The organism is Enterobacter sp. R-25, from assembly GCF_049913205.1.
GTDB classification, from domain to species: Bacteria; Pseudomonadota; Gammaproteobacteria; order Enterobacterales; family Enterobacteriaceae; genus Enterobacter; species Enterobacter ludwigii.
The window spans coordinates 573379-688721 of the sequence record NZ_CP183982.1 but is presented as its reverse complement, the minus strand read 5'-3'; the positions used below and the strand labels follow the sequence as shown (position 1 = coordinate 688721).

General features: G+C 55.3%; 112 protein-coding genes, 3 tRNA genes, 1 pseudogene and 1 other annotated feature (2 of these 117 only partly in view). Of the genes and pseudogenes, 60 read left to right on the top strand and 56 right to left on the bottom strand.

Annotated elements, in window-relative coordinates:
* The 4 genes from carB to ACN9MQ_RS03280 form a co-directional block, all read right to left on the bottom strand.
* Positions 1-2557, bottom strand: partial view of a carbamoyl-phosphate synthase large subunit gene (gene carB, locus ACN9MQ_RS03295; RefSeq protein ID WP_014168589.1) — the 5' portion only. 668 nt of this gene lie to the left of the window's left edge; 2557 of the gene's 3225 nt are visible here — the first part of the coding sequence; it begins with the start codon at positions 2555-2557; its stop codon lies beyond the left edge, outside the window.
* A gap of 18 nt (positions 2558-2575) precedes the next feature.
* Positions 2576-3724, bottom strand: coding sequence for a glutamine-hydrolyzing carbamoyl-phosphate synthase small subunit (carA, locus tag ACN9MQ_RS03290; protein ID WP_020882556.1), 1149 nt, complete (start codon positions 3722-3724; stop codon positions 2576-2578).
* Positions 3725-4178: 454 nt separating this feature from the next.
* The gene (dapB, locus tag ACN9MQ_RS03285) at positions 4179-5000 is read right to left on the bottom strand and encodes a 4-hydroxy-tetrahydrodipicolinate reductase (RefSeq protein ID WP_251884373.1); all 822 of its coding nucleotides are present in this window, start codon (positions 4998-5000) and stop codon (positions 4179-4181) included.
* Between the two features lie 133 nt (positions 5001-5133).
* A complete protein-coding gene (locus tag ACN9MQ_RS03280) occupies positions 5134-6141 on the bottom strand; it encodes a LacI family DNA-binding transcriptional regulator (protein ID WP_270292801.1) in 1008 nt (335 codons plus the stop codon).
* 188 nt (positions 6142-6329) lie between these two features.
* Between ACN9MQ_RS03280 and ACN9MQ_RS03275 the strand changes: the two genes are divergently transcribed.
* The 5 genes from ACN9MQ_RS03275 to ACN9MQ_RS03255 are packed head-to-tail and all read left to right on the top strand — an operon-like array spanning position 6330 to position 10633.
* On the top strand, positions 6330-8072 hold the full coding sequence (locus ACN9MQ_RS03275; RefSeq protein WP_251884375.1) for a class I mannose-6-phosphate isomerase: 1743 nt from the start codon (positions 6330-6332) through the stop codon (positions 8070-8072).
* A gap of 2 nt (positions 8073-8074) precedes the next feature.
* On the top strand, positions 8075-8503 hold the full coding sequence (locus ACN9MQ_RS03270) for a PTS sugar transporter subunit IIA (protein ID WP_025205457.1): 429 nt from the start codon (positions 8075-8077) through the stop codon (positions 8501-8503).
* Between the two features lie 9 nt (positions 8504-8512).
* Positions 8513-9007, top strand: a complete 495-nt coding sequence (locus tag ACN9MQ_RS03265) for a PTS system mannose/fructose/N-acetylgalactosamine-transporter subunit IIB (protein ID WP_148576538.1) — start codon at positions 8513-8515, stop codon at positions 9005-9007.
* A gap of 10 nt (positions 9008-9017) precedes the next feature.
* On the top strand, positions 9018-9815 hold the full coding sequence (locus tag ACN9MQ_RS03260) for a PTS mannose/fructose/sorbose/N-acetylgalactosamine transporter subunit IIC (protein WP_086533234.1): 798 nt from the start codon (positions 9018-9020) through the stop codon (positions 9813-9815).
* Positions 9815-10633 (top strand): PTS system mannose/fructose/sorbose family transporter subunit IID, encoded by an 819-nt coding sequence (locus ACN9MQ_RS03255; RefSeq protein ID WP_426021234.1) that lies wholly within the window; start codon positions 9815-9817, stop codon positions 10631-10633. Before ACN9MQ_RS03260 ends, ACN9MQ_RS03255 begins: the two co-directional genes overlap by 1 nt.
* Before the next feature lie 27 nt (positions 10634-10660).
* Here ACN9MQ_RS03255 and ACN9MQ_RS03250 read toward each other — a convergent pair whose 3' ends face one another.
* From ACN9MQ_RS03250 to ACN9MQ_RS03215, 8 genes and pseudogenes are all read right to left on the bottom strand, one after another.
* Positions 10661-11431, bottom strand: coding sequence for a glucose-6-phosphate isomerase family protein (locus ACN9MQ_RS03250; protein WP_020882549.1), 771 nt, complete (start codon positions 11429-11431; stop codon positions 10661-10663).
* Entirely contained in the window at positions 11424-11978 is a 555-nt protein-coding gene (locus ACN9MQ_RS03245) for a glucose-6-phosphate isomerase family protein (RefSeq protein WP_032681684.1), read from the bottom strand. Before ACN9MQ_RS03245 ends, ACN9MQ_RS03250 begins: the two co-directional genes overlap by 8 nt.
* A gap of 158 nt (positions 11979-12136) precedes the next feature.
* Positions 12137-13087 (bottom strand): 4-hydroxy-3-methylbut-2-enyl diphosphate reductase, encoded by a 951-nt coding sequence (gene ispH, locus ACN9MQ_RS03240; RefSeq protein ID WP_251884378.1) that lies wholly within the window; start codon positions 13085-13087, stop codon positions 12137-12139.
* A 1-nt stretch (position 13088) separates the two neighbouring features.
* Complete coding sequence (gene fkpB, locus ACN9MQ_RS03235) at positions 13089-13538, bottom strand: FKBP-type peptidyl-prolyl cis-trans isomerase (RefSeq protein ID WP_020882546.1); 450 nt, start codon at positions 13536-13538, stop codon at positions 13089-13091.
* A gap of 92 nt (positions 13539-13630) precedes the next feature.
* A complete protein-coding gene (gene lspA, locus ACN9MQ_RS03230; protein WP_020882545.1) occupies positions 13631-14131 on the bottom strand; it encodes a signal peptidase II in 501 nt (166 codons plus the stop codon).
* Positions 14131-16947, bottom strand: a complete 2817-nt coding sequence (gene ileS / locus ACN9MQ_RS03225) for an isoleucine--tRNA ligase (RefSeq protein WP_426021235.1) — start codon at positions 16945-16947, stop codon at positions 14131-14133. The genes lspA and ileS overlap by 1 nt, the downstream gene beginning before the upstream one ends.
* A 34-nt stretch (positions 16948-16981) precedes the next feature.
* The gene (gene ribF, locus ACN9MQ_RS03220) at positions 16982-17920 is read right to left on the bottom strand and encodes a bifunctional riboflavin kinase/FAD synthetase (RefSeq protein WP_014168574.1); all 939 of its coding nucleotides are present in this window, start codon (positions 17918-17920) and stop codon (positions 16982-16984) included.
* Between the two features lie 7 nt (positions 17921-17927).
* Positions 17928-18146 (bottom strand): annotated as a pseudogene (locus ACN9MQ_RS03215) (DUF2575 domain-containing protein).
* Between the two features lie 102 nt (positions 18147-18248).
* On the opposite strand from ACN9MQ_RS03215, the gene rpsT reads away from it, so the two are divergent.
* The gene (gene rpsT / locus ACN9MQ_RS03210) at positions 18249-18512 is read left to right on the top strand and encodes a 30S ribosomal protein S20 (protein WP_008502037.1); all 264 of its coding nucleotides are present in this window, start codon (positions 18249-18251) and stop codon (positions 18510-18512) included.
* Between the two features lie 59 nt (positions 18513-18571).
* Here rpsT and nhaR read toward each other — a convergent pair whose 3' ends face one another.
* The 4 genes from nhaR to dnaK form a co-directional block, all read right to left on the bottom strand.
* Positions 18572-19471 (bottom strand): transcriptional activator NhaR, encoded by a 900-nt coding sequence (nhaR, locus tag ACN9MQ_RS03205; protein WP_270292799.1) that lies wholly within the window; start codon positions 19469-19471, stop codon positions 18572-18574.
* Positions 19472-19528: 57 nt separating this feature from the next.
* Positions 19529-20704 (bottom strand): Na+/H+ antiporter NhaA, encoded by a 1176-nt coding sequence (gene nhaA / locus ACN9MQ_RS03200; protein WP_014168571.1) that lies wholly within the window; start codon positions 20702-20704, stop codon positions 19529-19531.
* 182 nt (positions 20705-20886) lie between these two features.
* The gene (dnaJ, locus tag ACN9MQ_RS03195) at positions 20887-22032 is read right to left on the bottom strand and encodes a molecular chaperone DnaJ (RefSeq protein ID WP_020882543.1); all 1146 of its coding nucleotides are present in this window, start codon (positions 22030-22032) and stop codon (positions 20887-20889) included.
* Between the two features lie 87 nt (positions 22033-22119).
* Positions 22120-24033 carry a molecular chaperone DnaK gene (gene dnaK / locus ACN9MQ_RS03190; RefSeq protein ID WP_014168568.1) on the bottom strand — a complete coding sequence of 638 codons (1914 nt, stop codon included), beginning with the start codon at positions 24031-24033 and terminating at the stop codon, positions 22120-22122.
* A gap of 297 nt (positions 24034-24330) precedes the next feature.
* On the opposite strand from dnaK, the gene satP reads away from it, so the two are divergent.
* Complete coding sequence (satP, locus tag ACN9MQ_RS03185) at positions 24331-24897, top strand: acetate uptake transporter (RefSeq protein WP_049023055.1); 567 nt, start codon at positions 24331-24333, stop codon at positions 24895-24897.
* On the opposite strand, the gene ACN9MQ_RS03180 is transcribed toward satP, so the two are convergent.
* The 3 genes from ACN9MQ_RS03180 to tal all read right to left on the bottom strand — a co-directional run bounded on the left by ACN9MQ_RS03180 (position 24874) and on the right by tal (position 27971).
* Complete coding sequence (locus ACN9MQ_RS03180) at positions 24874-26196, bottom strand: MFS transporter (RefSeq protein ID WP_063925667.1); 1323 nt, start codon at positions 26194-26196, stop codon at positions 24874-24876. The two genes, satP and ACN9MQ_RS03180, sit on opposite strands and share 24 nt — an antisense overlap.
* Before the next feature lie 122 nt (positions 26197-26318).
* Complete coding sequence (mog, locus tag ACN9MQ_RS03175; protein ID WP_251884381.1) at positions 26319-26906, bottom strand: molybdopterin adenylyltransferase; 588 nt, start codon at positions 26904-26906, stop codon at positions 26319-26321.
* A 111-nt stretch (positions 26907-27017) separates the two neighbouring features.
* A complete protein-coding gene (gene tal / locus ACN9MQ_RS03170; RefSeq protein ID WP_014168563.1) occupies positions 27018-27971 on the bottom strand; it encodes a transaldolase in 954 nt (317 codons plus the stop codon).
* A gap of 262 nt (positions 27972-28233) precedes the next feature.
* Here tal and ACN9MQ_RS03165 point away from each other — a divergent pair, with 262 nt between their 5' ends.
* On the top strand, positions 28234-29664 hold the full coding sequence (locus ACN9MQ_RS03165) for an alanine/glycine:cation symporter family protein (protein ID WP_049023054.1): 1431 nt from the start codon (positions 28234-28236) through the stop codon (positions 29662-29664).
* A 66-nt stretch (positions 29665-29730) separates the two neighbouring features.
* Positions 29731-30504, top strand: a complete 774-nt coding sequence (yaaA, locus tag ACN9MQ_RS03160) for a peroxide stress protein YaaA (protein ID WP_049023053.1) — start codon at positions 29731-29733, stop codon at positions 30502-30504.
* Between the two features lie 31 nt (positions 30505-30535).
* Here yaaA and ACN9MQ_RS03155 read toward each other — a convergent pair whose 3' ends face one another.
* The 7 genes from ACN9MQ_RS03155 to yjjY all read right to left on the bottom strand — a co-directional run bounded on the left by ACN9MQ_RS03155 (position 30536) and on the right by yjjY (position 37317).
* A complete protein-coding gene (locus ACN9MQ_RS03155; protein WP_020882537.1) occupies positions 30536-30835 on the bottom strand; it encodes a DUF2502 domain-containing protein in 300 nt (99 codons plus the stop codon).
* Positions 30836-31046: 211 nt separating this feature from the next.
* The gene (thrC, locus tag ACN9MQ_RS03150; protein ID WP_032679598.1) at positions 31047-32333 is read right to left on the bottom strand and encodes a threonine synthase; all 1287 of its coding nucleotides are present in this window, start codon (positions 32331-32333) and stop codon (positions 31047-31049) included.
* Positions 32334-32336: 3 nt separating this feature from the next.
* Positions 32337-33266: a homoserine kinase gene (gene thrB / locus ACN9MQ_RS03145; protein WP_014168558.1), complete on the bottom strand. Its 930-nt coding sequence runs from the start codon at positions 33264-33266 to the stop codon at positions 32337-32339.
* Between the two features lies 1 nt (position 33267).
* The gene (gene thrA, locus ACN9MQ_RS03140) at positions 33268-35730 is read right to left on the bottom strand and encodes a bifunctional aspartate kinase/homoserine dehydrogenase I (protein WP_251884382.1); all 2463 of its coding nucleotides are present in this window, start codon (positions 35728-35730) and stop codon (positions 33268-33270) included.
* 24 nt (positions 35731-35754) lie between these two features.
* Positions 35755-35872: a sequence feature (Thr leader region), on the bottom strand.
* Complete coding sequence (gene thrL, locus ACN9MQ_RS03135) at positions 35811-35879, bottom strand: thr operon leader peptide (RefSeq protein ID WP_015572623.1); 69 nt, start codon at positions 35877-35879, stop codon at positions 35811-35813. Its footprint overlaps the feature before it by 62 nt.
* Before the next feature lie 211 nt (positions 35880-36090).
* Positions 36091-36777 carry a tRNA/rRNA methyltransferase gene (locus tag ACN9MQ_RS03130; protein WP_047356959.1) on the bottom strand — a complete coding sequence of 229 codons (687 nt, stop codon included), beginning with the start codon at positions 36775-36777 and terminating at the stop codon, positions 36091-36093.
* A gap of 399 nt (positions 36778-37176) precedes the next feature.
* Entirely contained in the window at positions 37177-37317 is a 141-nt protein-coding gene (gene yjjY, locus ACN9MQ_RS03125) for a protein YjjY (RefSeq protein ID WP_001541509.1), read from the bottom strand.
* Positions 37318-37412: 95 nt separating this feature from the next.
* On the opposite strand from yjjY, the gene arcA reads away from it, so the two are divergent.
* On the top strand, positions 37413-38129 hold the full coding sequence (arcA, locus tag ACN9MQ_RS03120; protein WP_003856501.1) for a two-component system response regulator ArcA: 717 nt from the start codon (positions 37413-37415) through the stop codon (positions 38127-38129).
* Positions 38130-38173: 44 nt separating this feature from the next.
* On the opposite strand, the gene creD is transcribed toward arcA, so the two are convergent.
* The 4 genes from creD to creA are packed head-to-tail and all read right to left on the bottom strand — an operon-like array spanning position 38174 to position 42181.
* The gene (gene creD, locus ACN9MQ_RS03115; RefSeq protein WP_196087625.1) at positions 38174-39526 is read right to left on the bottom strand and encodes a cell envelope integrity protein CreD; all 1353 of its coding nucleotides are present in this window, start codon (positions 39524-39526) and stop codon (positions 38174-38176) included.
* Positions 39527-39582: 56 nt separating this feature from the next.
* Positions 39583-41007 carry a two-component system sensor histidine kinase CreC gene (creC, locus tag ACN9MQ_RS03110; protein WP_059306845.1) on the bottom strand — a complete coding sequence of 475 codons (1425 nt, stop codon included), beginning with the start codon at positions 41005-41007 and terminating at the stop codon, positions 39583-39585.
* Positions 41007-41696 (bottom strand): two-component system response regulator CreB, encoded by a 690-nt coding sequence (gene creB / locus ACN9MQ_RS03105; RefSeq protein WP_044857571.1) that lies wholly within the window; start codon positions 41694-41696, stop codon positions 41007-41009. The genes creC and creB overlap by 1 nt, the downstream gene beginning before the upstream one ends.
* Before the next feature lie 14 nt (positions 41697-41710).
* On the bottom strand, positions 41711-42181 hold the full coding sequence (gene creA / locus ACN9MQ_RS03100) for a protein CreA (RefSeq protein WP_014168552.1): 471 nt from the start codon (positions 42179-42181) through the stop codon (positions 41711-41713).
* 211 nt (positions 42182-42392) lie between these two features.
* On the opposite strand from creA, the gene robA reads away from it, so the two are divergent.
* On the top strand, positions 42393-43262 hold the full coding sequence (gene robA / locus ACN9MQ_RS03095; RefSeq protein WP_014168551.1) for an MDR efflux pump AcrAB transcriptional activator RobA: 870 nt from the start codon (positions 42393-42395) through the stop codon (positions 43260-43262).
* On the opposite strand, the gene gpmB is transcribed toward robA, so the two are convergent.
* A complete protein-coding gene (gene gpmB / locus ACN9MQ_RS03090; protein WP_014168550.1) occupies positions 43259-43906 on the bottom strand; it encodes a 2,3-diphosphoglycerate-dependent phosphoglycerate mutase GpmB in 648 nt (215 codons plus the stop codon). The two genes, robA and gpmB, sit on opposite strands and share 4 nt — an antisense overlap.
* A gap of 50 nt (positions 43907-43956) precedes the next feature.
* On the opposite strand from gpmB, the gene yjjX reads away from it, so the two are divergent.
* Positions 43957-44472 carry an inosine/xanthosine triphosphatase gene (gene yjjX, locus ACN9MQ_RS03085; protein WP_014168549.1) on the top strand — a complete coding sequence of 172 codons (516 nt, stop codon included), beginning with the start codon at positions 43957-43959 and terminating at the stop codon, positions 44470-44472.
* Here the strand turns inward: yjjX and trpR are convergent.
* Both trpR and sltY read right to left on the bottom strand, forming a co-directional pair.
* The gene (gene trpR / locus ACN9MQ_RS03080) at positions 44463-44792 is read right to left on the bottom strand and encodes a trp operon repressor (RefSeq protein WP_020885267.1); all 330 of its coding nucleotides are present in this window, start codon (positions 44790-44792) and stop codon (positions 44463-44465) included. The genes yjjX and trpR overlap by 10 nt on opposite strands.
* Positions 44793-44846: 54 nt before the next feature.
* Positions 44847-46784 (bottom strand): murein transglycosylase, encoded by a 1938-nt coding sequence (gene sltY / locus ACN9MQ_RS03075; protein WP_020885268.1) that lies wholly within the window; start codon positions 46782-46784, stop codon positions 44847-44849.
* Positions 46785-47011: 227 nt separating this feature from the next.
* On the opposite strand from sltY, the gene ettA reads away from it, so the two are divergent.
* The gene (ettA, locus tag ACN9MQ_RS03070) at positions 47012-48679 is read left to right on the top strand and encodes an energy-dependent translational throttle protein EttA (protein WP_014168546.1); all 1668 of its coding nucleotides are present in this window, start codon (positions 47012-47014) and stop codon (positions 48677-48679) included.
* A 67-nt stretch (positions 48680-48746) separates the two neighbouring features.
* On the opposite strand, the gene ACN9MQ_RS03065 is transcribed toward ettA, so the two are convergent.
* Entirely contained in the window at positions 48747-49646 is a 900-nt protein-coding gene (locus ACN9MQ_RS03065; protein ID WP_020885269.1) for a LysR family transcriptional regulator, read from the bottom strand.
* Between the two features lie 108 nt (positions 49647-49754).
* Between ACN9MQ_RS03065 and ACN9MQ_RS03060 the strand changes: the two genes are divergently transcribed.
* Positions 49755-50756 (top strand): zinc-binding alcohol dehydrogenase family protein, encoded by a 1002-nt coding sequence (locus ACN9MQ_RS03060; protein ID WP_020885270.1) that lies wholly within the window; start codon positions 49755-49757, stop codon positions 50754-50756.
* 58 nt (positions 50757-50814) lie between these two features.
* Here the strand turns inward: ACN9MQ_RS03060 and nadR are convergent, their stop codons facing one another.
* Genes nadR through serB form a run of 3 tightly spaced genes read right to left on the bottom strand, consistent with a single transcriptional unit; the run spans position 50815 to position 54448 of the window.
* On the bottom strand, positions 50815-52047 hold the full coding sequence (nadR, locus tag ACN9MQ_RS03055; RefSeq protein WP_014168543.1) for a multifunctional transcriptional regulator/nicotinamide-nucleotide adenylyltransferase/ribosylnicotinamide kinase NadR: 1233 nt from the start codon (positions 52045-52047) through the stop codon (positions 50815-50817).
* 35 nt (positions 52048-52082) lie between these two features.
* A complete protein-coding gene (gene radA / locus ACN9MQ_RS03050) occupies positions 52083-53468 on the bottom strand; it encodes a DNA repair protein RadA (RefSeq protein ID WP_014168542.1) in 1386 nt (461 codons plus the stop codon).
* Between the two features lie 11 nt (positions 53469-53479).
* Positions 53480-54448 (bottom strand): phosphoserine phosphatase, encoded by a 969-nt coding sequence (serB, locus tag ACN9MQ_RS03045; RefSeq protein WP_020885272.1) that lies wholly within the window; start codon positions 54446-54448, stop codon positions 53480-53482.
* A 117-nt stretch (positions 54449-54565) separates the two neighbouring features.
* Between serB and ACN9MQ_RS03040 the strand changes: the two genes are divergently transcribed.
* From ACN9MQ_RS03040 to ACN9MQ_RS03000, 9 genes are all read left to right on the top strand, one after another.
* A complete protein-coding gene (locus ACN9MQ_RS03040; RefSeq protein ID WP_020885273.1) occupies positions 54566-55210 on the top strand; it encodes a YtjB family periplasmic protein in 645 nt (214 codons plus the stop codon).
* 39 nt (positions 55211-55249) lie between these two features.
* Positions 55250-56266 (top strand): lipoate--protein ligase LplA, encoded by a 1017-nt coding sequence (gene lplA / locus ACN9MQ_RS03035; RefSeq protein ID WP_014168539.1) that lies wholly within the window; start codon positions 55250-55252, stop codon positions 56264-56266.
* A gap of 408 nt (positions 56267-56674) precedes the next feature.
* Positions 56675-57367: a DUF1120 domain-containing protein gene (locus ACN9MQ_RS03030; RefSeq protein ID WP_113656601.1), complete on the top strand. Its 693-nt coding sequence runs from the start codon at positions 56675-56677 to the stop codon at positions 57365-57367.
* A gap of 271 nt (positions 57368-57638) precedes the next feature.
* Complete coding sequence (locus ACN9MQ_RS03025; protein ID WP_020885275.1) at positions 57639-58349, top strand: DUF1120 domain-containing protein; 711 nt, start codon at positions 57639-57641, stop codon at positions 58347-58349.
* A gap of 252 nt (positions 58350-58601) precedes the next feature.
* Entirely contained in the window at positions 58602-59318 is a 717-nt protein-coding gene (locus ACN9MQ_RS03020) for a DUF1120 domain-containing protein (RefSeq protein WP_014168534.1), read from the top strand.
* A 71-nt stretch (positions 59319-59389) separates the two neighbouring features.
* Positions 59390-60094, top strand: coding sequence for a fimbria/pilus chaperone family protein (locus ACN9MQ_RS03015; RefSeq protein WP_044867940.1), 705 nt, complete (start codon positions 59390-59392; stop codon positions 60092-60094).
* A 15-nt stretch (positions 60095-60109) separates the two neighbouring features.
* The gene (locus ACN9MQ_RS03010; RefSeq protein ID WP_426021237.1) at positions 60110-62524 is read left to right on the top strand and encodes a fimbrial biogenesis usher protein; all 2415 of its coding nucleotides are present in this window, start codon (positions 60110-60112) and stop codon (positions 62522-62524) included.
* Positions 62521-63090: a hypothetical protein gene (locus tag ACN9MQ_RS03005; protein ID WP_350223475.1), complete on the top strand. Its 570-nt coding sequence runs from the start codon at positions 62521-62523 to the stop codon at positions 63088-63090. The genes ACN9MQ_RS03010 and ACN9MQ_RS03005 overlap by 4 nt, the downstream gene beginning before the upstream one ends.
* Positions 63091-63207: 117 nt before the next feature.
* Entirely contained in the window at positions 63208-63909 is a 702-nt protein-coding gene (locus ACN9MQ_RS03000; RefSeq protein ID WP_014168530.1) for a DUF1120 domain-containing protein, read from the top strand.
* 46 nt (positions 63910-63955) lie between these two features.
* On the opposite strand, the gene deoD is transcribed toward ACN9MQ_RS03000, so the two are convergent.
* The 4 genes from deoD to deoC form a co-directional block, all read right to left on the bottom strand.
* A complete protein-coding gene (gene deoD, locus ACN9MQ_RS02995) occupies positions 63956-64678 on the bottom strand; it encodes a purine-nucleoside phosphorylase (protein WP_013095492.1) in 723 nt (240 codons plus the stop codon).
* A 104-nt stretch (positions 64679-64782) separates the two neighbouring features.
* Positions 64783-66006, bottom strand: coding sequence for a phosphopentomutase (deoB, locus tag ACN9MQ_RS02990; RefSeq protein ID WP_020885280.1), 1224 nt, complete (start codon positions 66004-66006; stop codon positions 64783-64785).
* A 53-nt stretch (positions 66007-66059) separates the two neighbouring features.
* Positions 66060-67382 (bottom strand): thymidine phosphorylase, encoded by a 1323-nt coding sequence (deoA, locus tag ACN9MQ_RS02985; protein WP_014168528.1) that lies wholly within the window; start codon positions 67380-67382, stop codon positions 66060-66062.
* Between the two features lie 56 nt (positions 67383-67438).
* Complete coding sequence (gene deoC, locus ACN9MQ_RS02980; RefSeq protein ID WP_020885282.1) at positions 67439-68218, bottom strand: deoxyribose-phosphate aldolase; 780 nt, start codon at positions 68216-68218, stop codon at positions 67439-67441.
* Positions 68219-68479: 261 nt separating this feature from the next.
* On the opposite strand from deoC, the gene ACN9MQ_RS02975 reads away from it, so the two are divergent.
* Entirely contained in the window at positions 68480-70027 is a 1548-nt protein-coding gene (locus ACN9MQ_RS02975; RefSeq protein ID WP_316992671.1) for a YjjI family glycine radical enzyme, read from the top strand.
* Positions 70002-70862 (top strand): YjjW family glycine radical enzyme activase, encoded by an 861-nt coding sequence (locus ACN9MQ_RS02970; protein WP_020885284.1) that lies wholly within the window; start codon positions 70002-70004, stop codon positions 70860-70862. Before ACN9MQ_RS02975 ends, ACN9MQ_RS02970 begins: the two co-directional genes overlap by 26 nt.
* On the opposite strand, the gene ACN9MQ_RS02965 is transcribed toward ACN9MQ_RS02970, so the two are convergent.
* From ACN9MQ_RS02965 to ACN9MQ_RS02930, 8 genes are all read right to left on the bottom strand, one after another.
* Positions 70857-71639, bottom strand: a complete 783-nt coding sequence (locus tag ACN9MQ_RS02965; protein ID WP_196087617.1) for a metal-dependent hydrolase — start codon at positions 71637-71639, stop codon at positions 70857-70859. The genes ACN9MQ_RS02970 and ACN9MQ_RS02965 overlap by 6 nt on opposite strands.
* Complete coding sequence (locus ACN9MQ_RS02960) at positions 71636-72688, bottom strand: patatin-like phospholipase family protein (protein ID WP_025205520.1); 1053 nt, start codon at positions 72686-72688, stop codon at positions 71636-71638. Before ACN9MQ_RS02960 ends, ACN9MQ_RS02965 begins: the two co-directional genes overlap by 4 nt.
* A 120-nt stretch (positions 72689-72808) precedes the next feature.
* Positions 72809-72970, bottom strand: a complete 162-nt coding sequence (locus tag ACN9MQ_RS02955) for a DUF1328 domain-containing protein (protein ID WP_003856556.1) — start codon at positions 72968-72970, stop codon at positions 72809-72811.
* Positions 72971-73099: 129 nt separating this feature from the next.
* Positions 73100-73717, bottom strand: coding sequence for a molecular chaperone OsmY (osmY, locus tag ACN9MQ_RS02950; protein ID WP_020885287.1), 618 nt, complete (start codon positions 73715-73717; stop codon positions 73100-73102).
* Between the two features lie 303 nt (positions 73718-74020).
* Positions 74021-75610 (bottom strand): peptide chain release factor 3, encoded by a 1590-nt coding sequence (gene prfC / locus ACN9MQ_RS02945; RefSeq protein WP_014168520.1) that lies wholly within the window; start codon positions 75608-75610, stop codon positions 74021-74023.
* Positions 75611-75701: 91 nt separating this feature from the next.
* Entirely contained in the window at positions 75702-76379 is a 678-nt protein-coding gene (yjjG, locus tag ACN9MQ_RS02940; protein ID WP_014168519.1) for a pyrimidine 5'-nucleotidase, read from the bottom strand.
* Between the two features lie 19 nt (positions 76380-76398).
* On the bottom strand, positions 76399-76842 hold the full coding sequence (gene rimI / locus ACN9MQ_RS02935; protein ID WP_020885288.1) for a ribosomal protein S18-alanine N-acetyltransferase: 444 nt from the start codon (positions 76840-76842) through the stop codon (positions 76399-76401).
* A complete protein-coding gene (locus ACN9MQ_RS02930; protein WP_014168517.1) occupies positions 76811-77224 on the bottom strand; it encodes a DNA polymerase III subunit psi in 414 nt (137 codons plus the stop codon). Before ACN9MQ_RS02930 ends, rimI begins: the two co-directional genes overlap by 32 nt.
* A 102-nt stretch (positions 77225-77326) precedes the next feature.
* On the opposite strand from ACN9MQ_RS02930, the gene rsmC reads away from it, so the two are divergent.
* The 4 genes from rsmC (at position 77327) to ACN9MQ_RS02910 (ending at position 78849) form a co-directional block, all read left to right on the top strand.
* Entirely contained in the window at positions 77327-78355 is a 1029-nt protein-coding gene (rsmC, locus tag ACN9MQ_RS02925) for a 16S rRNA (guanine(1207)-N(2))-methyltransferase RsmC (protein ID WP_014168516.1), read from the top strand.
* A gap of 173 nt (positions 78356-78528) precedes the next feature.
* Positions 78529-78615 (top strand) — tRNA-Leu (locus tag ACN9MQ_RS02920).
* 28 nt (positions 78616-78643) lie between these two features.
* Positions 78644-78730 (top strand) — tRNA-Leu (locus ACN9MQ_RS02915).
* Positions 78731-78762: 32 nt separating this feature from the next.
* Positions 78763-78849, top strand: a tRNA-Leu gene (locus tag ACN9MQ_RS02910).
* Positions 78850-78889: 40 nt separating this feature from the next.
* On the opposite strand, the gene ACN9MQ_RS02905 is transcribed toward ACN9MQ_RS02910, so the two are convergent.
* The gene (locus ACN9MQ_RS02905; RefSeq protein WP_063156962.1) at positions 78890-79159 is read right to left on the bottom strand and encodes a DUF1435 domain-containing protein; all 270 of its coding nucleotides are present in this window, start codon (positions 79157-79159) and stop codon (positions 78890-78892) included.
* Positions 79160-79374: 215 nt separating this feature from the next.
* On the opposite strand from ACN9MQ_RS02905, the gene ACN9MQ_RS02900 reads away from it, so the two are divergent.
* On the top strand, positions 79375-80439 hold the full coding sequence (locus tag ACN9MQ_RS02900) for a GGDEF domain-containing protein (protein ID WP_025205608.1): 1065 nt from the start codon (positions 79375-79377) through the stop codon (positions 80437-80439).
* Positions 80440-80533: 94 nt separating this feature from the next.
* Positions 80534-81322 carry a siderophore-iron reductase FhuF gene (fhuF, locus tag ACN9MQ_RS02895; protein WP_020885292.1) on the top strand — a complete coding sequence of 263 codons (789 nt, stop codon included), beginning with the start codon at positions 80534-80536 and terminating at the stop codon, positions 81320-81322.
* Between the two features lie 47 nt (positions 81323-81369).
* Here the strand turns inward: fhuF and ACN9MQ_RS02890 are convergent, their stop codons facing one another.
* The gene (locus ACN9MQ_RS02890) at positions 81370-82716 is read right to left on the bottom strand and encodes a PTS cellobiose transporter subunit IIC (RefSeq protein ID WP_014168512.1); all 1347 of its coding nucleotides are present in this window, start codon (positions 82714-82716) and stop codon (positions 81370-81372) included.
* 328 nt (positions 82717-83044) lie between these two features.
* Between ACN9MQ_RS02890 and ACN9MQ_RS02885 the strand changes: the two genes are divergently transcribed.
* On the top strand, positions 83045-83503 hold the full coding sequence (locus ACN9MQ_RS02885; RefSeq protein ID WP_251884390.1) for a YbaK/EbsC family protein: 459 nt from the start codon (positions 83045-83047) through the stop codon (positions 83501-83503).
* Positions 83504-83541: 38 nt separating this feature from the next.
* On the opposite strand, the gene bglJ is transcribed toward ACN9MQ_RS02885, so the two are convergent.
* Together bglJ and ACN9MQ_RS02875 are read right to left on the bottom strand one after the other, a co-directional pair.
* The gene (gene bglJ, locus ACN9MQ_RS02880) at positions 83542-84177 is read right to left on the bottom strand and encodes a DNA-binding transcriptional activator BglJ (protein WP_032681707.1); all 636 of its coding nucleotides are present in this window, start codon (positions 84175-84177) and stop codon (positions 83542-83544) included.
* Positions 84174-84911: a helix-turn-helix transcriptional regulator gene (locus ACN9MQ_RS02875; protein ID WP_014168509.1), complete on the bottom strand. Its 738-nt coding sequence runs from the start codon at positions 84909-84911 to the stop codon at positions 84174-84176. The genes bglJ and ACN9MQ_RS02875 overlap by 4 nt, the downstream gene beginning before the upstream one ends.
* 411 nt (positions 84912-85322) lie before the next feature.
* Here ACN9MQ_RS02875 and ACN9MQ_RS02870 point away from each other — a divergent pair, with 411 nt between their 5' ends.
* The 13 genes from ACN9MQ_RS02870 to ACN9MQ_RS02810 all read left to right on the top strand — a co-directional run bounded on the left by ACN9MQ_RS02870 (position 85323) and on the right by ACN9MQ_RS02810 (position 95659).
* Positions 85323-86099 (top strand): threonine/serine ThrE exporter family protein, encoded by a 777-nt coding sequence (locus tag ACN9MQ_RS02870; protein WP_014168508.1) that lies wholly within the window; start codon positions 85323-85325, stop codon positions 86097-86099.
* Positions 86090-86563, top strand: coding sequence for a threonine/serine exporter (locus ACN9MQ_RS02865; protein WP_020885295.1), 474 nt, complete (start codon positions 86090-86092; stop codon positions 86561-86563). Before ACN9MQ_RS02870 ends, ACN9MQ_RS02865 begins: the two co-directional genes overlap by 10 nt.
* Before the next feature lie 67 nt (positions 86564-86630).
* On the top strand, positions 86631-87272 hold the full coding sequence (locus tag ACN9MQ_RS02860; RefSeq protein ID WP_020885296.1) for a TetR family transcriptional regulator: 642 nt from the start codon (positions 86631-86633) through the stop codon (positions 87270-87272).
* Between the two features lie 41 nt (positions 87273-87313).
* A complete protein-coding gene (locus ACN9MQ_RS02855) occupies positions 87314-87766 on the top strand; it encodes a MarR family winged helix-turn-helix transcriptional regulator (protein WP_014168505.1) in 453 nt (150 codons plus the stop codon).
* An 84-nt stretch (positions 87767-87850) separates the two neighbouring features.
* A complete protein-coding gene (locus tag ACN9MQ_RS02850; protein WP_006174091.1) occupies positions 87851-88279 on the top strand; it encodes an organic hydroperoxide resistance protein in 429 nt (142 codons plus the stop codon).
* A gap of 148 nt (positions 88280-88427) precedes the next feature.
* Positions 88428-88973, top strand: a complete 546-nt coding sequence (dnaT, locus tag ACN9MQ_RS02845; protein ID WP_025205613.1) for a primosomal protein DnaT — start codon at positions 88428-88430, stop codon at positions 88971-88973.
* Entirely contained in the window at positions 88970-89707 is a 738-nt protein-coding gene (dnaC, locus tag ACN9MQ_RS02840; RefSeq protein ID WP_014168503.1) for a DNA replication protein DnaC, read from the top strand. Before dnaT ends, dnaC begins: the two co-directional genes overlap by 4 nt.
* 85 nt (positions 89708-89792) lie before the next feature.
* Entirely contained in the window at positions 89793-90275 is a 483-nt protein-coding gene (locus tag ACN9MQ_RS02835; RefSeq protein ID WP_020885299.1) for a DUF2501 domain-containing protein, read from the top strand.
* Positions 90276-90544: 269 nt separating this feature from the next.
* Positions 90545-92836 carry a phosphatidylglycerol--membrane-oligosaccharide glycerophosphotransferase gene (gene opgB / locus ACN9MQ_RS02830; RefSeq protein ID WP_014168500.1) on the top strand — a complete coding sequence of 764 codons (2292 nt, stop codon included), beginning with the start codon at positions 90545-90547 and terminating at the stop codon, positions 92834-92836.
* 261 nt (positions 92837-93097) lie between these two features.
* Positions 93098-93637: a helix-turn-helix transcriptional regulator gene (locus ACN9MQ_RS02825; protein WP_040018564.1), complete on the top strand. Its 540-nt coding sequence runs from the start codon at positions 93098-93100 to the stop codon at positions 93635-93637.
* Positions 93638-93907: 270 nt separating this feature from the next.
* Complete coding sequence (locus ACN9MQ_RS02820; RefSeq protein ID WP_014168498.1) at positions 93908-94648, top strand: winged helix-turn-helix domain-containing protein; 741 nt, start codon at positions 93908-93910, stop codon at positions 94646-94648.
* A gap of 1 nt (position 94649) precedes the next feature.
* On the top strand, positions 94650-95123 hold the full coding sequence (locus ACN9MQ_RS02815; RefSeq protein WP_068795238.1) for a hypothetical protein: 474 nt from the start codon (positions 94650-94652) through the stop codon (positions 95121-95123).
* Between the two features lie 29 nt (positions 95124-95152).
* Positions 95153-95659: a GNAT family N-acetyltransferase gene (locus ACN9MQ_RS02810; RefSeq protein ID WP_181216284.1), complete on the top strand. Its 507-nt coding sequence runs from the start codon at positions 95153-95155 to the stop codon at positions 95657-95659.
* A 67-nt stretch (positions 95660-95726) separates the two neighbouring features.
* On the opposite strand, the gene tsr is transcribed toward ACN9MQ_RS02810, so the two are convergent.
* Both tsr and hpaR read right to left on the bottom strand, forming a co-directional pair.
* Positions 95727-97391, bottom strand: a complete 1665-nt coding sequence (gene tsr / locus ACN9MQ_RS02805) for a methyl-accepting chemotaxis protein (RefSeq protein WP_032682055.1) — start codon at positions 97389-97391, stop codon at positions 95727-95729.
* An 85-nt stretch (positions 97392-97476) separates the two neighbouring features.
* Positions 97477-97917 carry a homoprotocatechuate degradation operon regulator HpaR gene (hpaR, locus tag ACN9MQ_RS02800; RefSeq protein ID WP_014168494.1) on the bottom strand — a complete coding sequence of 147 codons (441 nt, stop codon included), beginning with the start codon at positions 97915-97917 and terminating at the stop codon, positions 97477-97479.
* 269 nt (positions 97918-98186) lie between these two features.
* Here hpaR and hpaG point away from each other — a divergent pair, with 269 nt between their 5' ends.
* The 14 genes from hpaG (at position 98187) to yjiA (ending at position 113119) form a co-directional block, all read left to right on the top strand.
* On the top strand, positions 98187-99464 hold the full coding sequence (hpaG, locus tag ACN9MQ_RS02795; RefSeq protein ID WP_020885306.1) for a 4-hydroxyphenylacetate degradation bifunctional isomerase/decarboxylase: 1278 nt from the start codon (positions 98187-98189) through the stop codon (positions 99462-99464).
* On the top strand, positions 99461-100927 hold the full coding sequence (gene hpaE / locus ACN9MQ_RS02790) for a 5-carboxymethyl-2-hydroxymuconate semialdehyde dehydrogenase (RefSeq protein WP_014168491.1): 1467 nt from the start codon (positions 99461-99463) through the stop codon (positions 100925-100927). The genes hpaG and hpaE overlap by 4 nt, the downstream gene beginning before the upstream one ends.
* A gap of 2 nt (positions 100928-100929) precedes the next feature.
* On the top strand, positions 100930-101787 hold the full coding sequence (gene hpaD, locus ACN9MQ_RS02785; protein ID WP_020885307.1) for a 3,4-dihydroxyphenylacetate 2,3-dioxygenase: 858 nt from the start codon (positions 100930-100932) through the stop codon (positions 101785-101787).
* 9 nt (positions 101788-101796) lie between these two features.
* Positions 101797-102177 carry a 5-carboxymethyl-2-hydroxymuconate Delta-isomerase gene (locus tag ACN9MQ_RS02780; RefSeq protein WP_020885308.1) on the top strand — a complete coding sequence of 127 codons (381 nt, stop codon included), beginning with the start codon at positions 101797-101799 and terminating at the stop codon, positions 102175-102177.
* 78 nt (positions 102178-102255) lie between these two features.
* Positions 102256-103059: a 2-oxo-hept-4-ene-1,7-dioate hydratase gene (gene hpaH / locus ACN9MQ_RS02775; RefSeq protein ID WP_020885309.1), complete on the top strand. Its 804-nt coding sequence runs from the start codon at positions 102256-102258 to the stop codon at positions 103057-103059.
* Positions 103060-103068: 9 nt separating this feature from the next.
* Positions 103069-103866 carry a 4-hydroxy-2-oxoheptanedioate aldolase gene (gene hpaI, locus ACN9MQ_RS02770; protein ID WP_014168487.1) on the top strand — a complete coding sequence of 266 codons (798 nt, stop codon included), beginning with the start codon at positions 103069-103071 and terminating at the stop codon, positions 103864-103866.
* Between the two features lie 21 nt (positions 103867-103887).
* Positions 103888-105240, top strand: a complete 1353-nt coding sequence (gene hpaX, locus ACN9MQ_RS02765) for a 4-hydroxyphenylacetate permease (RefSeq protein ID WP_020885310.1) — start codon at positions 103888-103890, stop codon at positions 105238-105240.
* Between the two features lie 9 nt (positions 105241-105249).
* Positions 105250-106161 carry a 4-hydroxyphenylacetate catabolism regulatory protein HpaA gene (gene hpaA, locus ACN9MQ_RS02760; protein ID WP_032681716.1) on the top strand — a complete coding sequence of 304 codons (912 nt, stop codon included), beginning with the start codon at positions 105250-105252 and terminating at the stop codon, positions 106159-106161.
* A 164-nt stretch (positions 106162-106325) separates the two neighbouring features.
* Entirely contained in the window at positions 106326-107888 is a 1563-nt protein-coding gene (gene hpaB, locus ACN9MQ_RS02755) for a 4-hydroxyphenylacetate 3-monooxygenase, oxygenase component (RefSeq protein WP_014168483.1), read from the top strand.
* Between the two features lie 17 nt (positions 107889-107905).
* The gene (locus ACN9MQ_RS02750) at positions 107906-108415 is read left to right on the top strand and encodes a 4-hydroxyphenylacetate 3-monooxygenase reductase subunit (protein ID WP_014168481.1); all 510 of its coding nucleotides are present in this window, start codon (positions 107906-107908) and stop codon (positions 108413-108415) included.
* A gap of 178 nt (positions 108416-108593) precedes the next feature.
* Positions 108594-109511, top strand: coding sequence for a helix-turn-helix transcriptional regulator (locus ACN9MQ_RS02745; RefSeq protein WP_020885313.1), 918 nt, complete (start codon positions 108594-108596; stop codon positions 109509-109511).
* A gap of 190 nt (positions 109512-109701) precedes the next feature.
* Positions 109702-111855: a carbon starvation CstA family protein gene (locus ACN9MQ_RS02740; protein ID WP_020885314.1), complete on the top strand. Its 2154-nt coding sequence runs from the start codon at positions 109702-109704 to the stop codon at positions 111853-111855.
* 96 nt (positions 111856-111951) lie between these two features.
* Positions 111952-112155, top strand: a complete 204-nt coding sequence (locus ACN9MQ_RS02735) for a YbdD/YjiX family protein (protein WP_003856610.1) — start codon at positions 111952-111954, stop codon at positions 112153-112155.
* Between the two features lie 10 nt (positions 112156-112165).
* Complete coding sequence (gene yjiA, locus ACN9MQ_RS02730) at positions 112166-113119, top strand: GTPase (RefSeq protein ID WP_020885316.1); 954 nt, start codon at positions 112166-112168, stop codon at positions 113117-113119.
* A gap of 46 nt (positions 113120-113165) precedes the next feature.
* Here the strand turns inward: yjiA and ACN9MQ_RS02725 are convergent, their stop codons facing one another.
* Entirely contained in the window at positions 113166-114524 is a 1359-nt protein-coding gene (locus ACN9MQ_RS02725; protein ID WP_371006471.1) for an esterase-like activity of phytase family protein, read from the bottom strand.
* Between the two features lie 412 nt (positions 114525-114936).
* On the opposite strand from ACN9MQ_RS02725, the gene ACN9MQ_RS02720 reads away from it, so the two are divergent.
* On the top strand, positions 114937-115343 hold the 5' portion of the coding sequence (locus ACN9MQ_RS02720) for a YfaZ family outer membrane protein (protein ID WP_014168475.1). Its footprint extends 139 nt past the window's final position; 407 of the gene's 546 nt are visible here — the first part of the coding sequence; it begins with the start codon at positions 114937-114939; the stop codon falls past the right edge of the window.

The window sequence follows — 115343 nt, the reverse complement described above, 5'->3', positions numbered from 1 at the left end:
CGAACGGTACGGTACGTGCTGCGCGCGGGTTCACTTCAATCAGGTAGACTTCGTTGTCTTTGACAGCGAACTGGACGTTCATCAGACCGCGAACCTGCAGTTCGAAGGCCAGCTTCTGCACCTGCTGGCGCATCACGTCCTGAATTTCCTGGCTCAGGGTGTACGCTGGCAGGGAACATGCGGAGTCACCGGAGTGAACGCCTGCCTGTTCGATGTGCTCCATGATACCGCCAATCAGCACCATTTCGCCGTCACAGATGGCATCCACATCCACTTCGACGGCATCGTCGAGGAAGCGGTCGAGCAGAACCGGTGCATCGTTGGACACGCTCACTGCCGTCTGGAAGTAGCGACGCAGGTCAGCTTCGTCGTAGACGATTTCCATCGCGCGGCCGCCCAGCACGTACGAAGGACGTACCACCAGCGGGTAGCCAATCTCTTTCGCCTTCTCAACAGCCATCTCGATCGCGGTGACGGTGGCATTGGCCGGCTGTTTCAGCTTCAGACGGTCAACCGCCTGCTGGAAACGTTCACGGTCTTCTGCACGGTCGATTGCATCCGGGCTGGTACCGATTACCGGCACACCAGCGGCTTCCAGCGCGCGCGCCAGTTTCAGTGGGGTCTGGCCACCGTATTGCACGATTACGCCTTTAGGCTTCTCGATACGCACGATTTCCAGCACATCTTCCAGCGTTACCGGCTCAAAGTAGAGGCGGTCGGAGGTATCGTAGTCGGTCGACACGGTTTCCGGGTTACAGTTGACCATGATGGTCTCGTAACCGTCTTCGCGCAGTGCCAGGGAGGCATGAACGCAGCAGTAGTCAAACTCGATGCCCTGGCCGATACGGTTAGGACCGCCGCCCAGCACCATAATCTTGTCGCGGTCGACAGACGGATTCGCTTCACACTCATCTTCATACGTGGAGTACATGTAAGCGGTGTCGGTCGCGAACTCCGCTGCACAGGTATCCACGCGTTTGTAGACCGGGTGCAGGTCATACTGGTCACGCAGCTTGCGGATTTCCGCTTCACGTACGCCCGCCAGTTTGGCCAGACGCGCATCGGCGAAGCCTTTACGCTTCAGTACGCGCAGGAAGTCAGCGTCCAGGCCATTGATGCCCAGGTCCGCGACTCTTTCTTCCAGACGTACCAGCTCTTCAATCTGCACCAGGAACCAGCGGTCGATGTTGGTCAGGTTGAACACGCCATCAACAGAGAGGCCCGCACGGAACGCATCGGCGATGTACCAGATACGCTCTGCGCCTGCGTCTTTCAGCTCGCGGCGAATTTTGGTCAGCGCTTCAGGGTCTTCCAGACTCACTTTCGGGTCAAAACCCGTGGCCCCCACTTCCAGGCCGCGCAGCGCTTTCTGCAGGGATTCCTGCTGAGTACGCCCAATCGCCATCACTTCGCCAACAGATTTCATCTGCGTGGTCAGACGGTCGTTTGCGCCGGCGAACTTCTCGAAGTTAAAGCGAGGGATCTTGGTCACAACGTAGTCGATGGACGGCTCGAAGGACGCTGGAGTGCGGCCACCGGTGATGTCGTTCATCAGCTCATCGAGGGTATATCCCACCGCCAGTTTCGCGGCCACTTTCGCAATCGGGAAGCCGGTGGCTTTCGAGGCCAGCGCGGAGGAGCGAGAAACACGCGGGTTCATTTCGATAACAATCAGGCGACCGTTTTTCGGGTTCACGGCAAACTGAACGTTAGAACCACCCGTTTCTACGCCGATTTCACGCAGTACCGCCATCGAGGCGTTACGCATGATTTGATACTCTTTGTCGGTCAGCGTCTGGGCTGGCGCTACGGTGATGGAGTCGCCGGTGTGGATACCCATCGCATCGAAGTTTTCGATGGAGCAGACGATGATGCAGTTGTCGTTTTTATCACGCACCACTTCCATCTCGTACTCTTTCCAGCCAATCAGCGATTCATCAATCAGCAGCTCTTTGGTGGGGGAGAGATCCAGACCGCGTTCACAAATCTCTTCGAACTCTTCGCGGTTGTAGGCGATACCGCCGCCGGTGCCACCCATGGTGAAGGATGGACGGATGATGCACGGATAACCAACGTCAGCCGCCACGGCCAGCGCTTCTTCCATGGTATGTGCGATACCGGAACGCGCGGTGTCGAGGCCGATTTTCTTCATCGCCACGTCGAAGCGACGACGGTCTTCAGCTTTATCAATGGCATCGGCTGTCGCACCAATCATGGTCACGCCGAACTCTTCCAGCACGCCCTGACGCTCCAGCTCCAGCGCACAGTTCAGCGCCGTCTGGCCGCCCATGGTAGGCAGAACCGCGTCCGGACGCTCTTTTTCGATGATTTTGCGTACCACTTCCCAGTGAATCGGCTCGATGTAGGTTGCATCAGCCATTTCCGGGTCGGTCATGATGGTGGCCGGGTTAGAGTTCACCAGGATAACGCGGTAACCCTCTTCGCGCAGGGCTTTACACGCCTGGGCACCGGAGTAGTCGAATTCGCAGGCCTGGCCGATCACAATCGGGCCAGCGCCAAGGATCAGGATGCTTTTTATGTCTGTACGTTTTGGCATGGTCTTCTCGGCTCCTGATTATTTAGCGGTCTTACGGTATTGCTCAATAAGTTCGATGAAGTGATCGAACAGCGGCGCGGCATCGTGCGGGCCCGGGCTGGCTTCAGGGTGGCCCTGGAAGCTGAACGCTGGCTTATCGGTACGATGAATCCCCTGCAGGGTGCCATCGAACAGAGACTTGTGGGTCACGCGCAGGTTAGCAGGCATTGACGCCTCATCCACTGCGAAGCCGTGGTTCTGTGCCGTAATCATTACCGTGTTGTTATCAATATCTTTCACCGGGTGGTTCCCACCGTGGTGACCGAACTTCATCTTCACTGTGTTAGCACCGCTCGCCAGCGCCAGCAGCTGATGACCCAGACAGATGCCAAATACCGGGATATCGGTTTCCAGGAAGGATTTGATGGCGTCGATAGCGTAATCGCACGGTGCCGGGTCGCCAGGACCGTTGGACAGGAAGATACCGTCCGGATTCATCTTCAGTACCTCTTCAGCAGAGGTTTTCGCCGGGACGACCGTCAGGCGGCAGCCGCGGTCGACCAGCATACGCAGGATGTTGCGCTTGGCACCAAAATCGTACGCCACCACGTGGAATGGCAGGTCGCTCTCTTTTTTCGCTTCCGGCAGATCTCCCGCCAGCGTCCAGCTTCCCTGCGTCCAGCTATAGGCTTCTGCTGTGGTCACTTCTTTCGCCAGGTCCATGCCGTTCAGACCCGGGAAAGCTTTCGCTTTTTCCAGCGCCAGGGCTGCATCGAGGTTATCTCCTGCGATGATACAACCGTTTTGTGCACCCTTCTCGCGCAGCAGACGCGTCAGCTTACGGGTATCGATATCAGCAATCGCCACGATGTTATGGCGCTTCAGGTAGGAAGAGAGGTCCTCGGTGTTGCGGTAGTTGCTGGCAATCAGCGGCAGGTCGCGAATGACCAGGCCTTGCGCATGTACCTGAGAGGATTCTTCATCAGCAGCATTGGTGCCGACATTGCCGATATGAGGATAAGTAAGAGTAACGATTTGGCGAGAATAGGAAGGATCAGTGAGGATTTCTTGATAACCGGTCATTGAAGTATTGAAAACGACTTCCCCAACCGCCGAACCCGTTGCCCCTATGGCCCGACCGATAAACTGGGTTCCGTCTTCCAGAACCAATAGCGCTGACTTAATCAAAACACCCTCCAGAGAATATTCACTCACTTTATTTGCATATTAATTCATAACTGCGTCATGAATCAATGCAAATGTGTTGCCAGCGGATTTTTGGCAAACGGCGGCATTCTGGGGATTTGGTGGCTAAAAGTCAACTTAAAACGGAGATTTGTCATATTCTTTTGCGAGCCTGAGAGAGCCAGGAGAGCTTAAGCGGCAAAAAGATCAGGTAAATCACTGCGGGAAACGCTTGCGCGGCAAGTTTAATGGGAAAGACTGCTTCGTGGCATCAAAAAGTGGACCAGACGGTCAAAATTTACATTCAGATAACACAAAACACGAAGAAGAGATGAACTTTAGCGTGTAAATTCAGGAAATCATGATGAAAGACATAAAATAAAAGGGCAATAAAATATTGCCCTATGCAATCAAAGCATTACGACTGCAATAACCACATCACGATGGGTAATAACGGTTACAAATTGTTGAGATCAAGCACATCTCGCATATCAAAAAGACCCTCTTTCTTGTCTTTTAACCACAAGGCGGAGCGTACAGCGCCATTTGCAAACGTCATCCGGCTGGATGCCTTATGCGTAATCTCGACGCGTTCCCCAATATCGGCGAACATCGCCGTATGTTCGCCGACGATATCGCCCGCGCGGACGGTAGCAAAACCAATCGTGCCGGGAACACGTTCACCGGTGTGCCCTTCACGGGTGTAGACCGCGCAGTCTTTCAAATCTTTATCCAGTGCATGAGCAATCGCTTCCCCCATCGCCAGCGCCGTACCGGATGGCGCGTCGACTTTATAACGATGGTGCGCTTCAACAATCTCAATGTCGGTATAACTGCCCATGACCTTCGCTGCCTTCTCCAGCAGCTTCAGCATGACGTTCACCCCCACGCTAAAGTTTGCGGCGAAGACAATCGCAATCTCGTGTGAGGCATCCTGAATAGCCTGCTTCCCGGCATCATCAAAACCGGTGGTGCCGATCACCATTCCTTTACCGTGCTGACGGCAAAATGCCAGATGCGTGAGCGTGCCTTCCGGACGGGTAAAATCGATGAACACATCAAAGTCATTTTTTACCGCCTCCAGGCTGCTCTGCACGGTAACGCCTGTCTTACCCGCGCCCGCCAGCTCACCCGCGTCAGCGCCAAGCAACGATGAGCCGTCACGCTCCAGCGCCGCGCCCAGTGCCACGCCATCCATCTGTAGTGCCGCCTGAATCAGCTGGCGACCCATACGTCCACCCGCGCCCGCAATGGCGACACGGATCTGTGCATCATGCATAGTTATTCTCTTACGTTAAAATGATGTAAACCGTTTTCAGATTAACCAGCCTTTGCAGATGCTGCCAACTGAAAACGACGATAATTAGAATTTAATGATAAACAGGAAGAAATATCAGCAAAAGGCATAATCTTCAGCGAAAACCGCACGATTCGCGGACCACCAGCGCGGGCGGTAAAATAATGCGTTTCGCCGGCTCCCGGTTCCCCTGTATCCGGCTGAAAAGCAACTCGCCGGCCTTACGCCCTATCTCCTTCGCGGCAACGGAGACGGTAGTCAGTGCAGGCTGTACCAGCCCGGCCTCGGTAATATCGTCAAAGCCCACCAGGGCAAAATGGCGTCCCGGCTCGCGCCCCATTTTGCGTAAACACTGCATAACGCCAAGGGCAACAATGTCCTGATAACACACTGCCGCGGTAATCTGCGGATGGTTCATCAACAACGCTTCCACCACGCGCGCGCCATCACTCTGGCTTGCCTGTGAGGTGACGATCCATTCGGGATTCGGCGTTACACCATACTCCAGTAATTTACTGGTAAATCCGCCGATACGCTGAGCGCGAGACCCCGAATTCAGGCTACCGCCGATAAAGGCAATCTGACGATGCCCCATCCTCAGAAGATGCTCTGTCGCCATTTGCGTGCCAAGGAAGTTATCGGTTCCCACAAAATCAAAGTCCGGATCGTTTAGCGGTCGCACGACCATAATTGCCGGAATATTGCGTCGCTTAAGACCATCGAAAAAGGCCTGCGGAGTTTCTCGCGCGGCACACAGCACCATGCCACAGACGTTGTTACGCATCAGCGAATCCACAAACTTTTGCTGTCGCTCGGACGACTCTTCGCTGTTTGCCAGAAACAGCAGAAGGTCGTGGCGTTCCATCTCATGGCTTAGACCTGCCGTCATTTCGCCATAAAAAGGGTTCGTGATGTCATGCAACAGGAGCCCCACCTGATTACTGCTGCGGTTTCGCAGGTTGGCTGCCGTCTGATTGTAAACATAGCCCGATTCATCCAGCGCCTGAAGTACGCGCTCCCGGGTCCGTTGCGAGATCCGCCCTTTATTACACAGCACCATTGATACGGTGGCGGTTGAAACCCCGGCGCGTTTTGCCACATCAGCCAGCGTGATACCCGTCATGATCGCTCCTTGTCGTTCACATCAGATTAATCGAATAACCTAAATTTTGCACTTTTGCGCGTGAGCCTCTTCACATAATGGCCGCCTTTTCGCCACTTATCGCCAGAACTGGCGGGTTAATCGCGTTAATCACCCTTCCCAAACAAGGTTAATCGAATAACCTTAAGCAACGAAGACGGAGAGAAAAGATGGCAACTTACGATAAATTCCCGGAAGTCGCAGTAGAGGGGTATGACGATTGTGCCTGGCAGGGCTGGGACGCGATTGTGCGCGAGCTTACCCGCAGAGCGGGTCAATATACACGCACCGTGCTGGTCATTGACTGCTACCCCGGCGTCAGGCTGGAGGAACTGGAGACAAAACTGCTGCCAGCATTGGGGGCCACGCTGACGCTCAATGCCGAACAGATGCGTCTCGACGAACATGCTTTAAGCGGGTTGCTGGCCCGACATCTCACTGACGACCGCGTCTTCGGCGTGCTCTCCTGCCACCAGCTCGAGGAATTCATCGACCCGGTGAAACGCGAGGCGTTGCAGGCGCAGGTCGAACTGTGCCGCGAAGGGATAATCGTTATTTACGGGCCGGGTGCCGCGCTGGTTAATGCAGGCGATATTCTGGTCTACGCCGATTTACCGCGCTGGGAGATCCAGCAGCGCATGCGCAGCGGTGAACTGGCTAACTGGGGCGCAGCGAACCAACACGAGGATATTCTGCGTCGCTACAAACGCGCCTTTTTCATTGAGTGGCGCGTATTCGATCGTCACAAAACCCCGCTGCTACGGCGTACTGATTATCTCCTGGATACCACCCAGGCGGATGATCCGGCGATGGTCGGCGGCGATGCACTGCGCGCCGGGTTGCAACACACCACTCAACGTCCTTTTCGTGTAGTGCCCTTTTTCGACCCCGGCGTCTGGGGCGGACAATGGATGAAACAGAAATTCGATCTCGATCCCTCTGCGCCTAACTACGCATGGTGTTTTGACTGCGTGCCCGAGGAAAACAGCCTGTTGCTTCGTTACGGCGCGGTGCGGATCGAGATCCCCTCTCAGGATTTGGTGCTGCTGCACCCCCGGGCGCTGCTGGGTGAAAAAGTGCATGCCCGTTTTGGCGCGGAATTTCCCATCCGCTTTGACCTGCTTGATACCTTCGGCGGGCAGAACCTGAGTTTTCAGGTGCATCCGACCACGGAGTACATACAGCAGCATTTTGGTATGCATTACACCCAGGATGAGAGCTATTACATCCTTGAGGCAGAGCCAGGGGCTCAGGTGTATCTGGGGACCCGAACGGGTACCCGGCCCGAAGCGATGATGGACGACCTCAGACGGGCCAGCCGCGGTGAAAAGCCGTTCGACGACGCCCGCTTCGTCAATCATCTTGCGGCGAACAAGCACGATCATTTTTTGATCCCCGCCGGTACGGTTCACTGTTCTGGAGCAGGAACCGTGGTACTTGAGATCAGCGCCACGCCTTACATTTTCACCTTCAAGCTCTGGGACTGGGGACGGCTGGGGATGGATGGGCAGCCCCGCCCGGTTCATCTGGCGCATGGCGAAAAGGTGATCGACTGGCAACGCGATACGCAGTGGGTCGAACAGCATCTTGTAAATCAGTGTGAACCCCTCGGCGAAGGCACCGGCTGGCGCGAAGAGCGGACCGGGCTTCACGAACGTGAATTCATCGAAACGCGTCGCCACTGGTTCAGTGAACCGGTGACGCACTCCCCCCGCGGAGGCGTGAATGTCCTTAATCTTGTTGAAGGTGAAGAGGCGACGGTAGACAGCCCCGACGGCGCATTCGCCCCCTTCGTCGTGCACTACGCAGAAACGTTTATCGTCCCTGCTGACGCAGGCGAATACCGTATTTCTCCGTCAGGGCCGAGCTGCGGTAAATCCATTGCCACCATTAAAGCCTGGGTAAGAGGTTAACCATGATTCACATTATTGTGGCGACACACGGCCCGCTGGCCACCGCCCTGCTGGAAAGCGGAAAAATGGTGTATGGCGATCTTCCTCATCGACAGGCGGTATGTCTGAACGCACAGGCTGGCATAGCGGGGTTTCGCCGTGATTTCGCTGCGGCATACCACCGCGCAGGTGCGGGCGCAGACGGCATCGTCGTCCTGTGCGATATGCAGAGCGGAACGCCCTGGAATGTGGCCTGCGAATACGCGTTTAATCCCCAGACGCATCCACCGGTCGCCGTGGTGGCGGGAGTCAACTTCCCCATGCTCTTGCTCACCGACGACATCCTGATGGCCCGGGATGTCCATGCCGCCGCCGCGCAGCTCATCGAATTAACGCAGCCCACCCTGGTTCAGGCAAAACGGGTGGAATCCGCCCAGAACGACGATTTCTAAGGAGCTTATATGAGCATTTCGTTTGTACGTATTGACGACCGGGTGATCCACGGGCAGCTCGTCACACGCTGGGCCAAAGAGCTGCCCTGTGATGGCATCGTGGCAATTGACGATGCCGTCGCGGCCGATCCGCTGCTCTCGTCGGTAATGAAAGGCGCGGTGTCAGATACCAGAGTGTGGCTGTTCGATACCCTGACCGCCATCGAAAAGCTGCCGAAAGTGATTGCCAGCGATAAGCGCTACTTCGTGATTGGCAAATCACCTGTCACCCTGCAACGCCTTGAACAGGCAGGCATAAGCCTGAAGAACGGCAATGGCAAAATTAACGTCGGGCCAATGAGTGCCCGCGCCAACACCACCACCATTGGCCCTAATCAGTCCGTAACGCCAGAGGAGACAGCAGCCTTTGACTGGCTGACTGAACAGGGGCATGCCATTGAGTTTCGTCTGGTGCCCGATGCCAGTTTTTACAGCTGGCAGGACGCCCGGCAAAAACTGAAATAAGGAGTGCATGATGATTTTCGAAGCTTCTCTCATCGGTCTGCTTTGCTATCTCGGTGCACTCAGTAGTCCCTGGCTGTTTGGCCTGACGGGTGGCTGGTATCTCATCTCCCGCCCGCTGGTTTCGGGGATGCTGGTGGGCCTGATTCTGGGCGACGTTAAAACCGGGATCATGATTGGTGTGGCGGTGCAGGCCGTTTATATCGCGATGGTCACCCCCGGCGGTTCAATGCCTGCCGACCTCAATTTTGTCGCTTATCCCGCTATCGCGCTGGGGATTCTGTCGGGCAAAGGGCCAGAGGTGGCCGTGGCGCTGGCGGCGACCATTGGCATTGCCGGAACGATCCTGTTTAACGCCATGATGGTATTGAACTCGTTCTGGAACCACCGCGCCGACGTGGCGCTTGAGCGCGGGGATGAGCGCGGAATTTATCTTAACAGCGCGGTCTGGCCGCAGGTGATGAACTTTGTTCTGCGCTTTGTGCCGACGTTTATCGCCGTCTATTTTGGCGCGCAGTACATCAGCGGGTTTATGGACAGTCTGCCCGGCATCGTGCTTTCGACCATGAACGTGCTGGGGGGCATCTTACCGGCCGTTGGGATCGCCATCCTGCTTAAGCAGATCATCAAAAGCTACAGCATGCTGATCTACTTCCTGGTGGGCTTCATATGCATTGTGTTCCTGAAGCTCAACATGGTGGCGCTGGTGATTGTGGGCGCCCTGCTGGCGTTAATTCATTACAACTACAAGCCGGAAGCGCCGCAGGCTGTCACGCCGGGTAGGCCCGCCGACGATGAGGATGAATTCTGATGGAAGACCGTAAACTGACCCGAAAAGATCTGCGCCGCTGCTGGCGAGCGTGGATGATGCATAACCTCTCTTCGATGAGCTTCGAGCGTCTGGAATCGTTCGGCTTCTGTCTGAGCATGTTACCGGTCGCCAAAAAACTCTACCCGGATGCCGCCCAGCGCACCGAGATGCTGCGCAGACACGCCTCGTTTTACAACACGGAGCCGCAGATCGGTGCCATCGTAAACGGTATGGCGCTTGGGCTGGAAGAGAAAAAAGCCAACGGCGAGCCCATTGATGGCGAAACGATCAATACCCTGAAAGTGGGGCTGATGGGACCAATCGCGGGGATTGGTGACTCAATGATCCCCGGCATGCTGATCCCCATTTTACTGAGCATCGGTATGGCGCTTGCCGCCGGAGGAAATGTTCTTGGCCCGTTGTTCTACACCGTCGCCTGGCTGGCCATCATTATCCCGGGATCCTGGTTTCTGTTTCTGAAAGGCTACCAGATGGGCTCAGGATCGGTCGAGATGCTGGTGAGCAGCAAGTCAACGCGATTGCGCGAAGCTTTGTCTCTGCTGGGTGTATTTGTGATGGGCGGCGTGGCGGCAAGCTACGTTAAGCTGGGCACCGGACTGGAATTTATCACCCGTGACGGGGTTAACATCCATGTTCAGCAGATGCTTGACGGTATCTTCCCGCAGCTATTACCGCTTCTGGTGGTTCTGGGCACCTGGTATCTGATGGCAAAACGTGGCATCTCCCCGGTCAGGGCCATGATTGTGCTGCTTGCGCTGGCGGCGCTGGGCGTCACGTCAGGTCTGTTTGCTGGATAAGACAGCCGGGGCAATGCCCCGGTTTTTTTAAGGGTGGAAGTTATGCCACAGCTCGGCCACTTTATCCGGGCGAGAGATAAACTGAAAGCGAGCAGGATCGGCAATAAATTGCGTATAGACAGGCTCATCCGTCAGGCCGAATTCGCTGTAGCGACGCGGTGTGATCATCTGTAGCCGCCCCGGCAGATAATGCGTGTTGTGCTGCCAGATGATATGACTCCCCTGCAGCAGCGGATACCAGGCCAGTCCTTTACGCGCCCGCACGGCATCATATTCAAAACCATATTCCCTGTCGCACCACGCACCGAAGGTCAGCGGTTCATCCGGCGAGGCAGAGATAGTGGCATGCCCCCAGCCAGGCGGAACCAGCACCTTTTCGCCCGGCCCGGCCAGTACGGCGAAACAGCGCCCGGGATCGTCCGCAACATACTCCTGCATATAGATAATGGCGCGCCCCTGCCAGATTTCATACAGCTCGGGCGGAGACCAGCCGCTGTGACGGCTTTTACGGTGAACATGCCCCTGGCTGCGGATCGGCTCTTCACCCAGCGTTCCCGTCGCGTAGGTCACGACCCCAAACAGCAGCATGCGTTTTTTCAGCTCCTGCCGGTCTGCCAGACGGGCGACATCCATCGCAATAGCATAAACGTCTTCCGGCCCTGAGCAGTCAGGGTCCCGTAACGACGCGCGGATCTCATCAAGCTTACGGATCTCTGGCATCGGGCCAGTGACGTCCTCACCGTAGCTGAACCCCAGCGGGTGCCGGGTGATGGTCATGTCGAGCCCAAAGTTATCCATTCTGAACCTCCCAGCCACCGTCAGTGGCCAATACCCGCACGGCAAAACCGTGGGGTAACGCGGCATAGTCGTGTCCGGCGACGGCGGGCCAGACCGCAAGTGAAGAGAGCGTGGTCTCACCGGTATTGATTAAACGGTGGGCGGTAAAAGGCGCAATAATATGGACGGATCCCGGCATCACGCACTCCAGACGGGTTTCGCCGGATGTCGTCTGGAGTAAAAGCAGGCCACTTCCCCGCAGTCCAAAATAGACTTCGCCCTGTTCACGACGTTGATGAAAATGGCCGCGGGTCATAAAAAATTCCCGGCCAATTTTACCTGCATGTAAATGGGTAACGCCGACAAACAACGCCCCTTCCTGTGCAGGCGATTCCAGCATTTCGACGTCATACACCGTCTGATGCGGATCGCATTGTGCCCAGGCGTCTCGATCGGCAAACAAACCATTGAGATCGGCAAGGCGTGTGGATTTGAGAATAAGTGCGCCGCGGGCAAGTGTACCACTGGCCCAGGCCACCAGAGGCGGCAGGATAATATCTGAAGTCATCGTCTTCTCCGGCCCGAGGAGAACAACCCGCCCAGCATAACAATTTAAACGATTAACCTGCGCATCAAAGGCGCAATGTGTCAGGTGAATCACAGTTAATCAGCAATAAAAATGCCGGCCACTGACGTGGCCGGCATTCGGGTCATGCGCGAGGAAACTTACTCGACTTCGCGTGCGTCGATACGCAGCTCTTTCGGGACCTCGAAAACAATATTCTCTTCGCGTCCTTCCAGCGGGACCGCTTCGCCGCCGCCCAGTTCCTGCAGACGGGAAATCACGTTCTGCACCAGGATATCCGGAGCCGAGGCGCCTGCGGTTACCCCGACACAGGCCACGTTTTTCACCCACACTTCCTGGATATCGCTGGAATCATCAATCAGATAGGCCGCTTTCCCCATTCGCTGCGCAAGTTCAGCCAGACGGTTGGAGTTAGAGGAATTTTTCGAACCGACAACCAGCACCACGTCCGCCTGTTCAGCCAGAGCACGCACCGCTTCCTGGCGATTGGTGGTGGCGTAGCAAATGTCGTCCTTACGCGGGCCGACGATTTTCGGGAAGCGCTGGCGCAGGGCGTCAATCACGTCCGACGTATCGTCAACGGAGAGCGTCGTCTGGGTCATAAACGAGAGACGCGTTTCATTTTTGACGTTCAGCGTAAACACATCTTCCGGCGACTCCACCAGGTACATCCCCCCTTCCGGGTTGCTGTACTGGCCCATGGTACCTTCGACTTCCGGGTGGCCGGCATGGCCAATCAGGATCGACTCTTCACCACGACGGCTGGCGCGCGCCACTTCCATATGCACTTTGGTCACTAATGGGCAGGTGGCGTCGAACACGGTCAGATCGCGGCTTTTCGCTTCGTTACGCACCGCCTGAGAAACCCCGTGCGCGGAGAAAATCAGGATCGCGCCGTCAGGCACTTCGCTGATCTGCTCAATGAAGATCGCGCCACGCTCGCGCAGGCTGTCGACGACATAACGGTTATGCACCACTTCGTGACGCACATAAATCGGCGCGCCGTAAATCTCGAGCGCGTTTTCAACAATGCTGATAGCGCGGTCTACACCGGCGCAAAAGCCGCGCGGGTTAGCCAACAGGATCTGCATTTCAGGCCTCCAGTACCGGATCGATCTCCAGCACTTCAATATCAAAATGGACGGTGCGCCCGGCAAGCGGATGGTTGAAGTCAACGGTGATGGAGTCACCATTGATTTCGCGGATCACGCCAGGCATTTCGCTGCCATCCATAGCGGTAAAGAGCATGATCGCCCCGATTTCCGGCTCACCTGCATCCATAAACTCGCGGCGCGAGAAGTACTGAACAAGGTCCGGGCTTGGCACGCCAAACGCGGCATCCGGCTCCAGCGAAAATGCCTTTTTCTCGCCTTCTTTCAGGCCAAGCAGCTGTTGCTCAAGACCTTCAGACAGGGAGGTGTCGCCGAGACGAAACAGGGCGGGTTTGCCGTTATTGCGGGTGGATTCAGCCGTGGAGCCATCATCCAGTTTCAGCGTGAAATGAACGAGAACCGCGCTGTTGCTCTGTACGGATTTAGACATGCAAATTGCTCGCTTGTTTTGACCCACCGGTAAGAGACGGCAGGCCAGACATTCTGTAGGCCGGGGGCGCATGCGCCACCCGGCATTTACATTTAAGCCTGTTTCTTCGCGGCCGCGTTCGGCAAGAAGCCTTCCAGCACGATTAACGCCGCGCCGATGCAAATTGCGCTGTCGGCGAGGTTAAAGGTCGCGAAGTGCCAGTCGCCGACATAGAAGTCGATCATATCGACCACAAAGCCGTGCCACAGGCGATCAAACAGGTTGCCCAGCGCGCCACCGATAATCAGCGCATAGGCGATGTTATTTAGCTTTTGTGTTGCCTTCGAACGGTACATCAGCAGCGATAGCACCACACAGATACCGATAGCGATACCTGCAAAGAACCAGCGCTGCCAGCCACCGCTGTCAGCAAGGAAACTAAACGCCGCACCGTAGTTACGTGCGTAATGCAGGTTAAGCGATGGGAACAGCGACACCGTCTCCCCCAGAGCAAAATTCTGGAGGATCAGGAACTTGCTGCCCAGATCGATAATCAGCACTACCACCACCAGCCACAGCCAGCGCAGTCCTGTTGAACAGAGAGTTTTACTCATCAGGCAAACTTACGTTTCTCGCCGTCACCGGCGACGTTGCTGACACAGCGTCCGCAGATATCTGCGTGTTCCGCCACCTGGCCGACATCAGTGGTGTAATGCCAGCAACGCGGGCATTTATCACCTTCGGCTTTGCTCAGTGCGACTTTCAGTCCTTTGAGCAGTTCGCTCTGCTGTGCATCAGCAGACGCCTGGGCATAATCCGCAACTTTCGCACCGGAGGTCAACAGGACAAATCGTAATTCATCGCCCAGCGCCGTCAGTTTCGCCGCCAGCTCTGGCTCGGCGTACAGGGTAACTGCCGCTTCCAGCGAGCCGCCGACTTTCTTGTCAGCACGCGCCTGCTCGATAACCTTGTTCACTTCGCCACGCACTTTCAGCAGCTCGTCCCAGAAGGCATCGTTCATCGCTTCGGTGCTGGAGAGATCGAACAGACCTTCATACCACTCGCCGGTGAAGACATACTTCTCACGGTCGCCTGGCAGGTAACCCCAGATTTCATCTGCGGTGAAGGACATGATCGGTGCCATCCAGCGAACCAGCGCTTCTGCGATGTGGAACAGCGCAGTCTGGCAGCTACGACGCGCCACGCTGTCCGCTTTCGCGGTGTACTGGCGGTCTTTGATGATGTCGAGGTAGAACGAGCCCATCTCGATGGAGCAGAAGCGCATCAGGCGCTGCACCACTTCGTGGAAATCGTAAGATTCGTAAGCCTTCAGGATATCTTCCTGTGCCGCTTTCGCGCAGCCTACTGCCCAGCGATCCAGCACCACCATCTCTTCCGGTTTCACCATATCTTTTAGCGGATCGAACCCGTTCAGGTTCGCCAGCAGGAAGCGCGCGGTGTTACGGATACGACGATAGCTGTCGGCAGCACGTTTCAGGATCTCGTCCGACACCGCCATTTCGCCGGTATAGTCGGTAGAAGCAACCCACAGACGCAGAATGTCCGCGCCCAGTTTGTTCATCACGTCCTGCGGAGAGACGGTGTTACCGATCGATTTAGACATCTTACGACCCTGACCATCCACGGTGAAACCGTGGGTCAGCACCTGGCGATACGGTGCTTTACCTTTCATGGCGGTGGAAATCATCAGCGATGACATGAACCAGCCGCGGTGTTGGTCAGAACCTTCCAGATACATATCTGCCGCGTGGCCGGCAAATTCCGGACGCACGTCAACAACAGACGCGTGCGTTGAACCGGAGTCAAACCACACGTCCAGGGTATCAGGCACTTTCTCGTAGTTGTCTGCATCAGCGCCCAGGATGTCGCGGGAATCAAGATCCCACCATGCCTGAATGCCGTCAACTTCTACACGCTTCGCGACTTCTTCCATCAGTGCCAGAGTGTTCGGGTGCAGTTCCTGTGTCTCTTTGTGCACGAACAGAGACATTGGTACGCCCCAGGTACGCTGACGGGAGATACACCAGTCAGGACGGTTAGCGACCATGGATTCGATACGCGCCTGACCCCAGTCCGGGATCCACTGCACGCCTTTGATCTCTTTCAGGGACTGCTCGCGCAGGCCTTTCTGATCCATGCTGATGAACCACTGTGGGGTCGCACGGAAGATGATCGGTGATTTGTGACGCCAGCAGCACGGATAGCTGTGCTGCATTTTCTCAACGTGCAGCAGCGCGCCGCTGGTGCGCAGCATGTCAACGATGATGTCGTTCGCTTTGAAGACGTTGATACCGTCCAGCGCCGGGTAGGTGCCTGGCAGGTAAGAACCGTCAGGACCCACCGGGTTCGCGATTTCCAGACCGTATTTCAGGCTGATGTTGTAGTCGTCAGGACCGTGGCCACCGGCGGTATGTACCGCACCGGTACCCGCATCCAGCGTCACGTGATCGCCCAGGATCGCCGGCACATCGAAGTCCAGGAACGGGTGTTTGAAGCGCATCAGCTCCAGCGCGTCACCTTTCACGGTGCCCAGCACGGTATAGTCGGCGATGTTCGCGCGTTTCAGCACGCTTTCGACCAGATCTTTCGCCAGGATCAGCGCCTGACCGTCAACCTGCACCAGCGCGTACTCGAACTCACCGGACAGGGAGATCGCGCGGTTTGCTGGCAGCGTCCACGGGGTGGTGGTCCAGATAACCAGCGAGATGGGGCCATTGACAGAGGTCACGCCAAATTTGGCTTTCACCGCCTCCTGATCGACCGCGTGGAAGGCCACGTCGATAGACGGAGAGGTTTTGTCGTAATACTCCACTTCCGCTTCTGCCAGCGCAGAACGGCAGTCCACGCACCAGTGCACCGGCTTCGCGCCCTTGTGCAGATGGCCGTTACCGATGATTTTACCCAGCGCACGGATGATGTTGGCTTCGGTTTTGAAGTCCATGGTCAGGTACGGACGTGACCAGTCACCCAGCACGCCCAGGCGGATAAAGTCCTGGCGCTGACCGTCAACCTGCGTGGCCGCGTATTCGCGACATTTTGCGCGGAATTCTGCCGCGGTGAACTTCTCACCCGGCTTACCAAACTCTTGCTCAACTTTCAGTTCGATTGGCAGACCATGGCAGTCCCAGCCCGGAACGTAAGGCGAGTCATATCCCGCGAGGCCTTTGGACTTCACGATAATGTCTTTCAGAATCTTGTTTACAGAGTGACCAATATGAATGCTGCCATTCGCATATGGAGGGCCATCATGCAGAATGAAGGTTTTTTTGCCTTTTTTGGCTGCACGGATGATGCCGTACAGGTCATCATCGGTCCAACGCGCCAGCATTCCCGGTTCGCGCTTGGCGAGATCGCCGCGCATCGGGAACCCTGTTTCCGGCAAATTCAGGGTTGATTTATAGTCACTCATCAGATTCTCGGTTCCGTATTTTTCACGTAGGCATTTAAGCCGGGTTTACTCGCCCAAAAAACTCGCGGGCCGTTAATTCATCTCGCGCGATTTGCGCCTTTAGTTCATCCAGCGAAGCAAATCGCTGCTCATTGCGTATTTTTTTACGCAGTATCACATCTATATGGCGACCATAAAGGTCCATTACAACGTCCAGCAGGTGCACTTCTAATTGTTGACGGACACCGGCGACTGTAGGACGTGTGCCAATATTGGCGACACCGAAATACGGTTTATCGCCCAGACCAGCCACTTCCACCGCATATACCCCTTTAACCGGGGAGACCTGACGACGTAGCGGTATATTCGCCGTCGGGAAACCTATGGTGCGGCCCAGCGCATCGCCATGGACCACACGGCCTGAAATGCTAAACGGATGTCCCAGCAGCGTTTCCGCCGTATCCAGTTCATCGTTGGCCAGCGCCTGACGCACCGCAGTGCTGCTAACCCGGACGCCACCTTCGCAAAAGGTCATTGCGCTGGTGACATCAAAGCCGTACTCGAGGCCAGCCTTCTGTAATAGCAAGAAATCGCCCTGACGACCAGCGCCAAAGCGGAAATCATCACCCACGGCCAGAAACTGCACGCCAAGGCGCCTGACCAGCAGGTCACTGACGAAATTTTGTGCTGTGAGCGCGGCAAAGCGGCGATCGAAACGCACGCACAATACGTAGTCCACCCCGGACTCTGCCAGGTAGCGCAACTTCTCGCGCAGGCGAGTGAGGCGAGCCGGTGATTTATCGCCGGCAAACAGCTCCAGCGGCTGCGGCTCAAAAATCATCACTACAACGGGCAGGCCACGCGCCTCCCCTTCTTTACGCAATCCCTGCAGCAGCGCCTGATGACCACGATGCACGCCGTCGAAATTACCAATGGTCAGCACGCACCCGTGCGGTGCTCTGCTGAGATTATGTATGCCGCGTATCAGCTTCATGTCTGGCTCAAAACAGTGAAAATCGCCAAAGTATACCTTGTACAGCGGTTAAGGTTAACCGGCGATTGTTCGCGCAAAACAGAAAGCCGTAATGATTTCATCAGGCTGACCTTTCACAGCAAAAAAATCTGCCCGTGAACTGCGTTTTTTGTGCCGAAAAGCTGTATTCACGAGCGACAAGCTGGTAGAATCCTGCGCCATCACTACGTAACGTAGCGTCGCCAATCAACGGCGCTTATTTGCACAAATCCATTGACAAAAGAAGGTATAGAGGGCATATTCCTCGGCCTTTGAATTGTCCACATAGATCATATTTGGGAGTTGGACCTTGGCTAATATCAAATCAGCTAAGAAACGTGCTATCCAGTCTGAAAAGGCTCGTAAGCACAATGCAAGCCGTCGCTCTATGATGCGTACTTTCATCAAGAAAGTATACGCAGCTATCGAAGCTGGCGACAAAGCTGCTGCGCAGAACGCATTTAATGAAATGCAACCAATCGTGGATCGTCAGGCTGCTAAAGGTCTGATCCACAAAAACAAAGCAGCGCGTCATAAAGCAAACCTGACCGCGCAGATCAACAAACTGGCTTAATCGCCACTTGTTGTTGCTTGTTTTAAAAGAACCCGCTTAACGCGGGTTTTTTTATATCTTCAGATTGCCGGTGGCGTAAACAGCGCCGAGTAGTCGCGGTTACAGATGCGCTGTACCGCTGGGTGTTGAATCATCCTTTCTGCAAATATCGCGTGATACTCCTCCATCACGTTATCGACCCGGCCAATCTCCGTAATCTTGTTATCTGAATAGAGATCGTGCACGTACAGCGTCGGTGCAACAAAGATGGCGTTATGCGCCTCACCAAAGGCTTTCATTAGCGCAGCATCGTCAAACTCGCCGAGGATCTCCACCTTCAGTCCCTGAGAGTTAAACCAGTTCAGCAGTTTGCGCCCAAGCATGGAGCGCCGGCCTGGCACCAGCAAACGACGCTCTTCCAGACAGGCAGGAAACGGTTTTTCCGGCGGCGGGTTAATGCACCAGAAGCTGACCCCGCATTCGCCAATCTTCACCGAGAACAGCCCTTCCTGCTGCGTAGAGTCGATCGGGCAGTCCGAGATAATCATATCCAGCTTATGCTGGCTCAGCTGCTCCAGCAGCATCTCGTGCGTGGACTCAAAACAGCGCAGATGGATTTGCTCATCTTCGACCACCGCCGCATCCAGCACGCCGCTGACCAGCCGTTTTGACAACGCATCCGCCACGCCGACGTCAAAGAGCAGGTTTGACTCTTTGCGGTAGTTAATGATATCCAGCATCTCCTGGCTTAAGGTAAACATCTTATCCGCATAGCGGAAAACCAGTTCGCCCAGCTCACTTGGCTCAATCCCACGGCCCTTGCGCTTAAAGAGCTTGCCCTGCAGCCGCTCTTCCAGCGCCTTGATTTGCCCGGTGATGGTCTGCGGCGTCAGGTAGAGCGCCTCTGCCGCCCCCACGACCGAGCCCTGCTTATAGACGTGCCAGAAGTAGTAAAGGTGGTTGTAATTCAAATGAGACATCGTGTCTTCGCTCCCTGATCGTGTAGCGGGAGAAGGTGTTCTTCTCCCGGTTTCCTGTTATGCCTGAACGACCGGTCCGGACAGTTTGACCTTCAATAAGGTATAGCCAGTGACTGCGGCCAGTAACGATCCGATAAGGATACCCAGCTTCGCCCAGACGATAAGCTCAGGCGCATGGGCACCAAAAGCCAGCGTTGAGATAAAGATCGACATGGTAAACCCAATGCCGCACAGCACGCCCACCGCCATGATCTGCTTAAACGTGGTACCGTGCGGCAGTGACGCCAGCTTCAGCTTCAGCGCCAGCCAGCAGAACAGGCTAATACCCAGCGGCTTACCAATAAACAGTCCGGCAATAATGCCCAGCGGCAACATTGAGGTCAGTCCCTCAAGGGTTACCCCTTCCAGCGAAACGCCTGCATTAGCGAAAGCAAACAGCGGCAGGATCATAAAGGCGACCCACGGGTGCAGTACATGCTCCAGCTGTTTGGCAGGCGATTTCCCCTCCTGCGGCTTAAGCGGAACGAAGAAGCCGACGATGACCCCGGCGAGCGTAGCGTGCACGCCTGATTTCAGTACCGCGGTCCACAGCACCATCCCCACCAGCACGTAGATCCCGATGCGGCGCACGTTGCAAATGTTCAACAGCGCCAGTACCGCAATCGCTCCTGCGGCAACGCTCAACGACAGGATCGACAGGTCGCTGGTGTAGAACAGCGCAATAATGACAATCGCGCCCAGGTCATCAATGATCGCCAGCGCCATCAGGAAGATTTTCAGTGCCACCGGCACGCGGCTTCCCAGCAAGGCCAGCACACCCAGGGCAAACGCGATATCCGTTGCCGCCGGAATGGCCCAGCCGTGACGCGATACCGGATCCTGCCAGGTGAACGCCAGGAAGAGCAACGCCGGAATGACCATCCCCCCGAATGCGGCAATCACCGGGAACGCGGCACGCTGACGGCTGGCAAGCGAACCCAGGACCAGCTCACGCTTAACCTCCAGTCCTACCAGCAGGAAAAACACGGCCATCAGTGCATCGTTGATCCACAGCAGCATGTTCTTATTAATTTCCAGCGCCCCGACTTTCAGCTCGACGGGAGTTTCCAGAAACGCGTGGTAAAAGTCGCGTGTGAAACCCATATTGGCCAGCGCCATCGCGGCCGCAGCGGCAATAATCAGGATGATGCCGCCTGATGCTTCACTGCTAAAAAAACGGTGTATTAATTTCACGTAGGCTCTCTCTTACAGCAATACTTCGGTAAAACCATAATACCAGGCCAAACAGCTCGGCAAAAGCAGATTAATGTTGAGTATATATTCAGTTTTACCGAATGATAGCCATGAGGACAGCTACAAAAAGAAAAAGCCCGGAATCGCTTCCGGGCTTTTTGAGATGAACACCAGCTAACGGATCAGCGGGTCAAATCGTCGAAGAATTTTTTGACGCCATCGAAGAAGCTTTTGGAGCGCGGGCTGTTTTTCTCACCCGTCGGGCCGCCAAAACTTTCCTGCAGCTCTTTCAGCAGCTGTTTCTGCTTGTCGTTCAGGCCAACCGGGGTTTCAACCACCACGCGGCACAGCAGGTCGCCCTGCGCACCACCGCGAACGGATTTAACACCTTTACCACGCATGCGGAACAGCTTGCCGGTCTGGGTTTCGCCTGGAACCTTCAGATTGACGCGACCATCAAGCGTTGGCACTTCAATTTCGCCACCGAGTGCCGCCATGGCGAAGTTGATGGGCACTTCACAGTACAGGTTGTTGCCTTCACGCTCAAAGATGGCGTGCTGCTTGACCTGAACCTGAACGTACAGATCGCCTGCCGGTGCACCGTGCTCGCCGGCCTCACCTTCACCTGCCAGACGGATACGGTCGCCCGTGTCCACGCCTGCCGGGATTTTAACGGACAGCGTCTTGGTTTTCTCAACGCGACCATGACCGTGGCATTTTGTGCAGGGGTCTTTAATCAGCGTACCGCGACCATGACAGTGCGGACACGCCTGCTGCACGGCGAAGAAGCCCTGACGCATCTGCACCTGACCGGAACCGTGACAGGTTGGACAGGTTTGCGGCTGGGTGCCTGCTTTCGCGCCGCTGCCGTGGCAAACGTCACACTCTTCCAGCGTCGGAATACGGATCTCTTTGGTGACGCCACGTACGGCCTCTTCCAGCGTCAGATCCATGTTGTAGCGCAGGTCGGCGCCGCGCGCCGCGCGCTGACGGCCACGACCGCCGCCAAAAATGTCGCCGAAAACATCGCCAAAGATATCGCTGAAGTCAGCGCCACCGCCAAAGCCGCCGCCACCGAATCCACCGCCGCCCATACCGCCTTGTTCGAAGGCTGCATGACCGTACTGGTCATAGGCCGCACGTTTCTGTGCATCGGTCAGGACTTCGTAGGCTTCTTTGATCTCTTTAAATTTGGCTTCAGCCTCTTTGTCACCCTGGTTGCGATCCGGGTGGAATTTCATGGCCAGGCGCTTATACGCCTTTTTGATTTCACGCTCTTCCGCAGTTTTCGGAACGCCTAAAATCTCGTAATAGTCTTGCTTTGCCATTGGTTTTTTTAAGCCCCTTAACATGCGAGCACGGGCGTGGAGAGTTCTCCTACGCCCGTGCCGATTAATTACCCTGCATCAGGGCGATTATTTTTTGTCTTTCACTTCTTCGAACTCAGCGTCGACAACGTCGTCGTCTTTCGCGTTGTTCTGAGAAGCGTCAGCGCCAGCCTGCTGTTGGGCGTGCTGCTGCTGAGCGATTTCCATCAGCTTCTGAGAAGCCTGAGCCAGCTCCTGCATCTTCGCTTCGATATCCGCTTTATCTTCGCCTTTCAGAGACGTTTCCAGCGCGCTCAGTGCAGCTTCGATAGCCGTTTTGTCTTCAGCTGGCAGTTTATCGCCGGCTTCTTCAACCTGCTTACGGGTGCTGTGCAGCAGATGGTCGCCCTGGTTGCGGGTCTGAACCAGCTCTTCGAACTTACGGTCAGATTCCGCGTTCGCTTCTGCTTCACGAACCATTTTCTGGATCTCTTCTTCGTTCAGACCGGAAGAGGCCTTAATGGTGATCTTCTGCTCTTTACCGCTGTTTTTGTCTTTCGCGGAAACGTGCAGGATACCGTCAGCATCAATATCGAAGGTTACTTCGATCTGCGGCATACCGCGTGGCGCCGGGTTGATGCCATCCAGGTTGAACTGACCCAGTGACTTGTTATCCGCCGCACGCTTACGCTCACCCTGCAGCACATGGATGGTTACTGCAGACTGGTTGTCTTCAGCAGTAGAGAACACCTGGCTGTGCTTAGTAGGGATAGTGGTGTTTTTGGTGATAAGCGCCGTCATCACACCGCCCATGGTTTCGATACCCAGAGACAGCGGGGTAACGTCCAGCAGCAGAACGTCTTTCACATCACCCGTCAACACACCACCCTGAACGGCAGCACCGATAGCCACTGCTTCGTCCGGGTTAACGTCTTTACGTGGCTCTTTACCAAAGAATTCAGCCACTTTCTTCTGAACCATTGGCATACGGGTCTGGCCACCGACGAGGATAACGTCGTTGATATCAGACACGGACAGGCCAGCATCCTGCAGAGCGACTTTCAGTGGCTCGATGGAACGGTTCACCAGGTCTTCTACCAGGCTTTCCAGTTTCGCACGGGTCACTTTAATGTTCATGTGTTTAGGACCGGTCGCGTCTGCAGTGATATACGGCAGGTTCACGTCGGTCTGCTGAGCGGAAGACAGTTCGATCTTCGCTTTCTCAGCGGCTTCTTTCAGGCGCTGCATTGCCAGCGGGTCGTTACGCAGGTCAATGCCCTGATCTTTCTTAAACTCGTCAACGAGGTAGTTGATCAGACGGGTATCGAAGTCTTCACCACCCAGGTGGGTATCACCGTTGGTTGCCAGAACTTCGAAGGTTTTTTCGCCATCAACTTCGTCGATTTCGATAATAGAGATATCGAAAGTACCACCACCCAGGTCGTAAACCGCGATAGTACGGTTGCCAACTTCTTTATCCAGACCGTAAGCCAGTGCCGCTGCGGTTGGTTCGTTGATGATACGTTTTACTTCCAGACCTGCGATACGGCCAGCATCTTTCGTTGCCTGACGCTGAGCATCGTTGAAGTAAGCAGGAACGGTGATAACAGCTTCAGTTACCGGTTCACCCAGGTAATCTTCTGCGGTTTTCTTCATTTTTTTCAGCACTTCAGCAGAGATCTGCGGTGGTGCCGTTTTGGTGCCTTTCACATCAAGCCATGCATCGCCGTTATCTGCTGCGATGATTTTGTAAGGCATGATAGAAACGTCACGCTGAACTTCTTCGTCCTGGAAGCGGCGGCCAATCAGGCGTTTAATCGCAAACAGGGTATTTTGCGGGTTTGTCACTGCCTGACGTTTAGCCGGCTGACCAACCAGAGTTTCACCATCCTGGGTATAAGCAATGATAGAAGGCGTGGTGCGATCGCCCTCGGCGTTCTCCAGCACGCGTGCGGTAGTGCCATCCATAATCGCTACACAAGAGTTGGTAGTACCCAGGTCGATACCAATAATTTTACCCATCTAAACGTCTCCACTTAAAATTCAGTCAACATGTGGTTGTGTACCTGTAATAAGGGCAGAACGTGCTTTTTCAACTGCCCACAATTGATTTTTTTCAGGTCCACACACTGCGGTTGACTACAAGATGGGGTCGCGCCAGCGTCCATCAAGGGGGAACGGTAAAAAAAATTTTTAATTTCACCCTGATGAGATCATAGACGGCATTGATTGCGCCCATTATGATGCCGCGCCCCGTCAGGGAGAACTGACGCGGGTTTAACCATTTCACCATATTAATGATGATTTTTTTGAGGACTTATGGGCAACACTAAGTTGGCTAATCCGGCTCCGCTGGGCCTGATGGGTTTTGGCATGACCACTATCCTGCTGAACCTGCACAACATCGGGATGTTCCCGATGGATGGCATTATCCTGGCGATGGGCATTTTTTACGGCGGTATCGCGCAAATCTTCGCGGGCCTGCTGGAATATAAGAAAGGCAACACCTTCGGCTTAACCGCATTTACCTCTTATGGTTCTTTCTGGCTGACCCTGGTCGCGATCCTGCTGATGCCTAAAATGGGCCTGGCAGACGCGGCAAACGCACATTTCCTGGGCGTTTACCTCGGTCTGTGGGGCATCTTCACGCTGTTTATGTTCTTCGGCACCCTGAAAGGCAACCGCGCACTGCAGTTTGTTTTCCTGAGCCTGACCGTGCTGTTCGCCCTGCTGGCGATCGGCCACCTCGTGGATAACGAAAGCATCGTGCATATTGCCGGCTGGATTGGTCTGGTGTGCGGCGCAAGCGCTATCTACCTGGCAATGGGTGAAGTGCTGAACGAGCAGTTTGACCGCACCATTCTACCGATTGGTGAAAAACACTGATCCATCTGTCGTGTCCGCCTCGCGGGCACGACATCCCTGTTTCTGCCGAAGCCAAATGCCTAACGCCAGCCCCATCACCGACAGCGCGAGCACATACCAGGCGGGTGCCATCGGGGATACTCCCATCAACACCGTGACCGCAATCGGCGTCAGCCCGCCAAAGATGGCGTAAGAGACGTTATAGGAGAAAGAGATCCCGGTGAAGCGGACCTCTGGCGGAAAAGCTCGCACCATCACATACGGCACTGCACCGACAACCCCCACGCACAGCCCGACCGTACCGTAGAGCAGGAACAGCTGTTCAGGATGGCTGCCTGCCAGGTGGTAAAACGCCCAGCTCGACGAAGCCAGCAGCAGACTGCCGATGATGAAAGTCAGGCCGGCACCGATACGGTCAACGGCCAGCCCCGCGGCCAGACAGCCAAAGCAGAGCATAATGGTGGCGATACTGTTTGCCTGCAACGTTACCGCCGGCGCAAAACCGTACTGCTTTTGCAGCCATACCGGAGACATTAAGATAACGACCACGATGCCCGCCGACAGCAGCCAGGTGAGCAGCATCGACACCACAACCGCGCTCCGGTGGCGCACCACCACGGCTTTTACCGGCAACTCCTGTGCCAGCGCCTTGCGCTGCTGCATCTCAAGGAAAATGGGTGTCTCCTGCAGCCAGCGGCGAAGATACATCGCCACCAGGCCAAACGCCCCGCCGAGCAGGAACGGTACGCGCCATCCCCAGTCGTGAACCGCTTGTTGCGTCATGCTGGTATTCACGATAGTGGCCACCACTGAACCGAGGAGGATACCGACAGTCAGCCCCGCCGTTAAGGTTCCACAGGCGATGCCGATGCGGCGCGCCGGCACATGCTCCGCCACAAACACCCAGGCCCCCGGCACTTCGCCGCCAATTGCCGCCCCCTGAAGAATGCGCATTAGCAACAGCAGCAGCGGAGCAACAATGCCCATTGAGGCGTAAGTGGGCAGCAGACCAATGGCCAGCGTCGGCACGGCCATCAGTAAAATGCTGAGCGTGAACATCTTCTTACGCCCGACCAGGTCACCAAAGTGGGCCATCACAATGCCACCCAGCGGTCGCGCCAGATACCCGGCGGCAAAAATGCCGAAGGTTTGCACCTGGCGCAACCACTCCGGGATATCTGCCGGGAAGAAAAGCTCCCCCACCACGGCGGCGAAGAAGACGAAGATGATAAAGTCGTAAAACTCCAGCGCACCGCCTAAGGCCGCGAGCGTGAGGGTTTTATAGTCCTGTCGATTCAGAGGTCGGGTGTTATGTGACATAGCGAACCATTTGGCTTGTGTTGTGGATTTATTTTTACAGCAAACGTAAAGAAAAAATTACTATACCGTAAAACCCTTACCACGCTACCGTCGCTTCAGCTAATGTCACATATTGATTAATTTCAGGAGATTGTCTCGCGATGGGCGTTTTTCGGACGAAAAGCTGCTACCACTTTCTCATCGGTCTCCACATACGGGCCGTCAAGCAACTGTATACAATACGGTACACTTGCAAAAATCCCGTGCACGATCACGCTGCCATCTTCCGCTTTCAGTCCTTCAAGCGTCTCTTTGATGGACTTCGGCTGGCCCGGCAAATTCAGAATCAATGCCTGCTTGCGGATCACCCCGACCTGACGGGAGAGGATCGCCGTCGGGACAAAGTGTAGACTGATCTGGCGCATCTGCTCACCGAAGCCAGGCATCTCACGATCGGCAACCGCCAGCGTGGCATCCGGAGTGACGTCCCGACGCGCAGGTCCGGTGCCTCCCGTGGTCAATACCAGGTGGCAGCTCATCTCATCCACCAGCTCACAGAGTGTCTGTTCGATAATTGGCTGTTCGTCAGGGATCAGGCGGGTCTGGATCTCAAAGGGGGTTGTCAACGCACTGCCCAGCCATTCTTCCAGCGCGGGGATGCCTTTATCCTGATAAACACCGCTGGAGGCGCGGTCAGAAATCGACACTAAGCCGATGCGTAAGGTATTCATATCCATTCCATTCAAAAAAGTACTGATTAAAGGGAATGATACACGCAGAGGGGAAATTCAGACAGAGTACGAAAGAAGTAGCGTGACCGGGAACCCGGTCACGCAGAATGATTACAGCAGGTCGCCGATCATTTTTTCCAGTTTTTCCTGGTCGATAGCAAACTTACGGATACCGTCCGCCAGTTTATCTACAGCCATTGGATCCTGGTTATGCTGCCACAGGAACTCAGATTCAGTGATGCGCTCCGGACGCGCTTTCACTTCACCGGTGTAGGATAGTTTACGCTCGATAGCACCTTCGCTTTCAGCCAGCTCTTTCAGCAGTGCCGGGGCGATGGTCAGGCGGTCACAGCCAGCCAGTTCGATGATTTCACCTACGTTACGGAAGCTTGCGCCCATCACCACAGTCTCATAACCGTGCTGTTTGTAGTATTCGTAGATTTCGGTCACGGAAACGACGCCTGGATCTTCAGATGCCGCGTACTCTTTCTTATCCGTGTTGGCTTTGTACCAGTCCAGAATACGGCCAACGAATGGAGAAATCAGGTATACGCCGGCTTCCGCACATGCACGCGCCTGTGCGAAGGAGAACAGCAGCGTCAGGTTACAGTTGATACCGTCTTTTTCCAGCTGTTCAGCTGCACGAATACCCTGCCAGGTCGACGCCAGTTTGATCAGGATGCGGTCATTGCTGATGCCGGCATCGTTGTACATTTTGATCAGACGTTTTGCTTTGGCGATAGACGCTTCGGTGTCGTAGGAGAGACGTGCGTCAACTTCGGTAGAGATGCGGCCAGGAACCAGTTTCAGAATTTCCAGACCAATGTTCACGGCCAGTTTATCAGTGGCATCAACAACCTGCTGCGCGCGGTCGTTGCTCTGTGCTTTCGCCCAGGTCACTGCGTCGTCAATCAGTTTGCGATACTCAGGGATCTGTGCGGCGTTAAGGATCAGAGAAGGGTTGGTGGTGGCATCCTGCGGCTGGTACAGCTTCATTGCCGCGATATCTCCGGTGTCAGCTACGACAGTGGTGAACTGACGAAGGGAGGTCAATTTATCCGTCATGATAGTGTTTCTCTTTTAACGTGCCCTGGATAATTCACGCTACCGACAGCATGCCTGCAGCGGAAAAATGACAGGTTTACTTGTTAGGGGGATGTAACCGGTCTGCCCTGATGATAACACGACGGAGGGGTAGCGCAACCGCAGACAGTGCGCTTAGACAGAGTATGATAAACTCAGAATATTAACAGGCTGCTAAGTAACAGCATGTCCAATCAGTGGTAGCGCTTACATATTCATTTTGGCATCAACAAGAGGGACGTTAATGCCTGATTTCCTTTTCTTTATTAATGAAGTCCTTTGGGGTTCGATAATGATATACCTGCTGCTGGGTGCAGGTATTTGGTTTACGCTACGCAGCGGGTTTATCCAGTTTCGTTATATTCGCAAATTTGGCAGAAGTCTGAAAAACAGCGTCACGCCCCAGCCGGGCGGATTAACCTCTTTCCAGGCCCTCTGCACCAGCATTGCCGCACGCCTCGGCAGCGGTAATATGGCGGGGGTGGCACTGGCCATCAGCGCCGGTGGCCCGGGCGCCGTTTTCTGGATGTGGGTCACGGCGCTTATCGGGATGGCCACCTCCTTTGCCGAGAGCGCCCTCGCCCAACTCTACAAAGAAAAAGATAAAAACGGACAGTTTCGCGGCGGCCCGGCCTGGTACATGGCGCGTGGCTTAGGAATGCGCTGGATGGGCGTGCTGTTTTCGCTGTTTTTACTGCTCGCGTACGGTCTGATTTTCAATACCGTTCAGGCGAATTCTGTTGCCCATGCCTTGCGCTATGCCTTTGCGTGTCCGGAGTGGATCACCGGGCTTGTTTTAGCCCTCTGTATCCTGCTGACCATTTCGACCGGCCTAAAAGGTGTCGCCCGCCTGATGCAGTGGCTGGTGCCTGTCATGGCGCTGCTGTGGGTTGCCGCCAGCCTGTTCGTCGCCGCACGGCATATCGAGCAGGTGCCGGAAGTGATTGCAACCATCTTCAAAAGCGCATTTGGCTGGCGCGAGGCGGCATCGGGCGCACTGGGCTATACGTTCAGCCAGGCGCTGATGTCGGGCTTTCAGCGCGGAATGTTCTCCAATGAAGCCGGTATGGGATCAACGCCCAATGCCGCAGCCGCCGCCGCGTCCTGGCCGCCCCACCCGGCGGCACAAGGCATTGTTCAGATGATTGGCGTTTTTACGGACACCATTATTATCTGTTCCGCCAGCGCCATGATCCTGCTGCTGGCTGGCCCGGTACCTCACTCATCGGAAACAGCCGGCATACAACTGCTTCAGCAGGCACTGGTGAGTCTGACGGGTGGCTGGGGAGCCGGGTTTGTCTCGCTCATCCTGCTGTTATTCGCCTTCAGCTCGATTGTTGTGAATTACCTCTACGCCGAAAATAACCTTATTTTCCTGAAAGTGGACTCCCGCCGTATGATCACGCTGCTGCGCCTCGGGGTGATACTGATGGTGTTAGCAGGTTCGCTGCTCAGCATGCCGCTGGTCTGGCAACTGGCGGATGTCTTTATGGCGCTCATGGCCATCACTAACCTGACGGCGATCCTGCTGCTCTCACCCGTGGTTACGCTTATCGCACGGGACTATCTTCGTCAGCGCAAACTGGGCGTACCGCCGATCTTTGATGCCTCGCGCTATCCCGACATCCAGGCGCAAATTGCGCCCGGCACCTGGGATGATTTGCCACGGCAATAACAGCTATCGATCAATTGAGGGCGATTTTTTGCTAAAGTCGCTCTAAATTTCCTGCAAGGACTGGATATGCTGATTCTGATTTCACCTGCTAAAACGCTCGATTACCAGAGCCCGCTCGCCACCGAGCGCTATACCCAGCCTGAACTGCTGGACTATTCGCAACAGCTGATTCACGTCGCGCGTAAGCTCTCTGCGCCACAAATTGCCTCGCTGATGAGCATCAGCGACAAACTGGCGGATCTTAACGCGACCCGTTTCCACGAGTGGCACCCGGACTTCACGCTGAACAACGCCCGCCAGGCGCTTCTGGCGTTTAAAGGTGATGTGTATACCGGCCTGCAGGCGGAAGATTTTAGCGAAGCCGATTTCGACTTCGCCCAGCAGCATCTGCGCATGTTGTCAGGTCTGTACGGCGTGCTGCGCCCGTTGGACCTGATGCAGCCATATCGTCTGGAGATGGGTATCCGCCTGGAAAACCCTAGAGGCAAAGATCTGTACCATTTCTGGGGCGATATCATCACCGACAAACTGAACGCTGCGCTGCGTGCTCAGGGCGATAATGTGGTGATCAATCTGGCCTCCGATGAATACTATAAATCGGTGAAGCCGAAAAAGCTGGATGCGGAAATTATCAAGCCCGTTTTCCTCGATGAGAAAAACGGCAAGTTCAAGGTCATCAGCTTCTACGCCAAAAAAGCGCGTGGGCTGATGAGCCGCTACATCATTCAGAACCGCCTGACGAAGCCGGAGCAACTGACCGGCTTCAACAGCGAAGGCTACTTCTTCGATGAAGAAGCGTCGGGAAAAGGCGAACTGGTGTTTAAGCGCCACGAGCAGTAAAACAAACCCCGCCAGATGGCGGGGTTTTGCATTAATGGTGTTTCCAGTCCGGGCCAGGACGCGGGTCGTCGTGACGATCGTGATGGTGGTCATCATGATGACGATCGTGATGCTCGTCATGTGGGCGCCAGTGATTATCGCGCCAGTCATAGTGAGCCTTCCACCAGTCATGGTCGCGCCAGCGACCACCATCCCAGTAGTGACCACGATTATCCTGATCGCCAATCTGCAGTTTTACCGCAGGGACGAGGGTGATTTCAGAGGCCTGAACCGCCATCGGAGCGACCAGCATCATTGAAAGCACCAGCAGAGCAGGTTTCAGTTTAGACATAGGTGACTCCTTATTCATTTACCCGATGTGGGCCGATGTAAGGAGAATACGTGAGGAGGACGGGGGATGTTATTCTCTGCAATCCTAATCGCTAAGTGACCGCATTTATTGGGAATTTCTGCTTTTTTACTGCTATTTTTCTCCTTAATTTCTCCATAAAAAAAGCCGGGTAAGTTTCACCTTACCCGGCCTGCATAGGAGGACAGAACCGTTATCCGCGCGTCATCATCAACTTACGCAGCGCGGCGAAATCCGCGGGCAGTTCATGCGAAAGCAGCGGCAGGTCCGCACGCTCGGCCAGCTCTTTTGGCAGCGGCAGCGTTTCACCCAGAATCACTTCCACGCTCTCTTTGAACTTCGCCGGATGAGCCGTTCCCAGGAACAGGCCATACTCCCCCGGATTCAGCTGATCGCGCAGCGCACGGTAAGCGATCGCCGCATGCGGTTCAGAGGTGTACCCCGCCGCTTTCAGCTCACGCATAGTGGCTTTGGTGGTCTCATCCGTCACCGCGGCGTAACCCAGATCGCCCAGACGCCAGACCTTACGGCGGAACAGCTCTTCCACACGCGGCCAGTTGTTCGGCTGGCTTACGTCCATCGCATTCGAAAGCGTCGCCTGCGTGGCGTTCGGTGCCCATTTACCGTCTTTCAGGAAGCGCGGCACGGTGTCGTTGGCGTTGGTGGCGGCGATAAAGCGTTTTACCGGCAGGCCGAGCGATTTCGCCAGCAGGCCCGCCGTCAGGTCACCAAAGTTGCCGCTTGGTACGGAGACGACCAGCTGATTGCGCGCCTCCTGTGGCAGCTGTGCAACCGCTTCGAAGTAGTAGCAGATCTGCGCCAGCAGACGGCTGATGTTAATGGAGTTCGCCGAGTTCAGACCCAGCGCCACTTTCAGCTCTTCATCATCGAAGGCCTGCTTGACCAGCGCCTGACAGGCATCGAAATCGCCGTCAATCGCCACGGTTTCAATGTTGCCCCCGAGCGTACAGAACAGTTTTTCCTGCAGCGGACTGATTTTGCCTTTCGGGTAGAGGATCACCACGCGAACGTTCTTCAGACCATAGAACGCATGGGCAACGGCCGCACCGGTATCGCCGGAGGTCGCCGTCAGAATCGTTACCGGTTTGTCGCCGCTGATGTGGGTCAGCATCTGCGCCATAAAGCGGCCACCGAAGTCTTTAAACGCCAGGGTTGGACCGTGGAACAGCTCAAGGCAGCCGACATCCGGCTCAACCTGCTTAACCGGTGCCGGGAAAGCGAACGCTGCACGCACGCGCTCTTCCAGCAGCTCCTGCGGGATTTCATCGCCGATAAAGGCAGAGAGGATTTTAGTGCTGCGGGTGACAAAGTCCTGCTTCAGCAGTTCATCAATGTCGGTCAGCTGAAATTCCGGCAGGTCATGGGGGAAGAACAGCCCCTGATTTTTGCCCAGTCCCTGAGTCACTGCCTGCGCGAAGCTGACCTGCTCGTTATGATCTTTAAGGTTGTAGAGTTTCATTCGTTATCCCAGTACTCGTGCGCCAGCCGTGTCCAGACGGCAAATATGAACAAAGCCTTCCTGATTTTGCAGGTAGTGTTTAGAGAGCCAGTCCGCCACGCGCTGCGCCGTGTCTGGCTTATCGCACAGGGCGAACAGCGTCGGGCCGGAGCCGGAGATACCGCACGCCAGTGCGCCGGTATCCATTGACGCCTGTCGCGCCTCGTTAAAGCCAGGCAACAGCTTAGTGCGGTACGGCTCGGCGATAACGTCTTTCATTAATTTTGCTGCCAGCTGCGGCTGACGGGTGTAGCAGGCGTGAATAAAGCCGGCCAGATGACGTCCGTGAGCGATACAGTCCTGACGACGATACTGCGCAGGCAGGATCGCACGCGCTTCAGCAGTAGATACCTTAATGCCGGGATAGGCCAGCACCCACAGCCACTCATCAAACCCTGGCACCTGCTGGCTGATGATGCCATTTTCTTCAATCATCAGTTGCATACCGCCGAGGAAGCAGGGGGCGACGTTGTCATAATGAATGCTGCCGGAGATGCGCCCTTCCAGCTCGCCCATTAACCCGAGCAGACGGTTATTATTCAGCGGCTTGCCGCAGTGCTCATTCATGGCCACCAGCCCGGCGACCACGGAGCAAGCGCTGGAACCCAGACCAGAGCCAATCGGCATACTTTTTTCCAGCGTCATGGCGACCGGCACATTTTTGCCAATCTCCTGACAGAACCGCTCCCAGCACTGATAAACGATATTCTCGCGCGGGTCTGTCGGCAGTTTGCTGGCGAAGCGGCCCACGTTATTCAGGCTAAAGCTCTCTGCCGCTTCAACCGTTACCGTATCGCCCAGCAGCGAACCATCCACCGGCGTCACCGCCGCACCCAGCACATCAAATCCGACGCTCATATTGGCGCTGGAAGCCGGGGCATAAACTTTCACCATGTTAAACTCCTAACTTCCATGACAGGGTACGCAGCAAATCGGCAAATACACCCGCCGCGGTAACATCATTCCCTGCGCCATAGCCGCGAAGCACCAGCGGCAGTGGCTGATAATAGTGGCTGTAAAACGCGAGGGCGTTTTCGCCGTTTTTTACTTTGAACAGCGGGTCGTTGCCATCCACTTCAGCAATCTTCACGCGGCACATACCATCGTCTTCAATATTGCCAACATAGCGCAATACCTTACCTTCATCACGGGCTTTCGCAACGCGTACGGCAAAGGCGTCGTCTAGCTGCGCTAAATTGGCCATAAAGGTGTTCACGTCACCGCTGTCGTCAAACCCGGCAGGCAGAACAGGCTCAATCACGATATCGGAAAGCTCCAGCTCACGGCCCGTTTCACGCACCAGTATGAGCAACTTACGCGCCACATCCATACCGGAGAGATCGTCTCGCGGATCCGGCTCGGTGTACCCCAGTTCACGCGCGGCACGGGTTGCTTCCGACAGGCTCATGCCCTCATCCAGCTTGCCGAAGATAAACGACAGCGAGCCGGAAAGAATGCCGGAGAAACGCTGCAGTTCATCCCCCGCGTTCAGCAGGTTTTGCAGGTTCTCGATCACCGGCAGGCCCGCGCCCACGTTGGTGTCGTAGAGGAACTTACGCCGTGACTTGCTCGCCGCCAGACGCAGCTGGTGATAGTAATCCATCGACGAGGTGTTGGCCTTTTTGTTTGGCGTCACCACGTGGAAACCTTCGCGCAGGAAATCGGCGTACTGATCGGCCACCGCCTGGTTCGAGGTACAATCGACAATGACCGGGTTAAGCAGGTGATACTCTTTCACCAGACGGATTAACCGGCCCAGATTAAAGGGCTCTTTGGCATCATTCAGCTCAGTCTGCCAGTTTTCCAGGTTCAGACCATGAACGTTGGTCAGCAGCGCTTTTGAGTTCGCGATACCGCACACGCGCAGATCAATGTGCTTTTTCTTCAACCACTCCTGCTGACGCTTCACCTGCTCCAGCAGCGCGCCACCCACACCGCCCACGCCAATCAGGAACAGCTCAATCACCTGATCGGTGTTGAACAGCATCTGATGAACCACGCGAACGCCGGTTGTCGCATCGTCGTTGTCAACGACCACCGAGATTGAACGCTCAGATGATCCCTGGGCAATGGCCACAATGTTGATGTTGGCCCTGGCCAGCGCGGCAAAGAATTTGGCCGAGATACCGCGCAGCGTACGCATACCGTCGCCCACCACCGAGATAACCGCCAGGCGTTCCTGGATAGAAAGCGGCTCCAGCAGCTCTTCTTTCAGCTCAAGGTAAAACTCTTCTTCCAGCGCACGACGGGCGCGCAGGCAATCCCCCTGCGGTACGCAGAAGCTGATGCTGTATTCAGAAGAGGACTGAGTGATCAGCACAACCGAGATACCGTTGCGGGACATGGCCGCGAAAACGCGGGCCGCCATACCGACCATGCCTTTCATTCCCGGGCCGGAAACGCTGAACATGGCCATATTGTTCAGGTTAGAAATGCCTTTCACCGGCAGGCCGTCTTCATCGGTACTGGCACCAATCAGCGTGCCTGGCGCTTGCGGGTTACCGGTGTTTTTAATCAGGCAAGGGATCTGGAACTGGGCAATGGGAGAGATGGTGCGAGGGTGAAGGACTTTAGCGCCGAAGTAGGAAAGCTCCATCGCTTCCTGGTATGACATCGACTTCAGCAGCCTGGCGTCCGGCACCTGGCGCGGATCGCAGGTGTATACACCGTCGACGTCAGTCCAGATCTCACAACAGTCGGCGCGTAAACAGGCTGCCAGCACGGCAGCAGAGTAGTCGGAGCCGTTACGGCCCAGTACGACAAGTTCACCCTTCTCGTTTCCGGCGGTGAAACCCGCCATCAGGATCATATGGTCAGACGGAATTTTGCTCGCGGCAATACGACGGGTTGATTCGGCTATATCAACGGTAGATTCGAGGTAGTGGCCCACTGCCAGCAGTTTTTCAACGGGATCGATAACCGACACATTGTGGCCACGCGCTTCCAGCAGGCCCGCCATGATGGCAATCGACAATTTTTCACCACGGCAGATTAACGCCGCGTTGATGCTGTCCGGGCACTGACCTAAAAGGCTGATACCGTGCAGCACGTGTTTGATTTGGGCGAACTCTTGCTCAACAAAGGATTTCAGCTGTGCGAGCGGGAAACCCGGCTGCGCCTCCGCCAGTCCCTGCAGCAGCTCAGCGAAGATACGCTCGGCGTCGCTCAAGTTCGGGAGTGCATCCTGGCCACCGATGGTCTTTTCAATCATCGCCACCAGGTGGTTGGTGATTTTTGCCGGGGCAGAGAGCACGGTCGCGACCTGCCCCTGCCTGGCGTTGCTCTCCAGGATATCGGCAACACGCAGAAAACGTTCTGCATTTGCCACTGATGTACCGCCGAACTTCAACACTCGCATGGTTCTACCTCGTTTCCTTTAGCCGAAAAAAAAGCCCGCACTGTTTGGGTGCGGGCTTTTTTCTGTTTTTCCTGTACGCGTCAGCCCGCATCATTTCCTGTGGTAATGATGATGGTTGTTGTAATGGTGGTGATGCTGATGCGTTTCATGGATGTTGTGTACTCTGTCATTATTATCTGTCTGTGCTGTATTCTTTTAGGGTTAAAGGATTGGGCACCTTAAGTCAATGAATTTTTAATTTGATCACAATTCGGGACGCTCTCACGTCCCGCTGCTTGCAGATTTATTTTCATCCGATTCCCCCAGACGCACCCCACCCAGACAGACGGATACGCCATAGTAAAAACTTATGACAGCATTTTACTCGGCCAATTTTTTTTCAATATCATGCAGCAAACGGTGCAACATTGCCGTGTCTCGCTGCTCAAGACGCCCAAGTCGCTGATGCAACCAGTCCGCCATTTTTTGATCTTCCGCTACACCGAGTTGTAATAACAGATGGTCAACGCGAGCGCGCAGCGCGGCCAGCTGGTTTTCATCTGCCCCTTCAGCCTGGAGTTGAGGAATTTGTATTAGGGAGGCTAATTGATAGCAATACACCATTACCGCCTGGCCTAAATTCAGCGACGGATAATCCGCCACCATCGGCGCACCGGTCAGGACGTCCGCCAACGCCAGCTCCTCGTTCGTCAGACCGGAATCTTCCCGCCCAAAGACCAGCGCGGCCTTCGTCAGCCACTGGCTTTTCTCCGTTAACATCGGCACCAGTTCCGCCGGCGTGGCGTAATAGTGGAACTTTGCCCGGCTGCGTGCCGTGGTCGCCACGGTAAAAGAAATGTCGTGCAGCGCAGCGGCGAGCGTGTCGTAAGTGGTTATATTATCGAGAATATCCCCTGAACCGTGCGCCACCCAACGGGCCGCGGGCTCGAGGTGCGCCTGGCTGTCCACGATGCGAAGATCGGTAAACCCCATGGTCTTCATGGCACGCGCCGCAGCGCCTATATTTTCGGCTCTGGCTGGGGCGACCAGTACAATCGACAGATGCATTTATGCTCTCTTTTTAATCAGTTAGCGGGTAAAAATGTGATGCACTTCAACATATTACGCGGCGCGAATTTACAAAAATGCAACACAAATCACCGAAATAGCGTTTCAGAACAAATTAAAAACGCTAAACTATTTTGTGGCTGAACAATCAGTTAGAATGTTAACAGAAGGCTATTATCCTTATGTTTTATAATGGTAATGACCTCATGAATACTCTTTTCTGATTGGATTCGTATCGTTTATAAATCAAGGTACGCAACTAGTTGGTTTATTGAAAAATTGTGACAAAGGCTAGCATTCGGCTACGATGATTTCATCAAACTGTTAACGTGCTACAATTGAACTTGATATATGTCAACGAAGCGTAGTTTTATTGGGTGTCTGGTGTCACTTAGCCTGTTATGTTGCTGTTAAAATGGTTAGGATGACAGCCGTTTTTGACACTGTCGGGTCCAAAGGGAAAGTACCCACGACCAAGCTAATGATGTTGTTGACGTTGATGGAAAGTGCATCAAGAACGCAATTACGTACTTTAGTCACGTTAGGCCGGTCATGTTAATTTGCGACATGCATCAGGCAGGTCAGGGACTTTTGTACTTCCTGTTTCGATTTAGTTGGCAATTTAGGTAGCAAACATGCAGACCCCGCACATTCTTATCGTTGAAGACGAGTTGGTAACACGCAACACGTTAAAGAGCATTTTCGAAGCAGAAGGCTACGATGTCTTTGAAGCGACCGATGGCGCAGAGATGCATCAGATCCTTTCTGAAAATGATATCAACCTGGTGATCATGGATATCAACCTGCCGGGCAAAAACGGCCTTCTTCTGGCGCGCGAACTGCGTGAACAGGCGAATGTCGCGTTAATGTTCCTGACAGGCCGTGATAACGAAGTTGATAAAATCCTTGGCCTGGAAATCGGTGCGGATGACTACATCACTAAACCGTTTAATCCACGCGAGTTAACCATTCGTGCACGCAACCTGCTGTCCCGCACCATGAACCTGGGCACGGTCAGCGAAGAGCGTCGTAGCGTAGACAGCTACAAGTTCAACGGCTGGGAACTTGATATCAATAGCCGTTCACTGATTAGCCCGAACGGTGAGCAGTATAAACTGCCGCGCAGTGAATTCCGCGCGATGCTGCACTTCTGTGAAAATCCGGGCAAAATTCAGTCCCGTGCAGAACTGCTGAAGAAAATGACCGGCCGTGAGCTGAAGCCGCACGACCGTACCGTAGACGTGACCATCCGTCGTATCCGTAAACATTTCGAATCTACGCCTGATACGCCGGAAATTATCGCCACTATTCACGGTGAAGGTTATCGTTTCTGCGGCGACCTGCAGGAGTAATCCGGCAACTGAAGTAAAAAAAAACGGCGCTTTCGCGCCGTTTTTTATTTCCAGACTCGCATCGTATCCGCATCAGATTCAACGGGGGGGACAGGACGCTTCGGCTGAGAGAGTGAATACCAGTCAAGGTGACGCGTCAGGTACATGACTGCAAACAGTGCCATCGCCAGTACGGCAGCTCCCAGCAGCAACGCGCTGTCCTCAGAACGCAGCAGGAACCACATCACGACATCCAGCCCCAGCAGCGCCAGAATAAACACCCCGCTTCGCCTCCAGCTTTTCAGTACCGCCTGCAGGTACACACCATTCATCATCGCGCCGACAAGGCTTGCCATAATCCAGGCCGGCGTAAACCCGACATGCTCAGACAGGGCAAGTAAGACGAGATAGAAGAGGACCAGCGACAACCCCACCAGCAGATACTGCATTGGGTGCAGACGCAATCCGGTGAGGGTTTCGAACACGAAGAAGGCCATAAACGTCAGGGCAATCAGTAAAATAGCGTACTTGATCGCGCGGTCTGTTAGTTGGTACTGATCCGCTGGCGTGGCAACCGTCACGCTAAAGGCCGGGATAGAACTCCACTCCGGTGACTCGCCCTCAGCGAACCAGCTTTGCATGTTGTTAGCAAACCAACTGCTCTGCCAGTTTGCCTGGAAACCAGACTCGCTAATCTGATGCTTAACAGGCAAGTAGTATCCCATAAATCCCGGGTGCGGCCAGTTACTGCTCAGCGTCATTTCGCTATTACGCCCGACAGGCACCACCGCAAAACTGCCCGTCCCCGCCAGGTTAAACGACATATCAAGGGCGAGCGTTTTCGGCTCAAGGGCTTTATCACTCAGCGGAATATGAATACCGGCAAGTGTGCCATACACGCCGGTTCCCGGTTCTACGCTGAGCGCCTCACCGTTGATTTTTGCGACCTTCACCGTACCAATGCCCCGGGCATCACCCACGCCAATCACCAGGAATGGTTGCCCCAGCGTCATGGTTTCGCCCTTCAGCTGCGCCATTTTCTCCGTCGAAAACTGCGCTTTTATTTTGAGATCGGTGTTCCAGATTTGTCCGTCATAGATACCGATGCTTCTGGACTCCACGCGCTGATTTCCCTCAACGAGCAGAGATTCCGGCAGGATAAAGTGCAGGTAGCTTTTTTTGTATTCGACCTTTTTTTCATCTTCTAGTTTGTAAAAAACCTCGGTGACAGGAATGGCAATCAGCGGTCCTACCAGCTTTTGCGGCCCGCTGGTGCTTTGGCGAAGCGAGTGTTCAACATCGTTACGGTAGCTCTCACGCTCCGAAATCAGGTTACTGACCATAAAGAGCGGGACTAATAACAGCAGAATGCACCCCAGCAGGGTGCTTACTTTCCAGAACAGGGGTGATTTCATCATTACGTCTCCTTTGTGATGTGGAGAGCGTACCGGGGCTATGTGGGGCCAGTTTGAAGTTATGTGAAGTGACGGTGAAGTGTCAGCGTGGCTTTCACGCCGCCTTCTGGCTGGTTATGCAGAGCAATGTCCCCCTGATGCAGACGCGCCACCTCCTGCACGAATGCCAGACCCAGCCCGCTGCTTTTCAACCCGTTCTCGCGAGGGAGCGAGTAAAAACGTTCAAAAATACGCGCCATGGCATAGTCCGGGATCCCGCTTCCGCTGTCGCTTACGGTAAGCCGAATCTCGGTTGGCGTCTCCTCGGCAGCCAGCTGAAGCGTCCCGCCCTGTGGAGTAAAATCGATGGCGTTATCCAGCAAATTGCCCAGCGCCTGTTCAAGCAGCTCGGGGTCGCCCTGCACCTGCAGCGACGTGGGCTGGCAGGTCAGGATGATATTTTTCGCCGTGATAACGGCGGAGCGTGAATCCGCAAGCCGTGAAAACAGCGTGCTGATACTCACGCTCACCGGCTCTATCTCTACCCGGTTTTCAAGACGCGCCTGAGAGAGCAGTTTTTCCACCAGCGACTGCATACGCGCGTTTTGCACCAGAATATTATCGATAAACCGCGCGGCCACCGCCGGCGGCGGCTGCTCATTAAGGATCTCTGCCGCGCCGCGGATCGCCGCCAGCGGGCTTTTGAGTTCGTGAGTAAGCGCATGCACATAATGCTCAATGTAATTCTTACCCTCGAGGCGAATGCGCATATTTTCCAGCGCCTGCGCCAGCTTTCGTAGCTCACTGCTGCCGGGGTTAGGCAGCGGGAGAGGCGTGTCCGTGGTCACCGCATCGGCGTAGCGCGACAATCTGCCAATGGAACGATTGATCCATCCCGCCACCAGCAGACCAATCAGCAGGGCAATGCCGAGCAGCGCCCCACCCGCCCACAGGATCCGCCGCTCGCTACGGTGAATAACCGGTGCCATGGCGCTGTTAGGTTTTCCGACCGACAGCACGCCGATAATGTTGCCCCTGTCCATTACCGGTGCGGCAACATACATCACCGTACTTTCCGGATCGTCAGGGTTGCTCTGGGTGCTGCGCGCGCCATATTCCCCGCGAAGCGTCAGCCAGACGTCATTCCAGCGGGAGTAGTCTTTTCCTACCGCCAGGCCCGCCGAATCAAACACCACCTTGCCCGTGGCATCGGTCATGTAGACGTGGTACTCGTTGCGGACTTTATGAATGCCGCCAATGTTGGCGCGAAACGGCCGCTGATGGAGCCGTGAAAAGGCCTGAGCCAGCTGGCCCTGCTGCGGATCGCCTGCGAGCAGGTCGTCTCGCCCCACTTCCGCCAGCAGGGTCGCGGTGTCAATCAGCGTGCCTTCGGTGGCTCTGCGCACGCCGGGCTTGACCTCCTGCACGAAGATAGACAGCACAAACCACGCGGCGATAGCGACAATCAGGAAATAGCCCAGCAGCAGACGCATGCCAATACGCATTAATAAAGCCCCAGACTGTAACCCATCCCGCGATGGGTACTGATGGGCGAAAGCCCGTCATTGACCGCGCGCAGCTTGGCGCGCAAGGTTTTGATATGCGTATCCACGGTACGATCGAAGCTATCGCCGTCTTCGCCCCACACTTTGTCCATAAGCTGCTGGCGAGAAAAGACCCTGCCCGGCGCCTGCAGCAATGTTTTGAGCAGCAGGAATTCGTAGCGCGTGAGCGGTAAAGGCTCCCCATACCAGCTGATTCTGGCGGCGGGTTCATTCAGTTCAAACTGCCCGATACGCACGATCTCGGTGGGGGCGGTGGATTTTTGTAACCGCCGTAGAATAGTCCTCACCCGGGCACAGACTTCACGCGGGGAGAAGGGTTTAGCGACATAATCATCCGCGCCCATCTCCAGTCCGAGCAGCTTATCCACCTCGTCACTTCGCGCCGTCAGAAACAGGATCGGCAGTGACGGATGCTGCGCCAGAAGCTGACGGCAGAGTTCAAAGCCGCTGATGTCAGGCAACCCGACATCCAGAATCGCCAGCGCGGGGACCTGCCGCCGCGCCTCTTCCAGTACCGGTAACCCACGCCCGAAAGCCTTCACCGCAAACCCCTCCTGCTGAAGCATGTAGAGTAGCGTGTCGGCGATACTGATTTCGTCCTCAACCAGCCAGACCAGAGGTTGCTGCATGATTCATCCCTGAATTAGTGCCATGGCATGATCGGCACGGCGCTGATGGCGTTTTTCGGTGAGCCTTCAACCACTTTGTCGGAATAGGCCAGATAGGCGAGCGTGTTGCGTTTGGCGTCATAAAAACGCACCACCTGCAGCTTTTTAAACACCAGCGAGGTCCGTTTCTGGAAAACAACGTCGCCCTGCGCTTTGCCGTTTTTGATTTTGTCACTCAGCTCCACAGGACCGACCTGCTGGCAGGAGATTGCCGCATCGGAGGTATCTTCAGCCAGCCCAAGCCCGCCTTTAATGCCCCCGGTTTTCGCCCGACTAACGTAGCAGGTGACGTTTTTCACGTCCGGATCGTCAAACGCCTCCACCACAATCTTGTGGTCCGGGCCGAACACTTTGAAAACGGTATCGACAGAACCAATCTGTTCCGCCTGCGCGGCGTGCCCCACCGTCAACATCAGGGCAGTGAAGATCAAAGTCTTGTATTTCATATTGTTACCATTTTTAAGAATTACGCTGAGCGATTATTCAACACTGTAGACAAAAATGTAGCAAGATCACAGGATTAGAATATATTCACCCAAAACGAGGAACAAAAGGCATTAATGCGCAAAAAAAACACTGAATGCTAAAACATCAAAAAATGCTATTATCCGCTAACCTGTTATCAGGCACCTGCTGTTTTAAGGATGAGGATAGTATATGGATCAGGCTGGAATTATTCGCGACCTGCTCACCTGGCTGGAAGGTCATCTCGACCAGCCTTTGTCACTGGATAATGTGGCGGCTAAAGCAGGCTATTCCAAGTGGCATCTGCAAAGGATGTTCAAGGATGTCACCGGTCATGCTATCGGGGCCTATATCCGCGCACGTCGTCTGTCAAAATCAGCGGTGGCATTACGCCTGACCGCGCGGCCGATTCTGGATATTGCACTGCAATATCGTTTCGACTCGCAGCAAACCTTTACCCGCGCCTTTAAAAAACAGTTCTCGTTAACGCCAGCGCTCTATCGCCGCTCGCCTGACTGGAGCTCGTTTGGCATGCGTCCGCCGCTGCGTCTGGGCGAGTTTGCAATGCCGAAATATGAATTTATCACCCTGCCAGAAACGCACCTGATTGGTACGACGCAAAGCTACTCCTGTTCGCTGGAGCAGATTTCCGAATTCCGTCATCAGATGCGCGTTCAGTTCTGGCGCGACTTCCTGAGCCATGCACCGGCGATCCCGCCCATCCTGTATGGTCTCAACGAAACGCACCCAAGCCAGGAAAAAGACGACGAGCAGGAGGTGTTCTACACCACCGCGTTAACGCCAGAGCTGGCGAATGGCTATATTCAGGGTTCAAAGCCCGTGGTGCTGGAAGGCGGCGAATACGTGATGTTCGCTTATGAAGGGCTGGGAACGGGTGTACAGGAATTTATCCTGACCGTTTACGGAACCTGCATGCCAATGCTGAACCTGAATCGCCGTAAAGGTCAGGATATTGAGCGCTACTATCCGGCAAGCGATGCTAAACCGGAAGAAGGCCCAATCAATCTGCGTATGGAATTCTTAATTCCGATACGTCGTTAACGCTGAAGTTCGTCAAGTGCAGGGGCATCAAGATGCGAAATGTCCCCTGCCATCTCTACGACCCAACCTGACGCCAGCCACGCGCTTTCCTGATAGTCGATACGGGAAATAGAGCAGTTGCGCAGACGCAAACGGCGCTCTGCATACGCAGGTAACCCCAGAATCGTGCTCACCAGGCAGCCCAGCGCAATACCGTGACTCACCAGCAGCGGACGGCTCCCGGCCGGAAGCTTCAGGCATTCCGCCAGCGCGGCATGCATGCGCACGCTCAGCTCCTGCATGGATTCGCCTTCCGGAATACGGCCATCTTCGGTGCCGTTGACCAGCGTGCGACGCCAGCCCTCTTCCGTTTCCGTCAGCGTATCGATATGCCGTTTTTCCAGCACGCCCATATCCAGCTCGCGCAGACGCGGCTCGATCATGACATCACAACCACAGGCATCGGCAATGATGCGCGCCGTCTGCTGTGTGCGACCTAAGTCGCTGGTGATAACATGCGTAATGCCCAGCGTTCTGGCGCGTTCTGCCACCTGCCACGCCTGCTGCACACCCTTTTCAGTAAGAGGACTGTCTGACTGGCCTTGAATACGTCGCTCGGCGTTCCACTGCGTCTCACCGTGGCGAACAAGGTATACCTGTAACATGCTTTTTTTCCGTTATACTGCGATGAGTTTTTTTTGAATCGAGCTTAATTATGCACCATGTTGTCTCTGCTACCACCAATCCTGCCAAAATTCAGGCAATTCTAAGGGCATTCGAAGAGATTTTCGGCGAAGGATCCTGCCATATTGATGCCATCGGCGTCGAGAGCGGCGTGCCTGAACAGCCGTTTGGCAGCGAGGAAACGCGCGCTGGCGCACGAAATCGCGTGGCAAACGCCAGGGCTGCCGCACCGGATGCTGACTTCTGGGTGGCAATTGAAGCGGGTATCGACGAAGGCGCGACGTTCAGCTGGGTGGTCATCGAGAACCGTGAACAGCGTGGAGAAGCGCGTTCAGCAACCCTGCCGCTGCCAAAAATCATTCTGGAAAAAGTGTCCGCGGGTGAAGCGCTCGGGCCGGTGATGTCTCAGTACACCGGCATCGATGAAATTGGCCGCAAAGAAGGCGCGATTGGCGTCTTTACCGCTGGCGCGCTGACGCGTTCAGGCGTTTACCACCAGGCGGTGATTCTGGCCCTGAGCCCGTTCCATAACGCGATTTATCGCTGAGCGCCCAGCAGCACAGACTCCAGCCACTGACGCAGCTCCACCGGCGCGGATTTCAGGCTGTTCGATCCGCGGGTGATCGTCGCGATACCCGCGCCCAGCTCATTTTTAAGCTCACGCTGGCTCATCTCACCGCGCAACAGCTCTTCGATGATCCGCACGCGTGTGCCCAGGGCTTCACGCTCATCCGGCGTCAGCATCAGCTGCAATAAAGGCAAATGCAGATCCTGGTCGTAAGACTGGCGGAGCAACTCCACAAAACGAAGCCACTCCTGATGACGTTGTTCGGCCATTGCCGAGGAATACGGGGAATGCTGGGTCATGTTATGCCGCCTGTTGTACTCATTAACGAGTACAGCATAACACAACCCGCCCCATCAGTAACGTCTCTGCCACTCAGCATCGCTCATCAGGGTATCTTTTTGTCCCATGAAATAGCGATAGTAGGCGTCATAAGCCAATACGTTCTTCACATAGCCGCGGGTTTCCGAGAACGGAATACTTTCCACAAACGCGACGGCGTCAATGCGCCCGGCGCTGTTGCCAAGCCAGGTGCGCACGCGGCCCGGGCCTGCGTTATACGCCGCTGAGGAGAAGATGCGGTTATTGCCGAACTGCTGATAAACATACTGCAGGTAGCTGGTACCGATGTTGATGTTGGTCTCCGGATCCAGCAGCTGTGACGGGCTGCTGTATCCCGGGATGTTAAACATCTTCACCGTGTGCGTCGCGGTTCCCGGCATCACCTGCATCAGGCCGCTGGCCCCGACCGGGGAACGGACTTTCGGGTTCCACGCACTCTCCTGACGGGCAATGGCCATGGCGTAGCTTTGCGGAATGTCTTTACCTCTGGTGTAGCGCTCAAACAGATCTTTATAGGCCAGCGGGAAACGCTCTTCGAGATGATCCCACAGCTTGCCGGCGATCGTTGCCTGCACGCTCAGATCCCACCAGTGGTTATCAAAGGCATAGCGGGCAAGCTGTGCCTTCTCATCGGTCGTACGGCTGGTCACCAGATTCGCCCATTCGCTACGGGCGGTATTGTCCATGTTCCAGTACATCAGCTCGCGAACGCGCGCCATTTCTGGCCCCTGAGTCAACGCCGGGTTGGCGTTAGCAGGGGCTTTATCAATGCGGAACGTGTACTCCTCACCCAGACGCTGCGCGGCCGCCATCGGATAGAACCCACGCTGCTGCATCAGCGCATGAAGGATCTCTTTGGCTTCATCGTCACGCCCGCGCTCCATCAGCAGATCCGCCTGCCAGTAACGCCATTCGTCTTTCTCTTTGGCGTCCATTGGCAGACGCGCAAGCCAGGTATTCAGCCCCCGGCGATCGCCCGTCCCCAGCGCCATACGCACGCGGCGCTCCACCAGCGACGTGGAGTTCGAACGCATAATCGCATCGTCTCGCCAGCGCGCCTGCTCGTCGGTTACATCGGTGCTCATCAGTCGCCACGCCACAATGTCGCGCAGCTCCTGAGTTTGATCTTCATTGAGCTGCTGCGCCTGCACCAGCTGCGGGATCATCAGCCGCGCATTTTCCACGTCGTCACGCGCCACGCTGGCAAAAGCCACCGCGGCCATCTGGCGGGTAAAATCGGTCGCGCCGGTGCTGCGGGCAAAGGTCAGTACGCTGTTCGGATCGTTCGCCAGGGCGATGACGGCGGTTGAGATCGTCTGATAATCAGACGGCATTTGTCCCGCAAGCGTGGTAACCAGCCGCGTGTTTCCGGCTTTCATCGCCAGGCGAATACGTTCAAGGTACGCCAGCGGATCCTGCTTACCTGACGCACGCCATGCGCCAAAGAGGGAATCACAGGCATTTGGCTGGCTTTTTCCGGTCAACCACAGATCTTTCGCGCCCGCCCAGGCCTCTTCCTGCTGTCCGGTAACCCACTTCGCATAGTAATAGTTACACTGGGCTTCGGTGGTGTTCGGTTTTTCCGGGCTAAACGCCAGCAGCCCACGCCAGTCTTCACGACGTGCCAGCTCGTTCACAAAACGAGACTGCAGCGTTCGCGCGGGCGGCAGCGTCGGGTTCGCCTGAATAAAGTTATTCACGGTGACCGTGGGTTGATTCATGAGATCGTCAGTGATCTGCCGATACTCCAGATACGGATAGAGTGGATACGCTTTTAAGGTCGGCATCAGCGCCTGCACGGTATCCATCTGCTTATTGTCCCACGCCTGTTTAATCTGGGCGTAGCGATTACGTTGTTCATCCAGTGAATCGGCATGCACCGCCTGGCTTGCCGCCATCACGCATACGCTGGCAGCCAGCAGACGCCAGACCACCTGTTTGGCTTTTCCCACAAGCTCTTCCTCATTGTTTTTTCGTCAATTGCAGCGTCTTGCCACGTCAAAGTCTAATTAACTTATGCTAACCAGGCATCCTGCAACGCGCCACGTCGCGGACACTTTTTTACCTTTCTTGCGCGTTTTAACACTCCCGACGTTCCTGGCTGGGATTAGGACGGGAAAAAGGCTACACTTCGAGGCTGATATTCTTTCTCATCACGATAAAAGAGGCGAAGTCCAACGTGGCTCAATTCGTTTATACCATGCATCGTGTCGGCAAAGTTGTCCCGCCGAAACGTCATATTCTTAAAAATATCTCGCTGAGCTTCTTCCCGGGCGCAAAAATCGGTGTTCTGGGTCTCAACGGTGCCGGTAAGTCCACCCTGCTGCGCATCATGGCCGGCATCGATACAGACATCGAAGGTGAAGCCCGTCCGCAGCCTGGCATCAAAATTGGCTACCTGCCGCAGGAGCCTCAACTCAACCCGGAACACACCGTTCGTGAATCCGTTGAAGAGGCGGTTTCTGACGTCGTTAACGCACTGAAAGGTCTGGATGAAGTGTATGCCAAATACGCTGAACCGGATGCGGACTTCGATAAACTGGCCGCTCAGCAAGGCAAGTTTGAAGAGATTATCCAGGCGCATGACGGCCACAACCTGAACGTGCAGCTCGAGCGCGCCGCTGACGCCCTGCGTCTGCCAGACTGGGATGCGAAAATCGCGAACCTCTCCGGGGGTGAACGCCGCCGCGTGGCGCTGTGCCGTCTGCTGCTGGAAAAGCCAGACATGCTGCTGCTCGACGAACCGACCAACCACCTGGATGCGGAATCCGTGGCATGGCTGGAGCGTTTCCTGCACGATTTCGAAGGCACCGTTGTGGCGATCACCCACGACCGTTACTTCCTCGACAACGTTGCAGGCTGGATCCTGGAGCTTGACCGTGGTGAAGGCATTCCATGGGAAGGCAACTACTCCTCCTGGCTGGAGCAAAAAGACCAGCGTCTGGCGCAGGAAGCCTCTCAGGAAGCCGCGCGTCGTAAGTCTATCGAGAAAGAGCTGGAGTGGGTTCGTCAGGGCGCTAAAGGCCGTCAGTCTAAGGGCAAAGCCCGTCTGGCACGCTTTGAAGAGCTGAACAACACCGAATACCAGAAACGTAATGAGACCAACGAACTGTTTATTCCGCCTGGTGCACGTCTGGGGGATAAAGTGGTTGAAGTCACCAATCTGCGTAAGTCTTATGGCGATCGCCTGCTGATTGACGACCTGACCTTCTCCGTACCGAAAGGTGCCATCGTGGGGATCATCGGTCCGAACGGCGCGGGTAAATCCACCCTGTTCCGCATGATGTCCGGTCAGGAACAGCCAGACAGTGGTTCAATCACTCTGGGTGAAACCGTGAAACTGGCTTCCGTTGACCAGTTCCGTGACGCCATGGATAACAGCAAAACCGTGTGGGAAGAAGTCTCCGGTGGCCTGGATATCATGCGTATCGGTAACACTGAAATGCCAAGCCGCGCTTACGTTGGCCGCTTTAACTTCAAAGGCACCGACCAGGGTAAACGCGTGGGCGAGCTCTCCGGTGGTGAACGTGGTCGTCTGCACCTGGCCAAACTGCTGCAGGTTGGCGGTAACGTGCTGCTGCTCGATGAACCGACCAACGACCTGGACATTGAAACCCTGCGCGCACTGGAAAACGCCCTGCTGGAGTTCCCGGGCTGTGCAATGGTTATCTCGCACGACCGTTGGTTCCTTGACCGTATCGCAACCCACATCCTGGACTACCAGGACGAAGGGAAAGTGGAGTTCTTCGAAGGTAACTTCACCGAATACGAAGAGTACAAGAAACGTACTCTGGGCGCGGATGCGCTGGAGCCGAAACGTATTAAGTACAAACGTATCGCGAAATAAATGTAAAACGGCAACGTCAGTTGCCGTTTTTTTTGTTTGTTCCTACACCCTGTGAGTGACGCACCGTTCACCCACCCACGTAAAACCGCTTCACCTCATCACACTGCATCGCAAAGTCGATATAACGCATCAGCGCCGGCGAGTTCAGCTTGCGGCTCGGGTAAGCCAGCCACAGATCGTTCCCCTCGACGTTCCACTCCGGCAGCACCTTCACCAGCGCGCCCTTTTCAACCTTATCCTCAAGCAAAAAAGCGGGAAGCAGCGTGATCCCGGCGCCGGCGATGGCACATTCGCGCGCATACACCAGATTATCCGTCAGATGGGCGTTATCCGGCAGATAACGGTAATCCTCACTTTCGCTTTGCAGCAGCCACTCAGACCACGCCTTGTGGGTAATACAGCGGTGTTCCACCAGCTGCCGGGGATGCGTCAGCGGCTCCCGGCGCGCCAGGTAAGCCGGTGAGGCCAGCATATAACGCGGGCAATGACCGATCATACGGCCAATCAGGGAGGAGTCCTGCGGCTTACCGGTACGCAGCGCCACGTCAAAACCTGACTCGACCAGGTCGAGCACGTCGTCAGAAATGGACACGTCAAGCGAAACGTCCGGATAGCGGAGCTGGAACTCCGCATTCAAATGCGCCAGCAGCGTCGCGCCGATCCCGGCCGGGCAGGTGATGCGCAGCCGACCGCTGGGGTTTTCACGCAGCCGCTGAATGGCGTACTCCGCCCGTTCACTTGCCGCCAGCATCTCACGGCAGTGAACCAGATAGTGCTCGCCGGCGAACGTCAGGTTCAGCCTGCGCGTAGTACGATTGAGCAAGCGGATCCCCACCTGCTGCTCAAGCTGGCTGATTCGCTGGCTGACGCTGGATTTCGGCAGCTCAGCTTTCTGCGCCGCCGCGGTAAAGCTGCCCAACTCTGCCACCAGCGCAAACAGCGCCATATCCTGAAGTTGTTTAAACATGATTGTTCATCCTGCACGAACACTTCGTTCTTAATTGTCCATCTTATCACGCGACTGAGCACTTAATAGACTAGTCTCAACAACACGCTTTCCCTAAAGGAGCTCACCATGTCAGTTAAAGCCATTGCCGTTAATCCAGACAGTCCTGCTGATTTCATTGAAATTACCCAACCGATGCCGCAGCCCGGCGAGCACGATCTGCTGGTTGAGGTAAAAGCCGTTTCCATCAACCCGGTCGATACCAAAGTTCACGCGGGCATCGTCAGAAGCGGCCTGACGGAACCACGCGTTCTCGGCTGGGACGCCAGCGGCATTGTGAAAGCCGTGGGTGCAGGCGTTAGCGGTTTTAAACCGGGGGATGAAGTGTGGTACGCGGGCGATATTACCCGCCCGGGCAGCAATACCACCCATCAGCTGATCGATGCGCGCATTGTCGGGCATAAGCCGGTAAGCCTCGGCTGGGCTGCCGCAGCCGCCTTGCCGTTAACCGCCCTCACCGCCTGGGAAGGATTGTTTGAACGGCTGAATATCCAGGATGCCGGCCCGGACAAAACGCTGCTCATTATTGGCGGCGCGGGCGGCGTAGGATCGCTGGCGATCCCGTTTGCGAAACATCGCAGCAACGTGAAGATCGTCGCGACCGCCTCGCGGGAAGATTCTGCTCAGTGGTGTCGCGATCGCGGTGCCGATCACGTGGTGAATTACCGTGACCTGAAAGGTGAACTGGCTAAACAGGGCCTGACGTTTGTGGATTACATTTTCATTCTCAATGATACCGACGGCCACTGGGATGCCGTCAGTGAACTGATCGCACCGCAGGGGCATATCTGCTCCATCGTTGAGAACGCACATCCGCTGAACCAGGATAAGCTGAAATCCAAATCCGCCGCGCTGCACTGGGAGTTTATGTACACCCGCAGCATGTACCAGACCGCCGACATGGCGCGTCAGGGCGAGATCTTAAACGAGGTTGCGAAGCTGGTGGATAACGGCGTGGTGGAAAGCTCACTGAGCGAAACGCTACACGGGCTGAGCGTCGAAAGCATCACCGAAGCGCACCGAAAAGTGCTGGACGGGCATATGCGTGGCAAAGTGGTGGTTGAGTATTGAGGGGGGGGTTCCCCCTCACACCGGCCCTCTCCCTCAGGAGAGGGTTAGGATGAGGGAATTACCCCTGCTCCCCCATCATCTCTTTCACCAGCTCTACGCAGCGCAGGAAACGGCTGTCGTAATCTGACTCCTCCACATGCACAAACTCCACGTTATTTTCGTGCAGCATGTCGATGAGCATGCTCTGGAACTCTTTTCTGTCGACGGAACTGCCGAGGCTGCGGATCCCGTCGGCAACCCACGGGGTATTGTTTTCGAGCAAAATCACCAGGTCAAAGCGGTATTCGTCTATCAGCGCCTGCACAAACGGATGCTCGCGTCCCTCGTATTTTTTGCAGAACGCCTGGGTGGTGACGAAATCGGTATCAATGAAGGCCACTTTATTGGCGTATTTCACCGCGAAATCAATGTACTGCGCATGACCGAGCGCGATTTTATCGTAGTCGGAGTACTGCAACGCCATCTCGTCACCGCCCAGATGTGAGAAGACGTAATCACGCCCGTACTCCCACGCACTGGTGGTGTTAAAGATGTTGGCCAGCTTGTTGACCAGCGTCGATTTCCCGCTCGACTCGCCGCCCAGAATCGCAACAGTGCGCACAAAGAACGGTTTTACCTCGGTTGGGATGTAATCCCAGTAGCGGAACGGGTTTTCGCGGATCAGCGCCCCGCTGATGTTCATAAAGGTACGCTTTGGATCGATCAGCACGGTTTCAATGCCCAGATGCTCGCGGAACTGCGGCGCATCGGACTCTTCAGAGGTGTAGATCCAGTTCGGGGTGATCCCTTTTTCGTCCATGAACGCTTTGACGCCATTGCTCCACACATCCCAGCCGTGCGGATACGGCTCCATGCCCTCTTCATTAAAAGCATGAATACGAATGTTTTTCTGGTACTTAAAGGTCTGCAGCAGCCAGCGCAGGCGATCCGGCACGGTTGGCTGCTGCGACATGGCGCTGTCCTCGAACAGCTGACGGTCGCGGGTTTCATCGTAACCCATGATGATATGCAGCTCGTCCACCTGGCTACAGGCACGCTGGATAAGATAGATGTGCCCGGTATGCAGCGGGTAAAACTTGCCAAATACCACGCCGACGTTCTTTTGCATACGCGGGAATTCAAGCCCCAGAAAGCGGTGCAACGCTTCCAGCTTTTGTGCGCTGGGGCTTTTGATTTTGGCGTTCAGCAGTTGGCTCAGGTAGCCTTTGGTCATGCCGCTGGCATCCGCCACCTGCTGCAGCGTGCAGCCTTTCTGGCGGATTGCGGTCTTGATGTAGTCAAATGATGACATAAATTACGGTGCCTCCTGCAAAATCGAATACGTAATTATAAGTCGTCAAAGACATTTAACGCATCTGCGAGTTTCTTCACGCCAAAGACCTGCATCCCTTCCGGGATTTTTTTCGGCACGTTGGCGGCGGGCACAATGGCGCGGCGAAAGCCGTGCTTCGCCGCCTCGGAGATGCGCTCCTGGCCGCTTGGCACCGGGCGTATCTCCCCGGCCAGACCCACTTCACCAAACACCACCAGGTCCTGCGGCAGCGGTCTGTCACGCAGGCTGGAGACCATTGCCAGCAGCAGCGCCAGATCCGCACTGGTCTCAGTGACTTTGACCCCGCCGACCACGTTGACGAACACGTCCTGATCCGCCATCTGCAGGCCGCCGTGGCGGTGCAGTACGGCCAACAGGATCGCCAGGCGGTTTTGTTCCAGGCCAACGGCCACACGCCGTGGGTTACCCATCATTGAGTGATCCACCAGCGCCTGAATTTCCACGAGCAGCGGACGCGTCCCTTCCCAGAGCACCATCACCGAGCTACCGGAGGTCACTTCATCGCCCCGGCTGAGGAAGATGGCAGACGGGTTGCTGACTTCACGCAGCCCCTGCTCGGTCATGGCAAACACGCCCAACTCGTTCACCGCACCAAAACGGTTTTTGTGGCTGCGCAACGTACGGAAACGGGAATCGGCATCGCCGTCGAGCATGACGGAGCAGTCGATACAGTGCTCCAGCACTTTCGGCCCTGCCAGCGAGCCATCTTTCGTGACGTGGCCGACCATCACAATCGCCACACCGCGCGTTTTGGCAAAGCGCGTGAGATAGGCGGCGGTTTCACGCACCTGCGCCACGCTCCCCGGTGAAGACTGGATATCCGCCATGTGCATCACCTGAATGGAGTCGATAACCATCAGCTTCGGCTGCTCTTCTTCGGCAATCATGCAGATTTGCTCGATGCTGGTTTCCGAAAGCATGTTGAGGTTGCCGGTTGGCAGGCCAAGACGGTGCGCACGCATCGCCACCTGCTGCAGGGACTCTTCACCGGTGACGTACAGGGTTTTCATCTGTTCGGCGAGCTTGCAGAGCGTTTGCAACAGCAGTGTTGATTTACCCGCTCCCGGGTTACCGCCGATCAGGATCGCACTGCCCGGCACCACTCCCCCGCCGAGCACACGGTCAAACTCTTTGAAGCCGGTCGAGAAACGCGGCAGCTCTTCGAGGCTAATATCCGAGAGCTTTTGCACTTTCGCGACACCGGCGTTGCCGGCATAACCGCTCAGGCGTTCATTGCGGGCCACGCTCGGCGAAGCCGCCACACCACGCACTTCGGTGATGGTGTTCCAGGCATGACAGGCGCTACATTGCCCCTGCCAGCGCGGATAATCCGCACCACATTCATTACAGACAAATGCGCGTTTTGGAGCTTTCGCCACGGTTTACCTCGTTATTTCTGATTCACGCTGCCGGAGAGAATGCAGAACACCCCCATCAGGTCAGCATGACGGATGGTGACTTCCGTCTTTTCATTCACTTTAGGCTTGGCATGGTAGGCAATGCCAAGGCCTGCCGCTTTGATCATCGGCAGGTCGTTCGCGCCATCACCGATGGCAACGGTCTGGACGACAGGAATTTCATATTTTTCCGCCAGACGGGTCAGGGTATTGGCTTTGTACTGGGCATCCACGATATCGCCGATCACCTGGCCGGTCAGCTTTCCGTCCATGATTTCCAGCTCATTCGCCACTACGGTGGTCAGGCGCAACGTGTCGCGAAGGTAGTCGGCGAAGAAGGTGAACCCGCCCGAGGCGATAGCCACTTTCCAGCCCAGCGTTTCTAACTTCAGCACCAACTGCGTCAGCCCCGGCATTAACGGCAGCTCATCACGCACCTGGCGCAGGATGTTCGCATCCGCCCCTTTCAGGGTCGCCACGCGCTGTCTCAGACTGGCGGTGAAATCCAGCTCGCCGCGCATCGCGCGTTCGGTCACATCGGCCACCAGCTCGCCGCTGCCGGCAAGCCTGGCGATCTCGTCGATGCACTCGATCTGGATGGCGGTGGAATCCATGTCCATCACCAGCAGACCCGGCGTTTTCAGGTGTGGAATTTTGCCGAGAGGCGCCACGTCCAGGCCGGCATCATGCGCCAGGCGGGTCGCGCGCTGCGTCAGCGAACCTGCCAGGCGGATGACCTGATAATCCTCTACGCACCAGGCCGCCACGATGACCATCGCTGCACCCAGTTTGGTTTGATATTGGGTCAGGCGTTGCTTGTCCAGGCCGCGTCCGTACAGCAGCCAGCCGCTACGGCCAGCGTGGTAATCCAGAGGCATCACCTCATCACCACTTAAAGAGAGCGGCAATCCTGGCCATAAAGAGACATCCGTAGGCAGGTCGCACCAGGTAATGTTCGGCATTGAAGCTCCTGTGAATTCGTTCGCGCCGGAAGGTTCCAGAGGGAAAATAACGCATGAGGCTACCTTGTAACCATCACTTCTGGCAACATTAAGCCGTAAATTTTCAGCAGGTGGAATATGGCTCGCGCAAAACTGAAATTCCGACTTCATCGTGCCGTGATTGTCCTGATATGTCTCGCACTCTTGGTCGCGCTGATGCAAGGAGCATCGTGGTTCAGCCAGAATCACCAGCGGCAACGTAACCCGCAGTTTGAGGAACTGGCGCGAACTCTGGCGCGTCAGGTCACGCTCAACATCGCCCCGGCGATGCGCACCGAAACGCCGGACGAGAAGCGCATAGGTCAGATATTACGCCAGTTAACCGAAAACAGCCGCATTCTTGATGCCGGTGTCTACGACGAACAGGGCGACTTGATCGCCCGTGCCGGTGAGCACGTTGACGTCCGTGACAGGCTGGCGCTGGACGGCAAAAAAGCCGGCGGCTATTTCAATCAGCAGATCGTCGAACCCGTGCAGGGGAAAAATGGTCCGCTCGGGTATTTGCGCCTGACGCTCGACACCCACACCCTGCCCACCGAAGCAAAACAGGTGGACAACACCACCAATATTTTGCGCCTGATGCTGCTGCTCTCGTTGGCCATCGGTGTGGTGCTGGCACGCACGCTGCTGCAGGGTAAACGCACCCGCTGGCAGCAATCGCCTTTCCTCCTGACCGCCAGTAAATCGGTGCCCGAAGAGGACGAGGGCGATAAGAAAGAATAGTGATAAAGTAGGCTTACGATTCGGAAAAGGAACTTTGCCATGACGACGTTACGCCTGCTTATCTCTGACTCTCACGATCCCTGGTTCAATCTCGCGGTAGAAGAGTGCATCTTCCGTCAGATGCCAGCCACTCAACGGGTGTTATTTTTATGGCGCAACGCCGATACGGTGGTGATTGGCCGTGCGCAGAATCCCTGGAAAGAGTGTAATACCCGGCGTATGGAAGAGGATAACGTCCGCCTGGCGCGACGCAGCAGCGGCGGCGGCGCGGTATTTCACGACCTCGGCAATACCTGCTTTACCTTTATGGCGGGCAAACCTGAATACGATAAAACCATTTCTACCGCGATTGTGCTTAACGCCCTGACATCGCTGGGCGTGACTGCCGAAGCGTCAGGCCGCAACGATCTGGTCGTCAAAACCCCCGACGGGGATCGCAAAGTCTCCGGCTCCGCCTACCGTGAAACCCTGGACCGGGGATTCCATCACGGGACATTGTTGCTGAACGCCGACCTCAGCCGTCTTGCGAATTACCTTAATCCCGATAAGAAAAAGCTGCAGGCCAAAGGTATCACCTCCGTGCGAGGCCGCGTCGCCAACCTGATCGAATTACTGCCGGGCATCACCCACGAACAGATCTGCGATGCCATCCGCGAAGCGTTTTTCGATCACTACGGCGAGCGGGTCGAAGCCGAAGTGATCTCCCCGGATAACACCCCTGACCTGCCAAACTTTGCGGAAACCTTTGCCCGTCAGAGCAGCTGGGAGTGGAACTTTGGTCAGGCGCCGGCCTTCTCGCACCTGCTGGACGAGCGCTTCACCTGGGGCGGCGTGGAGCTTCATTTTGACGTGGAAAAAGGCCACATTACCCGGGCACAGGTCTTTACGGACAGCCTGAACCCTGCGCCGCTGGAGGCGCTGGCCAGCCGCTTACAGGGCTGCCTGTATCGTGCCGACACGGTGCAGCTGACATGTGAGGCGTTACGTGGCGAGTTCCCCGATCAGGCAATCGAGCTGGGCGAGCTTTCTGCCTGGCTTTCGCAGGCCGTACGCTAAACTATGTTGCCCGGCGTGCTTCGCCGGGTGAGTGATGTAACCTGTTTACGCGATAACCTCTTATTCTTATTTTTTAAGCAGGCTTCAGGGATCCAGCCTGCCCCATCTTATTAAAAAATATTATATTATCGTCGGGAAGGGCATTGAATGCTTCCCGGCCTTACGAAAACCGCTAATAACTTTCAATAATAAATTGAACAATAAAAGCGGAAATATGCCCGTAAAATGCGTGAAAATATTCACACCATCTATGCTTTTATATTTTCATTACTGCCCGTTTAGAAATTCTAAATACACCATTTAGAGCAGCCACAATATACTACCGCCCGTGGTTATACCCATATATAAAACCTATTGATTACATTACTAGTCGACAGTTCTATAATTTCTCTTCGTTAAGGAACAACAATGAAAAAAATTCTTCTTGTCGCGGCCATCGCTGCGGCAACGTCCATGACCGCAGCCCATGCGGCTAACACCGCCGTCATGAAAGTGAAAGGCAAACTGACCAACGCGTCATGTACTCCTACAATGAGCAACGGCGGTGCAGTAGATTATGGCAAAATATCAATGGGCTCACTGAGCGCGACTGAGGATAACCAGCTCGGCCAGCGTGATATCACCATGACAATTACCTGTAATTCTGCGACCAAAGTCGGCTGGACAATGTACGACAACCGCAAAGACAGTCTGGCTGATGGCCATTATATTGAAGTCGATGATTCTGCCGTTGATGGCAGCTCGACATTCAGCCCTCAGTACACAAGCGGTTTAGGTTTTACCAAAGAGGGCCAGAAGATTGGCGGATGGGCAGTGTATACCAACCTGCCATATGTCACGGTAGACGGCGCACCTGCTGATGCGATTACCGCGGGAGGCACTAATCTGACTAAATGGAATAAAAATACGACGGGTCGTCTTGTTCTGGATGACTACGAAACCATGTCCGTCGCCAAACCGGGTGAACTCGTGCCGATGGCCTTTACCGAAGCCGTATTCCCAATGAAAGTCTCCATGGCAATCAGGAATACCAACAGACTGAGCATTACCGAAGATACCGAACTGGATGGTCAGGCGACCATTACGCTGAAATACCTCTAATTAAATTATCGCTCAGGCGATAACGTATCTCTGACGGCGAATTTAATTCGCCGTTTTTTATTCCTTTATTCATACTGCATCCATCATATTATTCGCAAGACGTAAATACATACATGATTGTATTTACAGCCCTTAATTAAACTCACAACCGAGTGTAGAATTTCTCATTTCACAAATAACTCTGACCATTAATAGAATTCCCGCGCTTGTGAATCAATACGTTAATTACACGCACACAAGAAAATGTCCACTTTTTGGTTAAGGAATAACAGTGAAAAAACTTCTTCTCGCCACTCTGATTGCCGTGGCTTCTCACGCTGCGCTCGCCGACTCTACCGTTGTGATGAAGGTGAAGGGCAAAATGAATAATGCGTCCTGTACGCCTGAATTAAGCAATGGCGGTTCTATCGATTTTGGCACCATTGCCCTGGATCAACTTTCGCCTACCCAGACGAATCAGATGGGTCAAAAGGACATGTCGTTAACCATTACCTGCCCTTCAGCGACCAAAGTGGCCTGGAGCATCGCGGACAATAAAGAAGATACCAATGCGGCAAATGACCTGACGTCCAGCCAGTTCTACATCCGCGATGCGGCGGATAACGGGGGTGATGCCTGGGGCGCTGGTACGACCTATGGCGTTGGCACCACGGCGGCGGGCGAAAAGATTGGGGCGTATGCCATCGCAACGCGCGTGAATGAAGTTACCGCCAATGGTCTTCCGGCTCAGGCCATTTATGCCCCGGCGTACGTCAACAGCAATGGCGAATACATGTGGCGTAACCTGAGTACCGGTATTATTGCCAACGGTAACGCAGAAATTATGACGGCGACCACCCCAGGCAAATCTTCTCCGCTGGCGATTACCAACGTCGTCTTCCCGTTTAAAGTCTCGATGGCCATTGTGAATACCGATCGCCTGACCACGACTGATGAAGCTCAACTGAGCGGCGAAACCACCATTACGCTGGTTTATCTCTGATACGTTAAGGTCATGTTTTCTTTTCTCCGGCGGAGATATTCCGCCGTTTTAAAGCAGAATATAAATCCATTCATATCTGATTGTAATGACTTAATAAAATCTCAATGTGCTCGTTAGAAAATCTAATTATTGCATTCTGTGAATCATTAATAGAATCAGCGGCGCTTGTTATTTAACACGTGTATTCATGCAAGCACTTTGCGGACTAAAAATATCTTTTTTAGTCACTCTCTTTCAGGTTAAGGAATAACAATGAAAAAGCTTCTTCTTGCCACCGTGCTATCCATGGCGGCAACAGCCGTTTGCGCAGAACCGACCGCCATGCTCAAAGTACAGGGCTCACTGACCAGCGCAGGCTGCGTGCCGGAAATCAGCAACGGGGGTCTGGCCAACTTCGGTGAAATCGGTCTGGACTCCCTCTCCTCCAGCGTGCCATATCAGGCAGGTCATAAAGATGTCACCCTGACCATCAAGTGCCAGTCCGCCACACGCGTGGGCTGGACGCTTCACGACGATCGCGCGGACTCCAACGCCGGTGCCAGCCTGCCAGCCAACCAGTTCCACGTGGATAACGCTACCGCAAACGGTGGCCAGGCATCTGGCTCCAGCCAACTGAACGGCGTAGGTAAAACCAGCGCCGGCGAGAACATCGGTGCGTATGCCATTTCTACCTACCTGACCTCCGTTACCGCAGACGGCGCGGCGGTACAGCCTATCGCGGCTACCCTCTATACCGGCGGCACGATCAGCAGCAGAAGCTGGATGAACATGTGGACCAGCGGCATCCTCTCCAACGATGGCACCGACGTCATGACCGTTTCCAAAAGCGGCCAGCGTGCACCTTTAGCCTTCATGAGCGCGGCATTCCCGCTGAAGATTGCGCTGGCCGTAGCCCCAAGCGACAAGCTGACCCTGACCGACAAAACCGAGCTTGAAGGCCAGTCAACGATCACCCTGGTTTACCTCTAATCCAGCCCCCTGACGCAAAACTCTCCAGTTACATGGGGAGTTTTTTTCCTGACCAGCGAATGAAACCCACTATGTCTACGATCCACACATCAACACGTTTGATCTGCTCACTGTGCCTCGCCCTTCCGGCTTCGCTTTTTGCCGCCGGAATGGTGCCTGAAACCACCCTGCTGCTGATTGACGAAGCGAACCACGGCGGCGTCATGAGCGTGAAAAACACCGACAGCATTCCCACCCTGCTTTATACCTCCATCCGGGATATCGGGGGCGACCAGGGGGTAAAACTCAACGTCACCCAGCCGGTGGTGCGCCTCGAGCCAGGCCAGGAGCAACAGGTTCGCTTTATTCTTGAAACCGACAAACCGCTTAGCGTTGAACAGTACAAACGCGTGGTGTTCGAAGGTATTCCGCCCAAGAGCACGGATAAAAACGTGAAGGTCGGGATCAACCTGCGTCAGGATTTACCGGTCCTGATCCATCCCAAAGATCTGCCGGTGGTCACCGACGCCTGGAAATTACTGACCTGGTCAGTCACCGGGAAAGAGGTCAAGGTGCAGAATCCGTCCGCCTACGTGGTCCGTTTCTCCACCTCTGTCACCTTACTGCCTTCGCATACGGAAGGTCTGGTCAACAAGACGTTTATCCTGCCGGGAGAGACCATGACGGTGCAGACCGACACCCCGGTTAACGGCACCGATAACGCCATTGAGTTCAATCCGGCCAGCCGCTACGGGATTGAAGTTGAGAGCTTTACCGCTTCCCTGACGCGCCAGTAAGACAGGGATGTTTTGGTGATTGAGTTCTCTTTGCGTAATCAGACGCTTCGCGCCGCCATACTGGGGGCTTTGACATTGCCCGCCCAGTCGGTATCGGCGGCCGGTATGGATTTTAATACCGATATTCTGGCGACCCGCGGTATCAGCACCAACCTCGCCCACTACTTCTCCCAGGCCCAGCGATACCTGCCGGGGCCGCATGCCGTGCAGGTAAAAATTAACGGCGTCGATAAAGGCACGCTTGCGATCCGCGTGGGAGAGGAAGGGCAACTGTGTCTGGATGATGACTTTACCCGTGCGGCAGGTCTTCTTCCGCTGAATATCGATGCAAAAGAGCCCTGCCATAATCTTCTGCAAGATTACCCGACGGCCACCGTCACGCTGCTGCCCAACGCGGAGTCGCTTGAGATTTATGTTCCCGCAGAGGCGATGGACAATGGTTTTTATGCCGCGAAATACTACGCGCACGGCGGTGCGGCGGGTCTTATCAATTACAGTGCGTTCAGCAACTACAACGAGTACGGCAGCGGCGGAAACAGTACCTTTTCCCAGGGCAATATTGGCGCCGGTCTCAACGTGGCGAACTGGACGCTGCGCAGCAACTTTATCCTGACCGACGATAACGGAACCCGCAGCACAGAGAATCTCTATACCTACGCGGAACACGTCTTCGAAGAACGGAAACTTCGCATTCAGGCGGGGCAGATTAACGTCAACTCGGCGCTGTTCAGTGGCGCACAAATTAATGGCGTACAGTTCATGCCGGAAACGGGCCTGCAACCGAATATTCCGGCGACGACCATTTCCGGCATCGCCCGCACCAACCAGGCGCGCGTTGACGTTCGTCAGTCCGGGCAGGTTATCTACTCTTCGCTGGTGAATGCCGGTCCGTTTACTCTGACCGATGTCCCGGTGGTGCGTGGCAACGTGGATTTGGACATCAGCGTGGTCGAAACCGACGGTTCCACCACGACGTTTACGGTTCCCTCCTCCTCACTGAACGTGAGCGGGATGACGCGCACTGAAGGGCTCAGCGTCTCGTTGGGTAAAGTTCGCGATACCGGGGATGAACAAGGGTCGCCCTGGGTATTTAATTTTTCTGACGGAACCCGGTTTACGCCCCAGCTCACCGGCGTCACGGCGGGCGTGCTGGCAGAGCAGTATCAGGCCCTCGGGGCGATGCTGGAATGGTCGCCAGCCGAATACTGGCTGCTTTCTCCCAGCGTTCAGATGAGCCGCGCGCAGTTCTACGGTCAACAAAATGGCCGCAAGATAGAATTGCAAAGTCACCTTTCCCTGCCCGAGCAACTCACGCTTGGGGTCAGCGCATCAACCTACAGCACCGGCTACCGGGAGTTAAACGAGGCGATGGACGCTGAATCCCAGCGCTATCAAAGCGCCTGGAATACCAGCCTCAACTGGAACAACGCGTGGGTTGGCTCGCTTTCATTCCAGTACAGCGAGAATGCCGGGGATGAAGAGAGCAGTAGCTCCCGCTACCTGATGGTCTCCTGGGGCAAGAGTCTGGGGCACACGTCGCTCTCAGTGAACTGGCAGCACGCCCTCAGCAGCAGTGAGACGGAGAAGGGCGGCACAAGTGATGGCGACCTGCTCTATCTTAATCTGGTCATTCCGTTTGGCACTGAGCGCATCAGTACCTATATGCGCAGCCAGGGTGAAAAACAAAACCTCGGTATTCAGGATAGCGGATCGTGGGGTCAAAACACCAATTACAACCTCTCGGTCGATCGCGACAATCAGGACAAGACCCAGTCGTTTAACGGCAATGTCAGCACCAACCTGCACTACGCACAGCTGGGCATGGCCGCAGGGCTGAATGACGGGAACCAGCATAATTACAGCACCTCCCTCAGCGGCGGCATCGCCCTGCATGGTCATGGCATTACGTTTGCACCCTACCCGATTAAAGACACCTTTGGCATTGCGCGATTAAGCGAGCCGGAAAGCGGTATTCAAATCACCACGCCCGATGGAACCGTCTGGACCGATGCGTGGGGACAAGCCGTGGTGCCGGGTCTGCGCGAGTGGCAAACCTCTCAGATTGTCATTGATGCCAGCTCCCTGCCACAGGGAATGGATTTATCGAACGGGATACAGACCGTTTCCGCAGCTTACGGCTCATTCGCGCAGGTGGATTTCCACGTGCTGAACACGCGTCGTCTAATGCTGAGCGTGAAACGCCCTGACGGGTCATGGCTCGCCAGAGGGCTTAGCGTGGTGGATAAAGACAGCCGTTATATCGTCAGCGTAATGGATAACGGCAGCGTGTTTATTCCCGACGCCACGGATGCGCCCGCCCTGTATGTGGTGGACGACAACATGGCAAAAATTTGCCACATCACGTATTCGCTCAGCGAAGACAAAAATACCGAGTCCTATTACGAAAAAGCAGAAGGAATGTGCCAGTGAAAACCTGTTATTCCCTTTTATTCGCGGCGTTTGCCAGCATGATTTTGCTCTTCTCCGCACGCGCGTCCAGTGAAGAGTGTCAGGTTACGTTTTCGCAGCCTGTTGTCTCGTTTGGACAACTCAAACCGTCGGATATCGCCGCCTCGCAGAAGAACTGGAACCGAATGCCGGCCAAAGAAATTACGGCCAACGTTTTCTGCCCGGAGCCGAGAGTGATGGCCTTGTTTGTGCAGTCCACTGCCGGCGTCAACGGGGGGGTTCTCTTTGGTCAGGACGGGCGACTGGCCATTATTGCCGACAGTATGGTGGTTGACGGGCATGCCTGCACGCTGGCGAAAACGACGGACCGTATCGGTTTTACGCCCTCCTCCAGCCCGACGCAACGCGCGTTTATCAAAAATAATGAAGGTCTCGTTGCCCGGCAAAATGCCGTGCCGGTGCGGGGTAAACACATGAGCTTCACCCTTAAGATTGTTCCCGTCATTAATAACAGCCAGCTTCGTCATGTTGCTGACAATACCCTTCTTGAGAGCAATATGGCCTGGGAATTATTAACACAGGAATAACCCCATTCACGCGTCAGGTACCTGCCTGCGTGAAGCGTAGAAAAGCACTACCGTTACAAATACTGACGGGTTAATACCCCGCAATGTCATGCTTTTTATTTATGTTAAGGATTAACAATGAAAAAATGTTTACTCGTTGTCGCGCTGGCCCTGGCGGCCACATCCGCACACGCGGGCGATACCGCCGTGCTGAAAGTCAAAGCCTCGCTTGCCGGTGCCTCGTGTGTACCGGAGCTGAGCAATAATGGCGTGATCGATTTTGGCAGGATTCATATTGGCGATTTGTCGCAAACCCAGGCTACGCAGCTGGGCGAAAAAGGGGTGATGCTGACGATCAACTGCCCCACGCCAACAAAGGTGGGCTGGAGTATCGCGGATAACCGTACCGATTCCAACGCCAGCACGGGCAGCAGTAACCTGAAGGTGAAAAACGCCAATGCTAACGGCGGTGAGCTTCGCGGTGCGATGAACACCTTTGGGCTGGGCAAAACGCACGATGGTAAAAACATCGGCGCGTACTCCATCTACACCACGCCAGGCGATGTGACGGCGAACGGCAATAACGCTGAGCCTATCCGTACGGCCGTGACCGCGGGAGCGGGCGTGAGCCGCTGGCAGAAAGCCAACGGTGGTACCATCGCCAATAAAGATTTGGGTCTGATGAGCGTTGCGCCGGCGGGCAAAAACGACCCGATGGCGGTCACCAGCGTCTCTTTCCCGCTGAACGTGTCGCTGGCGGTCGAGAATCTGAAGAATCTGTCTTTAACGGAAGATACGGAGTTTGACGGTCAGGCGACCATCAGCGTGGTGTATTTGTAACCGGGAAGAGCATGCCGGGCAGCGAACGCCGCCCGGCAGTACAACATTACTCTTTGTCGCCCAGCAGAACGGATTCCAGCGCGATTTTGATCATGTCGTTGAAGGTGGTCTGACGCTCAGCAGCGGTCGTCTGCTCGTGCGTACGGATATGGTCAGACACGGTGCAGATGGTCAGTGCTTTCGCGCCAAACTCAGCCGCGACACCGTAGATCCCTGCCGCTTCCATTTCCACACCCAGGATGCCGTACTTTTCCATCACGTCGAACATCTCGCCGCCGTCTGGTGCATAGAACAGATCAGCAGAGAACAGGTTACCCACGCGTGCGTCTACGCCCAGCGCTTTTGCGGCGTCAACCGCGTTACGCACCATGCCGAAGTCAGCGATGGCGGCAAAGTCATGGTCTTTGAAACGCATACGGTTAACTTTAGAGTCCGTGCACGCGCCCATGCCGATAACCACATCACGCAGCTTAACGTCCATACGTACTGCACCGCAGGAGCCTACGCGAATGATTTTCTTCACGCCAAAATCGGTGATCAGCTCTTTGGTGTAGATGGAGCAGGATGGGATACCCATACCGTGACCCATCACGGAGATTTTGCGGCCTTTGTACGTACCGGTGAAGCCCAGCATGCCGCGAACGTTGTTCACTTCACGCACGTCTTCGAGGAAAGTTTCTGCAATATGCTTCGCGCGCAGCGGGTCGCCCGGCATCAATACGACGTCAGCGAAATCACCCATTTCGGCATTAATGTGAGGAGTTGCCATCTTCAGTTCCTTTTATCGTGTTTTTGCCGGGTGGCGGCGGCGCCTGCCCGGCCTGCATGGTGTTCTCCCTCTCCCGGAGGGAGAGGGGATACGCCCGGATGTGTTTAGAACATGGCCTTGCCATATTCCATGTCGGACGTACCAAAGTATTTCGCAATAGTCTGACCGATATCGGCGAAGGTTTCACGGTGGCCCAGTGAGCCAGGTTTCACTTTCGGGCCGTACACCAGCACAGGAATATGCTCGCGCGTGTGATCGGTACCGGTCCAGGTTGGGTCGCAGCCGTGGTCGGCGGTCAGGATCAGAATGTCATCTTCCCCCACCAGCTCCATCAGCTCCGGCAGACGGCGGTCAAACAGTTCCAGTCCCGCGGCATAACCGGCCACGTCACGACGGTGGCCCCAGGAGGAGTCGAAGTCCACGAAGTTGGTGAAGACGATAGTCTTGTCACCCGCTTCTTTCATCTCTTTGATGGTGGCGTCAAACAGCGCATCCAGACCAGTGGCTTTCACTTTTTTGGTGATACCGCAGTTGGCATAGATGTCTGCAATTTTCCCCACGGACACCACGTGGCCGTCTTTCTCGTCAACCAGCTTCTGCAGTACGGTCGGTGCCGGTGGTTCAACGGCCAGGTCATGACGGTTACCGGTGCGCTGGAAGTTACCCGCTTTATCACCGATAAACGGACGTGCAATCACGCGACCGATGTTATAGCCGCCTTCGGTCAGCTCTTCACGTGCGATTTCGCACAGCTCGTAAAGCTTATCCAGGCCAAAGGTCTCTTCGTGGCAGGCAATCTGGAACACGGAGTCGGCAGAGGTGTAGAAAATCGGCTTGCCGGTTTTCATGTGCTCTTCACCGAGTTCGTCCAGAATCACGGTACCGGAAGAGTGGCAGTTACCGAGGTAGCCCGGCAGATTGGCACGCTTAACCAGCTTGTCCAGCAGCTCCTGCGGGAAGCTGTTCTCGTGATCGGAGAAGTAACCCCAGTCGAAGAGAACCGGCACGCCGGCGATTTCCCAGTGGCCAGACGGGGTATCTTTACCGGAAGAGAGCTCGTGCGCCCAGGCGTACGCGCCTACCACTTCCGCATTGCCGTCCATACCGGCTGCAATTTTACCGGTAGAACCTTCATGGGCTTTCACCAGACCCAGACGGGTCAGGTTTGGCAGAGTCAGAGGGCCTTTACGACCGTTGTCCGCTTCGCCTTTCGCACAGGCTTCAGCGATGTGACCCATGGTATCGGAACCCACGTCACCAAAACGTTCTGCATCTTCGGTTGCGCCGATGCCGAATGAGTCCAGCACCATAATAAATGCACGTTTCATAATTGTTCTCCGTACGTAGTGCTTCAAAAATTATCGATCAGATCAGTATACCGCTATTCGGTGATACGGCGATAGACAGTCGGTGTGCTTTGCGGTGCTTTATCATCAAGCGTAATGGCCGCTTTCACCGCCTTCGCCGCTTCCTGCCAGCTGGCTTCATCTTTCGCGTGGATCACGGCCAGCGGACGTTGACCATCGACGCTGTCACCCAGACGCGCCATATCGGTAAAGCCGACGCTGTAATCAATGGTGTCCGAGGCCTGACGACGACCGCCGCCCATCGACACGACCGCCATGCCGAGCGCGCGCGTATCCATCGCCGAGACAAAGCCTTCGGTATCGGCGTAGACCGCTTTGCTGAGCGTCGCCGTTGGCAGGTATTTCGCGTAGTGTTCCACGAAGTCGGTTGGGCCTTTCTGCGCCGCTACCATGCGGCCGAAGATCTCTGCCGCTTTGCCGTTATCCAGCACCGCCTGAAGTTTGGCGCGTGCGTCGGCATCATCGCTGGCGAGCTTGCCGGAGATCAGCATCTCCACGCACAAGGCCATGGTGACATCGAGCAGACGCGGGTTCCGGTATTCACCGGTGAGGAACTGCACGGCTTCACGCACTTCCACGGCGTTGCCTGCGCTGGACGCCAGCACCTGGTTCATGTCCGTCAGCAGGGCGGTAGTACGCACGCCCGCACCGTTGGAGACGCCCACAATGGCTTCTGCCAGCGCCGCGGAAAGTTCATAGGTCGGCATAAAGGCGCCGCTGCCCACTTTCACATCCATGACCAGCGCATCCAGGCCTTCCGCCAGTTTCTTGGCGAGGATAGAGGCGGTAATCAGGGGAATAGAGTCAACGGTCGCGGTGATATCGCGGGTCGCGTAGAAGCGCTTGTCTGCAGGAGCAAGAGAGCTGGTCTGGCCGATAATCGCCACACCAACGTCTTTAATAATGTCGCGGAAGCGATGGTCATCCGGGAAGATATCGAAGCCCGGGATGGCTTCCAGTTTGTCCAGCGTACCGCCGGTATGTCCCAGGCCACGCCCGGAGATCATGGGGATATAACCACCACAGGCCGCCACCATTGGGCCCAGCATCAGCGACGTCACGTCACCTACACCGCCGGTTGAGTGTTTATCCACAATCGGGCCGTTGAGGTTAAGGCTTTTCCAGTCCAGAACGGTTCCTGAATCTCGCATCGCCATGGTCAGCGATACACGCTCAGGCATCGACATATCGTGGAAGAAAATGGTCATCGCCAGAGCAGCAATCTGCCCTTCAGAGATGGTGTTATCACGAATGCCATTGATAAAGAAGCGGATCTCTTCGTCGCTTAATGCATGACCATCACGTTTTTTACGAATAATTTCTTGTGCGAGAAACACGGTAACCCCCGAGAAAACAGGTTAAATGCGGCGGATGGCCCGCCGCAGGATAAAAATCAGTAGCTGCTTGCGCTCTTACCGTCGCCGTGACCCAGCGCTTTCAGCAGGCTCGCCAGCAGGCTGGATGCACCAAAGCGATAGTGACGGGAATCCGCCCACGCCGGACCAAACAGTTCGTCGGCAATCGCCAGGAACTGCTGCGCATCTTCAGCCGTGCGCACGCCGCCCGCAGGTTTGAAGCCTACGGTTTTTTCCACGCCCATATCACGGATCACTTCCATCATGATGCGCGCGCTTTCCGGCGTTGCGTTCACCGGCACTTTACCGGTAGAGGTTTTGATGAAATCTGCACCCGCGTTGATGGAGATTTCTGACGCTTTACGGATCAGCGCTTCTTCTTTCAGCTCACCGGTTTCGATGATCACTTTCAGCAGCACGTTTGCCGCTGCACAAGCGTCTTTACACGCTTTCACCAGGTCAAAACCAACCTGCTCGTTACCGGCGATCAGCGCACGGTACGGGAATACCACGTCCACTTCGTCAGCACCGTACGCGATGGCCGCGCGCGTTTCAGCCAGCGCAATCTCGATGTCGTCATTGCCGTGCGGGAAGTTAGTCACGGTTGCAATGCGTACATCCGGCGTGCCCTGCTCTTTCAGCGTCTTACGGGCAATGGGGATAAAGCGCGGGTAGATACAGACGGCTGCAGTGTTCCCGACGGGCGTTTTCGCCTGATGGCACAGGGCGATGACTTTCTCATTGGTGTCGTCATCATTCAGGGTGGTCAGGTCCATCAGTTTCAACGCGCGCAGGCTGCTTGCAGTTAAATCGGTCATAACATTCTCCAACGGCATCGCCGTATAAATTTCACCTTGCGGTCTGTGACTATTCTAACATCCAGCCGCACTTACACTTCGACATTCATCACAGTTAATGAAAACTGCGTACAAATTTGCATTACTGTAATGAGATGAACTTCAAATTTTACTGCTGTCGCTGCTGATTAAAGCAGCGATACCCGGTGTGGGATCAAAAGTCCCCCCGGGATGACTTCCTACAATTCGGTCATCATCCGCAGAACCATAAAGGAAGCGAATATGTCCCACGCCAGCCCTCACGCACTGCAACAACGTTGCCAGCAAATTGTGACAAGCCCGGTATTGACCCCCGAGCAAAAACGTCATTTTCTGGCGCTGGAGGCGGAGAACCATCTTCCCTACCCCGCGCTGCCTCAGGCCGCTCGCACCGCGCTGGAAGAGGGATTTATCTGCGACATGTTCGAAGGCCATGCGCCTTATAAACCGCGCTATGTTCTGCCTGATTACGCCAGATTCCTCGCCAACGGCTCGGCATGGCTGGAACTGGAAGGGGCAAAGGATCTGGATGACGCGCTCTCACTGCTGACCATCCTGTACCACCATGTTCCTTCTGTCACATCGATGCCGGTCTTCCTCGGTCATCTTGATGCATTACTGCAACCGTATGTTAGGATTCTAACACAAGAAGAAATCGATAGCCGAATAAAACGTTTCTGGCGCTATCTCGACAGAACGCTTCCGGATGCGTTTATGCATGCCAATATTGGCCCGGCGGACACGCCCGTTACCCGCGCGATTTTACGCGCTGATGCAGATCTGAAGCAGGTCGCACCGAATCTGACCTTTATTTATGATCCCGATATCACGCCGGATTCGCTGCTGCTCAGGGTGGCCGAAAATCTCTGTGAATGCAGCAAACCCCATATTTCTAACGGCCCAGTGAATGATAAAATTTTCACAAAAGGCCGTTATGGCATCGTGAGTTGTTACAACTCCCTGCCGCTGGCAGGCGGTGGCAGCACGCTGGTGCGCCTTAACCTGAAGGCCATTGCCGAACACAGCGACTCGCCCGAAGACTTTTTTACCCGTACGTTGCCCCACTACTGCCAGCAGCAACTGGCCGTCATCAATGCCCGCTGCGAGTTTCTGTATAAAAAATCCGGCTTCTTTGAGAATAGCTTCCTCGTAAAAGAGGGGCTGATTGATCCCGACCGCTTTGTGCCGATGTTCGGCATGTACGGTCTGGCCGAAGCGGTGAACGTGCTGTGTGAGAAAGCGGGGTCACCGGGCCGTTACGGTAAAGACGACCAGGCCAACGCGCTGGGGTATCGCATCAGCGAGCAGCTCGCGGCGTTTGTTGAAAACACACCGGTGAAATACGGCTGGAAACAGCGTGCGATGCTGCATGCCCAGTCCGGAATAAGCTCTGATATCGGTACGACGCCGGGCGCGCGGTTGCCTTACGGGGAGGAACCGGACCCGATTAGCCACCTGCTGAGCGTGGCGCCACACCACAAGCACTATCACGCCGGGATTAGCGATATCCTGACGCTGGACGAGACGGTAAAACGCAACCCACAGGCCGTGGTACAACTGTGTCTGGGTGCGTTCAATGCCGGAATGCGGGAGTTCACCGCCAACGTGGCCGGTAACGATCTGGTACGCGTGACCGGATATATGGTGCGGTTGTCCGACCTGGAGAAATACCGTGAAGCAGGGTCACGCACTAACACCACCTGGCTTGGAGAAGAAGCCGCCCGACATACCCGCATCCTGGAGCGCCAGCCACGCGTGATAAGCCATGAACAGCAGATGCGCTTTAGTTAGTCAGGTGATCCCCTTCTCCTGCGTGGACGGGCCGGGCAGCCGCCTGGCTCTGTTTCTCCAGGGCTGCAACCTGCGCTGCAAAACCTGCCACAATCCGTGGACCATCGGACGCTGCAACGACTGTGGCGACTGCGTACCCCACTGTCCGCACGATGCACTGAATATACAGGCCGGGCGGGTCTGGTGGCAGGAGAGTCAGTGTCAGCAGTGTGATACCTGCCTGCAGTTGTGCCAGCAGCAGGCAACGCCAATGGCGCACCGTTTTAGCGTCGACGAGATCCTCACTCAGCTCTCTAAATCCGCACCCTTTATTGAGGGCATTACCGTGAGCGGCGGTGAAGCGACAACGCAGCTACCGTTCCTGGTGGCGCTCTTCACGGCGATCAAAGCCGATCCCGCCCTGCAACACCTGACGTGCCTGGTGGACAGCAACGGTCTGTTAGGGGAAACCGGCTGGCAAAAACTGCTGCCGGTATTCGACGGGGCAATGGTGGATTTGAAGGCCTGGGGGAACGAACACCATCGCTTCCTGACCGGACGCGAAAATCCGCAGATTAAGCACAGTATCCGCTGGCTGGCACACCACCAGCGGCTGGCGGAACTGCGATTACTGGTGATCCCGGAGCAATGCGATTATCTGGAGCATCTCAAAGCGCTGACGGCGTTTATCCACGCGTTGGGCAATGTCCCGGTACGCATTAACGCCTTTCATGCTCACGGCGTTTACGGTGAAGCGGCGTCCTGGCGCAGCGCCACGCCCGAAGATATTGAGCCGCTGGCGCGGGCGCTGGAACAACAGCAAATCGTGGTGATCCGACCGGCGCTTTATCTATAATGTAATACCAAATACCGCGCGGGTATTCTCCAGCAGGGCATGCGCAATCACCTCTTCCGGCTCCTCGCGCAGCTCACAAAGCGTGTCAAAGACCCGAGCGGCCTGCTCCGGGCGATTTGGCTGCCCCTGAAAACCGTTGAGCGGCATATCCGGTGCATCGGTTTCCAGTAATAATGCTTCGAGCGGCAGCTGCGCCATCACATCGCGGGTTTTACTGGCGCGTGGATAGGTGATGGTACCCCCGACGCCAATTTTATAGCCCAGCGCAATAAAGCGCTGCGCCTGCTGCAGGCTCCCTGAAAAGCCGTGCACAACGCCCCTTCGCGGAAGATCGATACGCTTCAGATGCATTGCCAGTTTGTCATGGGTTCGGCGGGAGTGAAGGATCACCGGCAGATCGTAGCGCTTCGCCAGCCGCAGCTGCGCATCAAGGATCGTCTGTTGGCGCGCAAACTGCGGATCGTCGCGATAGAGATCGAGGCCGATCTCACCGATGGCGACAAGTTTGTCGCCAGCCGTCTGCACAATGGCGTCCAGCGCGTCGATATGCTCATCAAGATGGTGTTCAATCACAATGGGATGCAGGCCGAGCGCGGCGTACAGCGCCTGGTGCCGCCTTGAGAGATCCAGTACCCGCTCAAAGTATGCCGCTTCAACCGCCGGCACAATTATCGCCTCTACGCCGGCTTGTGCAGCTCGCGTGATGCTTTGCTCTTCATCCCCCGTAAACGGTGGAAAATCAAAATGACAGTGGGTATCGATAAACCGGTACGTCACGCCAGATCCTCATTATCTAACAATGCGTCATTCGCCTGCGGAGCATCCACCAGCGGCATCGCCAGCGCATCATTCGCCACCACCGCCGGTGGGGTAATAATGGCTTTATGACGATGTATAGGCGGTTGTTCAGCCAGCAGTTTGCCTATTGTCGCCAGGAAGTAACGCCCGCACAGACGCCCCGTTTTATAATCGGTACGCAGCGCAGGAACGCGGCTGCCCAGCGCCATACTGACCAGCGGTTTAGGCGGGTAAATTTCAAATATACGCAGCTTACCCGGCGGTTTTTCAATAAAGCGCTGCATGGCGCCGTAGGTCGTTTCATGCTGCTTCGCGATATTGACCAGATGTTGCAGGCTGCTGTCGCCTAACCAGCGCTCCATGCGTTTAAACCATTGCGGGGTATAGTACATTTGCGACGGGACGGTGCGGATCACCACAATGGTTTTTGCCCCGCGTCGCGCAGCTTCCTGTACCGGCACCGCGTCACTGATGCCGCCGTCCAGATAGCTGATGCCGTCCAGCAGCGCGCCGGAACGATAGAAACCGGGAATGGCGCTGGAGGCGCGAATGATATCCAGCCAGTTCTCTTTTTGAGGAGAGAAATACCCCGGCGTGTAGTCATCACCACGGCTGGCGCACATCCAGAACTCTTTTCCGCTGTCGAACAGGCGCGCCGCCGTATCCATTGCCAGCGGCATCTGGCTTGAGGTCGAATCCAGCAGCCAGTCAAGGTCAATCAGGTTCCCGCCACGCACAAAGCGCACCGGGTTGAAAAATTCTTTCGCCGTGGTGTAGCGCATGATCACTTTTCGCGCGTAGCCGGGCTGGTTACAGACATAAGCAGAGAGGTTTTGCGCCCCGGCAGAGGTCCCGAAGTACAGGTCAAACGGGTTGAATTGCGCGCGCATAAACTCGTCCAGCACACCGGCCGTAAAAATGCCGCGCTGTCCGCCACCTTCACACACCAGCGCAAGCGGGCCTGCGCGAAACGGCTTTAACGCCAGCGGCGCAATATTGCCGAGCGTAACGGGAATTCGTTGCCCCACCTCTGCTTTCCTGTTTTCATTTTTCTGTTATGACACAGTAGCGCACCCGACCAGCGACTGAAACAAGAAAAAGCCAGTCACGAGGACTGGCTTTTTTTTGTTGAAGGAATATTGCGTTTGCTACGGACGTCGACGACCCGTAAACAGGCTGACCAGGAACAGAATGATACCCACGACGAAGACAATTTTTGCTGCCCATGCCGCTGTACCTGCCAGACCACCAAAGCCCAATGCGGCGGCAATTAACGCGATAACCAGAAATATAATGCCCCAACGAAACATAAGCTTCTCCTTTACCATAGTTAATGTCGGCCGCTAAATGTGAGCGCGCTCAGGTCACTCACCGGCGATTTTCCAGAGTCATTTTTATTTCGCCCGCTGACGTTAGCCAGACGGGCGAATGGTGCAGATTTACTTCGTTTTCAGATCGTTTTTAACGCTTTTAACACCATCGATCGCTTTCGCGATGGACTCGGCGCGCTCACTTTGCGCCTGAGAATCGACCGTACCGGAAAGCTGAACCACGCCATCGGTGGTTTCCACTTTCACTTTACGAGATGGCACGATGTCATCTGCTAAAAGTTTAGCTTTGATTTCGCTGGTGGTGGCTGCATCTCCGGCATAACCTTTCACCGACGCGTTTTTGCTGTCCCGAACGTGCAGTTTGTCGCTCACGGACGCTACACCTTCAACACCCTTCGCCACTTTTACCGCCTGTTCGGCCTGGGCCTGGCTTTCTACAAAACCACTCAGGGTGACAACTTTCTTGTCAGTTTTAACGGAAATATCGGTGCTCTTGATAGCTTCATCATCCACCAGTGCGGCTTTCACTTTTGCTGTGATTGAGCTGTCATCCATGAAATTACCGACTTTATTCATAGAGCTATCGATTTTTTGCCCTGCGGTATCGGCGGTGGACTGCGCTTTATCCATAGTGCTGGTTTCAGCCAGAGCAGAACCACTTACCAGGATGCTACCCAGTGTCACAGCCAGCAGAGTTTTAGAAATCTTCAGTCTTGTCATATTCATCGATGTATTCCTGTGTATACCCGTCATTCGGGCGACATACTTCCCTAATTGCTAGTTTTATATATTGCGAATGAACACACGGGCAAAATGGAGAACCCAAAGTCATGCATTGAACAGTTAATTCATCCACGCCCGGTGTTAAACACTGAGTTAAATATAGATCACTCTCACAGTGCCGCTTTCAGATTTGGGTAAAAAACGAGCAAAAGACGCGAAATAATGTTGAATTAAGAACATTCCGCAAGAGATTAATAAGACAGGAAATAAAGAAGAGCACGGCGATTGCCGTGCTCTGAGAGGGGATCAGTGTTCGCGCGTTTTGCGGAACTGGACATCAGGATAACGTTCCTGCGTCAGGTTAAGATTGACCATGGTTGGGGCGATATACGTCAGGTTATCACCGCCATCCAGCGCCAGCTGCACTTCGTTCTTACGTTTAAATTCTTCGAATTTCTTCACGTCAGAACACTCTACCCAGCGCGCGGTCGCCACGTTAACCGATTCATAGATCGCTTCCACGTTGTACTCGCTCTTCAGACGCGCAACGACCACGTCGAACTGCAGCACACCGACAGCGCCTACGATCAGATCGTTGTTAGCGATAGGGCGGAACACCTGGACAGCGCCCTCTTCGGAAAGCTGAACCAGCCCTTTCAGCAGCTGTTTCTGCTTCAGCGGATCGCGCAGGCGAATACGACGGAACAGTTCCGGTGCGAAGTTCGGAATACCGGTGAACTTCATCATTTCACCCTGGGTGAAGGTATCGCCGATCTGAATCGTACCGTGGTTGTGCAGACCGATGATGTCGCCCGGATAGGCTTCTTCAACGTGCGAACGGTCGCCCGCCATAAAGGTCAGCGCGTCGGAGATCACCACATCTTTACCGATACGTACCTGACGCAGCTTCATGCCCTTTTCATACTTACCGGACACCACGCGCATAAAGGCGACACGGTCACGGTGTTTCGGGTCCATGTTGGCCTGAATTTTAAAGACGAAACCGGTGAACTTCTCTTCTTTCGCTTCCACTTCACGGGTGTCAGTTTTACGTGACATCGGTTGTGGCGCCCACTCCACCAGGCCGTCAAGCATATGGTCAACGCCGAAGTTACCCAGCGCGGTACCAAAGAAGACCGGGGTGATTTCACCGCTCAGGAACAGCTCTCTGTCGAATTCGTGAGATGCACCTTGAACCAGCTCCAGCTCGTCACGCAGCTGCGCGGCCAGCTCTTCACCCACAGCCGCATCCAGCTCCGGGTTATCCAGACCTTTTACGATACGGACTTCCTGAATGGTATGGCCTTTACCGGTCTGGTAAAGATAGGTTTCGTCTTTATAAAGGTGATAGACACCCTTGAACAGCTTGCCGCAGCCAATGGGCCAGGTGATAGGCGCGCAGGCAATTTTCAGCTCGTTTTCCACTTCATCCATCAGCTCCATCGGGTCGCGGATGTCACGGTCGAGTTTGTTCATAAAGGTGAGGATCGGCGTATCGCGCAGACGGGTAACTTCCATCAGCTTACGGGTACGATCTTCTACCCCTTTCGCGGCGTCGATGACCATCAGACAGCAGTCCACCGCCGTCAGCGTACGGTAGGTATCTTCCGAGAAGTCTTCGTGCCCTGGGGTATCCAGCAGGTTGACCAGGCAATCATGATACGGGAACTGCATCACGGAGGTGGTAATGGAAATACCACGCTGCTTTTCCATCTCCATCCAGTCAGATTTTGCATGCTGGTTGGAACCACGGCCTTTTACGGTACCCGCAGTCTGAATCGCCTGTCCGAACAGTAACACCTTCTCGGTGATGGTCGTTTTACCGGCATCCGGGTGAGAGATAATGGCAAAAGTACGGCGCCTGGCCACCTCTTGCAGATAAGGAGACAACGTCATAATGAAATCTTCTATATAAGCGCGGCGTCAGGCCGCGCATCATGGGATACGAAAAATGCGGCTATTTTACCCATCAATGGGGGGCAGGCAATCATTGTTTACACAGGAGCTGCTCCAGTTCGTTCAATGACGTGACGGTCCAGGTCGGCTGGATACCTTCCGGCAACGTGCGACCGTGTGCATTCAGCCAGACGGTCGACAGGCCGGCGTTCATCCCGCCACGAATATCCGACTCCGCGGTGTCCCCGACCATCAGCACACGTTCACGATCGGGATTGCCCGCTTGTTCCAGCGCATAATCAAAAATACGCGGATCCGGCTTAGGTACGCCCACCTCTTCAGAGATCACCAGCGCGTCAAAATGATCGCGCAGGCCCGTACGCTCAAGGCGGATCTGCTGCAGGGCGGTAAACCCGTTGGTAATAATGCCCAGCTTCGCCTTGCCCTTCAGGGCGTCCAGCAGGGAAACCGCGCCCGGCAACGGCGCGCAGATATCCGCCATGGCATTAAGGAAGGCATCGTTAAGCGCACCCGGGCTGACGTTTAACCGCTCGGCCCAGACATCAAAGCGCTGGTGCTGCAGCTGTAACGCGGTGATGGCACCGTTCTGGTAATCCACCCACAGCGGTTTGTTTACCGCCTGATAGTCCTGAAAGTCTTCAGCGGTGAAGGTAACGCTATAATCGAGAAACATCCGCTGTAGGCCGCCAAACGAGTCAAACGTAAACAGCGTTTCGTCGGCATCAAAGAAAATCCAGTCCCATTTCATCGTTACAACCTTATTTTAGTTATCCAAGCGGCAGAGCCATTATGATGGCGTCTTCACGTCCCTCTGCGGTGGGGTAGTAGTTACGGCGGATAGTCGCCTCGTTAAAGCCCAAGCTTTCATAGAGTGCGATGGCGGCGACATTCGACGCGCGCACCTCCAGCCACAGGGTGAAAACGTCACGGGTTTCGAGCTCGCGAATGAGATGCTCAAGCAGTTCTCTTCCCAGCCCCCGGCGCTGATACGCGGGATCAACCGCGATATTAAACAGCGTCGCTTCGTCCAGAACGACCTGCGTGATGGCAAAAGCGGCCATCGTGCCGTCGACGTCCAGACGGTAATTCAGATACCGCTCGCCCTGATTGCTGGCGAGGGTTTTTTCGCTCCATGGAAAAGCATGGGCGCGCGTTTCAATCGCGTACGCCGCGGTCAGATCAGGCGTCGTGAGGGAAGAAATCGTGTTCATATTCGCAGATTTGTTGCCATAGCGCGCTGCGCGCTTTTGGGTTGGCTTTCAGTTCGTCCAGCGCTGGCGAGCAGATCTGGCTCCCTTCCAGGGAGACCTCATCGATGTCTCCCATACGCCAGCTGTTGCAGCGGCTGTCGGATGGCAGCATGGTGACCCTGTCTGGCGTAAGCTGTAAAACCTGTTCAGTGGTCAGCTTCAGGCTACGAAGGACATCACCAATAAGGGGTTCATTCAGGGCAGGCAGTTCCTCCGCCACCATCACCAGCCGGACGTGCGCAGGGATGGAGATGGCGATTTCGCCCTGCAACGCCGTCGGGCGACGCAAGGCCCACTGGGTGATGCCCAGTTGCTGCAACTGCCAGTCTCGTCGGGATGTCATAGGGAAAACTCCTGTCTCTCAGGCGCGCAAATATAGCAAATGTGTCGAAACTGCGCCATCTACCTACTATAATCCCCGCCTGAGTTAATTGAGGAACAATTCATGTCTGCATTTACCCCGGCAAGTGAAGTCTTGCTGCGTCACAGTGATGATTTCGAAGAAAGCCGTATTCTGTTTGCCGGAGATATGCAGGATGACCTGCCCGCACGTTTCGACTGTGCTGAAAGCCGTGCCCACACCCAATACTACCACCACTGGCAGGTACTGAGCCGCCAGATGGACGACCGCGCGCGCTTTAGCCTGGTCGCTGAACAGAGCGACATCGCCGACTGCGACACGCTCATCTACTACTGGCCGAAGAACAAGCCAGAAGCCCAGTTCCAGCTGATGAACCTGCTTTCTCTGCTGCCCGTTGGCTGCGATATTTTTGTGGTCGGTGAGAACCGCAGCGGCGTTCGTAGCGCAGAACAGATGCTGGAAGGCTATGCGCAGCTGAATAAAATCGACAGCGCCCGTCGCTGTGGCCTGTATCACGGCCGTCTGGAAAAACAGGCGACCTTTGATGCTGAGAAATTCTGGGATGAGTATCAGCTTGACGGTCTGACCATTAAAACTCTGCCAGGCGTCTTCAGCCGCGACGGTCTGGACGTGGGCAGCCAGCTGCTGCTCTCCACCCTGACGCCGCATACGAAAGGCAAAGTGCTGGATGTCGGCTGTGGCGCGGGTGTACTGGCGACCGTACTGGCGAGCCATTCGCCAAAAGTGCGCTTAACCCTGTGCGATGTGAGCGCCCCGGCGGTTGAAGCAAGCCGCGCAACGCTTGCTGCAAACGGCCTGGAAGGCGACGTGTTTGCCAGCAACGTCTTCTCTGATGTGAATGGCCGTTTCGACATGATCATCTCCAACCCGCCGTTCCACGATGGTATGGAAACCAGCCTTGAAGCGGCGCAAACGCTGATCCGTGGTGCAGTACGTCATCTGAACAGCGGGGGTGAACTGCGTATCGTGGCTAACGCCTTCTTGCCGTACCCGAAAGTGCTGGATGAAACCTTTGGCTTCCATGAAGTCATCGCCCAGACGGGTCGCTTTAAGGTTTACCGCACCGTGATGACGCGTCAGGCTAAGAAGTAATCCCCTTATCTGGCAGGCCGGATACGCGTAACCGCTATCCGGCAAAACCGGGCGCTACCATCGGCCATTTTTGCAGCAATCAAAACAGCGTGCGCATTTTTCTGTTGACGTAAAGCTGAAAACATCTAGAATGCGCCTCCGTGGTTACGATACTTTTACAGTGTCGATGGTATGCGAAGGTGGCGGAATTGGTAGACGCGCTAGCTTCAGGTGTTAGTGTCCTTACGGACGTGGGGGTTCAAGTCCCCCCCCTCGCACCATAAATCACGTTGATATTGCTCGCACTGGGCGAAGGTGGCGGAATTGGTAGACGCGCTAGCTTCAGGTGTTAGTGTTCTTACGGACGTGGGGGTTCAAGTCCCCCCCCTCGCACCAACGAGGCGATATCAAAAAAGTAAGATGACTGTGCGAAGGTGGCGGAATTGGTAGACGCGCTAGCTTCAGGTGTTAGTGTCCTTACGGACGTGGGGGTTCAAGTCCCCCCCCTCGCACCAATTATCTTACATCCTTTCTGACGTTCTTCTCGCTTTCCGCTTATTTCAAACTCATCAGTATCACCAGAATTCCACTGACCAGTGCTACGCATGACGGCAGTAACACAAAGTGGCGCAGCTGTTTATGCCAGATCATCCCTGACGTCACTAACAGTCCTGACACAATGAGGGCTTTCCAGACATCAATGGAGAGATCGGCAAACATCAGACCGCCAAGAATCACCCCCGGCAATAACACTCCCCAACCACTTCCCAGCGCCCTGTTCAACATGGTTCGCCCTCTCACACTGATAATGATAACCAATATCATATGATATCAATTATCATTTGTCAGCACGATTAATCAAAAACTCTCCCCCTTTACCTTTCCTGTAATGACAGGAAATGCCTAAGGTGATAAATTGCTCACCTGTTAACTAGACCTAAAGATTTTCTGATAATTACTCTTTGAGTTTTTTGCATCTTTCATTGCGAAACAACACCTATTTACCTGTTTTAATTAAATATTAATAAAAACGCACTACTATGACATCACAATCCTGGCGGTCTTTGGTCCACAGTAAATATCAATTATCGTTACGTTTATTTTTATTTCTGAACGCGACCTCTGCTGTGTTCTCGGTAACAAACCCGCTCTATTCTATTCGCCTGTTATCAGTCCCCCTGATTTCTATTTTTGTTATCAGCACCGGGCTGCTCGTCTGGCACTGGAAAAAGAGAACCCGCAAGGTAAATATTCCTGCCGTTTCAGCGATCTTCGGTATTTTATGGGCGTGGCAGGTGGCCTCGAAATTTTCGTTAATTACCCACGATCAGGCGACCTATTTGATCATGGCATTATTAACGGTACTGTTTATTGGTACGCTGGCCTTCGCCAGTAATATCAAAGCATTTACGCTGCACTCCTTCCCCACCTTTATTGTCTGCCTGTGGTTAAGTAATCATGATATATGGCTGAGAATGACCTATTCTTTCGCACTTCCTGTGGTAGCAATTGCGATTCATAACATTTTGCAAAGACGTAACGATCGCTTCGCGCAGGAACTGCTCTCCCGTTTGCTGGAGGAGCGTGAGACCCTCACCGATCTGAGCATGATGGACCCGCTTACCGGCCTTTATAACCGTCGCGGACTGCAAAGCCGGCTGGAGAATCTTCCGGCAGTGGAGAACGGCGAGCACTTTGTCCTGCTGATGGATATTGACCACTTTAAAGCCTACAACGACCACTACGGCCATATGATGGGCGACCAGGCGCTGATCCGGGTCTCTGCTGCCATCCGTGATGCCGTGCGTTCACGTGATATTGTGGCGCGCTTCGGCGGGGAAGAATTTATGGTTCTGCTGACCAATATTTCTCTTGAGCATGCCCGCCAGACGGCAGAGCGGATCCGCCAGAAAGTCTACGATTTAAAAATCCCGCATATGTTTAATGAAAGCGTGGCGACAAACGTCACCATCAGCATTGGGATTGCCATTTTTGAGGATGAAGACGCCGAAGGCGCACTGGAGAAAGCGGACAAAGCCCTCTACGAAGCAAAGCATATGGGGCGCAATAACATCCTGCTGAGCGAAGAGCTTCAGACCGCGTAAGCGCGGCGTCATATAACGAGGACAAAAGTCTTGCCATCGGTATGAGCAATAGTTAGGATTGGCAATCATTATCATTTAGATTTGTATCTATACTATGGCCACTCATACCGCACAAATCGTTGAACCACTTCTCTGGAGAGCCCGCCTCCCCACCGGGAATGTTTCGCTTGCGGATGCCATCAGGGATAAGATCGCTAAAACCCGCGCCCACCTGCTGGACTTTATCAGGCTGGATGAAGCGCACCCGCACCACGCCATGACGCTGGAAGAGTGGCGACAGCCGTCGACACTGCAGTCGTTGCTGGCAACCTATTCCGACCATATCTATCGCAATCAACCGACCCTTACGCGGGAAAACAAACCCCTGCTCTCCCTCTGGGCGCAGTGGTATATCGGGCTGATGGTGCCCCCACTCATGCTGGCGCTGCTCACTCAAAAGGGCATGCTGGAACTCTCCCCGGAATATTTTCATGTCGAGTTCCACGAGACCGGCCGTGCGGCCTGTTTCTGGATTGATCTCCACGAAGACCAGAACGCGGAGCACCTCTCTGCTCAGGAACGTATGGAGCAGCTCATAACTCGCGCCCTGATCCCGGTAGTGGATGCGCTGGAAGAGACGGGGGAAATCAACGGGAAGCTTATCTGGAGCAATACCGGGTATTTAATCCACTGGTATTTGACGGAAATGAAACCTCTGCTCGGTGATGAGAAGGTCGAGGCCCTGCGCCAGTCCTGTTTCTTTGCAAAACAGCTTTCCGATGGCCGCGATAACCCGTTATTCCGCACCGTGGTCCTTCGTGACGGGCTTCTGGTTCGTCGCACCTGCTGCCAGCGTTATCGCCTGCCGGACGTTCAGCAGTGTGGAGATTGTACGCTCAAGTAAGGACAGGTGTTGCCGGGCCGCATTAACGCTGACCCGGCACCCGTTTCTCACGCTATCTGCTGATTTTCCTCTTCCGCATTACGTTGCGCTTCTTCCGCTTCCTGCTCCAGCAGTTGCTTCTCGTACACTTTAAAGAACGGGAAGTAGATGATGGCCGATACGCACGCCAGGACCACCACCAGAATGGCTGCACGGAAATCCCAGCCCAGCGCCCATGCGGCACCTACCGGTGCAGGTGCCGTCCACGGCACAACGGAGATCACGCGGCCAATCAGATCGAACTTCATCGCCGACCAGGCCAGCACGGCGTTAACCATGGGTGCCAGCAGGAACGGAATAAAGAACACCGGGTTCATGACAATCGGCGTACCGAAAATAACAGGTTCGTTGATGTTAAAGAGGCTTGGCACCACGCTCAGACGGCCGATAGAACGCAGATGAGCGGAGCGGCTGCGCAGGTAGCAGAACACCAGCCCCATCGTGGCACCTGACCCCCCGATGACGATAAAGAACGTCCAGAACGCTTCCATAAAAATATGCGGCAGCGGCTGGCTGGCGGCCAGCGCGGTCTGGTTAGCGCCCAGGTTGGTCAGCCAGAACATCTGCAACATCCCGGAGACAATCGCGGCGCCGTGGATCCCGGCGAACCACAGCAAATGCCCAATCAATACCGCCAGCAGGATTGCCGGCAGGGAGTCTGCGGCGGAAACCAGCGGTTTGAAGACAGACATAATCGCCTGCGGGATCAGCATGCCAAACTCAGACTGAATCACCAGACTCAGCGGGTAAAGCGTCAACACCACCACCAGCACCGGGATCAACAGATCAAAAGAGTTTTTGATCATCGGCGGAACCTGGTCCGGCAGACGGATCCCGATGTTATGTGCTTTGAGAAAACGCATCATCTCAACGCAGTAGATAGCCACCAGAATCGCGGTAAAAATGCCTGTCCCGCCGAGGCTGTCGACCGGAAGCGTGCCTTTGGTTTTCGGCGCCGCGACCAGCAGAAACGCCATCAGCGACAGCATGGCGCACATAAACGGGTCTAACTGATGCGATTTGACATAGTGTTTGCCAAGGTTATAGGCAATGGCCGCGCAGATATACAGGGACATAACGCCCATCGTCATATCAAACGGCGTGAGGATCTGACCTTCAAATTGCTTCGCCATGTCCAGCCAGGCGCGCGCGAAACCCCAGGTGGTATCAGGCGAAAACGGTGGATACGCGAAGACGAGTAAAAATGAACCCACAATCATGAACGGCATCGCGGAGATAAAGCCATCACGAATAGCCATAACATGACGCTGGGAGGAGATCCGCCCGGCAATCGGGCTGACGTAATTTTCTACAAAACGAAATATCAGATTAAACGCAGCATGGTTGGCAGACATAGCAGATCTCCTTTCAGACGTTTATGACGGGCGCATACACGCCATACGTTGGTCCATACATCACCTTCACAACCTTGCCGGCGCGTTTACCAGCGGTACTGCTCAGACGGAATGGTTTCATATTTAGCTCTTATTATTGGATACAGGGGACGTTACATAGTCAGTATTAATCTCTCACTCACGGTCTGCAACCGGTTACTGTAACCGGTTTCTGTGAATGTGAAGGCGATCCAGAAATCGACCGTGTGGGATATTTGTTACTGAAGAGATATTTACAGAGCATAAATTCTTATGACAGATTACGCGGGATATTTGTCAGGAGGAAACAATGAGTTTGCAGTCTGTACAGCAGTTTTTTGCCGACAACGCTCCGGATATAGAGGTGATTGAACTTAGCCAGAGTACCGCAACCGTTGCGTTGGCTGCTGCCGCCTATCGTGTTGAGCCGGGACAAATCGCCAAAACGCTGTCGTTGAAGGTTAAAAATGACGTCATTCTGGTGGTCGCGAAAGGTGATGCGCGTCTGGATAATAAAAAACTGAAAGACACGTTTGGCGCAAAAGCACGCATGCTCAGTTGTGATGAAGTGGTCACCATCACGGGTCATCCTGTTGGCGGCGTGTGCCCGTTTGGGCTGGAAAATCCGCTCGCGGTTTATTGCGATATTTCACTGAAACAGTATGCTGAAGTGCTGCCGGCCGCGGGTGCAATTCACAGTGCCGTGCGTATTTCACCAGACAGAATGGCAGAACTGACGTCCGCAAAATGGGTGGATGTGTGCATCTGAATGAGGCGCCAGAGCCTGTCTGGCGCACAGATATCAGCTTATAAAAATGTCGGCTGGCTTAATACTGATGTTCGCGGATCCCGGGCCGGGAGATGAGTCAGAATATCTGCCGCATCAAGCAGCCCCACGTCAGAATTGACCCCAAGCTTCACCATCGCATTAAACTTGTGCGCCCGGATGGTCTTAATATTGCGCTCAAGCTGCGCGGCGATTTCAGGAATAGAAAACCCGCAGGACATATACCGCAAAATCGCCCGCTCCGTTGGGCTTAACATCCTGTTTTGACTCTTGTACCAGTGGTTGAGCATATTGTCATTGATGTGTAGCGTTTCACTCAGTAACACCAGCAGCTCCTCCTGCAGGCGGTCGAGCGACACCGATTTACTGACGACACCGTGAAGGCGTGAAGGGGAAAGATGGCTGATTAACCGCGCTTCCATTTCATCTGCCGCCAGGATGATGCGCTGAATATGATTATGCGTAAACGCGAGATCCCGCAGGGATGCCAGGCAGTTTCGACGCTCTTCTCGCGCATCAGAAAGTGAATAGATCAGCGAGAAAAAAGAGACATGAGGAAGCGCCTTCTTAAAGCTGTCAAATTCACTGAACATGTGCAGTTGATAATGGCTGAGCGTGGGCAGTGCAAACAGGTGCTCCAGCCCGACGGCACTCATCGCGCAATTTTCGATGACGGCAATATGTCTTGTTGAACCGGTTTTATCCATTCCTCGAACTCTCCATAGGCTGACATTAAACTCAGCTCTCTCAATCCCTGAGTACTGTTGATCCAGGCGTACAGATCGGCATTACTCCGTAATGACAACCGTCGCATCGCACTGTTTTTCTGTGCACTGATCGTTTTATTGCTCTTCTTGAGCAAGGTGGCAATTTGGTTAATCCCCCAGCCCTTGCCTAACAGACGCAATACCTTGCGTTCAGAGTGGGTGAGCGCAATGACGCGGTCGTCTTCATCATCGTTACAGGCAGGCTCGGGCGTTAATAACGTCTGGCTTATCCGCTCTGCCCGTTCACTGCCTGCACGGATGGCGTTAATTACGCCTTCTATCGGCTCCATATCAGAAAGTAACGTGCTTTCCGGACGCATCAGCAGCTCAACGGCAATAGGGTAAAGCGGTCGGGAGACTAAAAAAATCCAGTGAATATCCCGATATTGATTTAATAAACCGTAATATTCTTCGAGCGTGCCCCGGGGATTCCTGTATTCACCTGAAATATCAGCGATAATGACGTCTGCACGCCGTAACTGCAGCAGGGTTAATTCCTGCAGCGAACGGCAAAACGTTAAATCAAAATCGGCAAAATGGCGTGTCATCACGCCCCCCAACCCGTTTTGCATTACGGGTATCCTGCTAATGACGACGCCATGTTTACCATTCAATGACGACATAGACCCTCCGTGTCCATTTTCATATGATGAGTAACGTTAAAACGCATCAAGGTATAAGTGTATTCGTCCCTGAGTGTAAAACTGATTAATACAAGCAGAAGATGAGATGTGTGCTTCATTTAAGAAATGCCTAAAACAGCGGTAATATCTCACAAAGCACAGATAAATTTAATTATAAAGGCCTTAAAATAATTAAAATATAAACTTAGTAAAACTAAATATAAATATCTTATATTTCCCAATTAATAATTCATCATATTTATGATCCAAAACCGCATCCCGCCGCCAGACAGCCCGCAACTGTTTGCATAAATCTTGATCTGACCCACAGCTAGAGGCACTGCAGTTTGTGCTAAAAGTAAGCATGACGGGCCAACAGGCAAGCTATTCACCTTCTCTTCAGGACATGACATGCAGGCAGATCGATCAACGCAGCGTGCCATCACGCGGCTCTGTATTCAGTGCGGTCTTTTTCTGCTCCAGCACGGGGCGGAAAGCGCGCTGGTCGAGGAACTCTCCACCCGGTTGGGGCTGGCGCTGGGTATGGACAGCGTTGAGAGCGCCATTTCATCCAATGCTATCGTGTTGACCACCATAAAAGACGGTCAGTGCCTGACCTCCACCCGCAAAAACCACGACCGCGGCATCAATATGCACGTTGTAACCGAGGTCCAGCATATTGTCATTCTTGCTGAGCATAAGCTTCTCGACCTGCACGACATTGAAAAACGGTTCAACCAGATTAAGCCCTTACGTTATCCCCGCTGGCTGGTGGTGTTAATGGTCGGGCTGTCCTGCGCCTGTTTTTGTAAGCTCAACAAAGGCGGCTGGGACGGCGCGGTCATCACCTTTTTCGCCAGCAGCATCGCTATGTACGTGCGCCAGCTCCTGACGCACCGCCAACTCCACCCGCAAATTAATTTCTGCATTACCGCTTTTGTCGCCACCACGGTGTCTGGCCTGCTGCTTCGTCTGCCGCAGTTTGCCAACACGCCGACGATTGCCATGGCGGCCAGCGTGCTTCTGCTGGTGCCCGGCTTCCCGTTGATTAACGCCGTAGCCGATATGTTTAAGGGTCACATCAATACCGGTCTGGCACGCTGGGCGATTGCCAGCCTGCTGACGCTTGCAACCTGCATTGGTGTGGTAATGGCCATGACACTCTGGGGGTTACGCGGATGGGCGTGATCGATTTTCTGCTGGCGCTGGCGCAGGATATGCTGCTGGCCGCGATCCCTGCCGTCGGTTTTGCGATGGTCTTTAACGTTCCGCAACGCGCGCTACCGTGGTGCGCGCTGTTGGGTGCTATTGGTCATGGCTCGCGAATGGTGATGATGACGGCGGGATTCAACATTGAATGGTCAACATTTATGGCCTCAATGCTGGTCGGTAGCATCGGAATTCAGTGGTCGCGCTGGTATCTGGCGCATCCCAAGGTGTTCACCGTCGCTGCCGTTATCCCGATGTTCCCCGGCATATCTGCCTATACGGCCATGATTTCCGCGGTAAAAATCAGCCATTTCGGCTACACCGAACCGCAAATGATCCTCCTTCTGAGCAACTTTCTTAAGGCTTCGTCCATTGTCGGTGCGCTCTCTATCGGACTGTCGATCCCCGGACTGTGGCTGTACCGCAAACGTCCACGGGTTTGAGATTTGTGTTATTACGCTGCCGTGAGGATAATCACTCCAATCCGTTTGGTGACGATAAGGAAAGGATGTGGCTAACCCAGGCAGCGAACTCCCCGAGCACAATGAAGAATCCAGCCTGAAAGAGAAAATCTTTCAGAGCGCTATCACGCTGTTTGCCGAATACGGGTTGAACGGTGCCCGCATGGAACAAATTGCGGAGAAAGCTGGCACCACCAAACGCATGGTTGTTTACCACTTCAAAAACAAAGAGAACCTGTATCTTCTCGTACTGGAGTATGTTTACACCCAGATCCGTGCCAGTGAACAGGCGCTCAGCCTGGCGGGAATGCCCCCTGTCGAAGCGTTGGTTCATCTGGTTGAAGCCACCTTTGACTACCATGCCGACCACCCGGATTACATCCGCATTATCTGCATGGAAAACATGCAGCGTGGCCGTTTTATGCAGCAGTCCAGCTACCTACGCCAGGTCAACCGCAGCGCGCTTGATCTGCTTGAAGCGATCCTCCGTCGTGGGAAAGAAAAGCAGTTGTTCAATCAGACGGTTGAAGCCCGCGATCTGCATCGTTTGATCAGCAGTTTCAGCTTCCACTACGTTGCCAACAGCTACACCTTCACCCTGCTGTTTGAAGAGGGTGCGGACGAACAGGCACAGCGCCAGCACTACCGTAAAATGGCCGTTCAGGTGGCGCTCCGCTATACCTGCCCATAAAATAGCTTGCAATTAAATCGCGCACTATCTATATTCATATCATGAACGCGAAAACGAACGACACGACCGCTGCGCTCCTGCTGGATAACCAGCTCTGCTTTGCTCTCTATTCAGCAAATCTGGCGCTGAACAAGTTGTACCGGCAACTGCTGGCACCGCTGAACCTGACTTACCCGCAATACCTGGTGATGCTGGTGCTGTGGGAGCAGGATGACATTACGGTGTCGGACATCGGTGAACGGTTGTTCCTTGACTCTGCCACGCTGACGCCGCTGTTGAAGCGTCTGGAAAGCGCGGGGCTGATAAACCGCCACCGCTCACGTAAAGACGAGCGTCAGGTCGCCGTCACCCTGAGCGATGCGGGACGTCATCTCCAGCAGCAGGCTTCCGGGATCCCCCATGCAGTGGGATGCGCCGCCCAGTGTGATACTGAGACCATGCTGTCACTTAAGCAGCAGCTGGAACGTTTGCGACAACAGATCCAACGCGCGTAAGGCTATACTTTACGCGTATTTATTTACCCATATATATCGCACGCTATTTAATAGCACACATTAATGTAAGATGAGGAATCTGCCATGTCTTTAGAAAAAGTTGTCTACACTGCCAAAGCAAAAGCAACCGGAGGCCGTGATGGCCGTGCGACCTCTTCCGATGGCGTACTGGACGTTAAACTCGGCGTGCCAAAAGAGATGGGCGGCATGGGCGGTGACGTCACCAACCCTGAGCAGCTGTTTGCTGCCGGCTACTCTGCCTGCTTCCTGGGTGCCATGAAGTTTGTAGCCGCTCGCGACAAATTTACCCTGCCGAAAGAGGCCTTTATTGAAGGCGAAGTGGGGATTGGGCCGCTGCCAACCGGTTTTGGTATCGAAGCAAAACTGAACATCCACGTTGAAGGTATGGATCCTGCAGAAGCCAAAAAACTGGTCGATGCAGCACACATTGTGTGTCCGTACTCTAACGCGACCCGCGGTAACATCGACGTAACGCTGAACATTATCGCCTGATAACTGCCTGATGGCGTTACGCTTATCAGGCCAGCCGTTGACGCCCCGGCAGGCATCGCGCCGCCGGGGAAAACCCCTCCTTCCCTTCCCGCTCTCTGTGCTACCATAAGCCCATATCACGCCCGTAGTTATCAGTAGAGTAAGCGTTATGTCCTCCAGAATTCTGACCACCAGCATTGCTGGTATTGATGCCTTTATGCGCGATCCCCGCGGTGTGCTGACCCACGCCGAAGGCGGCACGGTTGCGGTATTTGCTGACAACGCTCCGGCGTTTTATGCCATCACACCGGAACGTCTGGCGCAGCTTCTGGAGATTGAAGCGCAGTTGTCCCGGCCGGCGAGCGACGTAACCCTTGATAACCAGTTCTTTGACGAGCCGGTTAACGTCCCCATGGCCGTTCCCATGGGAAAATTTGCCCTGTATGCGGGCTGGCAACCAGATGCTGATTTTCAACGGCAGGCGGCATTGTGGGGCATAGCGTTAACGCAACCGGCTACCCCTGAAGAGCTGGCCGCGTTTACCGCCTGGTGGCAGGCGGAAGGCAAAGTATTCACTCATATTCAGTGGCAACAGAAGCTCGCGCGTCATCTGCAAATTAATCGCGCCAGCAATAACGGCCAGCCAAAACGTGATATCAACGCGTTTTCCGAACCGGATAAACAGATCCCTAATGGATTCCGAGGTGCGAAATGAAGAACGTCGGCGACCTGATGAAACGTCTGCAAAAGATGATGCCAGCCAACGTGAAGCCCGCCTTCACGACGGGTGAAGAACTCCTGGCGTGGCAAAAAGAGCAGGGTAAGATCCGCGCCGCCGCGCTGGCCCGCGAAAACCGGGCGATGAAAATGCAGCGCACCTTTAACCGTTCCGGTATTCGCCCCCTGCACCAGAACTGCTCATTTGATAACTATAAAATTGAGACCAACGGGCAGATGAATGCACTCGCTGCCGCGCGTCAGTACGTGGATGAATTCGACGGCAATATCGCCAGCTTCATTTTTAGCGGCAAGCCTGGCACGGGGAAAAACCACCTGGCGGCCGCTATCTGTAACGAGCTGCTGCTGCGCGGGAAATCGGTGCTGATCATCACCGTGGCCGATATCATGTCCGCCATGAAAGACACCTTCAGCAACCGCGAAACCAGCGAAGAGCAACTGCTTAACGACCTGAGTAATGTCGATTTACTGGTTATTGATGAGATTGGCGTCCAGACCGAATCCCGCTATGAAAAAGTGATCATTAACCAGATTGTCGATCGCCGCTCTTCCTCCAAACGCCCCACCGGCATGCTGACTAACCACAACATCGACGAAATGACCCGCTTGCTGGGCGAACGCGTCATGGATCGCATGAAGCTCGGGAACAGTCTGTATGTCATCTTCGACTGGGAAAGTTACCGCAGCCGTGTCACCGGTAAAGAGTATTAAGATATTTCCAGGAAAGACCGGTGGCCCGGAGGTATATACTGACTCCACTTTCGCCCCAAAACGGACCTTTTTTGAGTAAGCCATTATGAAAAAACAGTTTCTATTCAGCACCGTATTAGGCGCCCTGCTGGTTACCGGCGCGGCACAGGCCGCATCCTGGCAGGATTCGCTGTCCAGCGCAGCGAGCGAACTGACCAAAGAGAGCAGCAGCACCCAGGGCGGGCTGTCAGCCTCTTCCCTTACCGGCCTGCTGGGTAACAGCACCCAGAGCCTGAGCGCAGGCACAATGAACAACGCCGCGGGGATTCTGGAATATTGCGCGAAGCAAAAACTGGCCTCCGTGACCGACGCGCAAAACGTGAAAAATCAGGTGCTGGGCAAACTCGGTCTGGATACACAGGAGCAGAAACAGGACACCAACTATATGGATGGTATTCAGGGCCTGCTGAATGCGCAAAACGGTCAACAGCTCAACCTGAGCACCATCGGCAACTCCTCGCTGGCGAAACAGGTGAAAACCAAAGCCTGCGATCTGGTGCTGAAACAAGGCGTTAATTTCATCTCCTGATCCCCGCCTGTATTGCCATTACACGCCGCGTTTAAGACGTTACTCTTTTAACGCGGCGTTAAAGCCGTCTTTTTCCTGCCTGCCACCGTCTGAGCGTCCATATGTCAGGATGCGACCCCCTTCAAAAAAACGATTTTCTAAACCAAATCCTAACAACAGCACACTTTCGTGACACTAAAATTGCAGCTACACGACAACGCAATTACATTGTATAACCCAAAAAATAATCAGTTAGCCAGCTAAGCGCCTGGCGTCATGAGGATAGACTGTTGTCAGAGTTAATGTCCCTTGTCCTTTTTCTGGCCTCTGTCGGCGTTTACGCCTGCAAAGCGGGCCGTAACACCTGGTGGTTTATCGCCACGCTGGTGGTGCTCGGCATTTTTATTATTTTAAACATTACTTTATACGCCAGCGATTACTTTACCGGTGACGGCATTAACGATGCGGTGCTCTACACGCTGACGAATAGCCTGACGGGCGCGGGCGTGGGTAAATACATTCTTCCCGGGCTTGGCCTGATTGCGGCGCTGGTGATTATTTTTGGTGCCCTGGCCTGGGTGCTGCGCCGCCGTCGACATCTTCCGCATCATGGCGGCTACAGCCTGCTGGCACTCTGTCTGGCGCTGGCGTCCGTGGATGCCAGCCCGGCGTTTCATCAGATAACCGAGCTGGTAAAGTCACAGTCGCGCGACGGCGACCCGGATTTCATGGCCTGGTATAAAGAGCCGTCCAAAAAAATAGCCAACCCGAAGCTTAACCTGGTGTATATCTACGGCGAGAGTCTGGAACGCACCTGGTTTGATAACAATGCCTTCCCGAACCTGACGCCGGAGCTGGGCGCGCTGAAAAACGAAAGCCTTGATTTCAGCCATACCGCGCAGCTGCCCGGTACGGATTACACCATCGCCGGGATGGTTGCCTCGCAGTGCGGTATCCCGCTCTTCGCCCCCTTTGAGGGTAATGCTTCGGCCTCAATGTCGAGCTTCTTCCCGCAGAACGTTTGCCTCGGCGATATCCTGAAAAACTCCGGCTACGAAAACTACTTCGTACAGGGGGCCAACCTGCGCTTTGCCGGAAAAGATGTGTTCCTGAAATCCCACGGTTTTGACCATCTGTATGGCTCAGAAGAGTTAAAAACTACCGTTGCCGACCCGCATTACCGCAACGACTGGGGCTTTTACGATGACACGGTACTGGACGAAACCTGGAAAAAGTTCGAGGAACTGTCCCGCGCCGGCAAGCGTTTCTCCCTCTTTGCCCTGACGGTAGATACCCACCATCCGGACGGGTTTGTCTCGCGCACCTGTAAGCGCAAACGCTATGAGATTGACGGCAAAAACAACACGTCGTTCAGCGCGGTAACCTGCAGCCAGGAGCATATCGCCGCTCTGGTCGAGAAAATCAAAGCCTCGCCGTATTTTAAAAACACGGTCATCGTCGTCTCATCTGACCATCTGGCGATGAAAAACAGCGCCTGGGATCAGCTCAGCAAACAGGATCGCAGCAATCTGTTCTTCATTCTGCGCGGCGACCAGCCGCAACAGGATGTGATCGCCACCAAACGCAACTCCATGGATAACGGCGCAACCGTGCTGGACATTCTGGGCGGGGATAACTTTATTGGCCTTGGCCGCAGTACGCTCTCGGGGCAGTCACTGTCGGAAGTATTCCTCAACATGAAGGAGAAAATCCTCGCGTGGAAGCCGGACATCATCCGCCTGTGGAACTTCCCGAAAGAGATGAAAGACTTCACCATCGATCAGGATAAAAACACGATTGCCTTCTCCGGCAGCCATTTCCGTCTGCCGCTGCTGCTGCGCGTGTCGGATACGCGCGTCGAACCGCTGCCGGAAAGCGAATACTCTGCGCCGCTGCGTTTCCAACTGGCCGACTTCGCCCCTCGCGATAATTTTGTCTGGGTCGACAGGTGCTACAAAATGGGCCAGCTCTGGTCCCAGCCACTGGCGCTCTCAACCGACTGGTGCGTTTCTCAGGGACAGCTTGGCGGGGAGCAAACCGTGCAGCATGTCGATAAAGCGCAATGGAAAGGCAAAACCGCATTCAACGATACGGTCATCGATACCGCGCGCTATCAGCGAAATGTCGACATGCTGAAAATCGTGGATAACGATATTCGCTATAAAGCAGACAGCTTTATCTTCAACGTGGCCGGGGCACCGGAAGAGGTCAAACAGTTCAGCGGCATCTCGCGTCCGGAATCCTGGGGGCGCTGGTCTAATGCGCAGCTGGGCAGTGAAGTGAAGATTGAGTACGCACATCCTCTGCCGGAAAAATTCGACCTGGTGATCACCGCCCGGGCCTATGGTCCAAACGCGAACCGTCCCATCCCGGTGCGTGTGGGCGATAAAGAGCAAACGCTGACGCTGGGAAATGACGTCACCACCACCACGCTGCATTTTGATAATCCTTCCCGCAGCAATACGCTGGTGATTGTTCCGCCGGACCCGCAGCCGACGAATGAGGGAAATATTCTTGGCCATTCACCGCGCGAGCTCGGCATCGGGATGGTAGAGATTAAAATTGTCAGTAAAGAGAGCTGATCCCTTCTGCGCCCGGCGTTCTGTCGGGCGCTTTATGTAAATATATAATCCTATAAAACCATTAAAAATAAGACATAAACACCATATATCTCTCATTTATATTTATAAATTCACCAGAAAGAAATCATATCTCAGAATGTGTAACTCCTTACACCCTGAGAGAGTTACCCACTTTTTATCATGCTAACCGGCCATACGTTCGAATCCACCCTGGCACAGCGCAGCGGAGTACGACCAGCGCTACCAGGGGAACAAACCCTGATGCCGCAGACACTGAATGCCGACTATAAGGTCATCGTTTTAAGCGGCAATGCCTTCTTGTGGCTGGGCCTGAAGACGTTCATCTCGCAGAGTGTGGACCCCTGCCCTGAAATTTTCTGGATTAACGACGTGAGCCCTGAGGGGATCCTGCCCCTGCGGCAACTGATGTTGAATATCCGCGTCAAAAAAGGGTGGCTGGTATTCACCGATGCGTCCCGCGTCAACGATATTAAAATCATTCTGGGGGGTGAGCGTGTCCACGTGGTGGCGGGAAACCTGTCACTCGCGCAGCTCAGCCGCTGTTTTCAGAACACGCCGTTCGCAAGCGTAAAAAACGCCACGCTCACCTGCCAGGAGCTTCGGGTTTGCATGCTGTTCCGCAACGGGTTCAGCCCGGTTCGCATCGCGCAGATCCTGAATAAATCCCCGAAAACGATCTACACCCACAAGCGTAACGCGATGAACAAATTTCACTGCCAGAACCTGGCGGAATTCCATCGCAAACTCTTCCTGCTCGACTACCCGGCATCGTGTTTGTAACTGCACGGCTAATCACGTCGGGAAATAAGATCATGCGGCGTCATCTTCCCTGTCTCATTCTCTGGCTGTTGATGCTGGCGCTGCTGTCTCGCTATGCCCTTCCCGCCACGTTGGGATGACGTGGTAATCCGACTGCACGAGTAAATTGCCTTAAATCTTGTCTGGATCAATGTTATCGGTAACAATGACGCTAAAATAGCCAGCGTGTTATGTCCGACAAGGCACAGCCTTATCTTCTTTTTTGTTATTTTTTCTGTATTACAATAACTTATGAAATACCTGCTTGCTGACGCCATCGTCTATAACGACGAAGACGGTTCTGTTTCTCTTATCAATGCACCCGATCTGGACAGACAAATCCTCACCTGTACCGCCAACGCCATCATGAAGCTGCTGGTTCAGCATCACGGCAACGTCGTCGAACGTGACACCTTTCTGAGTGATGTCTGGGATCAACGTGGGCTCCAGGGGTCCAACAATTCGTTAAATCAATACATCAGTATTGTGCGCAAAATGCTGTCGAGCCTGCTGCCCGACACCCTGTTTATCGTCACCGTGCCGAAAACGGGCTTTATGCTCAGTGCTGATATCGCGGTAACGCCCCTGGAGGACGATTTTCCCGTCGTGGAGTCGGTCCCGGCCTCACGACGCATTCAGCCAGAATGGCTATTCTGCGGTGTACTCACGCTGATGGTCGTGGCGCTGTGCATCGGCGCCTGTTTGACGAAACAGGCGCACCAGTACAGTGACACTCATCTGCTCACCCACATTGGCACCTGTCCGGTCTACACCTTCTCCCCGCTGGCAGATGTGTTTCACACTAAGGCCATGGCGCTGGCGCAGACGCTTCAGCGCGAAGGTAATCTGCCCTGCCTGAAAAACTCTATTTTCTATATGCACATCCAGAGAACACTTTTCTATGGCCACGAAGGGCGGCTGGTCCTTTCCCAGTGTTCTCTCACGGACGGTAAAGCCAGCGCCTGCCGAACGCTTTACTTTTACGAGTGGTGATATGAAACAAAAAAAAGTGTGGCTTATTCTGGTGCTCAATCTGTTGCTGATTGGCGTGACGCTGGCGTGGTACGTCTACACGCCTCCGCTGTCCGGAACCTGTGCAGGAAACCTGACATTTTCAGCCCGACATGACGATCATGATTTCTCCTTTGAAGGGGAGGTTACGCTGCGCTTTCAGCCCGACAACACAGGGTACCTTACGCTTAACGGCGACGTGGTTAACGAGCCACATCACTGGGATGTTTCCCGCCAGGAGATGTTTACGTGGCGGCACGTTGAGGGCTCACTCTATGAAATATTCATACAAAGCGTGGCGCGCTTTAGCCATGACACCCTGCCACCGGGGGTCTTTGAAAAGTACGTCGCCGGCCTGACGCCGGGGAACAAAAGACTCCTGAAGATTGAACGCACGCCGGAAGACGCGCTGGTGATCAGCAATTTCTATGCGCCGGTCCTGATTTGTTCAGAATAGGCGCGGCTGGTCGGGGTATACTTTCCGCCATGAACATTCTCTTACGACCGACGACGCCCAAAGATGTTGCAGCCCTGCCCGCCATCGAGCGCGCGGCAGGCGAGCGTTTTCGGGACGTCCCCGAACTGGCCTGGCTTGCAGACGGCGACGTCATTTGCGCGGAACAACATCTTGATTACGCGAAACGCGGGTTAAGCTGGCTGGCGCTGGCAAACGACCTACCCGTCGGGTTTATCCTTGCAGAAGCCCATCCGTCATCGCTGTTTATTGTCGAACTCTCGGTTCATCGGGAGTGGCAGGGAAGAGGAATAGGTCGGCGACTTATCGCCTGCGTCGCAGACCATGCCCGCACGCTGGGGCTGACATCGCTGACGCTGACCACCTTTTGCGAGGTGCCGTGGAATGCGCCGTTTTATGCGCGACTCGGGTTTGAAACGGTGACGATGCTAACGCCTGAACTGCGTCAGAAAAGAGAGGAAGAAGCGGCGCACGGTTTCGCGTATGACTCCCGCTGTGCCATGCGCCTGCCTCTGTGATATCGGCCTGCAAAACCCCCATTACAGGCCGGGTCAGGCGTAGCCGCCCCCCGGCACTGTGGCAGGATTAAAACGTTTCCCAGTTTTCGCCCGCATCGGTGGTCGCGGCTTTACGCGCCATCATAGGGGCAGCAGCGGTTTTCGCTGAAGCCTGCTCGCGGGCTTTCATCTGCTCCTGCTGAATGCGGAACACGGCCACGGCCTGAGTCAGACGGCTCGCCTGCTCTTCCAGTGCCGCTGCCGCCGCGGCAGACTCTTCCACCAGCGAGGCGTTCTGCTGGGTCACGCGATCCATCTCAGCTACCGCCAGACCCACCTGATCGATACCGCGGCTCTGCTCATCAGACGCAGAGGCGATTTCGCCCATGATGTCCGTCACGCGGGTTACCGCATTAACGATTTCGCCCATGGTTTCGCCGGCGCTTTCTACCAGGGTAGACCCGACTTCCACGCGGCCAACAGAGTCTTCAATCAGGCTCTTGATCTCACGTGCTGCCTGGGCGCTGCGCTGTGCCAGGTTACGGACTTCACCCGCAACAACGGCAAATCCGCGGCCCTGCTCGCCCGCACGTGCCGCTTCTACTGCAGCGTTCAGTGCCAGGATGTTGGTCTGGAACGCGATGCCGTCGATCACGCTGATAATGTCGGCAATTTTCTGCGAACTGCCCGCGATGTCACGCATGGTTTGCACCACGTTATCCACCACTTTACCGCCCTTCTGCGCGGTTTCAGACGCGCTCAGCGCCAGGTTGCTCGCCTGACGGGCGTTCTCGGCGTTCTGCTTAACGGTCGCCGTCAGCTGCTCCATGCTGGCAGCGGTCTCTTCCAGGGATGCGGCCTGCTGTTCCGTACGGGAAGAGAGATCGTTGTTACCCATCGCGATTTCGCTCGCGCCGCTGTAGATGGCATTAGCACCGTTACGCACATCGCCAACGGTACGGACCAGCTCGCCCTGCATATGACGCAGCGAGTCGGCCAGTTCACCCATCTCGTTAGCGCCCTGCACCTCGATGCGCTTCACCAGATCGCCGCTGGCGATATGACGAATGTTGTCGATAAGACGGGTAAGTGGCGAAATCAGCGCCTGCTTGATACCCAGCCACACGGCCACGATCACCACCAGCACCGCAATCAGTACGCTAATCAGCACCCAAATTGCCTGGCTGTAGGAGCTATTGCTGTTTTCCACCGCCATCTGATACAGCTTGTCGTTCTGCTGCAGATAGTTCACGTACTGCTTCTCAAAACCATCCTGATAGCTCTGGGTAGGTTGATCGAAGAAGGCGTTGATTTTGCCCGCGCCCAGCAGCTGGATCAGCTCCGCCAGTGCACCGTGGTAGATATCGTAGTTACGTTTGATCTCCGTCGCGTCGGCGTCGTTTTGACGCGGATCGCGTGGCAGGGCTTCGTATTCAGCCCAGTTTTTTTCTGCCTGTTTCAGGGAAGCCGCCGCAATTTGCATCAGATCGTTCACGGTCGCGCCGCTGCCGATATTGCTCTGATCCATCATGTAGCGGATACCCGCACGGTTCAGGGTATTACGGGTTTGCAGCAGGGCAACCCAGCTGGCGTTCAGCGTGGACTGTTGCTGGCGAATGGTTTGCAGGACGGTGAAATTCTCTTTGTCATGCTTGAGGGCATTGAAGAAAAGACCACCGGATGTGAGTTGTAAAAGGCCAAATATCGCTAATACCAGCATTAAGCTGGTGACAATCTTGATACGGTTTAACATGTTTTCGCTTTCCATCAGACAGATAACAGGATTTTCGGCCTGGAAAGGGAAAACTTTACGAAAATCATCCTTAAATTTGTGGTTTTTACTCTTCTTCGCGCGCTGTGATATGCCGGTTCCCCAGTTCAATAAACTCTTCCAGCAGCGCTGTCAGCTGTTGCATCTTCGCCGGCGTATATTCGGCCTCGATTTGCTGATACGCCTCTTCCACCTGCGCCTGGGCACGCTCGTATAGCCTGTTCCCCTCTTTGGTCAGCGACACGTACAGCTTGCGCTGATCGTTTACGGGCTTAAGGCGCAGCACCAGACCGTCACGCTCCATGCGCGTCAGAATGCCCGTCAGGCTGGGGCGCAAGATACAGGTGCGAAACGCCAGATCGTGAAAATCCATCGACGGATGTTCGGCCAGCACGCGCACGATGCGCCACTGCTGCTCGGTCAAGTTATGCCGTTTCACAATCGGGCGGAAGTAAGACATCGCCGCTTCCCGCGCCTGTAACAGGGCGATAGTTAATGAATCATGCATAGCCTCTCCCGGTAATCATTAACACATGAACAATTCAGTTCTGCTGGTTTTACACACAACGCGTTTTACGACAAAAAGTCTAACAGAAACAAGCCTGATTTATTAACGTAATGATAAATATAGCTTTTAATCTCTTTATGTAAATTTATTGTTATTCATATCACAAATTATTCACTTCTGGTTGCGAAATAAACAGCAAAGGCATACAACCAGATCATTAACATATTAATGAAATCACAGGCCGGACGTCCGGCCTGAGGAGTAAGTGAATGAAAGGTACTGTTTTTGCCGTAGCGCTGAACCACCAGAGCCAGCGCGATGCCTGGCGCGACGCGTTTGAAAAAGCCCCCTACAACACGCCGCCAAAAACCGCCGTGTGGTTTATCAAACCGCATAACACCGTGATCCGCACGGGCGACCCCATTCCCTTCCCGCAGGGAGAAACCGTGTTAAGCGGTGCCACGGTAGCGCTGGTTGTGGGTAAAACGGCGCGTAACGTTCCCGTGGACGAGGCGGCGGAGTACATCGCCGGTTACGCGCTTGCCAACGAAGTGAGCCTGCCGGAAGAGAGTTTTTATCGCCCGGCGATCAAGGCCAAATGCCGCGACGGCTTTTGTCCGCTGGGAGAGCTGGTCGCCGTCGACCACGTTGATAACCTGACCATCGTCACCGAAATTAACGGCCGGGAAGCGGACCACTGGAACACCGCTGACCTGCAGCGCAATGCCGCCGAACTGCTGAGCGCCCTGAGCGAATTCGCCACCCTCAGTCCGGGCGATGCCATTCTGCTCGGCACCCCACACTCGCGCGTCCCGCTGCAGCCGGGCGATCGCGTACGCATTCTGGCGAAAGGCTTCCCGTCCCTGGAAAACCCGGTGGTTGATGAACGCGAGGTCGCCCATGCGCAAGGCCCACATCCGCACGCCACGCTGTTCGCGCTTGGTCTGAACTACGCCGATCACGCCAGTGAGCTGGCGTTTACGCCGCCAACGGAACCGCTGGTGTTTATCAAAGCCCCCAACACCGTGACCGGCGATAACCAGACCTCGGTCCGCCCGAATAACATTGAGTACATGCACTACGAGGCGGAGCTGGTGGTGGTCATCGGCAAAACGGCGCACAAGGTCAGTGAGCGCGAGGCGATGGACTATGTCGCGGGCTATACCGTCTGCAACGATTACGCCATCCGTGACTACCTGGAAAACTACTACCGCCCGAACCTGCGGGTGAAAAGCCGCGACGGGTTGACCCCCCTCAGCCCGCATATCGTGCCGAAAGAGGCCATTCCCGACCCGCATAACTTAACCCTGCGCACCTTCGTGAACGGTGAATTGCGCCAGCAAGGGACCACTGCCGATCTGATCTTCAGCATCCCGTTCCTGATTGCCTATCTCAGCGAGTTTATGACCCTGCAGCCCGGCGACATGATTGCCACCGGCACGCCAAAGGGTCTGTCTGACGTACAGCCTGGCGACGAAGTGGTCGTGGAAGTAGAGGGCGTGGGCCGCCTGGTGAACCGCATTGTCAGTGAGGAGACTGCAAAATGAAAAAAATAAACCATTGGATTAACGGTAAAAACGTCGCAGGAAGTGATTACTTCCACACCACTAACCCGGCCACCGGAGAGGTGCTGGCGGAGGTCGCGTCCGGCGGTGAAGCTGAAATTCATCAGGCCGTGGCGGCGGCCAAAGAGGCATTCCCGACGTGGGCTAACCTGCCGATGAAAGAGCGCGCACGCCTGATGCGTCGCCTCGGGGATCTTATCGATCAACACGTTCCGGAGATTGCGGCCCTCGAGACCGCCGACACCGGCCTGCCGATCCACCAGACCAAAAACGTGCTTATTCCACGCGCGTCGCACAACTTCGCGTTCTTCGCCGAAGTGTGCCAGCAGATGAACGGTAAAACCTACCCGGTCGACGACAAGATGCTCAACTACACCCTGGTGCAGCCGGTGGGGGTCTGCGCGCTGGTGTCGCCGTGGAACGTGCCGTTTATGACCGCCACCTGGAAGGTTGCGCCGTGCCTGGCGCTGGGCAACACCGCGGTGCTGAAGATGTCTGAACTCTCCCCGCTGACCGCCGACCGTCTGGGCGAGCTGGCGCTGGAGGCCGGTATTCCGGCGGGCGTGCTGAACGTGGTGCAGGGCTATGGCGCAACGGCGGGCGATGCGCTGGTACGTCATCACGACGTGCGCGCCGTCTCCTTTACCGGCGGCACCGCCACCGGGCGCAACATCATGAAAAACGCCGGACTGAAGAAATACTCCATGGAGCTGGGAGGGAAATCTCCGGTGCTGATTTTTGAAGATGCGGATATCGAACGTGCGCTGGACGCCGCCCTGTTCACCATCTTCTCCATCAACGGCGAGCGTTGCACTGCTGGCTCACGCATTTTCATTCAGCAGAGCATCTACCCGGAATTCGTCAGGCGCTTTGCCGAGCGCGCGAACCGTCTGCGCGTGGGTGACCCGACCGATCCGAACACTCAGGTTGGCGCGCTGATCAGCCAGCAGCACTGGGAAAAAGTCTCCGGCTATATCCGTCTTGGCATTGAAGAAGGCGCGACCCTGCTGGCGGGCGGCCCTGACAAACCCACCGATCTCCCTGCTCACCTGAAAAACGGCAACTTCCTGCGCCCGACCGTGCTGGCAGACGTCGACAACCGGATGCGCGTGGCCCAGGAAGAGATTTTCGGTCCGGTTGCCTGCCTGCTGCCGTTTAAGGACGAAGCCGAAGGGCTGCGTCTGGCTAACGACGTAGAGTACGGCCTGGCGTCATACATCTGGACCCAGGACGTCAGCAAAGTGCTGCGCCTGGCGCGCAATATCGAAGCCGGAATGGTGTTTGTAAACACCCAGAACGTGCGCGACCTGCGTCAGCCGTTTGGCGGCGTGAAGGCTTCCGGTACCGGGCGCGAAGGGGGCGAATACAGCTTCGAGGTGTTCGCTGAAATGAAAAACGTCTGCATCTCCATGGGCGACCATCCGATTCCAAAATGGGGGATCTGAGTATGGGCAAGTTAGCGTTAGCGGCAAAAATTACCCACGTTCCGTCAATGTACCTCTCTGAACTACCGGGAAAAAACCACGGCTGCCGCCAGTCCGCCATCGACGGACATAAAGAAATCAGCAAGCGCTGTCGGGAGCTGGGCGTCGACACCATTATTGTGTTCGATACCCACTGGCTGGTGAACAGCGCCTACCACATCAACTGCGCGGATCATTTCTCCGGCATCTACACCAGCAACGAGCTGCCGCATTTTATCCGCGACATGACCTACGACTACGACGGTAACCCGGCGCTCGGCCAGCTTATCGCCGACGAAGCGGTGAAACTCGGTGTACGTGCCAAAGCGCACAACATCCCGAGCCTCAAGCTGGAGTACGGCACGCTGGTACCGATGCGCTACATGAACAGCGATAAGCACTTCAAAGTGATCTCTATCGCCGCGTTCTGCACCGTCCACGACTTCGCCGACAGCCGCAGGCTGGGCGAGGCCATCGTCAGCGCGATTCAGAAATATGACGGCACCGTGGCGGTGCTCGCCAGCGGTTCGCTGTCGCACCGTTTTATCGACGACCAGCGCGCCGAAGAGGGAATGAACAGCTACACCCGCGAGTTCGACCGTCAGATGGACGAACGCGTGGTGAAGCTGTGGCGTGAAGGCAAGTTCAGGGAGTTCTGCAGCATGCTGCCGGAGTATGCCCACTACTGCTACGGCGAGGGCAATATGCACGACACGGTGATGCTGCTGGGGATGCTCGGCTGGGACACATACGACGGCAAGGTGGAGTTCCTCACCGAGCTGTTCCCCAGCTCCGGCACCGGCCAGGTTAACGCCGTTTTCCCCCTGCCCGCGTCCGCGTAAGGAGCCACCATGCCGCACTTTATTGCTGAATGCACTGACAACATCCGCGAGCAGGCGGACCTGCCAGCACTGTTCGCCAAAGTGAACGACGCGCTTGCCGCCACGGGAATCTTCCCACTCGGCGGTATCCGTAGCCGCGCGCACTGGCTGGACACCTGGCAGATGGCCGACGGTAAGCACGATTACGCCTTTGTGCATATGACGCTGAAGATTGGCGCCGGGCGCAGTCTGGAGAGCCGGGAGGCGGTGGGAAAGGCACTGTTTGAGCTGATTAAAACCCACTTCGCCGACCTGATGGCATCGCGCTATCTGGCGCTCTCTTTTGAAATAGACGAGCTGCACCCGACGCTCAATTACAAACAAAACAACGTGCACGCTTTGTTTAAGTAGCGCCCTTACCGGGCCGACAACGGCTTTGAACGCAAGCCGGGTGAGCAGCACGCCACCCGGCAACAACAGGAAATCGCCATGCTCGATAAACACACCCATACCCTGATAGCCCATCGTCTGCATCAGGCGGAGCAGTCACGGGAGCAGATCCGCCAGATCTCGCTCGACTACCCGACGATCACCCTTGACGACGCCTACGCCGTACAGCGCGAATGGGTGAGCCTGAAAATCGCCGAAGGTCGCGTGCTGAAAGGCCACAAGATTGGCCTCACCTCCAAAGCGATGCAGGCCAGCTCGCAGATTAGCGAGCCGGACTACGGCGCTCTGCTCGACGACATGTTCTTCCACGACGGCGGCGATATCCCTGCCGACCGCTTTATCGTCCCGCGCATCGAAGTGGAGCTGGCCTTCGTGCTGGCAAAACCCCTGCGCGGCCCAAACTGCACCCTGTTCGACGTCTACAACGCCACGGATTACGTCATCCCCGCGCTGGAGCTGATCGACGCCCGCTGCCACAACATCGATCCCGAGACCCAGCGTCCACGCAAGGTGTTCGACACCATCTCCGATAACGCCGCCAACGCAGGTGTGATCCTTGGCGGTCGCCCGATTAAGCCCGACGAGCTGGATCTGCGCTGGATCTCCGCCCTGCTCTACCGCAACGGCGTCATTGAAGAGACCGGGGTCGCCGCGGGCGTGCTCAACCACCCGGCCAACGGTGTGGCATGGCTTGCCAATAAACTCGCGCCGTACGACGTTCAGCTGGAGCCTGGCCAAATCATCCTCGGCGGTTCGTTTACCCGCCCGGTGCCGGCCAGCAAGGGCGATACCTTCCACGTGGACTACGGCAAGATGGGCTCCATCAGCTGCCGTTTTGTTTAGGAGACCACCATGGAAAACAGATTCAAAGCGGCGCTCAGCGCCGGAAAACCGCAAATCGGCCTCTGGCTGGGGCTGACCAGCAGTTACAGCGCCGAGCTGCTGGCCGGTGCGGGTTTCGACTGGCTGCTGATCGACGCAGAGCACGCGCCCAATAACGTGCAAACCGTCCTGACCCAGCTGCAGGCGATCGCGCCTTACGCCAGCCAGCCGGTGGTACGCCCGTCGTGGAACGATCCGGTCCAGATCAAACAGCTGCTGGACATCGGGGCGCAAACCCTGCTGGTGCCGATGGTACAAAACGCCGATGAAGCCCGGCTGGCGGTGCGCGCCACGCGTTATCCACCGGCGGGGATCCGCGGCGTGGGCAGCGCGCTGGCTCGCGCCTCGCGCTGGAACCGCACGCCTGATTACCTGCAGCGCGCTAACGATGCCATGTGCGTGCTGGTGCAGATTGAAACGCGCGAGGCGCTGAAAAATCTGCCGCACATCCTCGACGTGGAAGGCGTGGACGGGGTGTTTATTGGCCCGGCGGATCTGAGCGCCGACATGGGCTTTGCCGGAAATCCGCAACACCCGGAAGTCCAGGCCGCCATCGAGAAGGCCATTGCGCAGATCCGTGCGGCAGGCAAAGCGCCCGGCATCCTGATGGCTAACGAGCCGCTGGCAAAACGCTACCTCGAGCTTGGCGCGCTGTTTGTCGCCGTCGGGGTCGACACCACCCTGCTTGCACGCAGCGCCGAGGCGCTGGCGGCACGTTTTATCGATATCCCGGTTACGTCAGTAAATAACAATAAATCCGTCTACTAAACGTACGATGTGGAGCGCAACATGACGACCTCTACCCTGCAAACCCATGATAATAAAGCTGTAGAACACCGCGTTATTCAGAAGCTGTTTCGTCGTTTGATCGTGTTTCTCTTTATCCTGTTTGTCTTCTCGTTTCTTGACCGCATTAACATCGGCTTTGCCGGGCTGACGATGGGCAAAGATCTGGGCCTCACCTCGACCATGTTTGGCCTGGCCGCCACCCTGTTTTACGTCACCTATGTGATATGTGGGATCCCCAGCAACATCATGCTGGCGAAGGTCGGCGCCCGGCGCTGGATCGCCGGGATCATGGTGGTGTGGGGCATCGCTTCCACCTGCACCATGTTCGCCACCAGCCCGCACACGCTCTATGTGCTGCGCATGCTGGTGGGCATTGCCGAGGCCGGATTCCTGCCGGGGATCCTCGTCTATCTCACCTGGTGGTTCCCTGCCTACCACCGCGCCCGCGCCAATGCGTTGTTTATGATCGCCATGCCGGTGACCATGATGCTCGGCTCGATCCTCTCCGGTTATATTCTGGCCATGGACGGGTTGTGGAACCTGAAAGGCTGGCAGTGGCTGTTCCTGCTGGAGGGGCTACCGTCCGTGGTGCTCGGCGTAGTGACGTGGTTCTACCTGAACGACACGCCGGATCAGGCCAGCTGGCTGGATGACGACGAAAAGCAGGCGCTTAAAACAATGATCGCCCGCGAGCAGGAGTCGGCCATCGCCCGCCCCGTCACGCCGCGTTCGACGTTGCGCGAAGTGTTTACCCCGGCCGTGCTGCTCTATACCCTGGCCTATTTCTGCCTCACAAACACCCTGAGTGCGATAAATATCTGGACGCCGCAGATCCTGCAAAGTTTCAACACCGGCAGCAGCAACATTGTGATTGGCCTGCTGGCGGCGATCCCGCAGTTTTGCACCATCCTCGGGATGATCTGGTGGAGCCGCCGCTCCGACAGGCTGAAAGAGCGAAAAAAGCACACCATTCTGCCGTATCTCTTTGCGGCGGCAGGATGGCTGCTGGCCTCGGCGACCCACCACAGCCTGATCCAGCTGCTTGGCATCATCATGGCCTCAACCGGATCGTTTACCGCCATGGCGATCTTCTGGACCACGCCGGATCGGGTTATTAGCCTGCAGTCGCGGGCGGTCGCACTGGCGGTGATCAATGCCATCGGTAACGTCGGATCCGCCGTCAGCCCGCTGTTGATCGGCATTCTGCGTGACAGCACCGGCAGCTTCAGCTCCGGGTTGTGGTTTGTTGCCGGCTTGCTGGTGGTCGGCGCGCTGGTACTGACACGTATCCCGATGACGCAGCGGGAGAGCCTTGAGCACGAGCCGGGTATGGCGGCGCAGAAAATCCCGTAAGGAGCGGCTATGTGCCAGAACCCGATCGCGAATATCGACATCAGCAAAGAGTACGACGAAAGTCTGGGAACGGATGATGTTCACTATCAGTCGTTCGCCCGCATGGCGGCCTTTTTTGGCCGCGACATGCAGGCTCACCGTCACGACCAGTATTTTCAGATGCACTTTCTGGATACCGGACAGATCGAACTGCAGCTCGACGATCACCGTTACTCGGTGCAGGCTCCGCTGTTTGTGCTGACACCCCCGTCGGTGCCGCACGCGTTTATTACCGAATCCGACAGCGACGGGCACGTTCTGACGGTGCGCGAGGATCTGATCTGGCCGCTGCTGGAAGTGCTCTACCCCGGCACGCGGGAAGCCTTTGGCCTGCCGGGGATCTGCCTGTCGCTGGCCGATAAGCCGGACGAACTGGCGGCGCTGAAGCACTACTGGCCGCTGATTGCCCGGGAATCGACGGCGCAACTGCCCGGGCGCGAACACACGCTGGTTCTGTTAGCCCAGGCGGTGTTCACCCTGCTGCTGCGCAACGCGAAGCTCGACGATCACGCCGCCAGCGGCATGCGCGGCGAGCTGAAACTGTTCCAGCGCTTTACCCAGCTGATTGATGTCCATTTTCATGAGCACTGGACGGTACCGGAATATGCCAGCGAACTGCACCTGACCGAATCGCGTCTGACCGATATCTGCCGGCGCTTCGCCAACCGCCCGCCGAAGCGGCTGATTTTTGACCGTCAGCTGCGTGAAGCGAGGCGGATGCTGCTCTTCTCCGACAGCGCGGTCAGCGAAATCGCCTGGCAGCTGGGGTTTAAAGACCCGGCCTATTTTGCCCGGTTTTTTAATCGGTTAGTGGGGTGTTCGCCGAGCGCGTATCGGGCACAAAAAGTACCTGTGTCGTCTGTTACCCCACCCCAGCCCTGACCCTCTCCCGGGTTCAGGGTGAGGGAAATCACACTCTGCGATCATATGCGAAAAGTACCAGCCGTTGTCCCAATCGTCCCTTCACGTTCACCCCCGCTCAGGCTTCAATTAAACAACAAAAACAAAACATAAATTTAACATCACTATTCCGATACGAGGTCCCTATGAAGCCTGAAGATTTCCGCGCTGATGCCAAACGTCCGTTAACCGGTGAAGAGTATTTAAAAAGCCTGCAGGATGGCCGTGAGATTTATATCTACGGCGAGCGCGTCAAAGACGTGACCACTCATCCGGCGTTTCGCAATGCGGCAGCCTCCATCGCGCAGATGTACGATGCGCTGCACAAGCCTGACATGCAGGACACGCTGTGCTGGGGCACCGATACCGGCAGCGGCGGCTACACCCATAAGTTTTTCCGCGTGGCGAAAAGCGCCGACGACCTGCGTCAACAGCGTGACGCCATCGCCGAGTGGTCGCGCCTGAGCTACGGCTGGATGGGCCGCACCCCGGACTACAAAGCGGCGTTTGGCTGCGCGCTCGGTGCCAATCCGGCGTTCTACGGCCAGTTCGAACAGAACGCCCGCAACTGGTACACCCGTATTCAGGAAACCGGGCTTTACTTCAACCACGCCATCGTTAACCCCCCCATCGACCGTCACAAACCGGCAGACGAAGTAAAAGACGTCTACATCAAGCTGGAAAAAGAGACCGACGCCGGGATCATCGTTAGCGGCGCAAAAGTGGTGGCAACCAACTCGGCGCTGACTCACTACAACATGATCGGTTTTGGCTCCGCGCAGGTGATGGGCGAAAACCCGGACTTCGCGCTGATGTTCGTTGCGCCAATGGACGCCGAAGGCGTGAAGCTGATCTCTCGCGCCTCTTACGAAATGGTGGCAGGTGCGACCGGCTCTCCATACGACTACCCGCTCTCCAGCCGTTTCGACGAAAACGACGCGATCCTGGTGATGGATCATGTGTTGATCCCCTGGGAAAACGTGCTGATCTACCGCGATTTCGATCGCTGCCGTCGCTGGACCATGGAAGGCGGTTTTGCCCGCATGTACCCGCTGCAGGCCTGCGTACGTCTGGCGGTAAAGCTCGATTTCATTACCGCGCTGCTGAAGAAATCGCTGGAGTGTACCGGCACCCTGGAGTTCCGCGGCGTGCAGGCGGATCTCGGGGAAGTGGTGGCCTGGCGCAACATGTTCTGGGCGCTGAGCGACTCCATGTGTTCTGAAGCCACGCCGTGGGTGAATGGCGCGTACCTGCCGGATCACGCGGCGCTGCAGACCTACCGCGTCATGGCCCCGATGGCCTATGCGAAGATCAAGAACATCATCGAGCGTAACGTCACCAGCGGCCTGATCTATCTGCCGTCCAGCGCGCGAGACCTGAACAATCCACAGATCGACCAGTATCTGGCGAAATACGTGCGCGGCTCCAACGGCATGGATCACGTGGAACGCATTAAGATTTTGAAACTGATGTGGGATGCCATCGGCAGCGAGTTTGGTGGTCGTCACGAGCTGTATGAGATCAACTATTCCGGCAGCCAGGACGAAATCCGTCTGCAGTGTCTGCGTCAGGCACAGAGCTCTGGCAACATGGACAAAATGATGGCAATGGTCGACCGCTGCATGTCCGAGTACGACCAGCATGGCTGGACAGTGCCGCACCTGCACAATAATTCCGATATCAACATGCTGGATAAGCTGCTGAAATAACGCAGCGGGAGGTTTCAATGCATACAGAACAACGCCTGCGTTTTCGCGATGCGATGGCCAGCCTGTCGGCGGCGGTTAATGTTGTCACCACCGAGGGCGATGCAGGACGCTGCGGCATTACCGCCACCGCCGTCTGTTCGGTCACGGACACCCCGCCATCGTTGATGGTCTGCATCAATGCCAACAGCGCCATGAACCCGGTTTTCCAGGGTAACGGTAAGCTGTGCGTCAACGTGCTGAACCATGAGCAGGAGATCATGGCCCGCCACTTCGCCGGGATGACCGGCATGGCAATGGACGATCGCTTTGCCCTCTCCTGCTGGCAGAAAGGTCCGCAGGGGCAACCGGTGCTGAAGGGCGCGCTGGCAAGCCTTGAAGGCGAGATTAGCCAGGTGCAAACCATCGGCACCCATCTGGTTTATCTCGTTGAAATTAAAAACATCATTCTGAGCGAAGCGGGACACGGCCTGATCTATTTTAAACGCCGTTTCCACCCCGTCATGATGGAGACTGAAGCCGCAGTGTGACCCCCTCCTGCGCTGGCCATTTCCCGGCCAGCGCCAATTTCCACAAAAATTCCTAAGGTTTCCGCTTAATCACGCCGTTATATAGCCATAAGAGAAATTTTCTGTGTCTGAATACTGACAATACATGTCAGTGCTACCCGCATCATTCAGCGCATACCCTAATATACAGGAAGACCTTATGGCTAAATCGACGCGGAGCCGCTCGGCTGAACGTCTGGTCGATATTCTGGTTGAGTTACATTTAAATGGTGTGGTAAACCGCAGTGCGCTCATGGAAAAATTTAAAATTACCGAGCGCACCGTCTACCGGGATTTAAATGCGCTTTCACCTATTGTGGAACATACCGGTAACGGACTGTATCGTCTGATCCACTCCGCACAATCTCCCGGTGGACAAGGATTACATCACACGATTGCTAACTTCCTGAATGCCGATAGCTTTTTCCCGGAAAGAAATACGGAATTCTGGCAGAAACTTGAAACACGCGTTGACGAAAATCATATTCTTATTCTTGGCAACGAAGCAGAGCACACGGTAGAACGTGATATTCGTCGCTATTTATCGAAAATCGAGAAATCGATTAAGAATCGTAATGTATGCCAGATCGTTTATAAGGGTAAAACCCGCCTGATTAATCCCTATAAACTCATTAACAATAAAAATATATGGTATTTACAAGCCACCGAGAATAGTCGGCTAAAATCCTTCTCGTTGAGTCAGATTAGCTGGTTTGATATTCAACAAAAAACCTTCACGCCGGAAGAAAATGCGCTCGGACTGCTGGAAAAAAGCCTTGATCCGTGGGTGTCGGAAGACACTTTCGAAGTAAAAATATTCATTAAAGATACTATTTCACATTACTTTATGCGCCGCGACCTGCTGCCGGAACAAGAGCTTGTCGGTGAGCAGCACAACGGCGTCACGCTGCGCTGTCAGGCGGCACACGAGAACCAGATCCTGCCGCTGCTGTTCTACTGGCTGCCGAACATTCAAATCCTGGAGCCCAACTGGCTAAAAGAGAAGCTGCTTAAAACGCTGGAAAATTATCTGGCGGTAGAGCGCACAGCAGATAACCACGTGATCTCAATCACATAATTTCTCCCGGCGGCGGCGAGACGGAACCACTCGCCGCCCTCTTTGACCGCTCACCTGGCCCTTTCAACCGCTCATTCATTTACCTGTCTTTACACGCGCGTGGTTCTGGCACGATCGCTCCAGCATTAATCAATACCTCCTCATAACGAACCCTGACCCTTTTTCATTACATAAAAAACCAGGTCTTACTATGGATACGAAAAAACTACTGAAGCACGTGCCCTGGGCGTTACTCGGGATCCTCGGCGCTTTTTGTCTGGCGGTTGTCGCACTACGCCGGGGCGAACACGTAAGCGCCCTGTGGATCGTCGTTGCGTCTGTCTCCGTCTATCTTGTTGCTTATCGCTACTACAGCTTATACATCGCGCAGAAGGTCATGAAACTCGACCCGACGCGTGCCACTCCGGCGGTCATTAATAATGACGGCCTCAACTACGTGCCCACCAACCGCTACGTGTTGTTTGGTCACCACTTTGCCGCTATCGCCGGTGCGGGTCCGCTGGTCGGCCCGGTTCTGGCCGCGCAGATGGGCTACCTGCCTGGTACCCTGTGGCTGCTCGCGGGCGTAGTGCTGGCCGGGGCGGTGCAGGACTTTATGGTGCTGTTTATCTCTTCTCGCCGTAACGGCGCCTCTCTGGGTGAGATGGTCAAAGAGGAGATGGGCCGCGTGCCGGGGACCATCGCGCTGTTCGGCTGCTTCCTGATTATGATCATCATCCTCGCGGTGCTGGCGTTAATCGTGGTGAAAGCGCTGGCCGAAAGTCCGTGGGGGGTCTTCACCGTCTGCTCTACCGTGCCGATTGCGCTGTTCATGGGTATCTACATGCGCTTTATCCGCCCGGGTCGCGTGGGTGAAGTGTCGGTGATTGGTATTGTGCTGCTGGTTGCATCCATCTACTTCGGTGGCGTGATTGCGCACGACCCGTACTGGGGCCCGGCGCTGACCTTCAAGGACACCACCATCACCTTCGCGCTGATTGGGTATGCGTTTGTCTCCGCTCTGCTGCCGGTCTGGCTGATCCTGGCACCGCGTGACTACCTGGCGACCTTCCTGAAAATCGGCGTTATCGTCGGTCTGGCGATCGGCATCCTGGTGATTAACCCGGATCTGAAAATGCCGGCAGTGACCCAGTACATCGACGGTACCGGTCCTCTGTGGAAAGGTGCGCTGTTCCCGTTCCTGTTTATCACCATCGCCTGCGGTGCGGTCTCTGGCTTCCACGCCCTGATTGCTTCCGGTACCACACCGAAGCTGCTGGCTAACGAAAAAGACGCGCGTCTGATTGGCTACGGCGCAATGCTGATGGAGTCTTTCGTGGCGATCATGGCGCTGGTTGCCGCGTCCATCATCGAACCGGGTCTCTACTTCGCGATGAACACCCCTCCGGCAGGCCTGGGCATTACCATGCCAAACCTGCATGAGATGGGCGGTGATAACGCGGCGCTGATCATGGCGCAGCTGAAAGATGCGAGCGCACATGCTGCCGCAACCGTCAGCTCCTGGGGCTTCGTGATTTCGCCTGAGCAGATCATGCAGACCGCGAAAGACATTGGCGAACCGTCAGTCCTGAACCGCGCCGGTGGCGCACCGACGCTGGCAGTGGGTATCGCACACGTGTTCCACAAAGTGCTGCCGTGGGCGGACATGGGCTTCTGGTACCACTTCGGTATTCTCTTTGAAGCGCTGTTCATCCTCACCGCGCTGGACGCCGGTACCCGTGCAGGACGCTTTATGCTGCAGGACCTGCTGGGTAACTTCGTGCCGTTCCTGAAGAAAACCGACTCTCTGGTGGCGGGTATTCTGGGAACCGCGGGCTGCGTGGGTCTGTGGGGCTACCTGCTGTATCAGGGCGTTGTCGACCCGCTGGGCGGCGTGAAGAGCCTGTGGCCGCTGTTCGGTATCTCTAACCAGATGCTGGCCGCTGTCGCCCTGGTTCTTGGCACCGTTGTACTGGTGAAGATGAAACGCACCAAATACATCTGGGTCACCGTGATCCCTGCGCTGTGGCTGCTGCTCTGCACCACCTGGGCGCTTGGTCTGAAACTGTTCAGCGCCAATCCGCAGCTGGAAGGCTTCTTCTTCATGGCTAACCAGTACAAAGAGAAAATTGCCGCAGGCGGCGCGGACCTCACTGCCCAGCAGATTGCCAACATGAACCATATCGTGGTGAACAACTACACCAACGCAGGTCTGAGCATTCTGTTCCTGGTGGTGGTGTACAGCATCATCTTCTACGGCATTAAAACCTGGCTGAACGTGCGTAACGCCGAGGGTCGTACGGATAAAGAAACCCCGTATGTCCCGGTACCGGAAGGCGGCGTGAAGACCTCTTCACACCACTAATCCGCCCTCGCATCCCTCTCCCTGCGGGAGAGGGTTAGGGTGAAGGGAAACAACGCCCGGCAGCCCCTGCCGGGCTTTTTCTATCTGGAAGGCATAATGTTTGGTAACTTAGGCGAAGCGAAAAAATACCTCGGTCAGGCGGCGAAAATGCTGATTGGCATTCCGGACTATGACAACTACGTTGAGCATATGAAGACCAACCATCCGGATAAACCGTACATGACCTATACCGAATTCTTCCGCGAGCGTCAGGAAGCGCGCTACGGCGGGAGTGGAGAAGGCGGCGTACGCTGCTGCTAAAGGAGAGACCATGACCCCGATTGCCGTCACCCTGCTGACCGGTTTCCTTGGCGCCGGTAAAACCACCCTGCTGCGCCACATTCTGAACGCGCAGCACGGCTTCAAAATCGCCGTGATCGAAAACGAATTCGGCGAAGTCTCGGTCGACGATCAGCTGATTGGCGATCGCGCCACGCAGATCAAAACCCTGACTAACGGCTGCATCTGCTGCACCCGCTCGAATGAATTAGAAGACGCCCTGCTGGATCTGCTCGACAGCCGCGATCGCGGTGAAATCGATTTTGATCGCCTGGTGATTGAATGCACCGGTATGGCCGACCCCGGCCCGATTATTCAGACCTTTTTCGCCCATGAGATCCTCTGCCAGCGCTACCTGCTGGACGGCGTCATTGCGCTGGTCGACGCGGTTCATGCCGACGAACAGATGAACCAGTTCACCCTCGCCCAGTCGCAGGTGGGCTACGCCGATCGCATCCTGCTGACCAAAACCGACGTGGCGGGCGACAGCGAAAAACTGCGCGAGCGCCTGACGCGTATCAACTCGCGCGCGCCGATTTACATCGCGACGCACGGTGATATCGACCTCTCGCAGCTGTTCAACACCAACGGCTTTATGCTGGAAGAGCATGTCACCTCAACGCCGCGCTTCCACTTTATGGCAGATAAGCAAAACGACGTCTCGTCGATTGTGGTCGAGCTGGATTACCCGGTGGATATCAGCGACGTCTCCCGCGTCATGGAAAACCTGCTGCTCTCTTTTGCCGACAGGCTGCTGCGCTACAAAGGGATGCTGTGGATTGATGGCGAACCGAACCGCCTGCTGTTCCAGGGCGTACAGCGGCTGTACAGCGCGGACTGGGACAGACCGTGGGGAGATGAAACGCCGCGAAGCGTCATGGTGTTTATTGGGCTACAGCTGCCGGAAGACGAGATCCGGACAGCGTTTGCAGCACTGCGCAAATAACCGTACGAACGCAGCCCTCTCCGCAGTTGAGGAGAGGGCTGTGAGATTATTTCAGCGCGTCGGGCAGCGTCACAATCCACAGTTCGCTTTCTGACGCCGGCTTCGCCAGCGGCTTCACGGCGAGGGTGGTCGCAACCGGTTTATCATCAATCGTGAGTGCACCTTGCGAATTCACCCGATAATCCTTGAGCTTCTTGCCCTCGACCGGATTTTCCATCGCCACCTTCACGCCAAAGTCGTTATCGTTCGCGACCGCCAGCGTTTTGTTGTCAATCAGCGCTAACCCTTCGGCCTTTTCCTGCTGCCAGCCAAGCGCGCGCAAATCCACGACCTGGGTTTTAGCCGCCAGCGTAATGCCGCGCTGGGCCAGCGTCTTCTCGTCATCAAACTCCGGGTATTCGCCCGGCTTATCGAAGCGTGTCAGATCGCTCGCCTTGCTGAGGTCCACCTTGTAGATGAGGTTGCGCATGCCATCGTTTTTATCGCTGCCCTGCTCAATCAGCAGCAGCTGCTGGTTATCAAGCGCCACAATGTCACCGATTTTGGCGTCATTGTTTTTGCTGTAGGCTTCGCTGTCGATGGGATAACCGTACATCGCGGTTTTCCCGGTCGCCGGGTCGAAGCTCACCAGGCGGGTAAACAGCGCCTGTTTTTTGCTTTTGCCGTCGATATCCAGCGTGCTTTGCACCGCGGCAATGATACGCCCGTCCGGCATACGGGTCAGGCCTTCAAAGCCCCGGTTTGGTTGACGCCATTTAATAATATTCGGCAAGCCGCCCGCGATGGATTTCTCGCCTTCCGCCGCCTGCGGACCGTGAATCGCCAGGATCTTGCCTTTGCTGTCGACGTTAATCAGGAACGGACCGTACTCGTCGCACAGCCAGTAACCGCCTTTACCGTCCGGCGTGATACCTTCCGTATCCAGCCCGCGATTGTCGCCCTTCAGCACCTTTAACGTGTCACTGAACGCCACTTCATTGGTCGAGCCAATCACGCCGCTTTGCAGCGGCAGACCGTTGATCTCGCCTTTATCGTCATGCAGAGGGCGCGCATCGACGGCCTCCGCTTTGCCATTTTGTACGCGAATCGTCATCAGCAGCGGAGCGAAATCGGGCGTGACAAAGATTTTGGCTTCGTCTTTCCCCACTTTCGGCGAATCCGCATTCGGACCGCGATCGGTCACGGTCGCAAACGTCAGGGTATCGCCCTGTTTACCGGTAAACAGCAGGCCAGAGCCAATCCCGACCGGGAGTCCCTTCGGGAACGCACCGGCAAACGCGCCGCTGTAGCTCACGCGCGTGCCTTCGGGGAAGCTGACAACATAGTGCTCGGCCGTGGGCTGCGCCGCCAGGCCAGAGAAAGAGAGCGCACAACCGATAAGCACAGGAATAATTTTTCTTTTCATATTGTTAGTATCCAGAAAGTGAAGCCAACAACGTAAAGAACAATCGTGTCAGGAAAATGACACCGCAGAGATACGCGGGCAGGCAATTGCAGGCGCATGAACCGCCAGAAATGTAAAACTAAACCACAAAGTGTAAAATTTGAAATGTTTCTGGAAATTATTAGAAAGCCAATTAATTCATGTCAAACGGTTATCCTCTGTCTCGTTCAGTGTCTATTTAGTCAAAAAACTAAACCTGTCCTAAACGTCCAGGTAATACATATTGACCCGGCGATAACTAAACATGAAAGCAACATTTCAAAAGCCAGCCATTAACAAAAACAGCATAAAAACACGACCTTAATCACATTTGCAGTCATAAACATCGCTTGTTAAGGTGGCCTCAGATGAAATTAATGACGAGGCATAAAACATGAAAAAATTGAATGTTCTTCTTCTTTCTGCTCTGACCGTCCTGTCGGGTTCCGCACTGGCTATGGGCGGCACGATTGAGCAAGGTAAAAACTTTACTAACCTTAATCTGGAAATGGGTAAATCCTCATCCGGTGTGTACCTTGAAAGCAACTGGCTCAAAAACACCGACGACGGCACGCAAACAGGTGGCGTTGGCGCCGGTTACAACCTGGAAGTGGGCCCGGTGATGCTGAATGCCGGTGCTAAAGCAATCTACCTTGGCCCGAAAAAAGGCGATAACGGCGTGGCATTCCCCATCGGTGGCGGTATTAACGTTGCGCTGACGGACAGCATCCACGTGTTTGGCGAAGGGTATGCCGCACCAGAAGGTCTGAACAACAGCGTGAAAAACTACGTGGAAGCCAA

Excerpts from the sequence above, each read along its gene's own strand:
- dapB (WP_251884373.1), bottom strand. The coding sequence starts at position 5,000 with ATGCATGATGCACAGATCCGTGTCGCCATTGCGGGCGCGGGTGGACGT.
- ACN9MQ_RS03280 (WP_270292801.1), bottom strand. The coding sequence starts at position 6,141 with ATGACGGGTATCACGCTGGCTGATGTGGCAAAACGCGCCGGGGTTTCA.
- ACN9MQ_RS03275 (WP_251884375.1), top strand. The coding sequence starts at position 6,330 with ATGGCAACTTACGATAAATTCCCGGAAGTCGCAGTAGAGGGGTATGAC.
- ACN9MQ_RS03270 (WP_025205457.1), top strand. The coding sequence starts at position 8,075 with ATGATTCACATTATTGTGGCGACACACGGCCCGCTGGCCACCGCCCTG.
- ACN9MQ_RS03265 (WP_148576538.1), top strand. The coding sequence starts at position 8,513 with ATGAGCATTTCGTTTGTACGTATTGACGACCGGGTGATCCACGGGCAG.
- ACN9MQ_RS03260 (WP_086533234.1), top strand. The coding sequence starts at position 9,018 with ATGATTTTCGAAGCTTCTCTCATCGGTCTGCTTTGCTATCTCGGTGCA.
- ACN9MQ_RS03255 (WP_426021234.1), top strand. The coding sequence starts at position 9,815 with ATGGAAGACCGTAAACTGACCCGAAAAGATCTGCGCCGCTGCTGGCGA.
- ACN9MQ_RS03250 (WP_020882549.1), bottom strand. The coding sequence starts at position 11,431 with ATGGATAACTTTGGGCTCGACATGACCATCACCCGGCACCCGCTGGGG.
- ACN9MQ_RS03245 (WP_032681684.1), bottom strand. The coding sequence starts at position 11,978 with ATGACTTCAGATATTATCCTGCCGCCTCTGGTGGCCTGGGCCAGTGGT.
- ispH (WP_251884378.1), bottom strand. The coding sequence starts at position 13,087 with ATGCAGATCCTGTTGGCTAACCCGCGCGGCTTTTGCGCCGGTGTAGAC.
- fkpB (WP_020882546.1), bottom strand. The coding sequence starts at position 13,538 with ATGTCTAAATCCGTACAGAGCAACAGCGCGGTTCTCGTTCATTTCACG.
- lspA (WP_020882545.1), bottom strand. The coding sequence starts at position 14,131 with ATGAGTAAAACTCTCTGTTCAACAGGACTGCGCTGGCTGTGGCTGGTG.
- ileS (WP_426021235.1), bottom strand. The coding sequence starts at position 16,947 with ATGAGTGACTATAAATCAACCCTGAATTTGCCGGAAACAGGGTTCCCG.
- ribF (WP_014168574.1), bottom strand. The coding sequence starts at position 17,920 with ATGAAGCTGATACGCGGCATACATAATCTCAGCAGAGCACCGCACGGG.
- nhaR (WP_270292799.1), bottom strand. The coding sequence starts at position 19,471 with ATGTCTCATTTGAATTACAACCACCTTTACTACTTCTGGCACGTCTAT.
- dnaJ (WP_020882543.1), bottom strand. The coding sequence starts at position 22,032 with ATGGCAAAGCAAGACTATTACGAGATTTTAGGCGTTCCGAAAACTGCG.
- dnaK (WP_014168568.1), bottom strand. The coding sequence starts at position 24,033 with ATGGGTAAAATTATTGGTATCGACCTGGGTACTACCAACTCTTGTGTA.
- satP (WP_049023055.1), top strand. The coding sequence starts at position 24,331 with ATGGGCAACACTAAGTTGGCTAATCCGGCTCCGCTGGGCCTGATGGGT.
- ACN9MQ_RS03180 (WP_063925667.1), bottom strand. The coding sequence starts at position 26,196 with ATGTCACATAACACCCGACCTCTGAATCGACAGGACTATAAAACCCTC.
- mog (WP_251884381.1), bottom strand. The coding sequence starts at position 26,906 with ATGAATACCTTACGCATCGGCTTAGTGTCGATTTCTGACCGCGCCTCC.
- tal (WP_014168563.1), bottom strand. The coding sequence starts at position 27,971 with ATGACGGATAAATTGACCTCCCTTCGTCAGTTCACCACTGTCGTAGCT.
- ACN9MQ_RS03165 (WP_049023054.1), top strand. The coding sequence starts at position 28,234 with ATGCCTGATTTCCTTTTCTTTATTAATGAAGTCCTTTGGGGTTCGATA.
- yaaA (WP_049023053.1), top strand. The coding sequence starts at position 29,731 with ATGCTGATTCTGATTTCACCTGCTAAAACGCTCGATTACCAGAGCCCG.
- ACN9MQ_RS03155 (WP_020882537.1), bottom strand. The coding sequence starts at position 30,835 with ATGTCTAAACTGAAACCTGCTCTGCTGGTGCTTTCAATGATGCTGGTC.
- thrC (WP_032679598.1), bottom strand. The coding sequence starts at position 32,333 with ATGAAACTCTACAACCTTAAAGATCATAACGAGCAGGTCAGCTTCGCG.
- thrB (WP_014168558.1), bottom strand. The coding sequence starts at position 33,266 with ATGGTGAAAGTTTATGCCCCGGCTTCCAGCGCCAATATGAGCGTCGGA.
- thrA (WP_251884382.1), bottom strand. The coding sequence starts at position 35,730 with ATGCGAGTGTTGAAGTTCGGCGGTACATCAGTGGCAAATGCAGAACGT.
- ACN9MQ_RS03130 (WP_047356959.1), bottom strand. The coding sequence starts at position 36,777 with ATGCATCTGTCGATTGTACTGGTCGCCCCAGCCAGAGCCGAAAATATA.
- arcA (WP_003856501.1), top strand. The coding sequence starts at position 37,413 with ATGCAGACCCCGCACATTCTTATCGTTGAAGACGAGTTGGTAACACGC.
- creD (WP_196087625.1), bottom strand. The coding sequence starts at position 39,526 with ATGATGAAATCACCCCTGTTCTGGAAAGTAAGCACCCTGCTGGGGTGC.
- creC (WP_059306845.1), bottom strand. The coding sequence starts at position 41,007 with ATGCGTATTGGCATGCGTCTGCTGCTGGGCTATTTCCTGATTGTCGCT.
- creB (WP_044857571.1), bottom strand. The coding sequence starts at position 41,696 with ATGCAGCAACCTCTGGTCTGGCTGGTTGAGGACGAAATCAGTATCGCC.
- creA (WP_014168552.1), bottom strand. The coding sequence starts at position 42,181 with ATGAAATACAAGACTTTGATCTTCACTGCCCTGATGTTGACGGTGGGG.
- robA (WP_014168551.1), top strand. The coding sequence starts at position 42,393 with ATGGATCAGGCTGGAATTATTCGCGACCTGCTCACCTGGCTGGAAGGT.
- gpmB (WP_014168550.1), bottom strand. The coding sequence starts at position 43,906 with ATGTTACAGGTATACCTTGTTCGCCACGGTGAGACGCAGTGGAACGCC.
- yjjX (WP_014168549.1), top strand. The coding sequence starts at position 43,957 with ATGCACCATGTTGTCTCTGCTACCACCAATCCTGCCAAAATTCAGGCA.
- trpR (WP_020885267.1), bottom strand. The coding sequence starts at position 44,792 with ATGACCCAGCATTCCCCGTATTCCTCGGCAATGGCCGAACAACGTCAT.
- ACN9MQ_RS03065 (WP_020885269.1), bottom strand. The coding sequence starts at position 49,646 with ATGTTTAAACAACTTCAGGATATGGCGCTGTTTGCGCTGGTGGCAGAG.
- ACN9MQ_RS03060 (WP_020885270.1), top strand. The coding sequence starts at position 49,755 with ATGTCAGTTAAAGCCATTGCCGTTAATCCAGACAGTCCTGCTGATTTC.
- nadR (WP_014168543.1), bottom strand. The coding sequence starts at position 52,047 with ATGTCATCATTTGACTACATCAAGACCGCAATCCGCCAGAAAGGCTGC.
- serB (WP_020885272.1), bottom strand. The coding sequence starts at position 54,448 with ATGCCGAACATTACCTGGTGCGACCTGCCTACGGATGTCTCTTTATGG.
- ACN9MQ_RS03040 (WP_020885273.1), top strand. The coding sequence starts at position 54,566 with ATGGCTCGCGCAAAACTGAAATTCCGACTTCATCGTGCCGTGATTGTC.
- lplA (WP_014168539.1), top strand. The coding sequence starts at position 55,250 with ATGACGACGTTACGCCTGCTTATCTCTGACTCTCACGATCCCTGGTTC.
- ACN9MQ_RS03030 (WP_113656601.1), top strand. The coding sequence starts at position 56,675 with ATGAAAAAAATTCTTCTTGTCGCGGCCATCGCTGCGGCAACGTCCATG.
- ACN9MQ_RS03020 (WP_014168534.1), top strand. The coding sequence starts at position 58,602 with ATGAAAAAGCTTCTTCTTGCCACCGTGCTATCCATGGCGGCAACAGCC.
- ACN9MQ_RS03015 (WP_044867940.1), top strand. The coding sequence starts at position 59,390 with ATGTCTACGATCCACACATCAACACGTTTGATCTGCTCACTGTGCCTC.
- ACN9MQ_RS03000 (WP_014168530.1), top strand. The coding sequence starts at position 63,208 with ATGAAAAAATGTTTACTCGTTGTCGCGCTGGCCCTGGCGGCCACATCC.
- deoD (WP_013095492.1), bottom strand. The coding sequence starts at position 64,678 with ATGGCAACTCCTCACATTAATGCCGAAATGGGTGATTTCGCTGACGTC.
- deoB (WP_020885280.1), bottom strand. The coding sequence starts at position 66,006 with ATGAAACGTGCATTTATTATGGTGCTGGACTCATTCGGCATCGGCGCA.
- deoC (WP_020885282.1), bottom strand. The coding sequence starts at position 68,218 with ATGACCGATTTAACTGCAAGCAGCCTGCGCGCGTTGAAACTGATGGAC.
- ACN9MQ_RS02975 (WP_316992671.1), top strand. The coding sequence starts at position 68,480 with ATGTCCCACGCCAGCCCTCACGCACTGCAACAACGTTGCCAGCAAATT.
- ACN9MQ_RS02970 (WP_020885284.1), top strand. The coding sequence starts at position 70,002 with ATGAACAGCAGATGCGCTTTAGTTAGTCAGGTGATCCCCTTCTCCTGC.
- ACN9MQ_RS02955 (WP_003856556.1), bottom strand. The coding sequence starts at position 72,970 with ATGTTTCGTTGGGGCATTATATTTCTGGTTATCGCGTTAATTGCCGCC.
- osmY (WP_020885287.1), bottom strand. The coding sequence starts at position 73,717 with ATGAATATGACAAGACTGAAGATTTCTAAAACTCTGCTGGCTGTGACA.
- prfC (WP_014168520.1), bottom strand. The coding sequence starts at position 75,610 with ATGACGTTGTCTCCTTATCTGCAAGAGGTGGCCAGGCGCCGTACTTTT.
- yjjG (WP_014168519.1), bottom strand. The coding sequence starts at position 76,379 with ATGAAATGGGACTGGATTTTCTTTGATGCCGACGAAACGCTGTTTACG.
- rimI (WP_020885288.1), bottom strand. The coding sequence starts at position 76,842 with ATGAACACGATTTCTTCCCTCACGACGCCTGATCTGACCGCGGCGTAC.
- ACN9MQ_RS02930 (WP_014168517.1), bottom strand. The coding sequence starts at position 77,224 with ATGACATCCCGACGAGACTGGCAGTTGCAGCAACTGGGCATCACCCAG.
- rsmC (WP_014168516.1), top strand. The coding sequence starts at position 77,327 with ATGTCTGCATTTACCCCGGCAAGTGAAGTCTTGCTGCGTCACAGTGAT.
- ACN9MQ_RS02905 (WP_063156962.1), bottom strand. The coding sequence starts at position 79,159 with ATGATATTGGTTATCATTATCAGTGTGAGAGGGCGAACCATGTTGAAC.
- ACN9MQ_RS02900 (WP_025205608.1), top strand. The coding sequence starts at position 79,375 with ATGACATCACAATCCTGGCGGTCTTTGGTCCACAGTAAATATCAATTA.
- fhuF (WP_020885292.1), top strand. The coding sequence starts at position 80,534 with ATGGCCACTCATACCGCACAAATCGTTGAACCACTTCTCTGGAGAGCC.
- ACN9MQ_RS02890 (WP_014168512.1), bottom strand. The coding sequence starts at position 82,716 with ATGTCTGCCAACCATGCTGCGTTTAATCTGATATTTCGTTTTGTAGAA.
- ACN9MQ_RS02885 (WP_251884390.1), top strand. The coding sequence starts at position 83,045 with ATGAGTTTGCAGTCTGTACAGCAGTTTTTTGCCGACAACGCTCCGGAT.
- bglJ (WP_032681707.1), bottom strand. The coding sequence starts at position 84,177 with ATGAGTGCCGTCGGGCTGGAGCACCTGTTTGCACTGCCCACGCTCAGC.
- ACN9MQ_RS02875 (WP_014168509.1), bottom strand. The coding sequence starts at position 84,911 with ATGTCGTCATTGAATGGTAAACATGGCGTCGTCATTAGCAGGATACCC.
- ACN9MQ_RS02870 (WP_014168508.1), top strand. The coding sequence starts at position 85,323 with ATGCAGGCAGATCGATCAACGCAGCGTGCCATCACGCGGCTCTGTATT.
- ACN9MQ_RS02865 (WP_020885295.1), top strand. The coding sequence starts at position 86,090 with ATGGGCGTGATCGATTTTCTGCTGGCGCTGGCGCAGGATATGCTGCTG.
- ACN9MQ_RS02855 (WP_014168505.1), top strand. The coding sequence starts at position 87,314 with ATGAACGCGAAAACGAACGACACGACCGCTGCGCTCCTGCTGGATAAC.
- ACN9MQ_RS02850 (WP_006174091.1), top strand. The coding sequence starts at position 87,851 with ATGTCTTTAGAAAAAGTTGTCTACACTGCCAAAGCAAAAGCAACCGGA.
- dnaT (WP_025205613.1), top strand. The coding sequence starts at position 88,428 with ATGTCCTCCAGAATTCTGACCACCAGCATTGCTGGTATTGATGCCTTT.
- dnaC (WP_014168503.1), top strand. The coding sequence starts at position 88,970 with ATGAAGAACGTCGGCGACCTGATGAAACGTCTGCAAAAGATGATGCCA.
- ACN9MQ_RS02835 (WP_020885299.1), top strand. The coding sequence starts at position 89,793 with ATGAAAAAACAGTTTCTATTCAGCACCGTATTAGGCGCCCTGCTGGTT.
- ACN9MQ_RS02825 (WP_040018564.1), top strand. The coding sequence starts at position 93,098 with ATGCCGCAGACACTGAATGCCGACTATAAGGTCATCGTTTTAAGCGGC.
- ACN9MQ_RS02820 (WP_014168498.1), top strand. The coding sequence starts at position 93,908 with ATGAAATACCTGCTTGCTGACGCCATCGTCTATAACGACGAAGACGGT.
- ACN9MQ_RS02815 (WP_068795238.1), top strand. The coding sequence starts at position 94,650 with ATGAAACAAAAAAAAGTGTGGCTTATTCTGGTGCTCAATCTGTTGCTG.
- ACN9MQ_RS02810 (WP_181216284.1), top strand. The coding sequence starts at position 95,153 with ATGAACATTCTCTTACGACCGACGACGCCCAAAGATGTTGCAGCCCTG.
- tsr (WP_032682055.1), bottom strand. The coding sequence starts at position 97,391 with ATGTTAAACCGTATCAAGATTGTCACCAGCTTAATGCTGGTATTAGCG.
- hpaR (WP_014168494.1), bottom strand. The coding sequence starts at position 97,917 with ATGCATGATTCATTAACTATCGCCCTGTTACAGGCGCGGGAAGCGGCG.
- hpaG (WP_020885306.1), top strand. The coding sequence starts at position 98,187 with ATGAAAGGTACTGTTTTTGCCGTAGCGCTGAACCACCAGAGCCAGCGC.
- hpaE (WP_014168491.1), top strand. The coding sequence starts at position 99,461 with ATGAAAAAAATAAACCATTGGATTAACGGTAAAAACGTCGCAGGAAGT.
- hpaD (WP_020885307.1), top strand. The coding sequence starts at position 100,930 with ATGGGCAAGTTAGCGTTAGCGGCAAAAATTACCCACGTTCCGTCAATG.
- ACN9MQ_RS02780 (WP_020885308.1), top strand. The coding sequence starts at position 101,797 with ATGCCGCACTTTATTGCTGAATGCACTGACAACATCCGCGAGCAGGCG.
- hpaH (WP_020885309.1), top strand. The coding sequence starts at position 102,256 with ATGCTCGATAAACACACCCATACCCTGATAGCCCATCGTCTGCATCAG.
- hpaI (WP_014168487.1), top strand. The coding sequence starts at position 103,069 with ATGGAAAACAGATTCAAAGCGGCGCTCAGCGCCGGAAAACCGCAAATC.
- hpaX (WP_020885310.1), top strand. The coding sequence starts at position 103,888 with ATGACGACCTCTACCCTGCAAACCCATGATAATAAAGCTGTAGAACAC.
- hpaA (WP_032681716.1), top strand. The coding sequence starts at position 105,250 with ATGTGCCAGAACCCGATCGCGAATATCGACATCAGCAAAGAGTACGAC.
- hpaB (WP_014168483.1), top strand. The coding sequence starts at position 106,326 with ATGAAGCCTGAAGATTTCCGCGCTGATGCCAAACGTCCGTTAACCGGT.
- ACN9MQ_RS02750 (WP_014168481.1), top strand. The coding sequence starts at position 107,906 with ATGCATACAGAACAACGCCTGCGTTTTCGCGATGCGATGGCCAGCCTG.
- ACN9MQ_RS02745 (WP_020885313.1), top strand. The coding sequence starts at position 108,594 with ATGGCTAAATCGACGCGGAGCCGCTCGGCTGAACGTCTGGTCGATATT.
- ACN9MQ_RS02740 (WP_020885314.1), top strand. The coding sequence starts at position 109,702 with ATGGATACGAAAAAACTACTGAAGCACGTGCCCTGGGCGTTACTCGGG.
- ACN9MQ_RS02735 (WP_003856610.1), top strand. The coding sequence starts at position 111,952 with ATGTTTGGTAACTTAGGCGAAGCGAAAAAATACCTCGGTCAGGCGGCG.
- yjiA (WP_020885316.1), top strand. The coding sequence starts at position 112,166 with ATGACCCCGATTGCCGTCACCCTGCTGACCGGTTTCCTTGGCGCCGGT.
- ACN9MQ_RS02725 (WP_371006471.1), bottom strand. The coding sequence starts at position 114,524 with ATGAAAAGAAAAATTATTCCTGTGCTTATCGGTTGTGCGCTCTCTTTC.